This window comes from Capnocytophaga gingivalis (assembly GCF_002302415.1).
Taxonomy (GTDB): domain Bacteria; phylum Bacteroidota; class Bacteroidia; order Flavobacteriales; family Flavobacteriaceae; genus Capnocytophaga; species Capnocytophaga gingivalis.
Window position 1 is genome coordinate 2,247,839 of the sequence record NZ_CP022386.1, and the last position, 115,343, is coordinate 2,363,181.

Annotated in this window: 110 protein-coding genes, 2 tRNA genes and 2 pseudogenes (2 of these 114 running past the window's edge); 74 read left to right on the forward strand and 40 right to left on the reverse strand. The window is 38.3% G+C overall.

The features are described from left to right. From CGC50_RS10720 to CGC50_RS10750, 7 genes are all read right to left on the reverse strand, one after another. Positions 1-320, reverse strand: the 5' portion of a protein-coding gene (locus CGC50_RS10720; RefSeq protein WP_002666261.1) for an STM3941 family protein. The gene continues 193 nt to the left of window position 1, outside the view; 320 of the gene's 513 nt are visible here — the first part of the coding sequence; its start codon is at positions 318-320; the stop codon falls past the left edge of the window. A 131-nt stretch (positions 321-451) separates the two neighbouring features. Beyond that, entirely contained in the window at positions 452-1,051 is a 600-nt protein-coding gene (locus CGC50_RS10725) for an NUDIX hydrolase (RefSeq protein WP_095910811.1), read from the reverse strand. Between the two features lie 16 nt (positions 1,052-1,067). After that, the gene (locus CGC50_RS10730; RefSeq protein ID WP_095910812.1) at positions 1,068-3,701 is read right to left on the reverse strand and encodes a WD40/YVTN/BNR-like repeat-containing protein; all 2,634 of its coding nucleotides are present in this window, start codon (positions 3,699-3,701) and stop codon (positions 1,068-1,070) included. Between the two features lie 28 nt (positions 3,702-3,729). Continuing rightward, positions 3,730-4,467: a 3-deoxy-manno-octulosonate cytidylyltransferase gene (gene kdsB / locus CGC50_RS10735; RefSeq protein WP_095910813.1), complete on the reverse strand. Its 738-nt coding sequence runs from the start codon at positions 4,465-4,467 to the stop codon at positions 3,730-3,732. 12 nt (positions 4,468-4,479) lie between these two features. Next, the gene (locus CGC50_RS10740; protein WP_002666192.1) at positions 4,480-4,812 is read right to left on the reverse strand and encodes an iron-sulfur cluster assembly protein; all 333 of its coding nucleotides are present in this window, start codon (positions 4,810-4,812) and stop codon (positions 4,480-4,482) included. Positions 4,813-4,815: 3 nt separating this feature from the next. After that, positions 4,816-5,238 carry a SufE family protein gene (locus CGC50_RS10745; protein WP_095910814.1) on the reverse strand — a complete coding sequence of 141 codons (423 nt, stop codon included), beginning with the start codon at positions 5,236-5,238 and terminating at the stop codon, positions 4,816-4,818. A gap of 142 nt (positions 5,239-5,380) precedes the next feature. Continuing rightward, a complete protein-coding gene (locus tag CGC50_RS10750) occupies positions 5,381-7,222 on the reverse strand; it encodes a M1 family metallopeptidase (RefSeq protein ID WP_095910815.1) in 1,842 nt (613 codons plus the stop codon). A gap of 316 nt (positions 7,223-7,538) precedes the next feature. Here CGC50_RS10750 and CGC50_RS10755 point away from each other — a divergent pair, with 316 nt between their 5' ends. Together CGC50_RS10755 and CGC50_RS10760 are read left to right on the forward strand one after the other, a co-directional pair. Continuing rightward, on the forward strand, positions 7,539-7,790 hold the full coding sequence (locus tag CGC50_RS10755) for a hypothetical protein (RefSeq protein ID WP_095910816.1): 252 nt from the start codon (positions 7,539-7,541) through the stop codon (positions 7,788-7,790). Positions 7,791-7,984: 194 nt separating this feature from the next. Next, a protein-coding gene (locus CGC50_RS10760) for an IS1 family transposase (protein ID WP_455578800.1) occupies positions 7,985-8,693 on the forward strand; the annotation gives its coding sequence in 2 pieces (ribosomal slippage) (positions 7,985-8,635 and positions 8,637-8,693; 708 coding nt in all). A 192-nt stretch (positions 8,694-8,885) separates the two neighbouring features. Here CGC50_RS10760 and CGC50_RS10765 read toward each other — a convergent pair. Then, entirely contained in the window at positions 8,886-9,551 is a 666-nt protein-coding gene (locus CGC50_RS10765; RefSeq protein WP_095910817.1) for a response regulator transcription factor, read from the reverse strand. Positions 9,552-9,608: 57 nt separating this feature from the next. On the opposite strand from CGC50_RS10765, the gene tssO reads away from it, so the two are divergent. From tssO to CGC50_RS11020, 52 genes and pseudogenes are all read left to right on the forward strand, one after another. Continuing rightward, positions 9,609-10,127 (forward strand): type VI secretion system TssO, encoded by a 519-nt coding sequence (gene tssO / locus CGC50_RS10770; protein ID WP_095910818.1) that lies wholly within the window; start codon positions 9,609-9,611, stop codon positions 10,125-10,127. A gap of 17 nt (positions 10,128-10,144) precedes the next feature. Then, positions 10,145-10,669, forward strand: coding sequence for a type VI secretion system transmembrane protein TssO (locus tag CGC50_RS10775; protein WP_095910819.1), 525 nt, complete (start codon positions 10,145-10,147; stop codon positions 10,667-10,669). 54 nt (positions 10,670-10,723) lie between these two features. Beyond that, entirely contained in the window at positions 10,724-15,235 is a 4,512-nt protein-coding gene (locus CGC50_RS10780) for a DUF6531 domain-containing protein (RefSeq protein WP_095910820.1), read from the forward strand. Next, positions 15,223-15,468, forward strand: a complete 246-nt coding sequence (locus CGC50_RS10785) for a hypothetical protein (RefSeq protein WP_095910821.1) — start codon at positions 15,223-15,225, stop codon at positions 15,466-15,468. Before CGC50_RS10780 ends, CGC50_RS10785 begins: the two co-directional genes overlap by 13 nt. 743 nt (positions 15,469-16,211) lie before the next feature. After that, positions 16,212-17,060, forward strand: coding sequence for an RHS repeat domain-containing protein (locus CGC50_RS10795; protein WP_095910822.1), 849 nt, complete (start codon positions 16,212-16,214; stop codon positions 17,058-17,060). A gap of 6 nt (positions 17,061-17,066) precedes the next feature. Then, positions 17,067-17,678 (forward strand): hypothetical protein, encoded by a 612-nt coding sequence (locus CGC50_RS10800; protein ID WP_157909454.1) that lies wholly within the window; start codon positions 17,067-17,069, stop codon positions 17,676-17,678. A 314-nt stretch (positions 17,679-17,992) separates the two neighbouring features. Next, the gene (locus tag CGC50_RS10805) at positions 17,993-19,066 is read left to right on the forward strand and encodes an RHS repeat-associated core domain-containing protein (protein WP_095910824.1); all 1,074 of its coding nucleotides are present in this window, start codon (positions 17,993-17,995) and stop codon (positions 19,064-19,066) included. Further along, positions 19,054-19,698, forward strand: a complete 645-nt coding sequence (locus tag CGC50_RS10810) for a hypothetical protein (RefSeq protein WP_095910825.1) — start codon at positions 19,054-19,056, stop codon at positions 19,696-19,698. The genes CGC50_RS10805 and CGC50_RS10810 overlap by 13 nt, the downstream gene beginning before the upstream one ends. Before the next feature lie 567 nt (positions 19,699-20,265). Then, positions 20,266-21,168 (forward strand): PKD domain-containing protein, encoded by a 903-nt coding sequence (locus CGC50_RS10815; protein ID WP_095910826.1) that lies wholly within the window; start codon positions 20,266-20,268, stop codon positions 21,166-21,168. Position 21,169: 1 nt separating this feature from the next. Continuing rightward, positions 21,170-23,545 carry a type VI secretion system protein TssR domain-containing protein gene (tssR, locus tag CGC50_RS10820; RefSeq protein WP_095910827.1) on the forward strand — a complete coding sequence of 792 codons (2,376 nt, stop codon included), beginning with the start codon at positions 21,170-21,172 and terminating at the stop codon, positions 23,543-23,545. Beyond that, positions 23,542-24,270: a type VI secretion system tube protein TssD gene (gene tssD, locus CGC50_RS10825; protein WP_095910828.1), complete on the forward strand. Its 729-nt coding sequence runs from the start codon at positions 23,542-23,544 to the stop codon at positions 24,268-24,270. The genes tssR and tssD (CGC50_RS10825) overlap by 4 nt, the downstream gene beginning before the upstream one ends. Positions 24,271-24,272: 2 nt before the next feature. Continuing rightward, positions 24,273-25,478, forward strand: coding sequence for a hypothetical protein (locus tag CGC50_RS10830; RefSeq protein ID WP_095910829.1), 1,206 nt, complete (start codon positions 24,273-24,275; stop codon positions 25,476-25,478). Next, positions 25,471-26,220 (forward strand): hypothetical protein, encoded by a 750-nt coding sequence (locus CGC50_RS10835; protein WP_095910830.1) that lies wholly within the window; start codon positions 25,471-25,473, stop codon positions 26,218-26,220. The genes CGC50_RS10830 and CGC50_RS10835 overlap by 8 nt, the downstream gene beginning before the upstream one ends. Before the next feature lie 4 nt (positions 26,221-26,224). Then, positions 26,225-26,362: a hypothetical protein gene (locus tag CGC50_RS13795; RefSeq protein WP_157909455.1), complete on the forward strand. Its 138-nt coding sequence runs from the start codon at positions 26,225-26,227 to the stop codon at positions 26,360-26,362. A gap of 4 nt (positions 26,363-26,366) precedes the next feature. Beyond that, positions 26,367-27,044 carry a hypothetical protein gene (locus tag CGC50_RS10840; RefSeq protein WP_095910831.1) on the forward strand — a complete coding sequence of 226 codons (678 nt, stop codon included), beginning with the start codon at positions 26,367-26,369 and terminating at the stop codon, positions 27,042-27,044. 18 nt (positions 27,045-27,062) lie between these two features. Then, positions 27,063-29,540 (forward strand): ATP-dependent Clp protease ATP-binding subunit, encoded by a 2,478-nt coding sequence (locus CGC50_RS10845; RefSeq protein WP_095910832.1) that lies wholly within the window; start codon positions 27,063-27,065, stop codon positions 29,538-29,540. 84 nt (positions 29,541-29,624) lie between these two features. Continuing rightward, a complete protein-coding gene (locus tag CGC50_RS10850; RefSeq protein WP_095910833.1) occupies positions 29,625-30,467 on the forward strand; it encodes a lytic transglycosylase domain-containing protein in 843 nt (280 codons plus the stop codon). 5 nt (positions 30,468-30,472) lie between these two features. Further along, on the forward strand, positions 30,473-30,913 hold the full coding sequence (locus tag CGC50_RS10855) for a GPW/gp25 family protein (protein WP_095910834.1): 441 nt from the start codon (positions 30,473-30,475) through the stop codon (positions 30,911-30,913). A 22-nt stretch (positions 30,914-30,935) separates the two neighbouring features. Further along, complete coding sequence (locus tag CGC50_RS10860; protein ID WP_095910835.1) at positions 30,936-32,807, forward strand: type VI secretion system baseplate subunit TssF; 1,872 nt, start codon at positions 30,936-30,938, stop codon at positions 32,805-32,807. Positions 32,808-32,809: 2 nt separating this feature from the next. Then, positions 32,810-33,793, forward strand: coding sequence for a hypothetical protein (locus CGC50_RS10865; protein ID WP_232781116.1), 984 nt, complete (start codon positions 32,810-32,812; stop codon positions 33,791-33,793). A gap of 12 nt (positions 33,794-33,805) precedes the next feature. Beyond that, positions 33,806-34,732 (forward strand): TssN family type VI secretion system protein, encoded by a 927-nt coding sequence (locus tag CGC50_RS10870; protein WP_095910836.1) that lies wholly within the window; start codon positions 33,806-33,808, stop codon positions 34,730-34,732. Next, entirely contained in the window at positions 34,729-35,907 is a 1,179-nt protein-coding gene (locus tag CGC50_RS10875) for a hypothetical protein (protein WP_095910837.1), read from the forward strand. The genes CGC50_RS10870 and CGC50_RS10875 overlap by 4 nt, the downstream gene beginning before the upstream one ends. Positions 35,908-36,031: 124 nt before the next feature. Then, positions 36,032-36,439, forward strand: coding sequence for a type VI secretion system tube protein TssD (gene tssD / locus CGC50_RS10880; RefSeq protein WP_095910838.1), 408 nt, complete (start codon positions 36,032-36,034; stop codon positions 36,437-36,439). Positions 36,440-36,537: 98 nt separating this feature from the next. Beyond that, the gene (locus tag CGC50_RS14275; protein WP_095910839.1) at positions 36,538-41,193 is read left to right on the forward strand and encodes a DUF6531 domain-containing protein; all 4,656 of its coding nucleotides are present in this window, start codon (positions 36,538-36,540) and stop codon (positions 41,191-41,193) included. An 18-nt stretch (positions 41,194-41,211) separates the two neighbouring features. Then, positions 41,212-41,820 carry a DUF6707 family protein gene (locus CGC50_RS10890; RefSeq protein WP_095910840.1) on the forward strand — a complete coding sequence of 203 codons (609 nt, stop codon included), beginning with the start codon at positions 41,212-41,214 and terminating at the stop codon, positions 41,818-41,820. A gap of 908 nt (positions 41,821-42,728) precedes the next feature. Beyond that, positions 42,729-42,992, forward strand: a pseudogene (locus CGC50_RS14385) (RHS repeat-associated core domain-containing protein); the annotation flags it as partial. Continuing rightward, positions 42,993-43,424 carry an AHH domain-containing protein gene (locus CGC50_RS14370; RefSeq protein ID WP_455578802.1) on the forward strand — a complete coding sequence of 144 codons (432 nt, stop codon included), beginning with the start codon at positions 42,993-42,995 and terminating at the stop codon, positions 43,422-43,424. Between the two features lie 12 nt (positions 43,425-43,436). Further along, complete coding sequence (locus CGC50_RS10900) at positions 43,437-44,141, forward strand: Imm43 family immunity protein (protein WP_095910842.1); 705 nt, start codon at positions 43,437-43,439, stop codon at positions 44,139-44,141. Between the two features lie 283 nt (positions 44,142-44,424). Then, positions 44,425-45,195: a DUF6261 family protein gene (locus CGC50_RS10905; protein ID WP_095910843.1), complete on the forward strand. Its 771-nt coding sequence runs from the start codon at positions 44,425-44,427 to the stop codon at positions 45,193-45,195. Positions 45,196-45,320: 125 nt separating this feature from the next. Continuing rightward, positions 45,321-47,897, forward strand: a complete 2,577-nt coding sequence (locus CGC50_RS14310; protein ID WP_095910844.1) for an RHS repeat-associated core domain-containing protein — start codon at positions 45,321-45,323, stop codon at positions 47,895-47,897. 18 nt (positions 47,898-47,915) lie between these two features. Then, positions 47,916-48,524, forward strand: a complete 609-nt coding sequence (locus CGC50_RS10915; protein ID WP_095910845.1) for a DUF6707 family protein — start codon at positions 47,916-47,918, stop codon at positions 48,522-48,524. A 416-nt stretch (positions 48,525-48,940) separates the two neighbouring features. Beyond that, the gene (locus CGC50_RS10920) at positions 48,941-50,278 is read left to right on the forward strand and encodes an RHS repeat domain-containing protein (protein WP_095910846.1); all 1,338 of its coding nucleotides are present in this window, start codon (positions 48,941-48,943) and stop codon (positions 50,276-50,278) included. Beyond that, positions 50,275-50,706 carry a hypothetical protein gene (locus CGC50_RS10925; protein WP_095910847.1) on the forward strand — a complete coding sequence of 144 codons (432 nt, stop codon included), beginning with the start codon at positions 50,275-50,277 and terminating at the stop codon, positions 50,704-50,706. Before CGC50_RS10920 ends, CGC50_RS10925 begins: the two co-directional genes overlap by 4 nt. 279 nt (positions 50,707-50,985) lie before the next feature. After that, positions 50,986-52,101 carry an RHS repeat-associated core domain-containing protein gene (locus CGC50_RS10930; protein WP_095910848.1) on the forward strand — a complete coding sequence of 372 codons (1,116 nt, stop codon included), beginning with the start codon at positions 50,986-50,988 and terminating at the stop codon, positions 52,099-52,101. Positions 52,102-52,257: 156 nt separating this feature from the next. Further along, the gene (locus CGC50_RS10935; protein ID WP_095910849.1) at positions 52,258-52,932 is read left to right on the forward strand and encodes a hypothetical protein; all 675 of its coding nucleotides are present in this window, start codon (positions 52,258-52,260) and stop codon (positions 52,930-52,932) included. Positions 52,933-53,226: 294 nt separating this feature from the next. Beyond that, the gene (locus tag CGC50_RS14315; RefSeq protein ID WP_095910850.1) at positions 53,227-54,621 is read left to right on the forward strand and encodes an RHS repeat-associated core domain-containing protein; all 1,395 of its coding nucleotides are present in this window, start codon (positions 53,227-53,229) and stop codon (positions 54,619-54,621) included. A gap of 11 nt (positions 54,622-54,632) precedes the next feature. Further along, entirely contained in the window at positions 54,633-55,310 is a 678-nt protein-coding gene (locus tag CGC50_RS10945) for an Imm43 family immunity protein (protein WP_232781117.1), read from the forward strand. Between the two features lie 481 nt (positions 55,311-55,791). After that, positions 55,792-56,199 (forward strand): type VI secretion system tube protein TssD, encoded by a 408-nt coding sequence (tssD, locus tag CGC50_RS10950; RefSeq protein ID WP_095910838.1) that lies wholly within the window; start codon positions 55,792-55,794, stop codon positions 56,197-56,199. Positions 56,200-56,275: 76 nt separating this feature from the next. Further along, the gene (locus CGC50_RS10955) at positions 56,276-58,432 is read left to right on the forward strand and encodes a type VI secretion system Vgr family protein (RefSeq protein ID WP_095910851.1); all 2,157 of its coding nucleotides are present in this window, start codon (positions 56,276-56,278) and stop codon (positions 58,430-58,432) included. 3 nt (positions 58,433-58,435) lie between these two features. Next, positions 58,436-59,809, forward strand: a complete 1,374-nt coding sequence (locus tag CGC50_RS10960; protein WP_095910852.1) for a hypothetical protein — start codon at positions 58,436-58,438, stop codon at positions 59,807-59,809. 6 nt (positions 59,810-59,815) lie between these two features. Beyond that, entirely contained in the window at positions 59,816-60,103 is a 288-nt protein-coding gene (locus CGC50_RS10965) for an immunity 17 family protein (RefSeq protein WP_095910853.1), read from the forward strand. A gap of 24 nt (positions 60,104-60,127) precedes the next feature. Then, on the forward strand, positions 60,128-61,381 hold the full coding sequence (locus CGC50_RS10970) for a PAAR domain-containing protein (RefSeq protein WP_095910854.1): 1,254 nt from the start codon (positions 60,128-60,130) through the stop codon (positions 61,379-61,381). Further along, a complete protein-coding gene (locus tag CGC50_RS10975; protein ID WP_095910855.1) occupies positions 61,330-64,716 on the forward strand; it encodes an RHS repeat-associated core domain-containing protein in 3,387 nt (1,128 codons plus the stop codon). The genes CGC50_RS10970 and CGC50_RS10975 overlap by 52 nt, the downstream gene beginning before the upstream one ends. Positions 64,717-64,727: 11 nt before the next feature. After that, positions 64,728-65,108 (forward strand): hypothetical protein, encoded by a 381-nt coding sequence (locus CGC50_RS10980; protein WP_232781118.1) that lies wholly within the window; start codon positions 64,728-64,730, stop codon positions 65,106-65,108. Positions 65,109-65,297: 189 nt separating this feature from the next. Then, positions 65,298-66,335 carry an RHS repeat domain-containing protein gene (locus CGC50_RS10985; protein WP_232781119.1) on the forward strand — a complete coding sequence of 346 codons (1,038 nt, stop codon included), beginning with the start codon at positions 65,298-65,300 and terminating at the stop codon, positions 66,333-66,335. A gap of 18 nt (positions 66,336-66,353) precedes the next feature. Continuing rightward, entirely contained in the window at positions 66,354-66,662 is a 309-nt protein-coding gene (locus tag CGC50_RS10990; protein ID WP_095910857.1) for a hypothetical protein, read from the forward strand. 139 nt (positions 66,663-66,801) lie between these two features. Beyond that, the gene (locus CGC50_RS14320; protein WP_095910858.1) at positions 66,802-67,848 is read left to right on the forward strand and encodes an RHS repeat domain-containing protein; all 1,047 of its coding nucleotides are present in this window, start codon (positions 66,802-66,804) and stop codon (positions 67,846-67,848) included. An 8-nt stretch (positions 67,849-67,856) separates the two neighbouring features. After that, positions 67,857-68,807 carry a hypothetical protein gene (locus CGC50_RS11000; RefSeq protein ID WP_095910859.1) on the forward strand — a complete coding sequence of 317 codons (951 nt, stop codon included), beginning with the start codon at positions 67,857-67,859 and terminating at the stop codon, positions 68,805-68,807. Positions 68,808-69,068: 261 nt separating this feature from the next. Continuing rightward, entirely contained in the window at positions 69,069-69,770 is a 702-nt protein-coding gene (locus CGC50_RS11005) for an IS1 family transposase (protein ID WP_232781120.1), read from the forward strand. A gap of 138 nt (positions 69,771-69,908) precedes the next feature. Continuing rightward, positions 69,909-70,505, forward strand: a complete 597-nt coding sequence (locus CGC50_RS11010; RefSeq protein ID WP_232781121.1) for a type VI secretion system contractile sheath small subunit — start codon at positions 69,909-69,911, stop codon at positions 70,503-70,505. A 21-nt stretch (positions 70,506-70,526) separates the two neighbouring features. Beyond that, the gene (locus tag CGC50_RS11015; protein ID WP_095910860.1) at positions 70,527-71,876 is read left to right on the forward strand and encodes a DUF5458 family protein; all 1,350 of its coding nucleotides are present in this window, start codon (positions 70,527-70,529) and stop codon (positions 71,874-71,876) included. Positions 71,877-71,967: 91 nt separating this feature from the next. Then, entirely contained in the window at positions 71,968-72,444 is a 477-nt protein-coding gene (locus CGC50_RS11020) for a hypothetical protein (RefSeq protein ID WP_095910861.1), read from the forward strand. 68 nt (positions 72,445-72,512) lie between these two features. Here the strand turns inward: CGC50_RS11020 and CGC50_RS11025 are convergent. Continuing rightward, positions 72,513-73,189: pseudogene (locus CGC50_RS11025) on the reverse strand (transposase). A gap of 460 nt (positions 73,190-73,649) precedes the next feature. On the opposite strand from CGC50_RS11025, the gene rsgA reads away from it, so the two are divergent. Both rsgA and CGC50_RS11035 read left to right on the forward strand, forming a co-directional pair. Further along, complete coding sequence (rsgA, locus tag CGC50_RS11030) at positions 73,650-74,582, forward strand: ribosome small subunit-dependent GTPase A (RefSeq protein WP_095910862.1); 933 nt, start codon at positions 73,650-73,652, stop codon at positions 74,580-74,582. 97 nt (positions 74,583-74,679) lie between these two features. Continuing rightward, the gene (locus CGC50_RS11035) at positions 74,680-75,411 is read left to right on the forward strand and encodes a shikimate dehydrogenase family protein (protein WP_095910863.1); all 732 of its coding nucleotides are present in this window, start codon (positions 74,680-74,682) and stop codon (positions 75,409-75,411) included. A gap of 8 nt (positions 75,412-75,419) precedes the next feature. Here CGC50_RS11035 and msrB read toward each other — a convergent pair whose 3' ends face one another. From msrB to CGC50_RS11070, 7 genes are all read right to left on the reverse strand, one after another. Beyond that, positions 75,420-76,472: a peptide-methionine (R)-S-oxide reductase MsrB gene (gene msrB / locus CGC50_RS11040; protein ID WP_095910864.1), complete on the reverse strand. Its 1,053-nt coding sequence runs from the start codon at positions 76,470-76,472 to the stop codon at positions 75,420-75,422. A gap of 116 nt (positions 76,473-76,588) precedes the next feature. Next, entirely contained in the window at positions 76,589-77,131 is a 543-nt protein-coding gene (locus CGC50_RS11045) for a glutathione peroxidase (protein WP_095910865.1), read from the reverse strand. 40 nt (positions 77,132-77,171) lie between these two features. Next, positions 77,172-77,588 (reverse strand): DUF417 family protein, encoded by a 417-nt coding sequence (locus tag CGC50_RS11050; protein WP_095910866.1) that lies wholly within the window; start codon positions 77,586-77,588, stop codon positions 77,172-77,174. A 153-nt stretch (positions 77,589-77,741) separates the two neighbouring features. Then, positions 77,742-78,032, reverse strand: a complete 291-nt coding sequence (locus CGC50_RS11055; RefSeq protein ID WP_095910867.1) for a hypothetical protein — start codon at positions 78,030-78,032, stop codon at positions 77,742-77,744. Next, the gene (locus CGC50_RS11060) at positions 78,032-78,586 is read right to left on the reverse strand and encodes a sigma-70 family RNA polymerase sigma factor (RefSeq protein WP_095910868.1); all 555 of its coding nucleotides are present in this window, start codon (positions 78,584-78,586) and stop codon (positions 78,032-78,034) included. Before CGC50_RS11060 ends, CGC50_RS11055 begins: the two co-directional genes overlap by 1 nt. Positions 78,587-78,984: 398 nt before the next feature. Next, positions 78,985-79,788 carry a 5'-nucleotidase, lipoprotein e(P4) family gene (locus CGC50_RS11065; protein WP_002666307.1) on the reverse strand — a complete coding sequence of 268 codons (804 nt, stop codon included), beginning with the start codon at positions 79,786-79,788 and terminating at the stop codon, positions 78,985-78,987. Between the two features lie 124 nt (positions 79,789-79,912). Beyond that, positions 79,913-80,824: a hypothetical protein gene (locus CGC50_RS11070; RefSeq protein ID WP_445113985.1), complete on the reverse strand. Its 912-nt coding sequence runs from the start codon at positions 80,822-80,824 to the stop codon at positions 79,913-79,915. Between the two features lie 177 nt (positions 80,825-81,001). Here CGC50_RS11070 and CGC50_RS11075 point away from each other — a divergent pair, with 177 nt between their 5' ends. Together CGC50_RS11075 and CGC50_RS11080 are read left to right on the forward strand one after the other, a co-directional pair. Continuing rightward, positions 81,002-82,267: an aminotransferase class I/II-fold pyridoxal phosphate-dependent enzyme gene (locus CGC50_RS11075; protein ID WP_002666306.1), complete on the forward strand. Its 1,266-nt coding sequence runs from the start codon at positions 81,002-81,004 to the stop codon at positions 82,265-82,267. A gap of 6 nt (positions 82,268-82,273) precedes the next feature. Further along, positions 82,274-82,819 (forward strand): RBBP9/YdeN family alpha/beta hydrolase, encoded by a 546-nt coding sequence (locus CGC50_RS11080; protein ID WP_095910869.1) that lies wholly within the window; start codon positions 82,274-82,276, stop codon positions 82,817-82,819. Between the two features lie 144 nt (positions 82,820-82,963). On the opposite strand, the gene CGC50_RS14170 is transcribed toward CGC50_RS11080, so the two are convergent. From CGC50_RS14170 to CGC50_RS13950, 4 genes are all read right to left on the reverse strand, one after another. Further along, the gene (locus CGC50_RS14170; protein WP_232781122.1) at positions 82,964-83,263 is read right to left on the reverse strand and encodes a hypothetical protein; all 300 of its coding nucleotides are present in this window, start codon (positions 83,261-83,263) and stop codon (positions 82,964-82,966) included. Beyond that, positions 83,242-83,481 carry a hypothetical protein gene (locus CGC50_RS14175; protein WP_232781123.1) on the reverse strand — a complete coding sequence of 80 codons (240 nt, stop codon included), beginning with the start codon at positions 83,479-83,481 and terminating at the stop codon, positions 83,242-83,244. The genes CGC50_RS14170 and CGC50_RS14175 overlap by 22 nt, the downstream gene beginning before the upstream one ends. A 74-nt stretch (positions 83,482-83,555) precedes the next feature. Then, complete coding sequence (locus CGC50_RS11090; protein ID WP_095910870.1) at positions 83,556-84,935, reverse strand: WG repeat-containing protein; 1,380 nt, start codon at positions 84,933-84,935, stop codon at positions 83,556-83,558. 20 nt (positions 84,936-84,955) lie between these two features. Beyond that, positions 84,956-85,195: a WG repeat-containing protein gene (locus CGC50_RS13950; RefSeq protein WP_095910871.1), complete on the reverse strand. Its 240-nt coding sequence runs from the start codon at positions 85,193-85,195 to the stop codon at positions 84,956-84,958. 150 nt (positions 85,196-85,345) lie between these two features. On the opposite strand from CGC50_RS13950, the gene CGC50_RS11100 reads away from it, so the two are divergent. Further along, positions 85,346-86,047 (forward strand): IS1 family transposase, encoded by a 702-nt coding sequence (locus CGC50_RS11100; RefSeq protein ID WP_394363711.1) that lies wholly within the window; start codon positions 85,346-85,348, stop codon positions 86,045-86,047. On the opposite strand, the gene CGC50_RS11105 is transcribed toward CGC50_RS11100, so the two are convergent. Beyond that, entirely contained in the window at positions 86,044-86,490 is a 447-nt protein-coding gene (locus CGC50_RS11105; protein ID WP_232781124.1) for a transposase, read from the reverse strand. The two genes, CGC50_RS11100 and CGC50_RS11105, sit on opposite strands and share 4 nt — an antisense overlap. A gap of 196 nt (positions 86,491-86,686) precedes the next feature. Between CGC50_RS11105 and CGC50_RS11110 the strand changes: the two genes are divergently transcribed. Then, complete coding sequence (locus tag CGC50_RS11110; RefSeq protein ID WP_095910873.1) at positions 86,687-87,970, forward strand: replication-associated recombination protein A; 1,284 nt, start codon at positions 86,687-86,689, stop codon at positions 87,968-87,970. Here CGC50_RS11110 and CGC50_RS11115 read toward each other — a convergent pair. The 4 genes from CGC50_RS11115 to CGC50_RS11130 all read right to left on the reverse strand — a co-directional run bounded on the left by CGC50_RS11115 (position 87,964) and on the right by CGC50_RS11130 (position 92,186). After that, a complete protein-coding gene (locus CGC50_RS11115) occupies positions 87,964-88,497 on the reverse strand; it encodes an acyl-CoA thioesterase (RefSeq protein ID WP_002666224.1) in 534 nt (177 codons plus the stop codon). The two genes, CGC50_RS11110 and CGC50_RS11115, sit on opposite strands and share 7 nt — an antisense overlap. 101 nt (positions 88,498-88,598) lie before the next feature. Further along, on the reverse strand, positions 88,599-89,732 hold the full coding sequence (locus CGC50_RS11120) for an acyl-CoA dehydrogenase family protein (RefSeq protein ID WP_095910874.1): 1,134 nt from the start codon (positions 89,730-89,732) through the stop codon (positions 88,599-88,601). Between the two features lie 14 nt (positions 89,733-89,746). Continuing rightward, positions 89,747-90,745, reverse strand: a complete 999-nt coding sequence (locus CGC50_RS11125; RefSeq protein WP_095910875.1) for a PLP-dependent cysteine synthase family protein — start codon at positions 90,743-90,745, stop codon at positions 89,747-89,749. A gap of 88 nt (positions 90,746-90,833) precedes the next feature. After that, positions 90,834-92,186, reverse strand: a complete 1,353-nt coding sequence (locus CGC50_RS11130) for a lytic transglycosylase domain-containing protein (RefSeq protein ID WP_095910876.1) — start codon at positions 92,184-92,186, stop codon at positions 90,834-90,836. Positions 92,187-92,378: 192 nt separating this feature from the next. Here CGC50_RS11130 and CGC50_RS11135 point away from each other — a divergent pair, with 192 nt between their 5' ends. Both CGC50_RS11135 and CGC50_RS11140 read left to right on the forward strand, forming a co-directional pair. After that, on the forward strand, positions 92,379-93,323 hold the full coding sequence (locus CGC50_RS11135) for a mevalonate kinase family protein (RefSeq protein WP_095911359.1): 945 nt from the start codon (positions 92,379-92,381) through the stop codon (positions 93,321-93,323). A gap of 10 nt (positions 93,324-93,333) precedes the next feature. Beyond that, entirely contained in the window at positions 93,334-93,870 is a 537-nt protein-coding gene (locus CGC50_RS11140) for an RNA methyltransferase (RefSeq protein WP_095911360.1), read from the forward strand. Between the two features lie 3 nt (positions 93,871-93,873). Here CGC50_RS11140 and CGC50_RS11145 read toward each other — a convergent pair whose 3' ends face one another. Both CGC50_RS11145 and tsaE read right to left on the reverse strand, forming a co-directional pair. Next, a complete protein-coding gene (locus CGC50_RS11145; protein WP_095910877.1) occupies positions 93,874-94,236 on the reverse strand; it encodes a hypothetical protein in 363 nt (120 codons plus the stop codon). Positions 94,237-94,249: 13 nt separating this feature from the next. After that, positions 94,250-94,672, reverse strand: a complete 423-nt coding sequence (gene tsaE / locus CGC50_RS11150) for a tRNA (adenosine(37)-N6)-threonylcarbamoyltransferase complex ATPase subunit type 1 TsaE (protein WP_002666373.1) — start codon at positions 94,670-94,672, stop codon at positions 94,250-94,252. Positions 94,673-94,767: 95 nt separating this feature from the next. Here tsaE and CGC50_RS11155 point away from each other — a divergent pair, with 95 nt between their 5' ends. Together CGC50_RS11155 and murA are read left to right on the forward strand one after the other, a co-directional pair. Beyond that, positions 94,768-95,400, forward strand: coding sequence for a DUF4290 domain-containing protein (locus CGC50_RS11155; protein ID WP_095910878.1), 633 nt, complete (start codon positions 94,768-94,770; stop codon positions 95,398-95,400). A gap of 24 nt (positions 95,401-95,424) precedes the next feature. Beyond that, on the forward strand, positions 95,425-96,735 hold the full coding sequence (murA, locus tag CGC50_RS11160; RefSeq protein WP_095910879.1) for a UDP-N-acetylglucosamine 1-carboxyvinyltransferase: 1,311 nt from the start codon (positions 95,425-95,427) through the stop codon (positions 96,733-96,735). 149 nt (positions 96,736-96,884) lie between these two features. On the opposite strand, the gene CGC50_RS11165 is transcribed toward murA, so the two are convergent. Next, a complete protein-coding gene (locus tag CGC50_RS11165; RefSeq protein WP_095910880.1) occupies positions 96,885-97,973 on the reverse strand; it encodes a WD40 repeat domain-containing protein in 1,089 nt (362 codons plus the stop codon). 193 nt (positions 97,974-98,166) lie between these two features. Here CGC50_RS11165 and CGC50_RS11170 point away from each other — a divergent pair. Beyond that, a tRNA-Arg gene (locus CGC50_RS11170) sits at positions 98,167-98,240 on the forward strand. A 42-nt stretch (positions 98,241-98,282) separates the two neighbouring features. Here CGC50_RS11170 and CGC50_RS11175 read toward each other — a convergent pair. Continuing rightward, positions 98,283-99,353, reverse strand: a complete 1,071-nt coding sequence (locus tag CGC50_RS11175) for a hypothetical protein (protein ID WP_002666375.1) — start codon at positions 99,351-99,353, stop codon at positions 98,283-98,285. A 317-nt stretch (positions 99,354-99,670) separates the two neighbouring features. Here CGC50_RS11175 and CGC50_RS11180 point away from each other — a divergent pair. Next, positions 99,671-99,744 (forward strand) — tRNA-Arg (locus CGC50_RS11180). 85 nt (positions 99,745-99,829) lie between these two features. On the opposite strand, the gene CGC50_RS11185 is transcribed toward CGC50_RS11180, so the two are convergent. Further along, complete coding sequence (locus CGC50_RS11185; RefSeq protein WP_095910881.1) at positions 99,830-100,681, reverse strand: DUF4249 family protein; 852 nt, start codon at positions 100,679-100,681, stop codon at positions 99,830-99,832. 3 nt (positions 100,682-100,684) lie between these two features. Beyond that, the gene (locus CGC50_RS11190; RefSeq protein ID WP_095910882.1) at positions 100,685-103,048 is read right to left on the reverse strand and encodes a TonB-dependent receptor; all 2,364 of its coding nucleotides are present in this window, start codon (positions 103,046-103,048) and stop codon (positions 100,685-100,687) included. A 169-nt stretch (positions 103,049-103,217) separates the two neighbouring features. On the opposite strand from CGC50_RS11190, the gene CGC50_RS11195 reads away from it, so the two are divergent. Then, positions 103,218-103,613, forward strand: coding sequence for a DUF4878 domain-containing protein (locus tag CGC50_RS11195; protein ID WP_095911361.1), 396 nt, complete (start codon positions 103,218-103,220; stop codon positions 103,611-103,613). Here the strand turns inward: CGC50_RS11195 and CGC50_RS11200 are convergent. Then, complete coding sequence (locus CGC50_RS11200) at positions 103,610-104,116, reverse strand: hypothetical protein (RefSeq protein ID WP_002666148.1); 507 nt, start codon at positions 104,114-104,116, stop codon at positions 103,610-103,612. The two genes, CGC50_RS11195 and CGC50_RS11200, sit on opposite strands and share 4 nt — an antisense overlap. 106 nt (positions 104,117-104,222) lie before the next feature. Between CGC50_RS11200 and CGC50_RS11205 the strand changes: the two genes are divergently transcribed. The 7 genes from CGC50_RS11205 to CGC50_RS11235 are packed head-to-tail and all read left to right on the forward strand — an operon-like array spanning position 104,223 to position 110,262. Beyond that, positions 104,223-105,380: a cysteine desulfurase family protein gene (locus CGC50_RS11205; RefSeq protein WP_095910883.1), complete on the forward strand. Its 1,158-nt coding sequence runs from the start codon at positions 104,223-104,225 to the stop codon at positions 105,378-105,380. Then, positions 105,377-106,594 (forward strand): ABC transporter permease, encoded by a 1,218-nt coding sequence (locus CGC50_RS11210; RefSeq protein WP_095910884.1) that lies wholly within the window; start codon positions 105,377-105,379, stop codon positions 106,592-106,594. Before CGC50_RS11205 ends, CGC50_RS11210 begins: the two co-directional genes overlap by 4 nt. Positions 106,595-106,642: 48 nt before the next feature. Beyond that, on the forward strand, positions 106,643-107,287 hold the full coding sequence (locus CGC50_RS11215; RefSeq protein WP_095910885.1) for a suppressor of fused domain protein: 645 nt from the start codon (positions 106,643-106,645) through the stop codon (positions 107,285-107,287). A gap of 44 nt (positions 107,288-107,331) precedes the next feature. Then, positions 107,332-107,679 carry a DUF4298 domain-containing protein gene (locus CGC50_RS11220; protein ID WP_002666128.1) on the forward strand — a complete coding sequence of 116 codons (348 nt, stop codon included), beginning with the start codon at positions 107,332-107,334 and terminating at the stop codon, positions 107,677-107,679. Positions 107,680-107,690: 11 nt separating this feature from the next. Then, a complete protein-coding gene (locus tag CGC50_RS11225) occupies positions 107,691-108,161 on the forward strand; it encodes an META domain-containing protein (RefSeq protein WP_002666146.1) in 471 nt (156 codons plus the stop codon). 44 nt (positions 108,162-108,205) lie between these two features. Next, entirely contained in the window at positions 108,206-108,640 is a 435-nt protein-coding gene (locus CGC50_RS11230) for an META domain-containing protein (RefSeq protein WP_095910886.1), read from the forward strand. Beyond that, on the forward strand, positions 108,637-110,262 hold the full coding sequence (locus CGC50_RS11235; RefSeq protein ID WP_095910887.1) for a DUF4139 domain-containing protein: 1,626 nt from the start codon (positions 108,637-108,639) through the stop codon (positions 110,260-110,262). Before CGC50_RS11230 ends, CGC50_RS11235 begins: the two co-directional genes overlap by 4 nt. 197 nt (positions 110,263-110,459) lie before the next feature. On the opposite strand, the gene CGC50_RS11240 is transcribed toward CGC50_RS11235, so the two are convergent. The 8 genes from CGC50_RS11240 to CGC50_RS11275 all read right to left on the reverse strand — a co-directional run. Then, positions 110,460-110,714, reverse strand: a complete 255-nt coding sequence (locus CGC50_RS11240; protein ID WP_002666163.1) for a Fic family protein — start codon at positions 110,712-110,714, stop codon at positions 110,460-110,462. Between the two features lie 101 nt (positions 110,715-110,815). Continuing rightward, entirely contained in the window at positions 110,816-111,109 is a 294-nt protein-coding gene (locus tag CGC50_RS11245) for a hypothetical protein (RefSeq protein ID WP_095910888.1), read from the reverse strand. Beyond that, positions 111,096-111,875: a 5'/3'-nucleotidase SurE gene (surE, locus tag CGC50_RS11250; RefSeq protein WP_095910889.1), complete on the reverse strand. Its 780-nt coding sequence runs from the start codon at positions 111,873-111,875 to the stop codon at positions 111,096-111,098. The genes CGC50_RS11245 and surE overlap by 14 nt, the downstream gene beginning before the upstream one ends. Before the next feature lie 92 nt (positions 111,876-111,967). Further along, positions 111,968-112,498: a DUF4199 domain-containing protein gene (locus tag CGC50_RS11255; protein ID WP_095910890.1), complete on the reverse strand. Its 531-nt coding sequence runs from the start codon at positions 112,496-112,498 to the stop codon at positions 111,968-111,970. A gap of 104 nt (positions 112,499-112,602) precedes the next feature. After that, the gene (gene creD / locus CGC50_RS11260; protein ID WP_095910891.1) at positions 112,603-113,982 is read right to left on the reverse strand and encodes a cell envelope integrity protein CreD; all 1,380 of its coding nucleotides are present in this window, start codon (positions 113,980-113,982) and stop codon (positions 112,603-112,605) included. A gap of 194 nt (positions 113,983-114,176) precedes the next feature. Next, positions 114,177-114,491 carry a winged helix-turn-helix domain-containing protein gene (locus tag CGC50_RS11265; RefSeq protein ID WP_095910892.1) on the reverse strand — a complete coding sequence of 105 codons (315 nt, stop codon included), beginning with the start codon at positions 114,489-114,491 and terminating at the stop codon, positions 114,177-114,179. Between the two features lie 46 nt (positions 114,492-114,537). Further along, complete coding sequence (locus CGC50_RS11270) at positions 114,538-115,005, reverse strand: hypothetical protein (RefSeq protein WP_095911362.1); 468 nt, start codon at positions 115,003-115,005, stop codon at positions 114,538-114,540. A gap of 10 nt (positions 115,006-115,015) precedes the next feature. After that, positions 115,016-115,343, reverse strand: partial view of a hypothetical protein gene (locus CGC50_RS11275; RefSeq protein WP_095910893.1) — the final stretch only. The gene runs 419 nt beyond the window's last position; only the last 328 of its 747 coding nucleotides appear in the window; the start codon falls outside the window, past its right edge; it ends in the stop codon at positions 115,016-115,018.

Here is a 115,343-nt window from a genome sequence, read left to right on the forward strand (position 1 = left end):
TTGCTTCCTCTGACTTCGAAAACCTCGAAACCTGTAATTTCCTGCCAAGGGATAAATAGTTCATTACGGATTCTCAAGTATAAGCCTTCGGGATTGGCTCGGAGTACCCATCGCTTGTTAAGTAGATTCTTGATGGTAAAGAATAAAGCCAATAAGGCAAAAGCAATAGCGGCTATCCCTATGCCCTGAACCAAGAGAGGGCTTCTCTTCCCTGCGGCAATTTCTTCCCCATGAAGCACAAAATAAATGCCTGCTGCCAAAAAGAGCAAAGAGAGAAAAAGCAGGAAAATGTTTTTTTTACGACTGGTGTATATTTCCATGATTTTAGTTGTCAGTGAGCAGTGAACAGTTGTCAGTGAGCAGTGAACAGAGGTCAGTGAACAGAGGTCAGTGAACAGTTGTCAGTGAGCAGAGGTCATTAATCATTGAACATTAATCATTAATCATTGATTTAGTATTCGCCTTTGAACACTTCTTGGATACTGGAGAAAGAGTTCTTCAGTAGCTTTTTTAGTTTTTTAGGCTTCTTCCAAGCGCATACTTCAATGTCTTCTTCCTGTTGGGGAGAGAGGTTTTCAGTGGCATCACTATACATATTGTACCAAGAGGTTTTTTTTAGGCAATATTTTTGATCCTGAACGTATATATGGTAGGTGATAGTCCTCAGTCCTAATAGCTGTAGGGAGGCAAGGGCTGTCTCTTCCTGCACTTCCCTCTGAGCACATTCTGCTATCTGCTCTCCTGCTTCTAATTTCCCTTTGGGTAAGTCCCATTTTCCTTTTCTCTTGATAAAAAGAATACGTCCCTTGGGGTTACGTACTACTCCACCTCCAGCCTCTATACAAATGAGAGCGGAGGTGAAATAGCTGAAGAAATCTTCCCCCTTGTCTATATAAAAAACGAATTTTCCCGACTTAGCCTTTTCTACTTTTTTTAGAAAATCTTTTACCGAGAGAGTGGTAAGAGAAAAGAGTTTGCCCTTTTTCTTACGCGCCTTTCTAAGGTTGTTGGTAACCCATATTTTTTTATTATCGAAAAAAACTTTATACATAGGGGGTAAATATTTGTTATTCAATCACTAAAGTGCGTTCTTGTTCGAATCCTTCTACCTCAAAAATCAGTTGATAGGTACCCTTAGGGAGATAGCACTTACCATTATCAGCCTTCTTGAAGGTAGTTAGGAGTTTTTTCTCGTAGGCGATACGTCCTTCCTCATTGAAAACCAAGTCAAAAGGAATAAAGTTGAACCCTACTTTGGTTTGATAAGAGAATTTGGACAAGGTGATTTTATTCTTTACTACACTGATTTTTACTTCAGTACCATCCATAGAGGCAAAAGACTCCAGATAAAGGACAGGAACCTTAGGAGCTGCCCAAGGGTTTTCAGCATTACCCCATTGCGCTGAGTACTTGATGGAGTAGGTATCCTTCAAGGGGTAGAAGAGTTGGTCTTGTACCGCGGCACGTATCTCACGGAGACTGGCGATATTAGCCGTAAAGAATCCATGTCCCTTGGTACCTATATACAACTGATTGTCCTGAGGATTGATCGCAATAGCGCTTACTGAAGTTCGAGGGAGATTCTCCTTGAAGACATGCCATTTTTCTCCCATATCGAAAGATACATAGAGCCCATTCTCGGTACCTAAGTAGAGCACCTGTTCGTTGGAAGGGTCTTCTACAATTACATTGGCAGTTTCCTCAGGGAGATTGGCCTTGAGGTTATCCCAGCTTTTTCCCATGTTGTTACTACGGAAAATCAGTGCTTGGTGGTTGCTGTTCTGTAGGATAGCATATACACGTTCCTGTTTGTGCTTGGAGGCTAGCAAACAAGAGACACGATTCTGAGCAGGGAAAGACGAATAAATCATTTGCCAAGAGACCCCGCCATTGTCCGAGGTGTATATCATTCCGTCATCACTTCCGGTATAGAGAAGGCCAAACTGGAAAGGAGATTCACTGATGGCTGAGATAGTGCCATAGGAGAGATTCCCTCCCTTGTCCCCATTGGTCAAATCAGGAGAAATAGCCTTCCATGTCTTCCCTTCGTTGAGGGACTGGAAGAGTACATTGGCACCTGCATATAGGATAGTGTTATTCTGAGGGGAAAGAGATAGGGTCGTTTCGATAGGGTAGCGCTGTTTGGTTTTCTTGTCATAAGGGAGAACAATTCTGCTTTGTCGCAAAGGTAATATTTCTCCGAAAGGCTGCGCAAGAAAAGACTTGTTCTCAGGCGTAGTGACGAGCTTTCCGTTCTCGCTACTTACCATAAGCCATTGATTGTTAGTATATTTTACTACACCTCCGTTCAGGATATTGGCATATAGAGCGCCTTCGTTGGGCTTGCCTATAGTAAGGGAGGTTACATAGGCTGTCTGAGGCATTTCCTGCTTAGCCCAGGTACGTCCTTGGTCGAGAGATTGGAAAGCCCCTTGGCTAGTAACCAAGATAATCTGTTTGCCATCGGCAGAGAGCTGATATACCTTTTGGTTCATAGGGTTGTCCTTGATAAGAGTCCAAGTAATTCCCCCATTGTTGGATTTGAGAAGTGGCACTCCTGAGAGGTATAGTTCGTTCTCCTGTTGAGGATTTACTGCCAGAGCCCCTACCTCATATCCCTTACTATAGAAAACATTGGTAAGAGGTTTGTTATTTTTCTTCACCCAAGACTTTCCACCGTCATTAGAATAGTAAATCTCAGCTCCTACCACAGCAGGGAGCGCATCGGTGAGTTTGGTCAGTTCATTAGGGGCGATTCCTGCGCGAACCATTTCCTTAAGGCTGTTGGCATTGTACTTATTTTGCAAGAAATGGTTATAGATGTATTGGTTGATTTTTTCGTTGTCCAATCCTAAAAAATCCTTGCTTGATAAGCCCTGAAGGCTGATTTCGTTCAGGGATTCTTTGACCCTTTCGCGGTTGTCCACCAGGGCATAGAGCGAGGTCGGGCTGAATACCGCCAAGGATATTTTTCCTATATTTCCCTGGGGGAATCCAGAGCCTGCTGTGGAGATAAGTTCCCAAGAATCCCCAGCATTGGTGCTCTTATAGATACCTGATTTTTTCCCAGAGGGGTTGATATTATAGGGTGTTTTTTCTATATCCCAAGCCGTCATGTAGAGTGTCTGGTCTGCGGAAGGGGATTTTTTTAGTTCGCTGACACCTACTTGAGCAAAGGTCTGTTTCCAGCTTTTTCCTTTGTCGGAAGTACAGAGTACACCCGCTATGGAGCCATCCTCTCCCAGAGCATTCAGACAAGCATTGGTAGGGGAGGTCAGGACAATCTGGCGTACATTCATATTGCCAATAGGAGCAGCCGTCACCCAATCTTTAGCATATTCCTTGATGAAAACTCCTTGGTAAGTGGCGACCCATAAGGTACGATTGTCCCAATCCACAGCCATGGCCATGGTCTGCGGAGACATTGTCTCGGAGAAAGTAGGAGTGAAGCTTGCTCCATTGTTGTCACTATACCATACTCCGGACTGAGATAGGGCTACATAGAGCTGATAAGGATCCTTAGGATTGCGTTCTATTTGGATAATCTCTCCAGCCCCTCTTGTAAGAGGAAGCGCTTGGAAAGGGATATTCTTAACCCATGACTTTTGTACATTTTGGGTTCGTATAGCCTCTTGCCTATCTTGGGCATTGGTTATACTCACTATAGAGAGAAGTGCGGTTAAAAATACTATTTTTTTCATATTTTTGAGAATAAATATTTGGTGTTTATTAATAGATATTTTTCCAGTATTTTCGGGCTTTTTCTAAATCTTCAGGGGTATCTATGCCTATATTTTCTACCTCGGAGAGTACCATCTTGATACGTCGGCCATTTTCTAAGTAGCGCAACTGTTCGAGTTTCTCCATCTCCTCCAGGGGGGTAGGGCTTAGGCGATAGAACTCCATAAGGGCATCCTTGCGGAAGGCATACACCCCGATATGTTTTTTGTAAGTGTATTCTTTCTCTGTATCCCGAGCGAAAGGAATCGGGCTACGAGAAAAGTACAAGGCAAAGGACTGACGATCCACCACTACCTTGACATTGTTGGGATTGGCGATTTCTTCGGGATCGGTAAGGGGCATCATCAGAGATGCCAAGTCGATCTGCTGCTTAGGATCATGGTCAAAGACTTCTAAGAGGGGTTGTAGGCTTTTCTTTTGGATAAAAGGCTCATCTCCTTGTACATTGACAATGATATCGGCAGGGAGGTTTTCCACCGCTTCAGCGATGCGGTTGCTGCCACAATTGTGCTGGATTTGGCTAAGGAATACTTCTCCGCCTATATGCTTGATTTTCTCAGCGATTTCCGGGCTATCGGTGGCTACCCACACTTGGTCAAAGAGGTCTGTACCCACCGTGGCGAGGTATGTTTGCTCAATGACAGAGCGCCCCCCTAAGTCCTCGAGGAGTTTCTTGGGGAAGCGTGTAGCCTGAAGGCGCGCTGGAATGACAGCTATTTTTTTCATAGACATAGTGTTTTACAGAAAACCGAGTTCCAATTTGGCTTCTTCACTCATCATCTCTTGTCCCCAAGGTGGATCAAAGGTGAGTTCTACTTCTACTTCATTGATCTCATCAATACTGCCTATTTTCTCATAGACTTCTTGGGGGAGTACTTCTGCTACAGGGCAGTTGGGCGAGGTGAGGGTCATCAGGATCTTCACATCGTGATTTTCATTGATAAAAACATCATAGATTAGCCCCAATTCGTATATATCTACAGGGATTTCAGGATCATAGATGGTATGGAGTACCTCGACGATTTTCTCGCCGATGAGTTCAGTGTCGATAGGTGTTTTTTCTTCAGACATAAATTACTTGTTTTTTAAGGTTATAGCTTTGGCATAGAGCTTCATTTGCTCTATCATACTCACCAGTCCGTTGGCACGGGTAGGGGAGAGGTGTTCCTTGAGGCCAATTTTGTCAATAAAACTCATATCTGCCGCAAGAATATCCGCTGCTTTCTGATTGGAGAGGGCTTTGATCAAGATAGCGATAATCCCCTTGGTGATGATGGCATCACTATCCGCAGTGAAAGTGATGATATCTCCTTCATTCTCCGCATGGAGCCATACTTGACTTTGGCATCCCTTGATGAGGTATTCGTCCGTCTTGTACTGAGGGTCAATCAGTGGGAGACTTTTGCCCAAATCAATCATATATTCATAGCGATCTTCCCAGTTTTCTAAAAAGGAAAAGTCCTCAATAATAGTGTTTTGTATCTCAGTGATAGTCATTTTTTTTTGAGCGCAAAAATACGAAATTTAATTGTTAATTGTCAATGGTTAATTGTTAATTCACTTTTCACTCTTATACTCATTTACGCCACTTTGCAGTTCACTGCTCACTGTTCACTGTTCACTGTTCACTGTTCACTGTTTAGTACTTATGGCACTCAGGGTTAGGATCGGCCATGAACTCCTGAGGGTCTATACTGATGTTCCTCACTTGAGTGAAGGGGAGGTTGAGCTCGAACTGGTAAGTGTTCTCTGCCCAGTTCCATATAGGCAGTACGATACGCTCCATATTGATAAACGGATTAGGCTTTTCTCCAAAAGTAAGGTCGGTGGGAATATACAGAGAGAAAGGTTTTTGTCCGTTGGGGATTACAATCAGGTCTAAGGGCATAGGGATACGCCCTTTTTTGGTGAGGGTAACCAAGGTTTTCTCGCCTTTGGCTTCTACCTTCTCAATACAATAGCCTATGTGGTGGGTGGTGTGCATGAACTCCTTGAGAAACCAGAAGAGCTGCATGCCAGATTCTTTCTCGGCACAGCGCACAAAATTCTCAGGAGTGGGGTGGGAGAAGGCATATTCCTTGTAAAAACGCTTGAAGGTGCGCTCCATCGCTTTGCGCCCGATGATGTAATCCAAGTGAGAGGCAAACATGGTGCCTTTGGCATAAGCAGTGCTAAAATACGAACGGCTACGCTCGAAAAAGTCTGCACGAATGGAAGGGTCTTCCTCTTGGTTCTCACTCACATACTTAAGGAAAGCCTTGTGGCGAAATTCTGAGAAATTGGCTACAGGCTCCTTTTTGACTACCTCGGCATCTGCCCATAGTTGTAGGAAGCAAGTGAACCCTTCGTCAAACCAAGGATATTGTTGCTCATCGATGGCGAAAATATGCTGAAACCAAGTGTGTGCCAGCTCATGGCAAGCCGTTTTGATAAGCGCTTCTGGGGCTTTGCCTCCTTCGATAAAGGTGCACATAGCATACTCCATAGCTCCTTGTCCTGCTTGGATAAAAGAGTAATGACTCCAAGGATATTTACCTACCTTAGCCTCGTAGAAGTCCAAAACCTCAGGCATGATTTGTTGTAGCTTTTTCCAGTTTTCTGGAAAATTCTTATAGAAAAAGTGCAGTTCTACGCCACGCTTTGTTTTTACTATATCGTGTTGGTAAGCAGGGTCAGCCGCCCAAGAGAAGTCGATGACCTTTTCTGCCTTGAAGTGCCAAGTACGGGTCTTTTGGCGGGTTTTTACGTCCTTGAGATTGCTATAGCCAAAGCCTATCTGCTCGGGATTCTGTAGGGTACCAGTACCGGCCACCAGATAGTTTTTGTCAAGAGTGATCTTTACGTCAAAGTTAGCCCAATCGCCATAGAACTCTCCAAAGATATATTGATAAGGGTGCCATCCTTGAGCATCATATACACAGATACGTGGGTACCATTGGGAGAGGGAGAGCGCAACCCCATCGGAGCTATTGCGCCCCATGCGCACTCCTATGTTTGGAATCTGAGCGGTATAATCCATTGTGAGGGTCGCTTTCCCATGAGGGAGAATAGGCTCAGGGAGTGTAACCTGTAGGATGGTGCCTATAACCTTGTAGGAAGCTGTTTTGCCATTTTGGGTGAGGGACTGTAGGCGGATAAAGCCTTGTTCGCTGTCCTTGAGCATAGAGAGCTTACTGATATACTTGGGCTCGGCCTCTGTGCCTGCATTGTGCATAAAGCGAGCAGGCATGTCACTGACCTGTTGCATGTTCTTATCCATTTGGCTACCGGGCTGAAAGGCATTGAGATATAGGTGGTAGAAGACTGTACGCAGTGTATCAGGCGAATGGTTTTCGTAGAGGGCTACTTGCCTTCCTTTGTACTGGAATGTTTTTGCATCCATCTGGATGTCCATCTGGTAGTCGATATGTTGCTGCCATTGAGCAAAACTACTAAGGCTGATGCCTATGGTGAGAAATGAAGTAAGAAAAAACTTTATCATGATAATTTTGAATTGTAGCGGCAGCAAATATACGAATAATAATTTTAATAGAAGCAAAAAAGTTTTAATCAATCGTAGGGGCGAATTGCAATTCGCCCTTTGGAAGGCAGTGTAATTCGCCCTTTAGGAGGCAGTGCAATTAAGACATAGTACTTGGCTACACTTTTCACTTTTCTCATGCTTGCTACTAATTTTTACTTATTCAAAATACATATTACTGAAAATGAGTTATTTAATTTGTTTCTAAAGAGAACTTGCCGTAATTTTGCACCCAGAAAACAACAACCAAGTATAATAACACTAAAAAAGAACTATTATGGCTATCAGACTTGTAAATGGCTGTATAAATTGCGAAAATTTGACAGCAGAAAACGTATGCAAACTTCACCAAACAAAGGTGGAAGTAAAACACACCTGTGACAGCTTCAATATGCGTCCCAGCTTGAAGGACGAGGTGGATTGCCTTAGCTGTGCTAAGTACAATACCGCTCTTTGTGCTAACAGAACACATGCAGCTGGTGGAATGCTCTGCAATGAATGGGCTCCAGAAACTACAGCAGAAGCTTAAGAACAGAGATTTTTTCATGATTCAAAAAGCAGTAAGTCAAGCGCTTACTGCTTTTTTTGATATTAAAAACTCCTTAGAAAAAGAGCTTCTCTTCCTGTGATTTCCCTCTCGCTACTGCGATTTTCGGAGGTGATTCAAAAAGTATGATGAAGTAAAAAGTTGACAATTAGAGCAAAAAGTTATATTTTTGTTGTGTGAAAATAAGAATAGAACTATATTGCTCCAATTGCCAGAGTGCAAAGGTAGTGAAAAATGGCAAAAAACCAAATGGAAAACAAAATTATCTTTGCAAGAATGAAGGATGTGGTCGTCAATTCATTGGAGACCATAATCTTACCTATAAAGGTTGTCATTCAAACATTAATCGTAAAATAATCCTTATGCTTGTTAGAGGTGTAGGAATTAGAGATATTTCTAAAATAGAGGAAGTTAGCATAGGAAAAGTGCTTACTGTTTTAGCTAAATCTAGTTATTCTATAACACCTAAAAAGAAGCATTATGGCCATATTGAAGTTGATGAATTTTGGACTTATGTTCAGAAAAAAGAGAACAAACAGTGGCTTATATATGCTTATGACAGAGAATCACAGGAAATTATAACTTATGTTTGGGGTAAAAGAGATTTAAGAACAGCTAAAAAGTTAAGAAAGCAACTTAAAGAACTGAATATTACCTATGATTCTATAGCAACTGATGATTGGAAAAGCTTTAAAACTACTTTTAAAGAGGATAATCATCTAATAGAAAAAGCATATACTGTTGGGATAGAGGGGAATAACTGTAAATTGAGACATAGAATAAAACGAGCTTTTCGCAAGACTTGTTGCTTTTCTAAGAAACAAATAAAATCATCTAAAGACCTTTGCTTTAGCTTTCTCTTATAACAACTATGGATATATCTAAAACACTACCAATTTCTATACTAGACAATAGTTTTTAATACTACTGATAATCAGAATATTGAAAACATATTAAATAAAAATACAACAAAAAATCACTCCAAAAGTGAGTTATTTAAAATATTTTTTATACATTTGTCCAATATTTTTGAGTTCTTTGTCTTGTATTGATACAAAAAGGCAATAATGCATAAGGTCAATCACTTGAGTTGTAATAGCCGTGTTGCACATAAAATCGAACAATATCCACTTTATTACGTGCTCCTATTTTTTTGCTCAATCGGGCTATATAGGTGTCTATAGTTCTTGTACTTAGGTTTAAGGATTCACCTATCTCCCTATTGTTAAGTCCATTATAGGTAAGCTTCATTATTTGGATTTCGACAAGTGAAGGAATATAAGCATTTTCTTCTTGTCGTTGCATATATGCTATTACCTCTACAGGTTGTTGAGCCCATTCTTGTAGATAATCCTCGTATTTTTTAATAGGGTTTAAAAGATAGTTTCGGTAAATATCTATGAGAATGGCTACTTTCTTTTGGCAATAGAATACAGAGGGTATTTCTGATAGTATCTTAGCAATATCCTCTTGGTAAGTGGCGGAATAGGCAATGATAGGAGTTGTATTGCCTATATGTCTGATGTATCGTATAGCTTCTAATCCACTCATTATAGGAGTGAATAAATCTATAAAAAATACATCCTCTACCTTTCGGTGCAATTGATGGATAAGCTCATAACCATTATTACAGTTCTTTACTACAGTATCAAATGGGGGAATGAGACTTTTAATCAAAATTTCTTTGAAATAGAAATCTGCATCACTGATGGTTATTTTTGTATTTCTAAAGGGAACACTCATTATAGTTATTTTTAGACGAATAATTTTTTTGCAAATATAGAAAATATTTTTAAGTTTATGGGTAAGAACAAAAAACAAAATACAACTGAAATTCAACGAGAGACAAGAAAATTTCTCTTATTCTTTCTTGTCTTAAGTTTATTGTCTTTCAATGCATTGTACTTTTTCTACAAAAGTTACGCAGTACAACATGCTATAATTCAGAAGGATGTGGTTTCGTATAAGGCTGTTTTAAACAAACAACAAGTACTATATGACAAACTCGATACTATATACTATCGAATGACTTTACTCAATACTGATAAAGTACAAAATAATGTATTTTTAGGAAATTATATCTCTAAGAATATTCAAGAATTTCGTAAAACTATCGGTAAAGATAGCATAGCGGAGTTTAGCCATTATGCTTTCTTACTCACCAAATTAGATAGCTTGCTGACCTTAAAGAATGAGATTGTAGAGATAGACACTAAAGAGCAACACGCACTAAGAGATTTGAATGAGTGCATTGATAAGATTAAAAAAGTTGAAAAAGATTTGTCTAAAGACCCTTCTCGTGGGTTTCAAGCAGAATAATCACATAATATAAAACTATGAACGGAGCTATATCATTGTCAAAAAGAGAAAGAAGATACCAATTCTTCTACCTTTTAGGGATGTTGTTGATCGTACTATTAGTATCTGGATTTGTGTTTCTAAGGAAATTTCAGTCACCTTTTACACAAACAGATGTTATGGATATCCAACTGTTAGCACAGAAAAATAAGTTTTCTGAGCAACAAAAGATTGTAGAACCCTTATTGAAAAATACCTTTACTAAGATAAGTATCTTAAAGGTGGAAAAGCCACAACCTTTTGTGGAGAACGACATCAAAAGTAGTATCAACGATTTAGCAAACTACTTTCAGAGCAATGAGGTGTTCGATACTCGTAAAAACGACTATCTCCAAATCGCTAAATTCTATCGCATGTACTTTGAAGATAAGAAAATAGCTGCTAAGAAAACGGAAAATATCAAACTCTTTGAACAGCAGTTTGAGGAATGCTCTATTGGCTTTAAAGAAAAAGAACAACAATTGGCACAAAAGAAAAATGCAATTATAGCAAGAAATAAGTAATATTACTATATTTTAGGATTTTAGGTATAACAAAAAAATAACAAATAGTAACAGATGTCAAGCAACAGCTATTTCAAAAAATTTCTCAAGGGCACAGAGGGTCCTGTAGCCGACGCAGGGAGTACAGACCAAGCGTTGCAGGGAGCCCAGGAGAACTTTTTGCAGAGCTCTGAAGCTGTTGTTGGGGCAGTAAATGCCCTTAAAGGACTTGCCGATGGGAGTGTAAGCCCCATAGAGGCAGCCTTAGACATCAAAACGGCTATTGATGTGGTACAAGGCCTCTCAAGGCAACTCTCAGAGTCCTTAATAATGCCCTTGATGACCCATTTAGCTGCTTTCAAAGGCGAAGCCTTTTTGCCTGTAGCCAAGCAGTTAGACCCTGTAATGGGGATAGATGTACACTTTGTTACCGTTCCACCAGGGACTCCTGTCCCCCTGCCTCACCCTTATATTTCTGTACTTTTTAGAACCAAAGACTGGGTGAGCTGTATGGTCAATATGGTAAAGGCAGAGGCCATGAGCGCAGTACAAGAAGCACAACCCAATGCCAACGAACTGCATACGGAAGCAGAACAAGCCGCACAAGCTAAAACTGATAAACTCATCAACCAAGCCGATGGCTTGGTATCTACAGCTTTAGGAAAAGCAGGACTCAGTGCTACGGTGTTCATTGGAGGCGTATTGCCACGAGCTATAACAGGCACTCCCTCAAGAGTGATTCCACATATCCCTATGGGTGCAGGCTTTCACCCCAGCTTTGATAGCACAATCGCTAAGGACAATGGTAAGGTGTATTTAGGAAGCCTCTTTGTAACAGCCGATGGCGACCCTATGGCAGGGATGATGCACCTGAACTATGACTGCTGGGATATAGGTATTGTAGACCTCTTTAAAGGCCAACGCAATAGTACCAAAAAATCCCCTGACCCCGAAAACCCTAAAACAGAACTCTTTGTCCCTTCTGGCAATATCCTGCCTATCCCTTGGAGCCGACCTGTACTGGTCAATACCATTCCTACTCCTATCAACCCCTTAGCCATAGGCGATAGACTCTTCAAAGCAGGCTTGGGCAAACTCAAGTTAGGACAACGCTTCCGCAAGTTAGCCGAAAAAGGAATTTCCAAACTGCCCTTCTCTTGTGCTACCAAAACCAAACTCTCTAAACACTTCGGTACAGGACAAAGCCACCCTGTGGAAGTAGCTGAAGGATATTTCTATACCGATAATGAAGACTTTAGCCTCTCAGGAGTCATTCCTTTGGTATGGGAACGCACTTGGTATAGCTATAGCCCTTACGAAGGTCCTTTAGGCTATGGCTGGCACCACCCCTACGATATGGCTATAGGTTTTGATTGGGAAGCCAGAGTAGCCACTATCAGAATGAACGATGGACGCGGGGTAGATATAGAACTGCCCAACAGTCCTGACAAACCCACTTTCCACCGCTTGGAAAAACTCTACCTATGTGTGGATGAAAGCGGACGCTATTACGTAAAAGACACCTCAGGACTGTGCTACTATTTTACCGAAGCGGAATACCCAATGAAAGGCAGTGAGCGCAAGCAACAGCTGCTGGAGAAGATAGTAGATAGAAACGGCCACCAAATACAGCTGAGCTATAAAGCCAATGGAGCCCTAACCCAGCTGATAGACTCAGCCGAACGTACCTTAACCTTTGATACCGATAACGAGGGACGTATCACCACTATATACGCACCTCACCCCAAACAAGAAAACGAACACTTTGCGATCGCACAATATAGCTACTCCGAGGAAGGAGATTTGCTCACCCATACCGATGCCTTAGGGCAACCTATGCACTTTGCCTACCAAAACCACCTAATGGTAAAAGAAATCTGGCGCAATGGTACAGTATGGACATTTACTTACGACGGCAAAGGCACAGGCGCCAAATGCGTAGAAGTACGAGGTACTGACGACCTCTTGCACTATACCTTTGATTACTCCGACCCACATTGCACACTGGTAAGAGATAGCTTGGGCTATACCAAATCCTTCCACCACCACAACGGACGCGTCATAAAATACGTAGACCCCGAAAAGGGCGAATGGAACTCGCATTACAACAGCTTTAGTGAGCTGGAAATGGAAACTGACCCAATGGGTAATACCACCAGCTACCTCCACGATAAGTGGGGCAATGTGGTAAAGGTCATAGAACCCGATGGGAGCCTTACCCAAATGGAGTACTACGACCCCTATAACAAACACCTACTCACCGAAGCCACTGACCCAAGAGGAGGCAAATGGGAATGGAACTACGACGAGGTAGGTAACCTCACCGAACGCAAAACCCCATTGGGAGCCACCACAGCCTTCAAATACGAAAAAGGACTGTTACACTCCCTTACCGATGCCTTGGGAGCTACTACAGAGGTACTGTACGACAGACAAAAGAATATCAAACGGATAAAAGCCCCAAACGAGGGTATTACCGAATACGAATACGACCGCTTAGGACAGTGTACAGCTATCACCAACCCCCACCAGCTAAGACAGTTGCGCCACTACGACCTCTTAGGAAGGGTGGAACTCGTACAAGACTTTGACGATAATAACATCTCATTGAAGTACGATGCGATGGATAATGTGGTGCGTTATAGCGATGCCTATAAGGACATCCGCTACCGCTACAAAGGCTTAAACAAACTCATAGAACGCACTGAGGGCGACAGCACGGTACGCTTTACCTATGATACCGAAGGACAATTGCGCCGTATTGTAAACGAAGAAGGCGAGGAATACCTCTTTGATTTAGACGGCAATGGTAACGTACGCAAGGAAACCGCTTTTGACGGACTTATCAGAGAATATGAGCGCAACCAAGCAGGCTGGGTAACCAAAGTACAACGCACCAAAAAACGCTATACCAGCTATGACTATGACCCTAACGGACGTATAGCCCAAGTAAGCTACCACGACGGCAGTAGCGAGCAATACCTCTACGAAGCAGGATTTTTAAAAGAAGCCACTAATGCCGATGCCATAGTAACTTTTGAAAGGGATAAATTAGGCAACATCACCAAAGAGCGCACCCAGCGCACCAATAGCGAGGAAGTTACTGAAGTATATAGCGAATACGACATCCTTGGCAGACGAACTAAGCTAAGCAGTAACTTAGGAGCGGATATTAGCTACGAGCTTGATAAACTAAGCAATATAAGCAAAATACAAGCGGGGGACTGGGAGGCTAAAATAGACTACGACAAGTTAGGCTTAGAAATCCAACGAGAATTAACGGGTAATGTAACCAATCAGACACGTCGAGATCGGTTAGGTCGTATACGTCACCAAACAGCCCGTAGTGATTATGGTACGCTCCTTTGGAAAGAGTACCAATGGGGCGTGGATTACCGTTTGTATGATATCATAGACCACGCTTATAAAGACCGAGATGCCTCCTTTGAATACGATGACAGGGGCTACCTTGTACGTGCCATTTACGACCGTAAGGAAGAGCAATTCCGTACTCCTGACAAGCTCGGTAACCTATACGAAACCAAGGACAAGAAAGACCGCAAGTATAAAAACAGCCAACTTCAACAAGACCGTACCTACTACTATCACTACGATGTAGAGGGCAACTTGATTTTTAAGGAACACATTAAAGATGTAGGTTATAGACCAGTCTTTAGTGGAGGTGAACTTAGAGACTTAGGTATACAACCTAAAAGCACCGGTAAAGGCTTTTTATATACTTGGAACGCTAACGGCTCACTCCGTGCTGTCACCAACTTAGAAGGTGTTACTTATAGATTTAGATACGATGCCTTTGGCAGGCGTTTAGAGAAACGCCGTATGAGTTCCACGTTCGGTTTTGTATGGGACGGGAATGTTTTATTACACGAGACCTTTAAGAAAGACAACTCTGAGCATACAGAGCTCACCACTTGGGTGTTTGAAGGTTTTGTACCTACCGCCAAGTTAGTAAATGGTAAGGCATATAGCATTATCTCCGACCATCTCGGCACGCCTATACTTGCTATTGATAGCGATGGAATGGAGGTATGGAACCGCCAGCTTGATATTTATGGAAGAGTACGCAAGGAATATAAGCATTCCTCTCTTGGTGATGATGTCTTTCCTTTTGTACCTTTCTTATACCAAGGGCAGTATTATGACTTTGAGACTAATCTTGCTTATAATCGTTATCGTTACTACTCACCTGAAACAGGAGCATACATAAGTCAAGACCCAATAGGATTGGCAGGGGGGAATCCTACGCTATATGGGTATGTGAAGGATAGTAACTGGTGGGTGGATGTGTTTGGGTTGGAAGTCATTACTTCTACTGAAATAAGAATAATGGAATTCACTTCACATGGCGTTAACAGGGCAATCGAAAGAAGTGTAGCACCCATAGATATTCTTAGTGCAGTTAAAAAACCATTAAAGGTTAGCGATATTAAAATTGATAGTGAAGGTAGGTCTTCACAACGATTTATTGGAAAAAAAGCAGAAGTAGTTATTAATCCAACAACGGGTAAAATTATATCTGTTAATCCAACTTCAACTAAAAAAGCAAAAAAATTATGCAAAGAGTGAAATTAACGATAAAACAATATTATTTTTTACAAGGTTTAATAAAACAATCTATAATTACTAACGTTTTCTATAAGGATAATCATATAGTCATTATTGAGTTATCTGAAGATGATATGGATAAAATAAGAGATTTAGCATTAGATTATCTTGATATATATGGCTTTGATAAAGATTATGAACTGACAGAATCAGGAAAATTGGCAGAGGAACTGGTAGACAAATTGTATACTTAGTCTTCATAATTGGTAATGTATCAAATATGTTGTTAAAACTACAATATCCTTAAAATCAATACAATACAAAAAAATTGCCCTGCTAATTTCCCAGTAGTATACCAGATGTGTTGTTAAAAACATAACGACTTAACAATCAGTAAAATACAAAGAAAACAAAAATCTATATTCCTTAACCCACCATAGAGAAAAGAGTTTTTCAAGCCTATAATACGTTCTAAATATTGGGTAATGTATCAGATGTGTTGTTAAAATTCCAACAGCTTACTAATCAATATAATACAAAAAAATTGCCCTGCTATTTTCCTTTACCCGCCATAGAGAAAAGAGTTTTTTAAGCCTATAATGTGCTCTAAATAGAGTAAAGAGACACCTAATGTTTCAAATGTGTTGTTAAGGAAGAACAGTTCCGCACCCCTGACAAGCTTGGTAACCTATACGAGACAAAGGATAAGAAAGACCGCAAGTACAAAAATAGCCAACTCCAACAAGACCTCACCTACTACTATCACTATGATGTAGAGGGTAATCTTATCTTTAAAGAGTACATCAAAGATATAGGCTACAGACCAGTCTTTAGCGGAGGTGAACTTAGAGACTTAGGTATAAATCCTAAGAGCACTGGAAAGGGAATACTTTACACTTGGAATGCCAACGGTTCACTCCGTTCTGTTACAGATTTACAAGGCACCACCTATAGATTTAGATACGATGCTTTTGGTAGGCGTATTGAGAAAAGAAGAATGGCTTCTACCTTCCGTTTTGTATGGGACGGAAATGTGCTCTTGCACGAAACCTTTAAGAAAGACAACTCTGAAAACACCGAGCTTACTACTTGGGTCTTTGAAGGGTTTGTGCCAACAGCTAAACTCGTGAATGGTAAGGCTTATAGTATCATCTCCGACCATCTCGGCACGCCTATACTTGCTATTGATAGCGATGGAATGGAGGTATGGAACCGCCAGCTTGATATTTATGGAAGAGTACGCAAGGAATATAAGCATTCCTCTCTTGGTGATGATGTCTTTCCTTTTGTACCTTTCTTATACCAAGGGCAGTATTATGATTTTGAGACTAATCTTGCTTATAACCGCTTCCGCTACTACTCACCTGAGACTGGGGCGTATATTTCACAAGACCCTATAAAGCTAAATGCTAACAACCCTAATATATATGCTTATGTGGAGGATAGCAACTGGTGGATAGATGTGTTTGGACTTGCGAAGCATCATACTATTCCAAGAAGAATATATAACCCTAGAAAAAGCAAAAGAGCTGATGGGTCTACTTATAGACCAGAACCTTTGGTGCCTGAAGAAGTTGCAAAGGATAAGAGAGTAAAAGGTACTAAGAATTCTCCTAATATGTGGGATATTCCTGATGATATACATAAAGACATTCATAATCCAAACTCAGAAATATCAAAGAAAAATGGAGGGGATTATAATACTATATTTATTAATAGGATTAATCAAATAGAAGGAGATGTCACTACTGAAAAAATACTAGCTATTAGAGAGCAAATAGCAAAAGATTTCGAGATAGATCAATATAAACCTAAAAAGAAGCAAAATGACTGTAAGTCTAAATAATAAATGATGAAAATATATAAAATAAGACCTTTATGTAATCCCATTTACGCTAGTATTCACGCTCAGATGAGACAACCTTTTGAACAAGGAGAACAAATAAGAGTTACTTGGAATGATTATCTTTCTAAAGGAAATCTTGTTCCAGATTTTCTCTATAGCTCATATGTAATATGTAAAAGAGAAATAGCAATGGAACTAAAACAAAGATTTGAGAAATTGGAAATAGGAGAGCTTGAGTGGCATAAAAATCCAAAAGAGATAGTAGCAAAAAATATCCATAGATTAAGATGGCTACCTAAAGAAGAGGTGGATTTGGTACATATTTATTCTAAAATATATATACCAATATTGCCTCAAAGTACTGTGATAATAGAAAAGAGAGCAAATGGTGAAGAATATATAGATTCCTATATAGGAGTTGAATCTATTATTGGGGCAAAACATATATTAAGAGAAAAAGAAAAGGGGATTTTTATTCAACGAAAGGAAATTCAAAATTTTGATTTTTTCAGAATAGAGAAAAGTTATCCTCTACTATGTACAGAAAATGTAAAAAAATATATAGAAAAAAGAGGATTTAGTAATGTTGTATTTTTAGAAGTAGGAGATATTATATAATTAGAAAGCTAAATGTTTGGTAATGTTCCAGATGTGTTGTTAAAATTCCAACAACTTACTAATCAATACAATACAAAAGAACTGCCCCACTATATTCCTTTACCCATCATAGAGATAAGCATTTTAAAAGGCTATAATACGCTCAAAATAGTGTAAAGAGGCACCTAATGTTTCAGATGTGTTGTTAAAATTTCCGTACTCCTGACAAGCTCGGTAACCTATACGAAACAAAGGACAAAAGAGACCGCTAGTACAAAAACAGCCAACTCCAAGAAGACCGCACCTACTACTATCACTATGATGTAGAGGGTAACTTGATTTTCAAGGAGCATATCAAGGACGTAGGTTACCGCCCGTTCTTTAGTGGTAGTGAACTCCGTGACTTAGGCATAAACCCTAAAAGCACTGGAAAGGGAATACTCTACACTTGGAATGCCAACGGTTCACTCCGTTCTGTTTCAGATTTACAAGGCACCACCTATAGGTTCAGATACGATGCCTTTGGCAGACGTTTAGAGAAAAGAAGAATGAGTTCCACGTTCCGTTTTGTATGGGACGGGAATGTTTTATTACACGAAACCTTTAAGAAAGACAACTCCGAAAACACCGAGCTTACTACTTGGGTCTTTGAAGGGTTTGTACCAACAGCTAAACTCGTAAACGGCAAGGCATATAGCATTATCTCCGACCATCTCGGCACGCCTATACTTGCTATTGATAGCGATGGAATGGAGGTATGGAATCGCCAGCTTGATATTTATGGGCGTGTACGTAAAGAGTACAAACATTCTTCTTTAGGTGATGAGGTCTTTCCTTTTGTACCATTCTTATACCAAGGGCAGTATTATGACTTTGAGACTAATCTTGCTTATAACAGGTTTAGGTATTATAGTCCTGAGACTGGGGCGTATATAAGCCAAGATCCGATTGGATTGGAAGGTAATAATCCTAATATTTATGCCTATGTAGAGGATAGTAACTGGTGGTTAGATATTTTTGGATTAGCATGTTCAAGTGCTCAAATGGCTAATAACAGAAAAAATGGTAAGAAAGCTGAAGACTTTATACATGATAGATTATTAAATAATCCTGACATAGAGATAATAGGTAGAAATGTTACTGTATTTTTTGACAAAAAAGATGGAGGAGGTGTTCGTTATATAGATATATTAGCACGAAATAAGAAAACAGGTAAAATTATTAACGTAGAGGTGAAAAGTGGTAAAGCTAAAAGAAGTAAAAAACAAATAAAAAAAGACACTCTCATAAATAAAGGTCAAGGGACTTTTGGAGAAAAAGGATTTATAAATAAAAATGATCCTTTAATTGGACAAAAAACTAATAATACAACAACAAGTGTAACTCAAGTGGAACTATGGAAACTATAATTAATAAAATTAGAAGCATATTAGATGACAGAATGCTAAAAGCAGGATTGTACTTTGACAATAAATATACTGCCTATATAGGCACATTAAAAAAAGAAGCTCAACTTTCTTATGGCTATTTTTTTGATTTAAGAAAAAAAAATGGACAAGATTATTATTTATTAGATATTTCTTTATCAATACTTCAAGAAGAAATAGCCCATATAAGCAACCAAATAAAATTAAAATCTATAGGGAAACGTGAGATTCCTGACTTAGTAAAAAAAAGATTAGTTAAATACATCAAAAAAAGTGCTCCCATAATAGGAGGCGTTTACAATTGGAGAGACCTTGATATTGTTTTTCAAACTATAAAGGTACAAAGCTGTTATATTAGTAATAGTTCAGAAATAGAAGTTTATAAAGATGAACTTATCACTCTTTTTGAATATGGACAAAAATGGGTGCAAAAAATAAGTGATTGGGATTTTTTAGTTCAATGGAATATAAAAAATAATAATGCTTTACAAGCTTTATGTATTTTGAAATACTTAGATAGAAAAGAAGATTTTAATTACTTAAAGGATGAATCTATTCTTAAATATAAAGCATTAAACTTACCTATTGATGAATTAGAAAATATAGAATGGTAAGGTAATGTATCAGATGTGTGGTAATGTATCAGATGTGTTGTTAAAATTCCAACAGCTTACTAATCAATATAATACAAAAGAATTGCCCTGCTATTTCCCTTTACCCGCCATAGAGAAAAGAGTTTTTTAAGCCTATAATGTGCTCTAAATAGTGTAAAAGTTACACCTAATGTTTTAGATGTGTTGTTAAAGAAGAGGTAATGTATCAGATATGTTGTTAAAATTCCAATAGCTTACTAATCAATATAATACAAAAGAATTGCCCTGCTATTTCCCTTTACCTACCATAGATATAAGCGTTTTTTAAGCCTATAATGTACTCTGAATAGTGTAAAAGTTACACCTAATGTTTCAAATGTGTTGTTAAAGGAAAATTAAACATTTTCATACACAAAACTTGCAACCTTTAAGATATTGATTTTGATTGACTTTTATAACACCTAACTTTTTTAAAATACTATCAAAAAGAAAATTGTAAAATATTTTTTGCTGATTATAAAAATAATTGTACTTTTGTGCCTAAGAGGCAAATAGTTCATTTTTAGGAATAGATAATGATAGCAATTTATGGATTACAAAGAGAAAAATAAAGGAAAGCTCATAACAATCATTGTAGTAAGCCTACTCCTATTAGGATTAGTAGGCTTTTGGCTACAAAAACGTTTTTTTCATAACATGGCTGATATAGAAGCTGATGTATTTCCTACTACTTTACAAGTAGGAGATACCTTGTTTTTCAAGGATAATACATCTTTCTCTGCATTTCGTGAATGGAGATTCGGTGATGGGAATATCTCCATCAATGATAAGGGATATTATATGTATAGAAAACCAGGGTATTATCAAGTAAAACTCACACTCAATGGTAAGTATAGCAAGACTTTTCCTATACAAGTAATAGGTACTATCAAAAGAAGTATTACAGATTCTATCACTACTATTGAAGCCCCTAAAGAGGCTATGCAATTTGAAAATGTAGTCTTTAGAGCTAACTCTAAAGTAGCAAAGTTATTCAGCTGGAAGTTTGGAGAAACAGGAAGTATTGATGCTAAAGAGCCAATGGTTATCTATGCCTATCAAAATCCTGGTGAGTATCAAGTAACTCTCTATACAGATGATACTGAATATCCTATCACTCATAAGATAAACATTTTGCCTTCTTTCAAAGTACTGAAAGACTCTACCTCTATAGAGACTATTTATGAGAAAATAGATGATGATTTCAAACATCACTTACAACAAATAGCCAAAGGAGTGGATTTCAACAAACATTATAATTATTTGCTCAACACTTACCTTTGTAAAAATGACAATACCCCTGTAAAGGTAAATACAAGCAAAGTAAATACTTTCTACTATTATTGTGCAGGATTGCAGTTTGACAAGAAAAGTACAATTCAAGAGGTGAAAGTAACCTTTGATGAGGAAATGAATTGCATTGTTAAGGTCAATATTATTCAAAGTCAATGAAATGAAACTATCTAAACATAGACAATCTCTTAAAAGATTTTTAATAGGGATACTCCTTTTGCTTTCAGTGATAGGATGTACCCCTTTAAAGGTATATAGGACACCTTCTCCTTCTCTTTATGGGAATATAGATAACACTCTTTTGGTTAATGGTTATCCTAAACAAAAACAAACTTGGGTTGTTTTCTCTGATAGGGAGAACAATCGTGTTAGCCCTACTAAAGAGGAAGATATCACTTTAGTATACAAAGAACTAAGATTCTTAGAACCGCTTATTGTCTTAAAGAAGCGCAAGGGGATGTTTAAAGTAGGAGAATACACTCCTACCTCACTCAATGACGGCAAGCTAACCCTGAAAAAGAGCAAGATAAAAGTAAAAGGCTGGGTGCCTCAAGAGCGTTTGCTATTGTGGAGCAAGGGACTTAGAAGTGCAGAGACTGGTTTTGCTACTAAAGCAATTCTTACAGTTTCTGATCCAGAGGTTTTTACTACACCTAATGATTTTTTAGAAAATGATTCTGTAATTGTATATAAGACTCCTAATCTCAGTGAAAAAGCTAAGAAAAGAAGTATTGGAGATTTAGTGTACATATACAAAGAATCTGCTGATAAAGAAATGCTTCTCATTGGTAAAAAACCTGCCTCTATTGTAGATAGTATACAAAGCTCTGTCTATGGTTGGGTTAGTAAAAAAATGATCTCAATATGGGGTGATAGAACAGCTATTCAACTATCTTCAAATACTTTTTCAGCCGACATCTTTCTTCATAAAAAACAAGACTCTCTACAGTCAATTCCTGCTATTTCACTTAAAGAAATAAAACAGAGAAATAGAATAGAGAATATATATCCTACAACTATCAAAGAATTATCTCAAACTCCTAAAGAAGTAGGATTTCTCGATAATCCTTTTGATTACAGTCAGAATAAAATATACAATATCTTAGGAACCCCTATCTACTACCCTAAATATAAAGATATATTGTACAATAACCGAAAGTTGAACTTAGTCTTTGTATTAGATGGTAGTGAGAATAATCGCCTTTATATTCCTACGTTAAAGTCGTTATTACAAGAATTACAATTGCAATTTTCTAAGATGGACTATTTCTCTACCATACGTTTGGCTGGAGTAGTTTATAAAAGTGATAATTGTGGAGTTAGTAATTTATCTTCTCCTCTAACCACTGATTATGAAGATGTAATTGATTTCTTTGATGATAAATTACAAGAACTCAAATGCAAAGATACAACTAAAGGGCAACCTGTTGAACAGGGAATCTTAACAGCCACCCGTCTTCTATATGAGGCTCAGGCTAAAGACCAAACCAATATGATAGTTTTGGTAGGAACTTCAGCTTCAGCTTACCCTTCTACAGGTATTTTAGCAGATGCCATTACTCGTGTAAAGGCAAGACTTATATGTTTCCAAACCCAAGCTAAATCTGATGATACTTATAACAATTTTGTACTTTTAGCAGAGAAACTTGTGATAAATAGTGCTAAAAATATTTCAGAACTAAAGAAAGAAAAGATAGTAAATCCACAAGATGTCTCTTTAGAGAATGATTATAGCCTTTCACAAGGAGCAGAAGGTATATTCCGCTTAGATTATCCTAAAAAAAGTATGACACAAGGCTACGTTATTTTTCCAAAGAAAGGAGAAATGATGCCTATCAATATACTAAAATCTTCTATCGACAGCCTTTTAGGGCAAATCACTTTTGACAACAAACATATAGACCAATCACTTACCACTTACTTTCGTTCAGATATTGGAGTGAAGAAAACATCGTTGTATGATAAGTACAAAGATACATTAACACTTCCCAAAAAACGTATTCCTCCAGCGATGGCTTCAGGCTTCTTAGGCAAAGATAATTCTTTCCTCTTCAAAGGATATCTGTATGCGCCAGAGAGAGCAGGTGAAAACGGAATACTCCTTAGCGAACAAGAGTTTGAGCAACTGCATCATTACTATACTCTGCTTCATAGCAAAGTAGGTAATGAGAAAAAATTCAATCGCAGAAAGGCGATCCGCTATTATGTGCGCTTTGTAAAAAAACTCAACCCCGCTATCAACAAACGAAGTAGAGGGCGCATATACAAACAAACGATGGCTGAGACTATTGCTTGGCAAACAGGAATGAATGCACCTCAAGAACCTTTGATGAATAGGAGTCTTAGAGAGTGGAAAAATAACAAAGATATATCCGATACAACGATAGAGGCCTATTTCAATCAGTACAAAATTTTAGCAACTCGCCTTATTACCCATAAGAATAATGCTAAAATGCGAATAAGGTACAATGGAGAAACATACTATTGGGTAGGGCAAGAGTTTGTTCCTAAGACAATGATACCAAAGAAATTATGATAGGAATACTAAACATAGCAGGGCATAGAAAAGAATTGATCTCATTGAGTACAGCTTATAGCAAGACAGTTTGTAAAAGGGGCTATCCTGATAGCCTCCCTATAGCTCATTTTTTTAAAGTAACCTTTTTAACTGAAGAAGATGATGATTTTTTTGCCGATTGGATGTATGGTAGGAATAAAGATAACAAATCGCATAAAGGGCAATGGTATAATGGGACTATTATCTTTTATGATGAAACCTCTTATGGACAAGAGTTCTTACATTATGAACTTACAGATGCTCTTGCTACGAGTTTCAAAGTAGATTATGATCAAGAACGCGGAATGGTAACCACCCTTGAAATCTTCACACGTGAGCGTATTTATGATCATAAATACATCATCAACTCTGAATACTATGCTATTACGTTTGATTATGTGCGACCTAAAGAAAAGTCGCAACAACTTTTAAACACAGACCCAGATTTGTTTGAACTATACTATACCGATACTTCAGGAAAGAAAATAGAAAATATTGATTTTAAAATAGGAACTTTTATCTATCTAAATGTAAGAGGTGAAAACTTAGCAGGCAAAACGGGAGATTTAAGTATTGAAGATGAAAAAGTAGATTTTGAGTATGAAGGGAATCGTTTAGAGAATGATACTTTGCAGAATTATACTTTCAAAAGTAATAATGATAGCATCAAACTAAAAATAATAGAACCTAAAAACGACAACTAACAATGGCTGTAGCAACAATAAAATTACATCAAACAGGTAAATCTTTATCTGCAGAACTAAAACCTAAAGGGATAGGTGTTATAGAGTTCAGACCTCACGACAATTACGATGGTGAGTTTGGATTTGATTGGGTTCTTTATAATGATGATACTATCTATAAAGATATTATAGGAAAATATAAAATTAAAAGAAAGGGGAATATATTTGATTCTGACAATAATGAGTATGAAAAGTTTTTGGAAAAATATAAGAATTTTCCCCATCCTATTGATAAAAAAAAGAAATACTATATTCCTTATATGACGCTATTGCCTGAGAGAACGGCTAAACTAATTTTGCGAATAAAAATAACAGAAGAAATTCAAAATTATAAATTTTCATATGATGAAAATATTTTTACCTTAGACAAATCAGAAACAGATTTAAATAAAAGCATAGGAGAATATAAAAATATAGAACTTAATATAAAATGTTTGAAAAGTTTTTCTAAGAATGAGTATATTAGTGTATATGGAGATGGGAATTTAATGGGAGCTATAATAGTAATTGCCAATAAAAACATCCTTCAAAAAGACATTATCTGTTATAAGGTTGTAACACTCCCTCATATAAAAAAGTGGGAGGGAGATACAGATGAAAAGGAAAAAATAGAAAGCCATATTAAAAAATATTTAGCTCAATTTTATATAGAACCTATTATTGATTTTAAAGATTATATAGATTATGAAAGGGATGAGAAATTGGTGAATTTTATTAGAGAAAATCATCTATTAATGGAAAGAGATTCTCGTGTTATAAACACTGAAAAAATAGAGTTTAATAATATATATTCTTTTTTTGAGAGTAATATCAATAATAATGAAGATAATAGCTACAAAATGTTTTTTATACCTTTTGCAGGAGGAAAAATTGTGGATGGAAAAATTGAATTAGCAAGTGGTTATTCTGAAAAAATTGGAGGTAAAATATCTGTGATTTTCAGCAGTCACTATGATAAAAAAGTAGCTCCAACTCACGAACTCTTACATTGTTTTGGATTACCTCATACGTTTGAAGAGGGATTAGATGTAGTTTTTTTTGAAAACAAAACAAATAACTTAATGGATTACACAAAAACAGAACGCTCCTCTTCCTTATTTATGCAATGGAGGAAAGTAAATAAGAATATTAATAACAATATAGATGAAATCAAATTAGAAAATGAATGACATAGATTTTTTTAGGTTACTTTACTCTCAATATAAAGAAGATCTGGACGCTATTTTAAAGTATAAAAAAAATGGTACAAATTTTTATCATTTTTTTACAGATAAAATTAATATAGATTTTTTCGAACAAAATAAAAAAAACGGAAGAGGCACAATCCCTTTTAGTTCCTACAAATCTTTTTTAGATTTTTATACAGAAATAGAGCAGATAATTGTAGATATAGAAATAATACGCTACCAAGGTACATTCTTTGATAAAATAGAAAGAGTATTATTTCATCGAGATATTTCTATTACAGAATACAATGAAGAGGGAATAAGAGAAAGACTGTATATAGAATACAAGAATGATAACTATTCATCTATCCTTATAGGAAAAGAAATTTTGTATAATAATGAAAAGATAGCTAAAACTATAAATAATGATTTACCATTCTCTTTTAAACAATTAGCAGACCAATTTTGGATAAAATATCAAGTAGATATACGTAGAGATTTTAGATATAGAGAAGCAAATAAAAGATGTGGAGTCAATCTTTCCAAATATTATGAGGATAACCACCCTTTTTGGATAGTGGAGTATCATTATTGGAGCGATGATATAACTATTGAAAACACAGTTATCAAAAAAATAATAGTAAAAGTAGATGGTATCACAGGTGAGGAGATTTTTCATAGAGAGATGCTTCCAGAGGATATGTCTTATTTTACACCAACAAATATAGAAACAACAGCACCATAAAAATATGACAAATCTTACAAATGAAACTGTAAAAGAATTATTTCATATAGCTGGACAGATAGCATATGAAGAAGGGAGGAAAAATTCTTGGCGTTGGCAATGGCTCTTAGCAAGAATAGCTATATTTAAAAAATTTGAATAATTTTATGAAAGTTAAAATGCTTTTGTTCTTATCTCTGTTCTCGATAATATGCAACGGGCAATCTTTTGATTATAGAAAAGATAGTCTTATTGAATCTTTTGATGTAAAAAAGTTTAAAAAATATAATAAAGATGGTAGATATAATTTCTATAGAAAAGATAGCGTTTCTGTACATCAGCTTACAAAACAAAAAGAATTTATAGAATGGACTCGCCATAAGAAATCAAATATAAAAAAATGTATTATTTTTACAAAAAAAGGTACTATCCAGAAGAAAATGTATTATTTTCAAGATTTTCCAATAGGAAATGAATACCTTTTTGAGGAAGGAAAAGTTACTAAAATCATTAATCACGACGAAAATTATAAAATAAGTATAGAAAATGTTCGGAAAATTATCCTACAAACTTTTGATGTAGATATATTTTTCTACAGAAGAACCCCTTACTATATAGAAGTAACAAGAAAAAAAAGGGAGGTCTATCCGACAGATTGGCGATACGTATATATTGTAAAATTCGGAGTAATGTCGGAAGAAGAATTAGTAAATAAAATCTACTATATAGATGCTAACACAGGTTATTTCCTTTATAAAGATGAATATGGCACAAAAGAAGATTTTTTCCAAAGAGCAAAGGACTTACCAACAGAAAAAATATATACCATTAAGAAAATATTCTAAATTTGAACCTATATAAATATGACAAATCTTACAAATGAAACTGTAAAAGAATTATTTCATATAGCTGGACAGATAGCAAGAGAAAATTACAATGCAAGTTATGATGGGGCACATCTGCTACAGGCATTGCTCCATAAAGATATAGACCTCATAGGTTTTTTGCAAAGTTTAGGCAAGGATACCGGCTATATTTACGAATGGTCAGAAGTACGCATAGAGGAATACCCTACGGCAACTTATCTGCCAGAGGAAGTAGTACCCAGTGAGAAAGTAAATAACATCTTAGAAGAAGCTGATGAGATACGGTTAAAGTTAGGGATAGACGAAATTACCCCTATTTGTATCTTAACAGCTATTGTAACTCCCGATGTTGTCTTTTCATTCAATGAACTCAAATCTTTACCTTTAAGAGAACACGAAATACTTCAACATTTGAATGTATTTACGCCCTCTATGGAACACTCTTTCTCTTCATATAGTGAAGGAGCTGATAAAAATATAAATCTTTCTATCCTAAATCAGTACTGCATTGATAGAACAGCCCAAGCTAAAAATGCTTTGTTAGATAAAATTATAGGACGAGAAAAAGAAACAAGAAGTCTAATAGAGGTACTTTGTAGGAGAACTAAACCCAATGTAATTATTATAGGAGAACCTGGAGTAGGAAAAACAGCTCTTATTGAAGGTTTTGCTCAAGAAATTGTAAAGGGTAATGTGCCTATAAGTCTCAAAAATGCTATTCTTTTAGAACTCGATGTGAGTCTGCTGGCAGCAGGTGCCTCTTATAAAGGAGAGATAGAAGATAGAATGAAAAAAGTAATCAATGAATGTAAGAAGTTAGATAAAGCTATTTTATTTATTGATGAAATTCATACAATTGTAGATAGCAAAGGAGCTATGGGAGGAGTTGCCAACCTGCTCAAACCAGAATTAGCAAGAGGAGAAATTACCGTAATAGGAGCAACCACTTTTGAGGAATACCGCAAGGTAATAGAGCCTGAGCAAGCCTTCAATAGAAGATTTGAAGCACTCACTATTCTTGAGCCTGATATGGCTGCTTGTATAAAGATGATAGAAGTTGTACTTGAGAACTATCAAAAACACCATCAGATAGAAGTAGAGAAAGAAGCTCTTCCTGAATGCGTGCGTTTGGCAAAACGTTATGCTAAGGGTAAAAAACTTCCTGATGCAGCCATTGATTTGTTAGACAGGACAATGGCATCTATCAAAATGCTCAATGAGCTTTCAGAAAAAGAGCTTGCAAGTTGGAAAGAAACTTATGACCAATTAAAAGAACAAGAGCTATCTCAAGATGACAAACTTTCTGAATTGCAATGGCTCTATGCGCAACTACAAAATCGTATCAGTCCTATTTTATGGGGTTCTCTTAAAGAACAACCTACTATAGAACCTAATGCTACTGTAGAGCAGGTAGAAGCTCTGATAGAAAAAGTATATGAAGAGTTAGTTGTGTATGCACAAATAAAGCGAGAGAAAGTAGGTAAATTAGAATTAGCAGCAGTAATGGCTGCTAAAACAGGCATCCCTATAGGTAAAATTCAAGCTCAAGAGAAAGAGAAAATGCTCAATATGGAGTCCTATTTGCTCAAACGAGTGGTAGGGCAAGACCATGCTTTAAAAATATTGTCAGAGGCTATTGTTGAAAATCGTAGCGGATTAGGTAAAGCAGGGCAACCTATAGGTTCGTTCTTCTTCTTAGGACCTACAGGTACAGGTAAAACAGAACTTGCTAAATCCATAGCAGAACTGTTGTTCAATGATGAAAAAGCTATGATTCGTTTTGATATGTCCGAATTTAAAGAAGAACATTCAGCAGCACTACTCTATGGAGCACCTCCAGGGTATGTAGGATATGAAGAGGGGGGAATGCTTGTGAATAAAATACGTCAACAGCCCTATGCTGTAGTACTTTTTGATGAAATAGAAAAAGCTCATAGTTCCGTATTTGATGTATTTTTACAACTGATGGATGAAGGGAAAATCACTGATAAATTAGGTAAAGAAGGTGATTTTAGTAATGCCTTAGTGTTATTTACTTCTAATATAGGTAGTGCTGATATTATTGAGAAATTTGCACAGCACCATATCCCTACTTCCTCAGAGCTAATGCAACTAATGTCCGGACATTTCCGCCCTGAGTTCTTAGCACGTATTACTGGAATTATCCCATTTGCTCCTATATCTGAAGAAATGGCTGAAAAGATTTTCAGTATACAACTTAAACCTTTGGAAAACTCTTTAGAACGTTTGGGAATACATCTCTCCCTTTCAGAAGAAGCTAAGAAGAATTTAGCAATTTCAGGCTTTAGTAGTAAATATGGAGCAAGGCAAATAGCAGGAGTTATACGCACACATCTCACACGCCCTATTTCAAAAAAGATCGTTGCTGAAGAAATAAAGTATGGTGACACTCTTTCTGTTCAATGGGACAATGATAAAAAAGACATCTGTTGGCAGATAATACAAAAAGAATAAAATTTTATCAGTAGAGTTGTAATATGTAAGAAAAGTAGTATCTTTGCCCAGTATGTAATTTTTACTTTTCAGATAGTTAAGTATATGAGCTACAGAAACTATTATATAGGATTTATTTTCTCATTCTTATTGTTAGGAAACATTTATGGTCAAGAATTCACAAAACCATTAGTCCCTGAAAAAACGGAAAGGTTCTATCGTTATCTACTTAGAGAAAATGAAAAAGTAGTAGCCTTTATAGAGAGTAGCTTAGTTGCTAATGGAATTCCTAAACTGATGAGAAACTTAGCTCTTATAGAATCCAACTTTGATAAAAATGCTGTTTCCTCTGCACAAGCAGTAGGAATATGGCAGTTTACAGAGGATCATGCTAAGCAATATGGTTTGCCTCCAGAGGGGCGTTATGATGTATACAAAAGTACTTTAGTAGCGGTTCAGAGTCTTAGAAACTTGTATGCTAAGTATCAAAATTGGATAACTGTAGTAGCAGCTTATAATTGTGGGGAAGGATGTGTAGATAGAGCTATAGGGAAAAGTCAGTCTAAAAAATATAGTGCCTTTTACAGCTACTTACCCAATGAAACTACCGAACATGTACAGAAGTTTCTTATAGCTTGTATTATTACTGATGAGTATGAAGCTTTGATGATGGACTATAAGAGTACAGATATGGATTTTCGCCCTACTGAGAAATCTTCATTGGCTCAAAATCCATCTTTTGTAGCTACCGAAATTAGTTCCTCTTTCAAATTGGAAATTGTAGCTCAAGAAATTGGAGTTACAATAAGCGATTTATTAGAGTGGAATCCTTCTTTGAAAAAAGAATGCACTGAAAAAGGGATAGGCAATTTATATCTACCTGTAGATAAAATGCCTGATTTCTTACTATTAAAGAATCAAATATTACTCAAATCATTAGAGAATTAATCTTTATGTTTCAGAAGAATTACAAAATACCTTTTGACCCAGATAGTCTTATAAAAGAGTACAATGCTATTGAAACGTGTAATACTGCTGAGAGTATTGCCCGAAATATTATGCTTTTGATTATGACCCGAAAAGGAGAAAACAGGTATGATCCTCAATATGGAAATGAAGTATGGGATATAGAATTTGAAAATTCAGTAAGTTTAGTAGATTGGGAAAATATATTTATCAAAAGTCTAAAAGAACAAATTACCAATTATGAACCTAGGATCACAGTTCCTAAAGTGGAAGTTCACATTGCCTATGTAGAACATTCGTATGATACTAAAAAGTTTAGTGAGATAAAACGCAGAGCAAAAATTGCTATTTCTGCTAAGATGGTAGAAACAGGCGAACCTTTCCAGTTTACCACAGAAATATTTTTAAGTCCAATGTCTGTAGACTAATAATTACAAGCATATTATTTTTATGATAAGCAAACTTAATTCCTACTCAAAAGAAGCTATAAAGGCACGTATGTTGCAAAATGCAACAAAGATATGGGGGCTAAAAAGTATTAGCTCTATAGATCCTTTTGTGAAACTTTTGATAGACGCTTTTAGTGCTGAAATATTCAAACTGAGTAACAATTTGCAAACTACTCAGAGTCGTATTGTTGAAAAACTTTCAAAACTTCTTACTCCTTCTATACATACTTATCCTCAACCCGCTCATGCTATAGGGATTACTTTTCCTATTGAACCAAGAGAAGTGTTAGAAGAATATAGCGAGTTCTCTTTCAAGCGTTTGTCTGCTTCTACTGTAAAAGGAGAATCAGATAAAAATATAGATATTGTTTTTACTCCTATTGATACAATAGAGCTTTTTAGGATGCAAGTCTATGGATTACTTACTCATCGTACTTGCTTTACTATTGATGAACAATACCAAAAAACACCTATAGAAAAAATCTCTCAAGGAGTTTCTTATAACTCTCTGTGGATAGGTATTGATGCTTCCAATTATGAAGAGCATATTCCTGAAAAACTTCGTTTTTATTGTGCGAATCCTGCTTTTGAAGAAGTTGATTTTGTGTATAAACTGCTTCCTTTTATAAAAGCCCAATGTTCAGAAAGAGATTTAGTAGTACAAGGAGGTTTTTCTTACGAATCTTCTCAAGAATTTTCATCAGAATATCAAGAACTTTTTTATGATTATACCCCTAAAACACAGATACAAGAGAACGTAAAACGCATCTATAACCATCAGTTTATAGAGCTTTCAGGTTTTTCACAAGGAGATATTAGTGAGGATTTCCCAGAAAAATTATCTTTCTTAAAGGATAATGAATCTCTATTAAAGACTTTGAAGAAAGAAAAGATGATTTGGATAGAATTGACTTTCCCTACACAATTTTCAACAGATATTATAGAGGGATTCTCTGTCTTACTCAATGCATTTCCTATATACAATCGTGGTTGGCGTAAAGAAGAAGGGGCTTTGGATATTATGGGAAATAATATTCCTTTGAAAACAGATAGTGCCGAACATTTCTTGTATATTGATAAAGTAGAGGATAATATGGGGAAGACTTATCAAGGGATCCCATTTTTGCAAAATGACACTATTGGTCAAGGATTGTATAGTGTGCGTAAAGGAGGTATGGAGCGTTTTGATGAGCGAAATGCTATTGATATGATGAATAGTGTTTTAGAACTCATCCGCGATGAAGTATCAGCTTTCAGTGTTTATAAGAAAGACGATGTTACCGATGCTCTTAAAAAGATGACCCAACAAATGAGATTGTTGGAGCAAAAAACCACTAATGCTGATAAGATTACCTCAGAGGAGATAAACTATGTGATTGTCAATCCTTTTGAAGGAGCTATCCATTTTAAAGCCGCTTATTGGATCACTCAATGTGATGATGCTAATAACTTACGCGCAGGTATGTCCTTAGATCCTCTTAAATATACCTCAACCAAAACTTTACGTGGTATTACCCTACTTACAGATACAATGGGAGGTCGCAAGGAGCAAAAGGGCACCAATGCCATTGAGGCCTACAAATACGCCTTAACTACACGTGATAGAATTATCACTAAAGAAGATATCAAGAATTTCTGTAAGGTAATGCTTAAAGATGAGCTGAAAAAGGTAGAGGTGAAAAGAGGTACAATCATCAGCGATAAACCTAAGGAAGGATTTATCAGAACTGTTGAAATAGAAATCACCCCAGCCTCTTATGCTACTTATGGTAAAAGCTATTGGGATAAGATGGCTATTGCTATAAAAACCCAAATAGAATCTCGTTCTATTGATGGGATAACCTATATTGTTAGGGTAATAAATAATGATTAAGTATGAGTATAATGACCAGTAGTTTAAGAAAATCCAGTATAAGTATAGAAGATAGGATTATTGCTAATAAGCCTTTTTACAATGAGTTAGATACTGATTATAAGATAGAAGTTATAGCTCTGAATTTACTTAATTTTTACAAGGAAATTCATCACCTTTTTTTGAAACGATTAGGAGGTAATGAACGGACTTATCACAAGGATATCAAATCTATTTCAGTAGATTTATTGGGCTTAGATGAAAATGTACTTAATATAGAAACCTATCAAGAGGGGATTTATGATTACCTACCTAATGGTGTTTTTCATTCTCCTACCTTGGGAGATTTTTCCTCAGGGGTAGATACCATCATAGAAGGAATACGTACCCAAAGACGTATTGAGGCAAGTGCGAGGAAACTTTTTCAACCGTTTGAAAATGAAGCTTTCTACTTGCAGCTTTCAATGTTAATGCAAGAGAATAATTATGATATAAGTAGTGAGAGTTCCTTTTTAGTGGAAGTACTTAGTGATTTATTCCCTTTACTCAATGCAATTGAGAAGAAAACAGCTCGTATTTTTGTGTTTCTACTGCCCTTTTTCCACGCTATTAGAGGCAATAAAAAGTGGTTTGAAAAGTGTTTAAAAGCGTTCTTACAAGTTCCTGTTCGTATTGTTTTTTTGCCTAATCGAGTTGAAGATATAGGAGTAGTGTCCTCTTCTCTTGTACTTTCACAGATGCGATTGGGACAAAGTTCACTATTAAGCGGTAGTCACTTAGATGGTGAACGAAATTGGGGTATTTACTATGGAGCAATCCCTTATGAATCTCTCAATCATTATATGCCTGAAGCTCCTTTGCGTAGGCTCCTGCAGGTGTTATATGATTATTGCCTACCTGTTCAGGCAAATGTTGAAGAATTTTTTATTACTGAAAGAAAACAAGATTCCTTTACGCTCACCTCTGAGGAGAATGTGAACCGTTTAGGATATTCTACCTTTTTATAATTAGTTAAATTTATGGAATTAGTTGTTGTAAAAGCTTTTTTTATCAAATATCTGTTAGCTCCTTTGATAATAGCTCTATTAGCTGTTACTTTAGGTGTATTAAAGAAGAAAGTCTCTTCAATAAAAGGGAAAACGCTCATTATTTATATTCTTATCACGGGCTTGTGTTTGGGAATATTAGGGGTGTTGGGAGTTGCTAATAATACCTTTAGCCCATATTGGTATTTGTTTGCTATGGTTATCTATTTCTTTTTAGGAATTCTAAATGTAAACTTACTACATCAGTATTTTAAACATAACAACAAGAGTCTTGCTTTTGCTATGCTCTTTGAAGGATTGATAACACTTACAGGAATGTTGTTAGGAGGGTATCTATTCTACAATATATTCAATTGGGTAAGTGGTTTTGATGAGTATGCACTTATTGCCTCTACTTGTATTTCTATTTTTATAGTACCCTTAGCTTTTTATTATACTTATCTACAGTTCTTAGACATTCCTTTGGCTATTTATGAGACTTGGTCAGCTCCAGATTATCCAAAAGATATAAATATTGATACCATCAATTTCAATAGAATGCAAGTGCTGAATATTGAATTGTACAAGGATGTAGATGATGAAACTCGCTCAAGGATAAAAGCTAAAGCCTTGGATACTGGGGTGTCGTTTGGAGATTGGTTTCATATTGCTGTAAATGAATATAATAATAAAAATCCTAATGATATTATTCACTTAAAGGCAAAGGGAGGGGATAGTTATTCTTGGATATTTTACACCAAGAAATCATTCTTTCATCCACGAAAATTTATTGACTTTGAAAAAGATATTACTGAGAATGGACTTTTAGAGAATAGTATCATCATTTGTAAAAGAGTTCACTCGTCCGAAAAACAAAACCTTAAAGAAAAAAAAGAAGATAATCAAAAAGAGTCCTTATGATAAAACCAATAAAATACGCTGCCGTAAATTGGGTTGATGGGATGAAAATTTCTGAAAAACATTTCATCCAGCACCAGAATTTTATCATTGATACTGTAAGGGATACGAGTTCCTTAGGTATCAACAATTTTAACTATGGGCTATTGCCACAGCCCTACAAAAAAGATGAAGAGAATAGAGTGTTCGAAATCTATAACACAGCTACCAATGATGTACAATTAATCATTCATCATTGTTCGGCAGTAACTGCTGCTGGACTGAGGATTGAGCTGAGTGATTACAAGGTGAACATCAAATCTTTGATTGGGGATGCCAAAGTTGCTAAAGCTACTAAAGAAGTTAATAACACGACCAATAAAAGTGATGAAGGTTATTATATTCTCATTGCGGTTAACCCTTATGAGAGGATTCCTTTGGGGGATATAGACCCAGAAGAAACACCTCCACGTCATCCTTTTACCACTCCAAAATATATCGTAGATGTAATGCCTATTACTACTTATAACGAAGGACAAGTAAATGCTAATTCATTAGTGATAGGAAAAATTTCGCTCACAGGAGAAAGTGTGTCTGCTGATGAGGACTTTATTCCGCCTTGTGTAAATCTTTATAGTTTTAGAAAACTCTTAGTGCATTACACTGATTTTGCCAAATCTATAGCCATATTACAAGATAGTACTAAAGTAATTATCTCAAAGATTATAGAAAAAGGTCAAAACTCTTCTTTGGCAAGCAATATTAAATTGTTGTGTACTACCATTGTAAATCATTTGGGTAATACTTATTTTGCTTATAGAAATCTTGTGCTTAATCAGCCTCCTATTTATATGATTGAGATATTCTCTCAATTGGCTTTTCATTTTAATAGTGCAAGAATGCTGATCCCTGAAAGAGAGAAGGAAGAAATGCAAAACTATATTTATGAGTGGAGTAATGTAGCTCCTCATAATTTGGATACTTTGCTTTCTGCCGTAGCAGAGATAAATTACAACCACAATAACTGTGGAGAACATCTCAAGGATATAAAGTTACTTTTAGATAATCTCTCTGCCACCTTTAAAAAACTAAGTGAATTGGATTATATAGGACAACGAAAAGAAAATATTATTGTCAATGAACAGCAAATTGATAAAAATAACTCCAAAAATAAAACAGGATGGAGTGTCTTAGATTAGTCTTATAAAAATCTTAAAGGATTTGTAGTAGAATTGCGACATTTTTTCACTTTCTTGTACAAAAACTTGCAGAACCCAAGAAAGCTTTGTAGCTTTGCAGAAATTTTTAAAAACATAATTACGTATGGCAGAGAATAATTCAAGAGCTGTACTGAAGTTCAACCAAGGGGAAGCCCAAAAAGTGTTGAAACTTAGCTACAGCGTAGGCCGTTCAGTGGATGTGTCTGGCCGTGTGGCTTCAGACCCCTCAAATGCACTTATCAATGTTACCATTGAGGCAACAGACAAATCTGACATTTTGGAGAGCTTGCTCAACGGCAAGTACAAACCAACTGTTGGAGAGATTACCTTCAACAAATCTCACGAAGAGGGTACACTCATTACCCTTAATTGGGAAAATGGGTATGTGATCCAGCATACATTGGATTTTGATGCTGTCAATAGTAACAGCATGGTCATTAGTTTTGTGATAAGTGCCGAATTTATCAACTACGGAGGTGCTACTTACGAAGGTGTATGGCCAAGTGCTTAAAAGAATTAAATCAGTGGCTAAAATATGCCACTGATTTTTCTTAATTTTTTATTTCACTAAATAAGGTTTAGACAATATTAAATAACAAATAGTAACAGATGTCAAGCAACAGTTATTTCAAAAAATTTCTCAAGGGCACAGAGGGTCCTGTAGCTGACGCAGGGAGTACAGACCAAGCGTTGCAGGGAGCCGAGGAGAACCTTTTGCAGAGCTCTGAAGCTGTTGTTGGGGCAGTAAATGCCCTAAAAGGACTTGCCGATGGGAGTGTAAGCCCCATAGAGGCAGCCTTAGACATCAAAACGGCTATTGATGTGGTACAAGGCCTCTCAAGGCAACTCTCAGAGTCCTTAATAATGCCCTTGATGACCCACTTAGCTGCTTTCAAAGGTGAAGCCTTTTTGCCTGTAGCCAAGCAGTTAGACCCTGTAATGGGGATAGATGTACACTTTGTTACCGTTCCACCAGGGACTCCTGTCCCCCTGCCTCACCCTTACATTTCTGTACTTTTCAGAACCAAAGACTGGGTGAGCTGTATGGTCAATATGGTAAAGGCAGAGGCGATGAGTGCTGTACAAGAAGCACAACCCAATGCCAACGAACTCCATACAGAAGCAGAACAAGCCGCACAAGCCAAAACTGATAAACTCATCAACCAAGCCGATGGCTTGGTATCTACAGCTTTAGGAAAAGCAGGACTCAGTGCTACGGTGCTCATTGGAGGCGTATTGCCACGAGCTATAACGGGCACTCCCTCAAGAGTGATTCCACATATCCCTATGGGCGCAGGCTTTCACCCCAGTTTTGATAGCACAATCGCTAAGGACAATGGTAAGGTGTATTTAGGAAGCCTCTTTGTAACAGCCGATGGCGACCCTATGGCAGGGATGATGCACCTGAACTATGACTGCTGGGATATAGGTATTGTAGACCTCTTCAAAGGCCAACGCAATAGCACCAAAAAATCCCCTGACCCCGAAAACCCTAAAACAGAACTCTTTGTCCCTTCAGGGAGTATCCTGCCTATCCCTTGGAGCCGACCTGTACTGGTCAATACCATTCCTACTCCTATCAACCCCTTAGCCATAGGCGATAGACTCTTCAAAGCAGGCTTGGGCAAACTCAAGTTAGGACAACGCTTCCGCAAGTTAGCTGAAAAAGGTATCTCCAAATTGCCCTTTTCTTGTGCTACTAAAACCAAACTCTCTAAACACTTTGGTACAGGACAAAGCCACCCTGTGGAAGTAGCCGAAGGATATTTCTATACCGATAATGAAGACTTTAGCCTCTCAGGAGTGATTCCTTTGGTATGGGAACGCACATGGTATAGCTATAGCCCTTACGAAGGTCCTTTAGGCTATGGCTGGCACCACTCCTACGATATGGCCATAGGCTTCGACTGGGAAGCCAGAGTAGCCACTATCAGAATGAACGATGGACGCGGGGTAGATATAGAACTACCCAACAGTCCAGACAAACCTACTTTCCACCGCTTGGAAAAACTCTACTTGTGCGTGGATGAAAGCGGACGCTATTACGTAAAAGATACCTCAGGACTCTGCTACTATTTTACGGAAACAGCATACCCAATGAAAGGCAGTGAGCGCAAGCAACAGCTGCTAGAGAAAATAGTAGATAGAAACGGACACCAAATACAGCTGAGTTATAAAGCCAATGGAGCCCTAACCCAGCTGATAGACTCCGCAGAACGTACCTTAACCTTTGAAACAGATAACGAGGGACGTATCACCACTATATACGCTCCCCACCCCAAACAAGAAAACGAACGCTTTGCGATCGCACAATATAGCTACTCTGAGGAAGGAGATTTGCTCACCCATACCGATGCCTTAGGGCAACCTATGCACTTTGCCTACCAAAACCACCTAATGGTAAAAGAAATTTGGCGCAATGGTACAGTATGGACATTTACTTACGACGGCAAAGGCACAGGAGCTAAATGCGTAGAAGTACGAGGTACTGATGACCTCTTGCACTATACCTTTGATTACTCCGACCCACATTGCACACTGGTAAGAGATAGCTTGGGCTATACCAAAGCCTTCCACCACCACAACGGACGTGTCATAAAATACGTAGACCCTGAAAAGGGCGAATGGAACTCCCATTACAACAGCTTTAGCGAGCTGGAAATGGAAACCGACCCAATGGGTAATACCACCAGCTACCTCCACGATAAGTGGGGCAATGTGGTAAAGGTCATAGAACCCGATGGAAGCCTTACCCAAATGGAGTACTACGACCCTTATAACAAACACCTGCTCACCGAAGCTACCGACCCAAGAGGAGGCAAGTGGGAATGGAACTACGACGAGGTAGGTAACCTCACCGAACGCAAAACCCCATTGGGAGCGACCACAGCCTTCAAATACGAAAAAGGACTGTTACACTCCCTTACCGATGCCTTGGGAGCTACTACAGAGGTACTGTACGACAGACAAAAGAATATCAAACGGATAAAAGCCCCGAATGAGGGTATTACCGAATACGAATACGACCGCTTAGGACAGTGTACGGCTATCACCAACCCCCACCAGTTAAGACAATTGCGCCATTATGACCTCTTAGGACGGGTGGAACTCGTACAGGACTTTGACGATAATAACATCTCATTGAAGTACGATGCGATGGATAATGTGGTGCGTTATAGCGATGCCTATAAGGACATCCGCTACCGCTACAAAGGTCTTAACAAACTCATAGAACGCACTGAGGGCGACAGCACGGTACGCTTTACCTACGATACCGAAGGACAATTGCGCCGTATTGTAAACGAAGAAGGCGAGGAATACCTCTTTGATTTGGACGGCAATGGTAACGTACGAAAAGAAACCGCTTTTGATGGACTCATCAGAGAATATGAGCGCAACCAAGCAGGCTGGGTAACCAAAGTACAACGCACTAAAAAACGCTATACCAATTATGACTACGACCCTAACGGACGTATAGCCCAAGTAAGTTACCACGACGGCAGTAGTGAGCAGTACCTCTACGAAGCAGGGTTCTTGAAAGAAGCCACCAATGCCGATGCTATAGTAACCTTTGAAAGGGATAAGTTAGGCAATATCACCAAAGAGCGCACCCAGCGCACCAATAGCGAGGAAGTAACCGAAGTCTATAGCGAATACGACATTCTCGGCAGACGTATTAGACTAAGCAGTAACTTAGGAGCGGATATTAGCTACGAGTTAGACAAGCTTAGTAATATCACCAGAATCCACACCCCAGCTCTCTCCCAATCAGAAGGAGCAGAGGGATGGGAGGCTCGTATGGAGTATGATAAGTTAGGTTTAGAAATCCAACGAGAATTAACGGGTAATGTAAAACACGAGAGCCGAAGAGACCGCTTGGGTCGTTTGCGCCACCAAGTAACCAGCGATGAGAGAGGAAGACCTATCCACTGGAAAGAATACCAATGGGGTATTGATTATCGTTTGCACCAGATTATAGACCATACCTATAAGGATCGCGATGTTGCCTTTGACTATGACGATAAAGGCTATTTGGTGCGCGCTATATACAACCGTAAGGAAGAACAGTTCCGCACCCCTGACAAGCTCGGTAACTTATACGAGACAAAGGACAAGAAAGACCGCAAGTACAAAAACAGCCAACTCCAACAAGACCGTACCTACTACTATCACTATGATGTAGAGGGTAACTTGATTTTTAAGGAGCATATCAAAGATGTTGGTTATAGACCAGTCTTTAGCGGAGGTGAACTTAGAGACTTAGGTATACAGCCTAAGAGTACAGGAAAGGGAATACTCTATACTTGGAATGCAAATGGCTCGTTACGCTCTGTCTTAGGAGTAGATGGAATGCGTTATTCCTTTAAGTATGATGCCTTTGGTAGAAGGATAGAGAAAAGAAGAATGAATTCTTCTATAAAATTCGTATGGGATGACAATGTATTACTACACGAAGTATTAAGGAAAAATACCAAAGACTCAGAGGACAAGATAACTACTTGGATATTTGAGGATCTCACACTATCTGCGAAGATTGTCAATGGGAAAGCATATAGCATTATAAATGACCACCTTGGCACCCCCATTATGGCTTTAGATAGTGAGGGAGTCGAGGTCTGGACACGCCTATTGGATATATATGGGCGAGTGAAGTATGAATACAAGTCTTCTTCTTTAGGGGATGACCCTATGCCTTTTATCCCATTCCTACAAGCAGGACAATACTATGATATAGAGATAGGTCTTGCTTATAACCGCTTTAGATACTACGACCCAAGCACGGGAACCTATATAAGCCAGGATCCTATTGGCTTAAGAAGCGGACAGCCTAATATTTATGCTTATGTAAGAAACCCCAATGGAAGCATAGACTTCTTTGGGCTGGCTCCTAAGTGCGCTGTTCGTAAAGCTACAGAAGAGGATGGAGATTGTGATTTAGTACTTACTATTAGCCGAAAAAATTTTAGTGATAATAATGAAGCCTTGATACATATAGAATTATATATGCAAAGTACAGGGAAAAATACATTCACTTATGAACCTAACAATGCTAACTCTCAAAGAAAGGACTCTCTTAAGGGAATCGAAACGAAGAAAGGCTATGACAGAGATGAATTTCCTATGGCTATTTTCAAAGAAGGAGGTAAGGGAGCAAGTGTTATGCACATTAATCCTTCTGACAATAGAAGTGTAGGATCTGCTATTGGAAAGGCTTTAGAAGGAAACAAAAAAGGCTCGAGAGTAAAGATAGTAATTGTAGATTAAAAATTAAATAATAAGAAAATGGACACACAAGTAGAAATGCTTTTGGACAGTATATTAGTAGCCTGTCCTCAGAAAATCTTTGTGAAAAAGGTAAAACAAATCAAGAAGAAGTATAGTTTTAAAAGTAAAGATACTATGCAAAGTATCCGTGAATTATGCTCTCTTCTTTATATAGTGGATCAAGAGGAGTTGGCTTTACAAGTAGCTAATCTAATAGACAAACTTGAATATACAGGAAATATGCTTATTTGGATGAATGTGTATGGAGTGATAATTGTAGAGAGTCTTATTTATGCTAAAAGGGGTGAAAATGAGAAGGTGAAAACATGTAGAAAAACTATAGAAGATGTATACTTATATTCTGGAGATGAAGATGAACAAAGTGTAAGTATGAAAGTGTTTAAAAGGATAATGAATGGAGAAGGTTTCTATCTTGACAGAATAAAGCAAGACCAAGAATCTAAAGATTTGAAGGCAGAAATCTTTCATCATCTCTTACAGTTTGAAGAGCTTTTATTTATACGAGCAATGGGTGGTTCAGAAGCTTATCCTATTGAAAAGTTGGATCCTATGATAGAGGAGGAAAAGCAATTTATCGCAAAGCATATTGATAAGGCTCTCTTTTAGGAGGGAATTCTTTAAGTAGGGTGCCTATAAATGTATTTCGATCGGTCTATATTATATAAGTACATATTTCAGCACTACATTCTCCTACTTCGGTAATGCATCAGATGTGTTGTTAAAAGTTAGGTTTAGAAATCCAGCGACAATTAACGGGTAATGTAACCAATCAAACCCGCCGTGATCGTTTGGGTCGTATGCGTCACCAAACAGCCCGTAGTGATTATGGTACGCTCCTTTGGAAAGAGTACCAGTGGGGCGTGGATTACCGTTTGTATGATATCATAGACCATGCTTATAAAGACCGAGATGCCTCCTTTGAATACGATGACAGAGGCTACCTTGTACGAGCCATTTACGACCGCAAAGAAGAACAGTTCCGCACACCTGATAAGCTCGGTAACCTCTATGAAACAAAGGACAAGAAAGACCGCAAGTATAAAAACAGCCAACTCCAACAAGACCGCACCTACTACTATCACTATGATGTAGAGGGCAACTTGATTTTTAAGGAGCATATCAAAGATGTTGGGTATAGACCAGTCTTTAGCGGAGGTGAACTTAGAGATTTAGGCATACAGCCTAAGAGTACAGGTAAAGGAATACTTTACACTTGGAATGCTAACGGTTCACTCCGTTCTGTTACAGATTTACAAGGCACCACCTATAGGTTCAGATACGATGCCTTTGGCAGAAGGTTAGAAAAACGCCGTATGAGCTCTACTTTCCGCTTTGTATGGGATGGGAACGTACTCCTGCACGAAACTTTCAAAAAAGACAACTCCGAAAACACCGAGCTTACTACTTGGGTCTTTGAAGGGTTTGTGCCAACAGCTAAACTCGTGAATGACAAAGCCTACTCTATCATAAGCGACCATCTTGGTACTCCTATACTTGCTATTGATAGCGATGGAATGGAGGTATGGAATCGCCAGCTTGATATTTATGGGCGTGTACGTAAAGAATACAAACATTCCTCGTTAGGAAATGATGTCTTTCCTTTTGTGCCTTTTCTATATCAAGGGCAGTATTATGATTTTGAGACTAATCTTGCTTATAATCGTTATCGTTACTATTCTCCTGAAAGCGGAATGTATATCTCGCAAGACCCTATAAAATTATTAGGTTCCACCCCTAACATATATATGTATGTAAAAGATCCCAATATCTCTATAGATATCTGGGGGTTGGATAGTCGTAAATTAGATAGAGCATTAGGCGGAAAGAACGGGGATGGAATGGCTGCCCATCACCTAATACCTGAAACAGTATACAACAAATATAGTGCTTTTTTCAATGCCATAGGTGTAGAACGAGATGATGCGAAAAATGGACTCTTAATGCCTTCATCTGCTAAAAAAGCTACGGAATTAGGAGATCCAGCGATGATTGTTCATTGTGGAGGACATCCTGATTATATTAATGAAGTAGAAACTAAGGTTAAAGATATAAAGGAAGAATTTGCAAAGGAGGATTTGACCAAAGAAGAAATTAGAAATAAAGCTGTAAAAAAGATAAGAGAATTACAAGAAGAACTTCGAAAAGATATCCTAAATAAGAAAAAAGGAGTAAAAAAGACTAAATGTGGTGGAAGTAACACACTTGCTTAAATATTTAACAATATGAATCAATATTATTTTATGGTGCGTAATAGAAACGCAAAAGGAACCCCTATTTATTTAGATGGGATTTTACACACACGATTTATTCCAAGGGAAGAATACAAAGGATCTACACTTCCTCCTGTTCTTGTTGATGACGAGTGGCGTGGGGGCTGGATGAACTTGACTGAACTCCCTGAAAAACTTTATCTTATCAATAAGCATAGGCTATTAGATTTTGATTATTGCTATACATCAAGTGGGTTTATCATTTCAGAAGAGTTTAAAGAGATTATGGACAATCATAATCCTATAAAGTATCTTTCTACACCTGTTGTAATGGTCAATAGAGATGGGGTAGTAAACTCTCGAAAGAATTATTTTTTCATTATCATTCAAGAAGATGTACAAGCTATTGATTTTGATAAATCAAAATTCATAGAGACTAGACCTCCCAATATAGATTTGGGGGAAAGGTATCCAAGAGTTAAAATAAAGAAAGCAACAAAAATTGTTTTCAACAAAGAACTATTAGGTAAAAAACCTATTTTCTATATTTGTCAATCTTTTTTTGATACTCTTCTTTTTTGTAATGAGGAATTTAAGAATAGTGTAGAGAATCGAAAAATTAAAACAATTGAGTTTTATCCTATAGAGAAACTCATAGAATTTACTGAAAATACATTCCATTTAGAGCTTTCAAATACTGAATTTATTATAGAGTAAGAAATAAGACTATATATTAGGTTGTTTCAAGAAGGTGTGATCAATTATTTTTAAATTTCTAAGCTATAAATACCATATTGATATCTGTATTAAAACAACCTCAAACCTATAATCCCGACCTCATTCTTACAGCTACAAAATATAAAATCTATAATTCTCACCTCATTCTTATAGGTAAAATATTTTTTAGCTGTCGTCGGAAATGTGCGACAGGGGATTGTGTATTTCGAAACTATTTGCTAACTTTGCCGAATAGAACTTTAATAACAAAAAATCTATATTTATGAGTTACAAAATAGACATTTCGTTACCGAATGTTGGTAAACTGAATAACGATGAGTACGCTCAGTTTATAAAAGGGGTGATTAAGTTGGTCAATACAACTACTCCAGAGAAGTTGGGGCTTAAAAATGAACTCGTTACAGCTATTGAAAGGAACGTAGAGCTCCTTACGGAGGCTTCGAGACAAAGCCGTTCGAGCAAAGAGTCTGAAAACATTCGTCGTTTAGACAAACAACGCAATGAATTGCTATCGTATCTGCTTTCTTCCTTTAGGTTAGGAAAGAAAAGCGCCTTAGTCGCACAGAGAGAAGCGGCGCAAATACTCTATTTAGAGTTTAAAAACTATAAAGGCGTTACCTCTTTGCCTACCCGTCAGAAGTCGCAAGCGATTGATGCCTTAGTTAAGGACTTAGAAAAGCCTGCTATTGCCGCGCATTTGAACACTTTGGGTGTATCCCATTCGGTAGCTCCCTTGAAAGAAGCCAATGCTAAATACCAAGAGTTAGTAGATGTACGTGCTGAAAATCAAATCAATACCAATACTATCAATGTAAAGAAAGTCCGCAAGGAAACCGATGCTTTGTATAAGGAATTGGCGAGATTTGTTTTTGCGAATCACATTGTCAATCCATCAGCAGAAACGGCTAATTTTAGTACTTTCTTTAACAAACTCATTGATGATACTATATCAGCCAATAAGCAACGTTTGGCACAAGCCCTCATTAACAAAAAAGCAGTAAAGCCAGCAGAAACGAAAACTGTTTCTGAATAATATTTTTATAAGTTCTTTGATATATTGAAAAATCCTTCCACCACCACAACGGACGCGTCATAAAATACGTAGACCCCGAAAAGGGCGAATGGAACTCGCATTACAACAGCTTTAGTGAGCTGGAAATGGAAACTGACCCAATGGGTAATACCACCAGCTACCTCCACGATAAGTGGGGCAATGTGGTAAAGGTCATAGAACCCGATGGGAGCCTTACCCAAATGGAGTACTACGACCCCTATAACAAACACCTACTCACCGAAGCCACTGACCCAAGAGGAGGCAAATGGGAATGGAACTACGACGAGGTAGGTAACCTCACCGAACGCAAAACCCCATTGGGAGCCACCACAGCCTTCAAATACGAAAAAGGACTGTTACACTCCCTTACCGATGCCTTGGGAGCTACTACAGAGGTACTGTACGACAGACAAAAGAATATCAAACGGATAAAAGCCCCAAACGAGGGTATTACCGAATACGAATACGACCGCTTAGGACAGTGTACAGCTATCACCAACCCCCACCAGCTAAGACAGTTGCGCCACTACGACCTCTTAGGAAGGGTGGAACTCGTACAAGACTTTGACGATAATAACATCTCATTGAAGTACGATGCGATGGATAATGTGGTGCGTTATAGCGATGCCTATAAGGACATCCGCTACCGCTACAAAGGCTTAAACAAACTCATAGAACGCACTGAGGGCGACAGCACGGTACGCTTTACCTATGATACCGAAGGACAATTGCGCCGTATTGTAAACGAAGAAGGCGAGGAATACCTCTTTGATTTAGACGGCAATGGTAACGTACGCAAGGAAACCGCTTTTGACGGACTTATCAGAGAATATGAGCGCAACCAAGCAGGCTGGGTAACCAAAGTACAACGCACCAAAAAACGCTATACCAGCTATGACTATGACCCTAACGGACGTATAGCCCAAGTAAGTTACCACGATGGCAGTAGCGAGCGTTACCTCTACGAAGCAGGCTTTTTAAAAGAAGCCACCAATGCCGATGCTATAGTAACTTTTGAAAGAGATAAGTTAGGCAACATCACCAAAGAGCGCACCCAGCGCACCAATAGCGAGGAAGTAACGGAGGTCTATAGTGAATACGATATCCTTGGCAGACGTATTAAACTAAGCAGTAACTTAGGGGCGGATATTAACTACGAGCTCGACAAACTTAGTAATATAAGCAAGATAACAGCAGGCGACTGGGAGGCTAAAATAGACTACGACAAGTTAGGCTTAGAAATCCAACGAGAATTAACGGGTAATGTAAAACATGAGAGCCGAAGAGACCGCTTAGGTCGTTTACGTCATCAAGTAACCAGCGACGAGAGAGGAAGACCTATCCACTGGAAAGAATACCAATGGGGTATCGACTACCGTTTGCACCAGATTATAGACCATACCTATAAGGATCGCGATGTTGCCTTTGACTATGATGATAAGGGTTATTTGGTGCGTGCTATATACAACCGTAAGGAAGAACAGTTCCGCACCCCTGACAAATTGGGTAACCTATACGAAACCAAGGACAAAAAAGACCGCAAGTACAAAAATAGCCAACTCCAACAAGACCGTACCTACTACTATCATTATGATGTAGAGGGTAACTTGATTTTTAAGGAACACATTAAAGATGTAGGCTACAGACCTGTCTTTAGTGGAAGCGAACTTAGAGACTTAGGTATACAGCCTAAGAGTACAGGAAAGGGAATACTCTATACTTGGAATGCGAATGGATCGTTACGCTCTGTCTTAGGAGTAGATGGAATGCGTTATTCCTTTAAGTATGATGCCTTTGGTAGAAGGATAGAGAAAAGAAGAATGAATTCTTCTATAAAATTCGTATGGGATGACAATGTATTACTACACGAAGTATTAAGAAAAAATACCAAAGACTCAGAGGACAAGATAACTACTTGGGTATTTGAGGATCTCACACTATCTGCGAAGATTGTCAATGGGAAAGCATATAGCATTATAAATGACCACCTTGGCACGCCCATTATGGCATTAGATAGTGAGGGAGTCGAGGTCTGGACACGCTTATTGGATATATACGGACGGGTAAAGTATGAATACAAGTCTTCTTCTTTAGGGGATGACCCTATGCCTTTTATCCCATTCCTACAAGCAGGACAATACTATGATATAGAGATAGGTCTTGCTTATAACCGCTTTAGATACTACGACCCAAGCACGGGAACCTATATAAGCCAGGATCCTATTGGCTTAAGAAGCGGACAGCCTAATATTTATGCCTATGTAAGAGACCCCAATGGAAGCATAGACTTCTTTGGGCTGGCTCCTAAGTGCGCTGTTCGTAAAGCTACAGAAGAGGATGGAGATTGTAATTTAGTACTTACTATTAGCCGAAAAAATTTTAGTGATAATAATGAAGCCTTAATACATATAGAATTATATATGCAAAGTACAGGGAAAAATACATTCACTTATGATCCTACTAAAGCAGATGATCGAAGGAAGGATTCTCTTAAAGGAATCGAAACAAAGAAAGGCTATGACAGAGATGAATTCCCTATGGCCATTTTTAGAGAAGGTGGGAAAGGTGCGAGTGTTATACATATTAATCCCTCAGACAATAGAAGTGTAGGATCTGCTATTGGAAAGGCTTTAGAAGGAAACAAAACTGGCTCAAAAGTAAAGATTGTAATTGTAGATTAAAAATTAAATAATAAAAAAATGGACACACAAGTAGAAATGCTTTTGGACAGTATATTAGTAGCCTGCCCTCAGAAAATCTTTATCAAAAAGGTAAAACAAATCAAGAAGAAGTATAGTTTTAAAAGTAAAGATACTATGTTTAGTATCCGTGAATTATGCTCTCTTCTTTATATAGTAGATCAAGAAGAGTTAGCCTTGCAAGTAGCTAATCTAATAGACAAACTTGAATATACAGGAAATATGCTTATTTGGATGAATGTATATGGAGTATTAGCTGTAGAGAGTCTTATTTATGCCAAGAGAGGTGAAAATGAGAAGGTGAAAACATGTAGAAAAACGATGGAAGAAGTCTGCTTGTATTCTGGAGATGAAGCTGAACAAAGGGTAAATATGGATGTTTTTAAAAGAATAATGAATGGAGAAGGTTTCTATCTTAAAGAGATAAAAGACAAACAAGATTCAGGTGACCTAAAATCAGAAATTAGTTGGCATCATGCACAATTTGAAGTACTTTTGTATATGCGAGCAATGGGTGGCTCAGAAGCTTATCCTATTGAAAAGTTGGATCCTATGATTGAGGAGGAAAAGCAATTTATCGCAAAGCATATTGATAAGGCTCTCTTTTAGGAGGGTATTCTTTAGGTAGAGTGCCGTATAAATGTATTTCTATCATTCTATCATTATATAAGTACATATTTCAGCACTACATTCTCCTACTTCCAGCTATACAAAAGTATATTCCAGTAGTACAGAATCCTACTTTCAGCCATGCAAAAGTACGCCCCAGTGTTGGTTGACGATAGTTTAAATAGCTACTAACAACCCATCAAGGTTGCTGAAAGTAGGATTTTTATTTTTTTTACCTATAAAAAAGTATTGGAGTAATGTATTAGATGTGTTGTTAAAAGTTAGGTTTAGAAATCCAGCGACAATTAACGGGTAATGTAACCAATCAAACCCGCCGTGATCGGTTAGGTCGTATACGTCACCAAACAGCCCGTAGTGATTATGGAACGCTCCTTTGGAAAGAGTATCAGTGGGGCGTGGATTACCGTTTGTATGATATCATAGACCACGCTTATAAAGACCGAGATGCCTCCTTTGAATACGATGACAGGGGCTACCTCGTACGAGCCATTTACGACCGCAAAGAAGAGCAATTCCGTACTCCTGACAAATTGGGTAACCTATACGAAACCAAGGACAAGAAAGACCGCAAGTACAAAAATAGCCAGCTCCAACAAGACCGCACCTACTACTATCACTATGATGTAGAGGGCAACCTTATCTTTAAAGAACACATTAAAGATGTAGGTTATCGTCCAGTCTTTAGCGGTGGTGAACTTAGAGACTTAGGTATAAATCCTAAGAGCACAGGAAAGGGTATTTTATACACTTGGAGTGCCAACGGTTCACTCCGTTCTGTTACAGATTTACAAGGCACCACCTATAGGTTTAGATATGATGCTTTTGGTAGAAGGTTAGAAAAACGCCGTATGGCTTCCACGTTCCGCTTTGTATGGGACGGGAATGTTTTATTACACGAAACTTTCAAAAAAGACAACTCTGAGCATACAGAGCTCACCACTTGGGTGTTTGAAGGTTTTGTACCTACCGCCAAGTTAGTAAATGGTAAGGCATATAGCATTATCTCCGACCATCTCGGCACACCTATACTTGCTGTTGATAGCGATGGAATGGAGGTGTGGAACCGCCAGCTTGATATTTATGGGCGTGTGCGTAAAGAGTACAAACATAGTTCTCTCGGTGAGGATGTGTTTCCTTTTGTGCCTTTCTTATACCAAGGACAGTATTATGACTTTGAGACTAATCTTGCTTATAACCGCTTCCGCTACTACTCACCTGAGACAGGGGCGTATATAAGCCAAGATCCGATAAGGCTATCAGGTAACAATCCTAACTTGTATGCGTATGTAGAGGATCCTAATACAGGATTAGATATATTTGGATGGCATAACCCATATCCAAGAAATAATGGGAAGTTTGGCCCCAATCCTAATCCTAAACCTCCTGTCGTTAAAGATAAAGTACATGGAAATTCTCACCAATCAACAGAAACAAACTATCTATATGCAAAATTTGATGATGAAGATGAATTTTTAAAATGGGGAAAAACAGATAATTTATTAGAGCGATATGGTACAAAAGGAAGAGATGACATTGATCCAGTAAGAGATGGCGGAAATATCGTAGATATTAAAGCAATAGAAAGAGAATTAGCAGAAAAAATACCAGGAAAGGACAATAAGGAACGTTGGGCTGGAGCTAAAAAAGGAGAACCCTTAAGCCCAGAAGCTCAAAAAGCCTATGACAAAATGTTAGAAATACAAAAAGAACGTAAAAATAATTGTAAAAAATGACAAGAATAGAACTATATGTAAGAGGTGGGGGGAGTACTAATGGATATCTAATGAGGTATATTATGAGGATTAGGAACAAATTAAAAGAAATAGCGCCTAATCTTCTTATAACTCCAGAAATTCGGTTAGATTTTGCTGTTAGGATAGATGGGATTTTTTTCACCTATGGAGATCCTGCAGGTTGTTCTCATCTAAAGTTCTTTAAAAAGAAAGGATTTATAGCTATAACAATTGCAGTGACACTTAAAGAAGACGCTCTTCCCGTTAATGAGTTATTAGACTTTTTCAGAGAGTCTCTTTTTACTGGCTTTTCTCAGATGTTTGATAGATTATTGAAGGATAAATACATCTTAGATAAGGAAGCGCTAATGAATTTTATAAAAGAAAATATAGATAGTATTCAAAAACCAACAGAAGATAGTTTATAAATATCAGTTCTTTATAAATAGTATTCTATATTGGTAATGTATCAGATGTGTTGTTAAAAGCACAACAATCTAACTATTAGTAAAATACAAAATGACTAAAACCTTATTTCTCTTTACCTATACATAGAGATAAAAGTTTTTTAAAGCCTATAGAGTGCTTTAAATAACGTAAAGAAGCTCCTAATGTTTCAAATGTGTTGGTAAAAGTTAGGTTTAGAAATACAGAGACAATTAACGGGTAATGTAACCAATCAAACCCGCCGAGATCGTTTGGGTCGTATGCGTCACCAAACAGCCCGTAGTGATTATGGTACGCTCCTTTGGAAAGAGTACCAATGGGGCGTGGATTACCGTTTGTATGATATCATAGACCACGCTTATAAAGACCGAGATACCTCCTTTGAATACGATGACAGGGGCTACCTCGTACGAGCCATTTACGACCATAAGGAAGAGCAATTCCGTACCGCTGACAAGCTCGGTAACCTATACGAGACTAAAGATAAGAGCGATCGTGTGTATAAAAGTGCACAATTGATAAAGACCAAAAATGCTACTTATAAGTATGACGAAGAAGGTTTCCTAATAGAAAAAACAGAAAACTTCCAAACGTGGAAATACACTTGGAAAGCCAATGGTCTATTGGAGAGTGTTTCAGCTCCTAAGAATATGTCTCTTTACTTTTCTTATGATGCTTTAGGTAGACGTATTACTAAAGACCGAGTGCTGGCAGCTATCGAATATGTATGGGACGGCAATGTCCTCCTACACGAATGGAAACAAGTAGAAAACCGCCCCGTTGCAGAGGATAAACGTATCACTTGGGTATTCCAAGGGTTTGTACCTGTTGCCAAGCTACAAGGAGGCAAAGCCTATTCAATCATAAGTGACCATCTCGGTACACCTATACTCGCTGTTGATAGCGAGGGTAACGAAGTGTGGAACCGCCAGCTTGATATTTATGGACGTGTACGTAAAGAATATAAACACAATTCATTAGGAGATGAAGTAACCCCTTTTGTGCCTTTTCTATATCAAGGGCAGTATTACGACTTTGAGACTAATCTTGCTTATAATCGTTATCGTTACTACTCACCTGAGACTGGAGGTTACATAAGTCAAGATCCGATAAGGCTAAATGGTAATAATCCAACTTTGTATGCGTATGTGTTTGATAGCAATATACAAGTAGATGTTTTTGGGTTGGATATTCATCATCTTATACCTAATGCCGTTTTTAGAAATAATAGAGAATTATTTAAAAGTATAGAAGGATATATACAAAATGTCTCAAAAAAAGCACAAGATAAAACAAATCTATTGGATTTAGATAAACCTTTCCATGGGAATCATCCAAAATATAATGATTATGTTGAAGAAGAGATAAATAATTAAAAAAAAGGAGGATTAACATTAGAAAAGATAAAAACCTTACAAGATAATCTTAGAAATCATATTGAGAAAGCCTTGGAGAATTTTAAAAAAACGGGAATAACCCTAAACGATTACTTTAAGAAAGGATTACATAAAATAGAATGTAAAAATTAGTTTATGAAATATTATAGAATACGTACAGATTGGGATTCTAAAACAACAGGAAGAAGAAATGGGGGATGCGCTGTTGAACAGAATAAAAATTCTTTCACAGATAAAAGAGTGGAGAAAAATTTTAAAGAATTTTTTATAGCCAATATAAAAAATATTGAGCGAACTCGTTGGGGAAGTTATGTTATTTATGAACCTCCTCAGGATTTTGATCTTACTTATTTTCCTAAAACAAAAAGTATCAAGGAATTGGATATTATGAATTATAGTGAACAACTATTTAATATTTCATTTTTAATAAGTGAGAGAGCTTATAAAATTCTTGCTAAATATAGGCTTCCCATTCACAACAAGATACCTGCAAAAATAGCAACTTTTTCGCAAGACTATTTTTTAGTAGGCTTTCCTACTCTTTTGGCTAATATGTATGACTTTAAAAAATCTGTTTTTTACAGATATGAAAAAGGTCAAAGAGTTATGTTTGAGAATGTAGATGATTATGAAAACGCTGAATATGATAGACATATGGCAGATCCTGTATCCATTTTTTTAAATATTAAGATGGAATATGATGTGATAGATACAAGGCACGGACTATTTCTTTCTCAACCACTTATAGAAGAATTACAAAAAGAAATGGTTACAGGTTATATTATAAGAGAAGGTATTTTAGAGAATTAAGGGATGTATCACGTGTATTGTTAAAGTTTCAATACAAAATACAAAAGAACCAAAGCTTTATTTTTCCCTTTACCCACTTAGAGATAAGCATTTTAAAGCCTATAATGCGCTCTAAATAGCGTAAAGAGGCACCTAATGTTTCAGAAGTGTTGTTAAAAGTTAGGTTTAGAAATCTACCGACAGCTTACAGGAGGTGTAAAATACGAAACCCGCCGAGATCGGTTAGGGCGTATACGTCACCAAACAGCCCGTAGTGATTATGGCACGCTCCTTTGGAAAGAGTATCAGTGGGGCGTGGATTACCGTTTGTATGATATCATAGACCATGCTTATAAAGACCGAGATGCCTCCTTTGAATACGATGATAGGGGTTACCTCGTACGTGCCATTTACGACCGCAAGGAAGAACAATTCCGCACCGCTGACAAGCTCGGTAACTTATACGAGACTAAAGATAAAACCGATAGAAAATACACCAACTCACAGCTCCAACAAGACCGCACCTACTACTATCATTATGATGTAGAAGGCAACTTGATTTTTAAGGAGTATATCAAAGATATAGGTTATAGACCAGTCTTTAGCGGTGGAGAGTTACGTGATAGAGGCATAAACCCCAAAAGCACAGGCAAGGGTATTTTATACACTTGGAATGCCAATGGCTCACTCCGCTCTGTTACAGACTTAGAGGGCATCACCTATAGATTTAGATACGATGCCTTTGGTAGGCGTTTAGAGAAACGCCGTATGAGTTCCACATTCCGCTTTGTATGGGATGGCAACGTACTCCTGCACGAGACCTTTAAGAAAGACAACTCTGAGCATACAGAGCTTACTACTTGGGTCTTTGAAGGCTTTGTGCCTACCGCTAAGTTGGTAAATGGCAAAGCCTACTCCATTATAAGCGACCACTTAGGCACTCCTATACTTGCTATTGACAGCGAAGGGAATGAGGTTTGGAATCGACAGTTAGATATATATGGACGGGTAAAAAGAGAAATTAAAGCGTCCTCCTTAGGAGATGATGTACGCCCGTTTATACCATTCCTTTATCAAGGACAGTACTATGACTTTGAAACTAATCTTGCGTATAATAGGTTTAGGTATTATAGCCCTGAAACAGGGGCGTATATAAGCCAAGACCCAATAAGATTAATAGGAGGGGCTAATCTATATGATTATGTTCACGACACAAATACTTATTTAGATATATTTGGTTTAAGCTCTACGCAATTAGGAAGAAATTTAATGAAAGCGGGAGATACTCATGGAGTATTGGTTACTTCAGAAAATAAAAGTACAGAATGGCAAGCACATCATTTAATTCCAGAACAAGTATGGAATGATAATAGAGCTTTTCTTAATGAAGTAGGAATGAAAGGGAAAGGGTTTGGAAGAGATAGTGCAAGTAATGGTATATTTCTAAATAGTAGTGAAGCTCTTGGTAATAAAAATAATTTCCTATATTATCATAATGGAAGCCATTCTACCTATAATACAAATGTAGGAGATAGAATTAAGAAAATAAAAGACGAATACGAAAAGATTGCTAATGATCCTAAAAAAAGTCAACTTGAAAAGGCTGAAGCAAGACAGCGAGCTAAACAAGAAATAATTGATTATCAAAACGAATTAAGATCTAACATAGGACAAAGGACAACAGGAAGTGGTTGTCAAAGATTGTCATAAAATTAAGTATTATGGAAGAATTGTTTATATGGTTTTATTCAACCCCCAATGCGTTACCTAAAGGAGTTCCTGCTACTGTAATGACAACTATTACAGAGGAATTTTACCCTAAAAACCCTACTAAAATCAAGCGTGGAGAATGGATTAAATACTCTCCTATGTATTTCTCTTTTCCTCCTGAAGAGAAATACAAATTGCCTGAAGAATTGATTTTAGTGGTAAAACGCCAGAAAGAAGTGTTGTTTGATTTCTTAGGATATTATGAAGGGATAAGAGTTTTCTCTGATAGATTATTAAATCTTCTGATAGAGAATGGCTTAAACCCTCAATATGAAAAAGCAACCTTGAATGTTGTAAATACTAAAGGGGAGAATATTGCTAAACAGCCCTATTATTTATTGCGTTTCTGTAGGGCTGATAACGAATTATTTGCCTTTAAAGACAACTTAAAAATAGCTGCGAGAGGTTGGGAGGACACTTTTCTTTATCCTGATTTGCACTTTAAAAAGCCTACTGATAGGAATATTTTTGTTTTAGGAAATGTATTACCTGATGATTATTTTTGCTATCAAAATGCCTTAGTTATAAAAAAGTCATTAAAAGAGGAAATAGAAAAGCTATGCTATGCTCCTGAGATATATTCAGTAAGTGAGTTTCCAGAAGTGTATAATACTTGTTTAAAGTGGTAACGTATCAGATATAGGTAATATATCAGATGCGTTGTTAAAATTCCAACAACCTACTAATCAATACAATACAAAAGAACTGCCCTACTATTTCCCTTTACTCACCATAGAGATAAGCGTTTTTTAAGCCTATAATGCGCTCTAAATAGAGTAAAGAGACACCTAATGTTTTAGATGTGTTGTTAAAGAAGAAGGTAATGTATCAGATGTGTTGTTAAAATTTCAACACCTTTACAATCAGTGAAATACAAAAGAATTGCCCCACTATTTTTCTTTATCCACTATAGAGAAAAGAGTTTTTTAAGCCTATAATACGCTCGAAATAGTGTAAAGGGGCGCCTAATGTTTCAGATGTGTTGTTAAAAGAAATATAATGATTATATCGTAGAATTACGACAAAAATTAAAAAACTTACTCAAAGGTTTGTGAGAATCAAAAAACTTTTGTAGCTTTGCCCCATGTATAATCTTTAACCTCTTAAGATATGGCAGAGAATAATTCAAGAGCTGTACTGAAGTTCAACCAAGGGGAAGCCCAAAAAGTGTTGAAGCTTAGCTACAGTGTAGGCCGTTCAGTGGATGTGTCTGGCCGTGTGGCTTCAGACCCCTCAAATGCACTTATCAATGTTACCATTGAGGCAACAGACAAATCTGATATTTTGGAGAGCTTGCTCAACGGCAAGTATAAACCAACTGTTGGAGAGATTACCTTTAACAAATCTCACGAAGAGGGTACACTCATTACCCTTAATTGGGAAAATGGGTATGTGATCCAGCATACATTGGATTTTGATGCTGTCAATAGTAACAGCATGGTCATTAGTTTTGTAATAAGTGCCGAATTTATCAACTATGGAGGTGCTACTTACGAAGGTGTATGGCCAAGTGCTTAATTTCAAGGTATTAAAGGCAGTGGCTGAAAAAGCTACTGCCTTTTTTGTTTTAATAAATTTGTAAAAAACAATTCATATGACATCAGAGATAAACAAAAAAACTACGCTTCCTAAGACTGGAGATTTAGTAGAACCAGCAGCTAATATGGCTGCTGAACAAATGGGAGATGAAGCTAAGAAAGTAAAAGACACAGCCAATCAAGGGAGAGAATATGTATCCGAAGGCTTTAAGTATATGAATGAAGCCAACGCTGCTAAAAATGCTTTGCCCACTCAAAATATTCATTCTCCTGCTCCAATAGCTGCTACTCCTAAGAAAGAAGTACCTACCTCTGAAGCTGACACTACAGCCTCAGAGCCCTCTTATGTCAGCCCTCAACCAAGTACTTCTGAAAATATTCAAAAGAGTGAAATCGCAGGCCAAAACAACATTACAGACATTAAAATAGCGATTGAAGGAGGGGTAAATATAACCAAATACAAACATCTTTCTCTTTCACAATCGGCTGTAGAACATCATAGTTTTTCTTTAGTATTAGCTTATGATTCATTAGGTAAAGCAGAAAATCACCAGATGGAACATATAAAGAATCTATTAGGTAAACGTATTACCATCACTTTCTTTTACAGAGGTCTGGATAAAGATGTGCCTGAAAGAAACTTTGTAGGGGTTATTACCAATGTAAGTTTCAGTAGAGAAAGAAACAATCAAGGAAGTATTGTCTTAACAGGGAAAAGCCCTACAGTATTGTTAGATGCCGCTCCTCATACACAAAGTTTTGGAGGAAAACAAGTAGTGGCTTTAAAATCTGTGGTAGAACAGACTATCAAAGAGGGATTAGGCTCTAACTTTTCTTTTAGAGTAGAACCCGCTTATAGTAATGTTACTTATCTGTGTCAATACGAAGAAACTCACTATAATTTCTTAGCTCGTGTAGCCGAAACCTATGGAGAACAATTTTTCTATGATGGAGAGAAATTGCATTTTGGCAAACTGCCTACCCCTGAGGCTCCTATCAAACTGATGTTTGGTAAAAATGTAGATGAGATAGATATACAGATGAGAACCTTACATATCAATCGCTCATTTTATGGTTATAATAGCGGAGATGATAAGGCATTAACTAGCAAAGAAACTCCTATAGAACACAAATCGTCACTGGCAAAAGATGCTTTTGAGATTTCAAAGAATACATTTAAGACGGCATCCTTGCAAGTAGCTCCTATGAAAGCTCTTACAGGTAGTGATATACAAACGGCACAAAAAAGTACCATAGGAAGCATTGCTACCCAAGTGTTTATCACTTCTGGAAAGACTTCTGTTCCTTTCCTCTACCCAGGCTGTGTGGCGGAAATGGAGATGTACGACTCTATCAACAAAGAGGCCAACTACTTAACTAAGTTGATGATTACTCAAGTGCATCACACATTAGATTCTATTGGAAACTATGTAGGGACATTTGAAGCCATAGCTTCTGATACAGGATTCTTACCTCGTCCTGTTTTCAAAACTCCTATAGCAGAACCTCAAACAGCTACAGTAGTTGATAATAAGGACAGTAAAGGACGAGTACAGGTGCGTTTTGATTGGCAACAAGGCTCTACAGAATGGATACGAGTAATGACTCCTGATGCAGGAGGTAGTGAGAAAGTAAGCAAAAACAGAGGTTTTGTAGCTATCCCCGAAATAGGCGACCAAGTGATGGTAGGTTTCATTCACAATCACCCTGACAGACCTTATGTAATGGGTAGTCTCTTCCACGGAAAAGTTGGGGGAGGCGGAGGAACTGGCAATAATGTAAAAAGCCTTAGCAGTAAAAGCGGACATACCATAGAGCTTAACGATGGAGGAGGTATTACCATCAAAGATAAAACAGGAAGTAATCTCATCACTTTAGATGGTACCAACAAGATTACAATAGGTGCTATAGACAATATAACTTTGGGCACAGGGGATTCGTCTATTTCTTTAAGTCAAGATGGTGCAATAGTTATCCAAGGTAAAAACATCTTTGTGGTAGGAACGGATTCCATATCTAATAAAATTGGTGAATCTAATTCTATAGATATCGTTCCAGATAACATAAAAGTAGCCTCTAAAAATATTAACTTATTAGGAGGCGAAACCTCATCAGTAAGTGCGAAGAAGACAACTATAGAAGGAAAAGCAAAGGCAACAGTAACCTCAAGTGGGCCTACTTCTGTGCAAGGAAGTATCCTAAAATTAAATTAGAAAATGGCAACAAACCCTATTGAACAGCGTATCGAGCAAATAGTAGATGAGTGGGACATTTCAAAAACGGACTCCCAAGCACGTGTAGTGCGTATACTCTCTCAAAGAGATGAGCAGGATATAGTAGATACTTTCTTTACTTATATGATTGCTACGGATACTGATATTATGGATATTGCTTTCCATTTCGATGCAATGTATACCAATGATGAAGAATATACTAAATCTCTGTTAGAGGAATTAAAAGAAACTATCACCATTTGGAATACAAATCAAAAAGAGGTAGGAGAAGACGAACAGGAAACTTCCGAAAAAATTGATTGGGAAGTAGATTACAATATGGGAAAAGAAATGGGATGGGCAGGTGCTTTTACAGCTAATTTCAATAAATTAGCCGAAGCTCTCCATCTCCTAGAAGGCAACTATACCGTAGCTATTCTTAAAAACACTAACAAAAGCAAAAACTTTATCCAATGGCTTTTTAAGTGTCTTGACTATGGCATTAGTGAAAAAGTACGTTTCCTTGTAACTGATACAGTGAATAACTCTGTATTTGACAGCTTAAGCAGGGAAGGCAAACAAAAGGTTTATACACTTTTTCTAAACTTAAACATGCCTTTGGCTATGCAACAGGTAACTTCTATGCTTCCTCCTGATGAGTCCTCCACTAAATACCGTAAGGCTTTTATAAGTATGACTAAGGCTATAGAAGAAGAAAAAGAGAGCGAAGCCGAAAAGTATGGAGAGGTATGCATCACTGAAGCTCAAAACTTATTGAGTAAAGACCCTTATTGGCTTACTCAATTGGTGGTAGTTTATACCATTTTGTCTAATGATAAAATGCGTTATAAAAAAGATAAAGAAGTTTTAGAGTATGCTGACAAAGCTGTGGCCACTGCTGTTATCGCTGAAAGTCAATTGGAAAAATCAGTATCTCAAGCGCTCCTTGCACAAACCTTACTGTATAGAGGAACTATCTATTATATTAAGGAAAAATGGGAAAGCTCATATACTGATTATATTACTGCCTATGAACTTTACTTGCAATCAGATAACCCTATCTTATTGATTGAAGCAGCGAGAATGTTAGCTAATGCAGGCTTTCACTGTAACAAAACCAAAGAAGCAATGGAGGCTTTAAAAGTAGCTGTTTCATTAGGAAAGGTTCTAAGCAAAGAAGTAGCTTACGGTTCTTCTTATCGTATAGCAGTGGATACATTTATGGAAAAGAACCATGAAAAGTATCTTAGCTATGATGAGATAGAAGCTATTTGTGAACCTCTATTTGGTAAACAGTGGAGAGAGATTGTATCGAGTTGGAAAAAGGTCTCTGATGAGGAAACTTTAAATAAGATAGTCGAACAGATAAACTCATAACACGCAATGGAAACATTAAAAGAATGGGTTGGAAAGAATCCCATTGTATTTGGAGGTATTGTAGCTCTATTGCTTGCCGCCTTTGGAGTTTGCCTAATCATAGGTGCTTTAAAGGACTGGAATTGGCTATATGAACCTGATGGACATTACCAAAACAATTGGACAATGGGACAGATAAGTCGCTACTTAGGGCGTGATATGGCACGTGTCATTGGCTTTTTTACAGGAATATTCTTTATAGTTATAGGACTTTATTCCTCCTATATAGCTTTTACATACAAGGACAATAAATAACAAAAAAATAACAAATAGTAACAGATGTCAAGCAACAGCTATTTCAAAAAATTTCTCAAGGGCACAGAGGGTCCTGTAGCCGACGCAGGGAGTACAGACCAAGCGTTGCAGGGAGCCCAGGAGAACTTTTTGCAGAGCTCTGAAGCTGTTGTTGGGGCAGTAAATGCCCTTAAAGGACTTGCCGATGGGAGTGTAAGCCCCATAGAGGCAGCCTTAGACATCAAAACGGCTATTGATGTGGTACAAGGCCTCTCAAGGCAACTCTCAGAGTCCTTAATAATGCCCTTGATGACCCATTTAGCTGCTTTCAAAGGCGAAGCCTTTTTGCCTGTAGCCAAGCAGTTAGACCCTGTAATGGGGATAGATGTACACTTTGTTACCGTTCCACCAGGGACTCCTGTCCCCCTGCCTCACCCTTATATTTCTGTACTTTTTAGAACCAAAGACTGGGTGAGCTGTATGGTCAATATGGTAAAGGCAGAGGCCATGAGCGCAGTACAAGAAGCACAACCCAATGCCAACGAACTGCATACGGAAGCAGAACAAGCCGCACAAGCTAAAACTGATAAACTCATCAACCAAGCCGATGGCTTGGTATCTACAGCTTTAGGAAAAGCAGGACTCAGTGCTACGGTGTTCATTGGAGGCGTATTGCCACGAGCTATAACAGGCACTCCCTCAAGAGTGATTCCACATATCCCTATGGGTGCAGGCTTTCACCCCAGCTTTGATAGCACAATCGCTAAGGACAATGGTAAGGTGTATTTAGGAAGCCTCTTTGTAACAGCCGATGGCGACCCTATGGCAGGGATGATGCACCTGAACTATGACTGCTGGGATATAGGTATTGTAGACCTCTTTAAAGGCCAACGCAATAGTACCAAAAAATCCCCTGACCCCGAAAACCCTAAAACAGAACTCTTTGTCCCTTCTGGCAATATCCTGCCTATCCCTTGGAGCCGACCTGTACTGGTCAATACCATTCCTACTCCTATCAACCCCTTAGCCATAGGCGATAGACTCTTCAAAGCAGGCTTGGGCAAACTCAAGTTAGGACAACGCTTCCGCAAGTTAGCCGAAAAAGGAATTTCCAAACTGCCCTTCTCTTGTGCTACCAAAACCAAACTCTCTAAACACTTCGGTACAGGACAAAGCCACCCTGTGGAAGTAGCTGAAGGATATTTCTATACCGATAATGAAGACTTTAGCCTCTCAGGAGTCATTCTTTGGTATGGGAACGCACTTGGTATAGCTATAGCCCTTACGAAGGTCCTTTAGGCTATGGCTGGCACCACCCCTACGATATGGCTATAGGTTTTGATTGGGAAGCCAGAGTAGCCACTATCAGAATGAACGATGGACGCGGGGTAGATATAGAACTGCCCAACAGTCCTGACAAACCCACTTTCCACCGCTTGGAAAAACTCTACCTATGTGTGGATGAAAGCGGACGCTATTACGTAAAAGACACCTCAGGACTGTGCTACTATTTTACCGAAGCGGAATACCCAATGAAAGGCAGTGAGCGCAAGCAACAGCTGCTGGAGAAGATAGTAGATAGAAACGGCCACCAAATACAGCTGAGCTATAAAGCCAATGGAGCCCTAACCCAGCTGATAGACTCAGCCGAACGTACCTTAACCTTTGATACCGATAACGAGGGACGTATCACCACTATATACGCACCTCACCCCAAACAAGAAAACGAACACTTTGCGATCGCACAATATAGCTACTCCGAGGAAGGAGATTTGCTCACCCATACCGATGCCTTAGGGCAACCTATGCACTTTGCCTACCAAAACCACCTAATGGTAAAAGAAATCTGGCGCAATGGTACAGTATGGACATTTACTTACGACGGCAAAGGCACAGGCGCCAAATGCGTAGAAGTACGAGGTACTGACGACCTCTTGCACTATACCTTTGATTACTCCGACCCACATTGCACACTGGTAAGAGATAGCTTGGGCTATACCAAATCCTTCCACCACCACAACGGACGCGTCATAAAATACGTAGACCCCGAAAAGGGCGAATGGAACTCGCATTACAACAGCTTTAGTGAGCTGGAAATGGAAACTGACCCAATGGGTAATACCACCAGCTACCTCCACGATAAGTGGGGCAATGTGGTAAAGGTCATAGAACCCGATGGGAGCCTTACCCAAATGGAGTACTACGACCCCTATAACAAACACCTACTCACCGAAGCCACTGACCCAAGAGGAGGCAAATGGGAATGGAACTACGACGAGGTAGGTAACCTCACCGAACGCAAAACCCCATTGGGAGCCACCACAGCCTTCAAATACGAAAAAGGACTGTTACACTCCCTTACCGATGCCTTGGGAGCTACTACAGAGGTACTGTACGACAGACAAAAGAATATCAAACGGATAAAAGCCCCAAACGAGGGTATTACCGAATACGAATACGACCGCTTAGGACAGTGTACAGCTATCACCAACCCCCACCAGCTAAGACAGTTGCGCCACTACGACCTCTTAGGAAGGGTGGAACTCGTACAAGACTTTGACGATAATAACATCTCATTGAAGTACGATGCGATGGATAATGTGGTGCGTTATAGCGATGCCTATAAGGACATCCGCTACCGCTACAAAGGCTTAAACAAACTCATAGAACGCACTGAGGGCGACAGCACGGTACGCTTTACCTATGATACCGAAGGACAATTGCGCCGTATTGTAAACGAAGAAGGCGAGGAATACCTCTTTGATTTAGACGGCAATGGTAACGTACGCAAGGAAACCGCTTTTGACGGACTTATCAGAGAATATGAGCGCAACCAAGCAGGCTGGGTAACCAAAGTACAACGCACCAAAAAACGCTATACCAGCTATGACTATGACCCTAACGGACGTATAGCCCAAGTAAGCTACCACGACGGCAGTAGCGAGCAATACCTCTACGAAGCAGGATTTTTAAAAGAAGCCACTAATGCCGATGCCATAGTAACTTTTGAAAGGGATAAATTAGGCAACATCACCAAAGAGCGCACCCAGCGCACCAATAGCGAGGAAGTTACTGAAGTATATAGCGAATATGATATTCTTGGCAGACGTATTAGACTCACCAGCAACTTAGGAGCGGATATTAGCTACGAGTTAGACAAGCTTAGTAATATAAGCAAGATAACGGCAGGGGACTGGGAGGCTAAAATAGACTACGATAAGTTAGGCTTAGAAATCCAACGAGAATTAACGGGTAATGTAACCAATCAAACCCGCCGTGATCGTTTGGGTCGTATGCGTCACCAAACAGCCCGTAGTGATTATGGTACGCTCCTTTGGAAAGAGTACCAGTGGGGCGTGGATTACCGCTTGTATGATATTATAGACCATGCTTATAAAGACCGAGATGCCTCCTTTGAATACGATGACAGGGGCTACCTCGTACGTGCCATTTACGACCGTAAGGAAGAACAGTTCCGCACCCCTGACAAGCTCGGTAACCTATACGAAACTAAAAACAAAACCGATAGAAAATACACCAACTCACAACTCCAACAAGACCGTACCTACTACTATCATTATGATGTAGAAGGTAACCTTATTTTTAAAGAACATATCAAAGATGTTGGTTATCGTCCAGTCTTTAGCGGTGGAGAGTTACGCGATAGAGGCATACAACCTAAAAGCACAGGCAAAGGTTTTTTATACACTTGGAATGCCAATGGCTCACTCCGCTCTGTCACAGACTTAGAGGGCACCACCTATAGGTTCAGATACGATGCCTTTGGTAGAAGGTTAGAAAAACGCCGTATGAGCTCTACCTTCCGTTTTGTATGGGATGGCAATGTTTTATTACACGAAACTTTCAAAAAAGACAACTCCGAAAACACCGAGCTTACTACTTGGGTATTTGAAGGTTTTGTACCAACAGCTAAACTCGTGAATGGCAAAGCGTATAGCATTATCTCAGACCACCTCGGTACACCTATAATGGCATTAGACAATGAGGGCAACCAAGTGTGGAATCGTGAATTAGACATATACGGTAGGGTAAGGCACGAGTTTGTTCACCCCTCGTTAGGTGATGAAGTAGCTCCTTTCGTACCTTTCTTATACCAAGGACAGTATTACGACTTTGAGACTAATCTTGCTTATAACCGCTTCCGTTACTACTCACATGAGACTGGTGCGTATATAAGTCAGGATCCAATTGGATTGGAAGGTAATAACCCTAATATATATGGATATGTAGGGGATAACAACTGGTGGGTGGATATCTTTGGATTGGCTTGTATAAAAAACAAACAAGAAGGATTACGAAGAGAGGATACGTTAAGGAGAGTATTAGAAGAAATTCATGGGAAGGATAGAGTATTAACAGAAAGAACATTACTAGATGCTAATGGAAATAAAGTAACACATAGAGGAACAGGAAGACGTATTGATTTTATTATATTAGATGATAAAGGTAATGCCATAAAGTCTTATGGAGTTACAAGTAAGACAGCAGATAAAACACGACAAAGTAGAAAAGAAAATGCAATTAGGTCTAGTGGAGGTACTTTTGTAAAAGATAAAAATGGTAATCTTGTTGATGTATCACAAGTACCAACACAAATAATTAGAATGAAATAAATAAATAAAATATGAAAGATATAGTATTATTAAATGTAAGGAGACTAGCAGAAGCATATATAAGACAAGTTGATAAGGACAATACACTTATTGCTTGTAGAAACTTGCTTCAACTTAGCTATAAAAAAGGGCTCTTACATAAAAATCCTTTTGATGAAGAAGGTAATTTAAACATTGACACAGTCATCAAAGAAAGTGATTTAACAAACTTAGGTAAACGATTATTTGATGATTTAGCTGATAAGTGGTTTGCTTACACAGATCGTACTCAAAAATATGACAACATTACAATATTAGAAAAGTACTTTAATAATTTGAACAATATTGGCAATGTATCAGATGTGTTGTTAAAAGACAATAATTTAACTATTAGTGAAATACAAAATGACTAAAACCTTATTTCTCTTTACCTATACATAGAGATAAGAGTTTTTAAAGCCTATAGAGTGCTTTAAATAACGTAAAGAAGCTCCTAATGTTTCAAATGTGTTGTTAAAGAAGAACAGTTCCGCACCGCTGATAAATTGGGTAACCTATACGAAACTAAAGATAAGAGTGATCGTGTGTATAAAAGTGCGCGATTGATAAAAACCAAAAACGCTACTTATAAGTATGACGAAGAAGGTTTCCTAATAGAAAAAACAGAAAACTTCCAAACGTGGAAATACACTCGGAAAGCCAATGGTCTATTGGAGAGTGTTTCAGCTCCTAAGAATATGTCTCTTTACTTTTCTTATGATGCTTTAGGCAGGCGTATCACCAAAGACCGAGTATTAGCAGCTATCAAATACGTATGGGATGGCAATGTTTTGTTGCACGAATGGAAACAAGTAGAAAACCGCCCCGTTGCAGAGGATAAACGCATCACTTGGGTATTTCAAGGTTTTGTACCCGTTGCTAAATTACAAGGAGGTAAAGCTTACTCTATTATCTCCGACCATCTCGGCACTCCTATACTCGCTATTGATAGCGATGGAATGGAAGTATGGAATCGACAGCTTGATATTTATGGACGTGTTCGTAAAGAGTACGAACATTCTTCTCTTGGTGATGATGTCTTTCCTTTTGTACCTTTCTTATACCAAGGACAGTATTACGACTTTGAGACTAATCTTGCTTATAATCGTTATCGTTACTACTCACCTGAGACTGGGGCGTATATAAGTCAAGATCCTATTGGACTGGCTGGGGGAAATCCTACATTATATGGATATGTAAAGGATAGCAACTGGTGGGTGGATGTGTTTGGGTTGGATTGCGATAAGGCTGTATCACAACTTCCTAAGCTTAAAGGGAAAAGTATAACATACATACAGAAACAATTAGAGAAAAACGATTTCATATTAAAGAATCCTACTAATGAGCGAAATCAAAGGTGGGTACATGAGGATGGTTCTGAAGTTCAGATTCACAAATATGGAGCTGTTGAAACCACATCTTTTAGAGAAGCCAATAACGCTCATATACATAAGTCTGTAGGGAAACATGGTAAAACAGGAAGCATAGAGTTGGCTGATGATGGTGTTACAATTGTAACTTTTAATTCATCAGATGCTCATATAGGAATAAAAAATCCTAAAGATTTTGAAGAGAAAACAGGAAGATCAAATGGAACTTAATTTAGATAATTTAGAAAAATGGCAGCAGAAGTATATATAATATTTGAAGACAAGGAATGGTATCATATAAACAAAGGAAGAATAAAAGAAAAAATACACTCTTTAAAGACCTTTTTTTATTCCAATAATGACGAATTTTGGTTACAAGATATAGAATACAAGAATACTTGGCCTTTTAATGTGAGAATATTTTTAAAAGATGAATATATTATGGTTGAAATTAGTTCTCATCCGCCAAATATAGAGATATCAGTAGAAGATTTTTTTGATTGGTTTAAAAGGCAAACTATCGTAAAGATACAAGATGAAGATGGTGAACCTTGGTAATGGTAAATAATATGGTAATGTTCCAAATGTGTGGCTAATGTATCAGACGTGTTGTTAAAGCAAAAAAGACCGCAAGTACAAAAACAGCCAACTCCAACAAGACCGCACCTACTACTATCATTATGATGTAGAAGGCAACTTGATTTTTAAGGAGCATATCAAAGATGTAGGTTATCGTCCAGTCTTTAGCGGAGGTGAACTTAGAGACTTAGGTATACAGCCTAAGAGTACAGGAAAGGGAATACTCTATACTTGGAATGCCAACGGTTCGTTACGCTCTGTTACAGATTTACAAGGCACTACCTATAGGTTTAGATACGATGCTTTTGGTAGGCGTATTGAGAAAAGAAGAATGAGTTCTACTTTCCGTTTTGTATGGGACGGGAACGTACTCCTGCACGAGACCTTTAAGAAAGATAACTCTGAGCATACAGAGCTTACTACGTGGGTCTTTGAAGGTTTTGTGCCTACTGCAAAGTTAGTAAACGGTAAAGCCTACTCTATCATTAGCGACCATCTCGGCACGCCTATACTTGCTATTGATAGCGAGGGTAACGAGGTGTGGAATCGACAGTTAGATATATATGGACGGGTAAAAAGAGAAATTAAAGCGTCCTCCTTAGGAGATGACGTACGCCCATTTATACCATTCCTTTATCAAGGGCAGTATTATGATGAGGAGATTGGGTTAGCTTATAATCGTTTCCGTTATTACTCGCCTGAAAGCGGTACTTATATTAGCCAAGACCCTATTCGGTTGACGGGAAATAATCCTACGTTATATGCTTTCGTAAAAAACGTAAATACGGAAGTTGATATATTGGGACTGGCAACAGTCTATTTAAGAAATAATGTAATTTATGTGGGAAAAGCCAAACAAGATGCAAAGACAAGATATAAAAGCGACAAAGTAAATTCAGGCACAGATATATTTACAGATATACCTAATACAGATACGGCACAAGGAGTAGAAGATGTCGTACATGATAGATTATTATTAAATAAAGATTTAACTGATAAAGTAAAAAATATAAATAAACCTGTAAAAACAGGAGATGAGAAAGGTAGAAGGAAAGATGGTATAGAATGGTTGAAGCAGAAATACGGAGAAAATTATTTAGAAGAAATAGATAAAAAAATAAAAGACCATTATAGTGAAAATGGTAATGGTTGCAAAGCAAAATAATATCAAATATGAAAGAAGATTTAAAACTTAATTCCATATCCGATTCGGAACTCGATAACTTGGATAAAACAATAAGTAACTATGATCGAATTTATATTGAAAATTCGGCGGAAGAATTAATTTTGGATAAAGTAAATACTGTTTTGTCCAAACATAATATACCTATTTTATTATGGATTGATGAGCATCTTAAAAATTATTCGGGTAATTTGCATATATTAAGAAACCTTGCCAATGTCAAACAACTTGATATTTTTGTTGCCGCCGGAGAAATAAGTTCCCTGTCGGACATAAGTTTTGTTAAAGATTTACAAGTATTGAAATTGCGGAAAAACTTTAAAAAGGGAATATCTCTGAATGATTTAAGAAAATTTTCAAATCTAAAACATTTCGAACTTGAAAATGGATTAACTTCAAAACAGCATTCATTTATTGATGAATTATCAAGTCTTAAAACCTGTGCTGTCTTTGACTTTGATTTGGATAACATAACAAATAAATCTTCACTTAAAACACTTAGGATATATAGAAAACTTTTAAACTGCAAGAAAATTACGGAAGTTTTTCCGAATCTTACCTCTTTATATTTGGAAAAATGTAAAGAGATGGATTTAAACTATATTGGACAATTGCCGCATATTCAGGAAGTTTGGTTAAGATATATGCCCTTAGTTTCTTCCATTCCCAAATTTATTAATCCCGACAATATAAAATTGTTCCAAACAACTCATTTACCTAAACTGGCAGATGTTTCGGAAATATTTAAAATGAGTAATTTGAAAGCTTTAATGATGACCGATTTATCATTATTGAAAGCAGATGATTTTAGTAGATTAAGTGAATTGCCAAATTTAAAAATAGCTTATATAACTTTCAAAGACCCAAAAGAGAACTTGAAATTTTTTGAATTTTGCCAACGGAATAACTGGATTTACAAACAACCGGCATTAGTTAGATAGTAAAAAGGTAATATCTTGATAGCGAGACAGAATTAGGGTAATGTATCAGATATGTTGTTAAAATTTCAATAGCCTATTAATCAATACAATACAAAAGAACTGCCCCACTATTTTTCTTTATTCACTATAGATATAAGCGTTTTTTAAGCCTATAATACACTCTAAATATTGTAAAGTTACACCTAATGTTTCAAATGTGTTGGTGGACTCATTTTCCTTAAAATTAAAAGTGTATTTTTGCCTTTTTAAATCTGAAAATTTATGAGACAAAGTATAATTTGCTTTAGGAGTGTAGGAAAAGAGAATATGTGTACACATTGTAATAATGGTGTTACTATTAGGTATGGTTATACAAAAGGGGGAAACCAACGTTTGAGATGTACTTCCTGTAGAAAAACTAAGGTACAGACATATAAGTATAATGCTTATAACCTTACACTGGACAAGCAAATTATAACACTTTCTAACGAGGGGTTAGGTATTCGTAGTATCGCAAGAGTGCTTTCTATCTCTACTACCACTTTGCTTAGTCGTTTTTTGAGAATTGCAGAGAGTATTCCTGCACCTCCCATAACAACAAAGAGTATTTATGAAGTAGATGAGATCTGTACTTTTGTTAGGAACAAGGAAAATAAAATATGGATTGTTTATACCTTAGAGAGAACCACTAAGAATATTGCTTGTTTTTCAGTAGGAAAACGAACTAAAAGGACACTAAATGTAGTGCTAAAAACACTATTGTTATCAAAAGCGAGGAGAGTATATACTGATGATTTAAGGCAGTATAAGACACTATTACCCAATACAATTCATAAAGTTATTAGATTTGGAACAAATCATATAGAAAGATGCAACTTGTCATTACGTACCCATTTAAAGAGACTTTCAAGAAGAAGTATATGCTTTTCAAAGAGCCTTAAAATGCTCAACGCTACTCTAAAAATCTATTTTTGGAGTCAGTAGTAAAAACTTTACAATTATATAAAGTTCTAATAATCAGCTTCATAACAATTTTAACTCAAAAAAATATAAATAAAAAACTTGTCTATTGGGAAAAAAGATGTATCTTGCGCCCAATTTTAAACATAAACCTATTATGCTATGTCATTCATTCAAAAGGTAATGTTCTTTATGAAAAAGCCTTTTTTAAAATCAGCAAAAAAAGAGGTATTAACAGAGCAAAATGATAGAGTGATAGAGAATATAGATAGAGAAAAGAATACTAACTATTTTAAAAAAAACAATATGGCAATGTTTAATTACGGAGTTGGTGGTAACGAAGTGAAAGTTGATGCCAACGAGGCTATTCAAGAAATACAAGAGAATAAAACTCTCTTGGTTGGAAAACTCACCTCAGAGGAGGCTATCTCTCCTGAGATAGTAACAGGTCTTAAGACTGTAGAAGATGTGTTTGCTCACTTCAAACCTGCTGTATCAGTAGAGCACGAAACTTACGAGGGAACTACTGTAAAGGAAGAGTTCAATTTTAAGAATGTTGGCGATTTCACCCCTAAGAAATTGGTCGAAAACTCACCTTTCTTAAAGAAACTAAAATTAGAGGAGGAACAATACAACAATATTGTTCGTCAACTTAAAACAAATAAAGTCCTTAGAGGTGCTTTGTCCGATGCAGCTTCTAAAGATGCTCTTGTACAAGCTCTTAAAGCAATTGCTTCAGAATTAGAAACTAAGAAATAACCCTTAAAAATCTAAAAGATTATGTCACAGACACAAACTGCTACTTCACAACAACAAAGTGCACAAAATCTACCATTAGATAACAGAGCCAACCCATTAGCTAAGATGGGTGGGTTTAGTTTCGTAGAATCTGTAGTAGATGGTATTGCTAATATGAACCCTGAAAGGAAGGCTAGAAAACAAATGTTTTTGACTGACAACAACAAAGCAGGGGAAAGAGAAGATTTAGCAAAGAAAATCCAATTATGGATTGAGTTGTTAGAAAACAATGATACTGTAGATAAAATGGTAGATTTTTGTAAAGAGAAATCTGTAAACGCAGTACAAACCTTAAAGAAAAACCTAAAATCAACGCTTGAACAAACCAGAGAGTTAGAAGTTTCCTATAGAACTGTAGCTCAATTCTATAAAAACACAGAGCTTGACAAAGTAGATAATGTAAATATTATCAACGCTTCTATGGAACAAGTTACTGATTTAGACAACCCTGTATTTATAGACCATATTGCTTCAGAATTTAGCTTGAACTATGACCGCTTAGATTTGCGTGATAACTATTCTATCCTTGCTATCCCTGGTTACTTGGGGTCTAACAAAGTGGTAGAAAAATGGGCTAAAATCTGTAATGAAAACAAAGTGATGTTGGTTACAGATTTTGTGGATTTAGACAAACCAGATGATGTAGTTGATTTGTTCTATAGTGCTAACCTTACAGGAGGTGAGTTACACAGAAGTAATGTGATTATGACTTGTAACTGGCTCGTAGGACGTGGAAAAGCAGAAGAAGTAGGTGAAGAAGAAGATGTATTCCTTCCTCCTTCAACTTCTTTGGCAGGAAAAATCCACAAGACTTTGATGTCACAAGTATCAGCAGGTAAAAAACACGGAGGTATCAACGAGGTAGATGCCGTTCACTTTAGCTTGAAAAAAAGTGAAATCTCACAATTAGAGAAAATGGGATTGGTGCCAATGGTAAATGAGTTTGGTAAAATTATGGCTTTCTCTGCCAAAACCTTATTTACAGGAGATAATATCGGACTACAAACTTACTCTGTTGTTCGTGTGTTTGACTATGTTACCAAGGTGTTGTTAGACTTCCTTAACCGCAGAGCTTTTGAAAACTGGTCTTCAAAAACAGAAGATGATTTGAGAAAGCAAATAGTGAAGTTCTTGGATAGCATTAAAGGTCCAGACAAACTCATTGAAAAGTTTAAGATTGTACGTTTTGAACAAGATAAACAGCAAAAAGATAGAGTTTGGTTAGATATTCGTCTAACTCCGTACTTCCCTGCAAAGAGTTTCGTTATCAAATTAGACGGACACAAAGGAGATGATGGAAATGAGTGGGATTCAGAATATGCTCAAGAATAAGCCTGATACAAATACAATAAAATAGTAAAGAAGTCCTTATGAAGTTTTTCTTAATAAGGATTTCTTTTTGTAGTTCAACACCTATAAAAATATGAAAAAAGTCTTATATGGAATACTCTCTACGCTACTCTTGTGGAGTTGTTCAGACTCTAAGGAGCTATCACAAGAGACTTTGATGACTGTTAGAGGAAACTATGTAGTGGATTTATTTCCTGCAGAAGAGACCTCTTTGGAGGAAACAAAGCATCTTACTTATGAGGAAGCCCTCTCAAAGAGTCAATTGGTGTTGGTAGCTCCTAATATACAGAAAGTAGATAGTGCTTATGGTAGAGGGGTTCAGAAAACATATATTTATAGAATTTCAGAAGGATATATCACTAAATCACCTAAAAAAATAAAAATCCCCTCAGAAGTCTTGTTTATTTCTAAAGAGGATTTGTTCAAAGAGAGAATACTAACAGATTCTATTTCGGTGTTTTTAGTACCTTTGGATAAATACAAAATTCTAAGAAACTACCGAAAGATTGATTACGAATGGTTACCCGATGCACCTCTGCTAAGAAAATAAAACCAATAGAGAGACTATTGAGGTGTCAAGTTAAGAGCAATTGAGATTGGAAATAGGCTCTCTCTCAACTAATCTTTTATTAGATTGTTAAAGATAGTCTCTTTGCTTTGTGAACGATTGATTCTGAAGCTATACTCAGCCAAATAACGGTCTATATTAAACTCTGAAACCCAAGAATATATACCTCTTATCCAAGATTTTATTTGGTGTATTACTTTGTGTAGTGTAGGAAAATTCTTTCTGCCATTACTTGGTTTTTGTGTTATATTATAGTCTTTTATAGGTCTATGGCCTTTCCATTCATCAGTTGTTATATAAGCTGTTTTTATCAATGGTAAATTCATCAACCTAAACGCTATCATTCAATTTGTGCAATTTACTGGATTTCATAGCTTCGCGAACCTTTTGCATAAAATAATGTGCTGTCTGACGACTAATTTCATAATGACGAGCAACTTGTGAAGCTGATAGACCTTTAGTTGTTGTTATTTCGAAACATATAAAAATGCTTTACGCAACCCAAATTTTAGTCTATGAAATAGTGTTCCAGCAGTAGGACTTTCTGTATCTCCACAGATATTACAAGTACGTGAAAAATCTTTTCTGACTTGGTATTTTTTATGACCACATTTGCGCCAGCAATATCCATCTTCCCACTTTAAAGAAGCTAGATATTATTCGCAATCTAAGTCTGTTTAAAGCATTCAGTAAACTCTAAGAGACTTTGTCCCTTAAATAATTCCATAATGCATTAATTTTCAGAGTGCAAATATATGAAATTATTTTTACACCTTAAAAAATATTTTTTAAGGTATTAGGTAACGATTTAGAAACCTAATTTTGAAAAAGCCTGTCCAAATCATCTAAGACTCTGTCTTCTCTTATCTTCATATCAAAAAATAATCCTCTTTGTATGAGCCAATTACATTATTTTTGTAGTTTTGCATTTTAAATTCTATTTTTGGAAAAAAGAAACAAAAAGCGAGAGCGTAAAAAAAGAAAATGATTTGAAAAAAGAAAATGATTTTTAGTCGAGGAATTAAAAAAAAGAAAAGTTGCGCCAAAAGAAAAAGTTAGCATATCAATAAAATTTCCCTTTTTTCTTGACTTTACTTCTAAAATGTTGTATCTTTGCAGCGTTTTTAGTTCTTAGTGTTGGCTGATGGGGGAGCCAACTAAAAACTAAAAACTAAGAACTAAAAACTATGAATGGAATCGTCTACAAATCCACAGGGAGCTGGTATGTGGTCAAAGGAGAAGACCAGCAGTTTTATGAGTGTCGCCTCAAGGGGCGCTTCCGCCTGAAAGAGATAAAAAACACCAATCCGATTGCGGTGGGCGATAGGGTGGTCTTTCATCAGGAAGAGGCTCCAGAGAAGGGGGTGATTACCGAGATTGCTCCACGAGAGAACTATATCATTCGCAAATCGGTAAATCTCTCCAAACAGACACATATCCTTGCGGCAAATATAGACGTGGCTTTTCTGGTGGTAACCCTCAACAATCCCACTACTTATCCGGCCTTTATCGATCGCTTTTTAGTAACGGCGGAGGCCTATAGTATCCCAGCGGTTTTGCTGCTGAACAAGGTGGATTCCTACTCCCCTGATGAGCTGGCAGAGGTGAAGTACATGGCACATATGTACCGAGATATAGGCTATGAATGTATCGGGATTTCGGCGCAAACAGGGAAGAATATAGAGCAAGTGAAAGCGCGTTTGGAAGGGAAAACGGCTATGGTCTTAGGACACTCAGGCGCGGGAAAGTCGACCCTGATCAATAGGCTCTCCCCATCCTTACAGCTCAAAACACAACCCCTCTCTGAGCAACATGCACAGGGGCAACATACAACAACTTTTGCTCAGATGTATGATCTGGATTTTGGGGCACGAATCATAGATACCCCAGGAATCAAGGGCTTGGGAGTGGTGGACTTCGAGAGAGAGGAGATTGCAGATTATTTCCCTGAGTTTTTCGCCCTGAAGCACTTGTGTAAGTTTCATAACTGTATGCACCTGAACGAACCCCAATGTGCAGTCAAGCAAGCCCTTGACCAGGACAAGCTCTACTGGAGTCGCTACAAGAGCTATCTGCAATTGTTGGAAGGAGATGATACTTATCGGGAGGGGGAAAAATGAAAAGTGAAGAGTGAAAAATGAAGAGTGAAGAGTGAAAAATGAAGAGTGAAAAGTGAAGAATGACTAACTCAAAACTTAGAACTCAAAACTCAAAACTATGAAAACCTTTGCTTTAGTGGGGCGCAATATATCTTATTCTTTTTCAAGAAGGTATTTTGCTGAGAAATTTGCTCAGGAACAAATTACAGATTGTGAATATATCAACTTTGATATTCCTCAGATAGAGGATCTTCCTTCGCTTATCCATACCACCCCTACACTTGTAGGGATGAATATAACCATCCCCTATAAGGAGGCAGTGCTTCCCTTGCTTGACTGGCAGAGTGAAGCGCTTGTAGCCATTAAGGCTTGTAATACGATTAAAATACTCCCCTCAGGCGAGCTCAAGGGGTACAATACTGACTATATAGGCTTTCGAGATTCCTTAGTCCCTCACCTGAAACCTCACCACAATAGGGCATTGGTTCTCGGTACAGGAGGAGCAAGTAAGGCAGTAGCCTTTACCCTAAGTATGCTCGGGATTCCTTACCAACTTGTCTCCCGAGAAGCCACTCCCGAGGCTATTTCTTATCAAGAACTCACAAGAGAGGTCATAGAGAGCCACCCCCTTATTGTCAATACTACTCCTTTGGGTACTTCTCCCCATACCGAGGCTTTCCCTCCGATTCCTTATCAGTGGATTACAAGTAGGCACCTCTTGTATGACCTTATCTATAATCCAGAAAAGACAACCTTCCTTGCTAAGGGAGAAGCACAAGGAGCTGCTATCATCAATGGTTATTCCATGCTTGTTCTTCAAGCAGAAGCTGCTTGGGAAATCTGGAAGTAAACTATTGCCTACTTGCTTAATAGCTCTAAGCTGTATCCCTCTTTTTCCATCTCTTCCTTAGGGATAAAGCGCAAAGAAGCACTGTTGATACAGTAGCGCAGGCCGCCTTTGTCTTTGGGACCATCGGTGAATACGTGTCCTAAGTGAGCATTACCCAGCTTACTCCTTACCTCAGTGCGAACCATGTTGTGTGATTTGTCCAAGTATTCCTTGACGAGTTTTTTGTCAATAGGCTTGCTAAAGCTAGGCCAGCCACAGCCAGACTCGAACTTATCTGTAGAGGAGAATAGCGGTTCCCCAGTGGTAATATCTACATAGATACCCTCACGCTTCTCGTTCCAATAGGCATTGCGAAAAGGCGGTTCTGTAGCACTATTTTGAGTAACCTCATATTGCATAGGGGAGAGTTCTTTTTTCAGGGTAGCCTTGTCCTTGGCGGTATAGGAGGTCTTAGGGGCTGTTTTTTTAGCATTTGCCTTGCGTGCCATCTCAAAAAGGGCAGGGGAGAGGTGGCAGTATCCATGAGGGTTCTTGTCCAAATAGTCTTGGTGATAGTCCTCAGCAGGGTAGAAATTCTTCAGAGGTAGGTTCTCCACCACTATGGGTTTGCTATACTCCTTAGCAAGGGCTGAGAGGTATGCTTTGATAGTAGTGGCATCAGCCTTATCCGTGTAGTAAATACCTGTGCGATACTGAGACCCCTTGTCATTGCCTTGTTTGTTCAGCGAAGTAGGGTCTATGGTCTTGAGGTAGAGCTCAATAAGTTGAGAAAGGCTTACTTCGGTCGGAGAATAAACTACCTTGACAGTTTCGGCAAATTGGGTATTGCCTTGGCAAACCTGTTTGTAAGTAGGGTTGGCTATATTGCCATTGGCATAGCCTACTTCGGTGGCGACGACTCCTCGAATTTGTTTTAGGAAGTGTTCTGTACCCCAGAAACAACCTCCAGCGAAATAGATTTCTTTGGTGTTCATTTTTTTTGCATTTGTTTGTGCGATTGTAGGAAAAGCCAAGAGCCCTATAAGGAGGCAGGCAATTCTTAGAAATAGATTTTTTCTCATGATAGTATATTTTTATTTTAATGTGAGTTCGACTGATTTTTAGAATATTAAATTGCTGAAAATATCCCTTTCTTGCAAGAAAAAAAGTAACTTTCTTATGTTGAACTCACGGTAATTTATTTTTCTATCCATTTAATGATTTCAGGAGTGTCTGGGAGAGTCTTGGGAGAAATCACCTTCTCTAACATCCCATTTTTTCCTATCAAATACTTTTGGAAATTCCATTGAACTTGTGAATCAGTAAGCATATTCAATTTTTTCTGAGTAAGAAACTGATAGATCGGATGCATTTTTTCTCCCTTTACAGTTATAATCTCCATCATGGGGAAAGTAACTCCATAATTAGCCTGACAGAACTGAGCTACCTGAGCTTCATTGTTTAATTCTTGCTCAAAACTATTGGAGGGAAAGCCAATAATAACAAAATCCTTATCCTTGTACTTCTGGTAAAGGGCTTCTAAAGACTTGTATTGTGGAGTAAGCCCACACTTTGAGGCGGTATTGACAATCATTACTTTCTTTCCCTTTAAAGAAGCAAAATCAAATACTTTCCCATAAAGGTCTTTGACTTTGAAAGAATAAATAGTGTTATCAGAGGTTTGTCCTTGTAGGACAAAGGTGCATAAAGCGACCAATACTAATGTTAGAATATTTTTCATACAATGTTATATTTAATTAATAATGTTACAGTGTTACTATTCAAGGTTTTCTAAGTGATATAAATCCAGTAGCCAAAAGGGCTATATCTTTTAAGATAAAAAAATCAGTAATTGGGACTCCTTCAATAATGCGCCATTTACCAGGTGTAGTGAACAAAAAGCTAAGTGTTACACAGAAAATAATAGTACTTCCTATGAAGGCTATCTTACGGAAACATACAAAGCGTGTTCCTAAAATAAAGGAGAACCCAACAATTATTTCAACAATACCAATCAAGTTAGATACTCCTTGAACAGAGAATAGGTGATATAACCATGAGAACAGGAAGTGATGGGTTAATAAAGGCTTAATAGCATTTGCTTCCGCTTGGGTAAATTTGAAAACACCTATCCATAACAAGATGAGAGCTGTTCCATAGAGAATCGTATAATAACCTATTCTATAGAGAACTAAGATGTTTTTTTGTGATTCATAAGATTTTTATTTAAAAAATTTACATTCTCTTAGTAGAAGAAATCCATAAAAACTGACAAAGATAAAAAGTTAAAAAAACAGGTGTTCTTATTTTTATTCTCTTAAAAGAAAAAATTGACAAAAAAATAGAATGTATTAGGAATGTTTGTGTATTTTTTCTTTTAAGTTTCTTTTGAAGTTTTCTAATTCATCTGAATCCTTAGAGGTTCTTATAATCTCCTTATTAAGATTTTTCCGTAGCCATTGGTGAATAATAGCTGCCTTTTTACTATAAGCTAAACATAACTTACAAAGGTGCAAGTGAGCCTTTAGCTGTAGGCTCTCCTTTAAGGAGAGTTTTGTATGTAACTGTTTTTCGATAAGAAAAGTAGCATCCTTACATGGAAGGATTATAAAATGGATGAACTTATGGAGGATTTTTTTCATTATTCTTTAAACCAATTAATTTCTAAACACTCTCTTAGCTGTAGACGACTTCTTTGAAGTGTCTTCCAATAATTAGTCTGTGATATATAGATATCCTGACATATTTCTGAATATTTTTTTACTTCAAGATAACACATTTTAATCAATATTTTCCACTTAGGAGGTAACTTCTCTAAACAATCCTCGAGAGTATCATGAAAATAAGTATCGTCCAATAGTGCCACCAGATCAGGCTCTTCCTCCGCCCACTCTTCCAAATTTTGATTATTTTTCCAAGAACCATCCTCATCAAAAAAATAATCAAAGCTAACATGCTGTGCCTTGTACTTCTTTTTATAATAGTCAGCAACCTTATGGTGCAAAATCCCCTTTAACCATGTAAGAGGGTTACTCTTGCCTTCAAAAGAATCAAAACAAGAAAGAGCAGTAAGGAATACCTCTTGTACCATATCTTCTGCTTCTGTCCTATCAGAGAGTAAATAGTAAGCATGGTCTAATAACTTTTGGGTATAGCAATCTACCCATTGGGTAACTTCTTCTGTTACTGATTTCATCTAATATATTTTTAAAAGTACTTATTTTTTATATAGTCGTTTATTTATTGAAATCCTGACAAAATTATTTTTATTTATCAATTATTATTCCAATTGTCAATCTTACAGAGTTTAAAATATGTATTTGATCCAACTTTTCTTTAAGGACTTCAAAATCCATTGCTTATAGGATGTTTTTTAGTTAAAAATTTGATTTTTAGCCCATGAAGTTACTAAAAATATCCCTTTCTTACAAGGAAAAAGTAATTTTCTTATGTTGAACTCACGTTATTTTAGAACATTTCCAGTATAGAAAGCAGGAAATTCTCTCAAAAAATATGCCAAAGGGAGATGTCAAAAAGAAAAGTTCCCCCACGAGGGAGGGAACTTTTCCAATCATGAAAATTTAGAAAAACAAGTTATTCAGTAGGTTTGTTCTTTAGCTTGCTTAGAATAAGCTCTTTACGCTCTTTGAAACTTAGGGGTTTGTTGCCAAAGAAGGCATTTTCCCAATCTCCGTAGGAGGGGTTGGGCAGTACGATGTATTTTTTGCCAAAGAGGGAATGATTCTTATTAACAGCTTGTGCACGCCCTTGGGTAGTAGTCGCATCGAAATCCTTATCGAAATCTCCTAAATTGTCTCCTAAGAGGAGAACAATGTTGTAATTTTTAGCGATATCAAGACGGCGATTTTCTTTGCTTTTCTCCGCAGTGCGGAAGATAAGGTGATCTTCCCCTTGTATTGGGAAATTGTAGCGCTTGAGGTTCAGTGTAGTACCGGCACGTTCTACCTCTTTTCGGTTGGTTACATAGAAGATGTGTACGCCCTTCTCCGCTGCATATTGGAAAAACGCTAAGGATCCTGCTAGCGGGGTTCCTTCCCCCTTAGCTGTCCAAGCCTCCCAAGTCTTACTTTCGTATTCAGTGCCTTTTCGTCCACACTCTACAGCATAGTAGGAAGTGTTCATAAAAGTCTCATCTATATCCGAAACAATAGCGATGGGCTTGTCAGAGGGGTGGGAGAGTGCTTCGTCCAATCTCAGTCGTGCCACATTGAAGGCCTGATAGCATAAGGCATCGTACTCAGCGGCTTGCTGTTGGAAAAATGCGGCATACATTTTACCATTGATTAGAAAATCATCGTGTGAGGTGTTGGCCACCTTTTGTCCTTGGCAGGCTCCCAGGAGCAATGCCAATCCTGTAAGAATATAAAGTTTTTTCATCGAAAAGAAAATTAGGAAGGCAAAATTACGTTTTTTTATGTAATACAAGTTTTAATTAAGTGTTAATATATTTATTTTTTTTACCACATACCCTCCGAGCCCTCACTGGCTACCTTCTTCACTTCTACATGGCAAGTCTCTCAAAGAAAGCGTAAGCCACCACTTGGTAGAACTCGAGTACATAGTTCATAGGGACTAATTCGGGTTCGAAAGGAGGGTTGTTGAACTGAGGTAGAGGGTCAGGGATAAGTTCCAAAAATCCTTTTTCTTTGCTACGCTTGACTATCTTGACAGTGCGGAGTTGGTTCTTGGTAATCACCCCATAGAGTTCATTGGTGGGGAAGTATGTTTGCCAATCTTCAATCTTTTTTAGCCCAATGATAGAGCCACTTCGGATACGGTTGGAGATAGAATGCCCGATGAGGTTGCAGGCAAAATCGGCTCGGTCAAAATCGGGTGAACTGATGATAAAGGAGGGTTTTGTCTGGCTGAAAAGCTCAGTGGAAGTCCATCCACCAGCGAAGTCTACATCATAGTAAGGAACCTTGACAGAGGAAGAAACCAATTCTGTTTTTAGGATAGGGATATCCAAGTCTTCATCCTCTTGACTATCATACTCGAAGGCTACTTGATCGAAATAGAGTTCCAAGAGAGCACGTGTTCTGGGGGGCATTTCTTCCTCCCACATCTCATAAGCTTTGAGCTTCTTGATAGGGATATGGGTGTGTTCGTATATATCGGTAAGGGTTAGTCCATACTTTTCCCTTTCAGTTCTTAGGAATTGGCCATCATTTTCATATCCGTCATTCTCGACAAGCATACTACCCTTACCTGAGAGAAGCCATTCTTTGTCAATCTCAGGGAAGGCGGCTACAACTTTTTTGACTACCCCTTCGGTCATATATTTTTCGTTGCCATTGAGCGCTGCGGAAAAATTACTTCGGGGTTCTCCTATTTTTTGAGCAAAAAGGGTTTGGTTTACGTATTCTGTATTTTTACGGATGTACAGGAATACCTCATTCAACCTTTTGGACATAGCCGCTTTACTGTTGTCAAGTTCTATTTCCATGATTTACAAAAATTAAACATATTATGTGTGGCAAAAGTACAACAAAAAAATGAAATAGCCAAGTGGAACTAAAGTTTTTTCCAAAAAGAGTATGCCAACCCAAAATAATTATGTACTTTTGTACCGTTTTTTAAGAATTAAAAAATGAAAGATTTATTTGAACACATAAAAACAAACAAAGGCAATATAGGCCGCTGGGCTTCCCATGCAGAGGGGTATTATGTATTTCCTAAATTGGAAGGAGAATTAGGTCCTCATATGAAGTTTCAAGGGAAAGAAATTCTCAACTGGAGTATCAATGACTACTTGGGACTGGCTAACCACCCTGAAATACGTAAAGCCGATGCAGAAGCGGCAGCAGAATATGGTGCTGCCTACCCTATGGGAGCGCGTATGATGAGTGGACATACAACTATGCATGAGGAATTGGAACAACGCTTGGCTAAGTTTGTCCAAAAAGAAGCTGCTTATTTGCTAAACTTTGGTTACCAAGGAATGGTTTCTATCATTGATGCCTTGGTTACCAAGAATGATATTATCGTATATGATGCAGATTGTCATGCTTGTATTATAGATGGGGTACGCTTGCATTTTGGAAAGCGATTCACTTACCAACACAATGATATAGAGAGCTTTGCTAAGAATATAGAACGTGCTAAGCGCTTGGCTGAAACTACCGGTGGAGGAATCTTGGTGATCACCGAGGGAGTATTCGGTATGCGAGGCCAACAAGGAAAGCTTAAAGAGATCCTTTCTTACAAGGAAAAATATGGCTTCCGCCTTTTGGTGGACGATGCCCATGGCTTCGGAATGCTTGGGAAAACAGGAGCAGGTACCGGAGAAGAGCAGGGCATACAAGACCAGATCGATTTGTACTTCTCTACTTTTGCCAAGTCTATGGCTGGTATTGGTGCTTTTGTAGCAGGAGATAAGGAGATAGTGGAGTACCTCAAGTATAACTTGCGCTCCCAGATGTTTGCCAAATCTCTCCCTATGATTTTTGTCAAAGGAGGACTCAAGCGCTTGGAGATGCTACAGAACATGCCAGAGCTTAGAAAGAAACTTTGGGACAATGTACATGCCCTACAGAATGGACTTCGCTCTCGTGGATTCAATATAGGGAACACCAACACTTGTGTGACACCAGTATTCTTAGAAGGAAGTATCCCAGAGGCGATGGCGATGGTCAACGACCTAAGGGAAAACTATGGTATCTTCCTCTCTATAGTAGTATATCCAGTAATTCCTAAGGGAATGATTCTTTTGCGCCTTATCCCTACAGCTTCTCACTCTATGGAGGACATAGAGCGTACTTTGGAGGCTTTCTCCGCTATTAGAAGCAAGCTCGAGGGAGGGGTATACCGCGCTCAGAATGCTGCTCTGGAAGCCGAGATGGGAACAGAAAAATAATTTATTATGAAAGTATATATAGTACATGGACTCAATTCTGCCCTTGATAAGCATTGGTTTGCTTATTTGGTAGGAGAGCTGGCCAAGAGAAACATCTCTTGTTATTGCTTGCCTATGCCCAACCCTACAGCCCCTGACGCTCAGGAGTGGCTGGACTTTCTCAAGAAGGAAATCCACATGGATGATCAGACAGTGCTCATAGGGCACAGTGTAGGCTGTGTGGCTGTATTGACCTACTTGGCTCATACAGGCGCTAAGGCTTTAGGCACTATCTTGGTTTCAGGCTTTGACGAACCACTGGAACGCTTACCACAGCTCAATCCTTTTATAGAACTCTATAGGAAGCAACCCTCTATCTCCCCATTGGCCAACTCCTATGTCTTTGCCGCCTTGGACGATAAGAGTGTTCCTTATGAGCTGATAGATCGCCTATCCAGAAACTTAGAAAGTGTACTGATACGCTACCCGCATGGAGGTCATTTCAAGGAAGAAGATGGTTATGATACCTTCCCGGCCTTGCTCCACAAAGTAGAGGATATTTTCAGAAAATAAAAAGAAACAGACTTTGTCTTAAGTAAATTACTTGGGCAAAGTCTGTACTTTTCTTAATGGAGTTTTAAATAAGAATGAAATAAAAATATACTGAATTAGAGCAAAGTTGTATTTTGTTTCATGAAAGTAAAAAATAAAACGTGTTTAAACTTTTTTGAGGAACTTGGAGATAAACCCTAATAGGAGCATTCCAATCCAAGTTACATCAAGATATTCGTATTTCATTATCAAACCTTTATATCCGTCAAGCCAACCATTTGCTTGTTCAATCTTAAACCTATTTTTGTACAATTCTTCATCAAAATAAACATCTGGTTGCTCTCCATTTCGGGGATTAGGTTTAATATTTGCGATTAAATCCTGCATCAGCATTGAGAAACAGACCTTTGTGTACTCACTGAAAACTACCATCTTTACTCCATTTATTGAAGTAATAATAGACATTTTGCCAAGAGATTTTTCCCTTTTTCAAAATAGCTCTCAATCGGAAGTTCTCTCCATTGTACCCCTGTTTTTAACCTCTTGAGAATCAATAAAAATATTGTAACCAAATCAAAATTACTTTTAAATCCTCTTTTTCCTACACTTAAAAAGGGAATAATCCAATTATTTATTGTATCTTTACCCAAAGTTCCTGAATTTTGGTGTTCTTTTTTTCTCAAACACAAAATTACTAATTTTCGGGAACTTTTATTTTATTATAGGAAAAAGTTTAAACAGCTTCATTTTTTTAAAGTTATTTGGCTATGGGGTGGTTGGCAGGGGCATCATTACAGTCTTTCACACATTCTCCTTTTTGGTTTATATAGAACCATTTGTTATTTAGCTTTACTTCTGCTAATCCTTCTGAAAATCTTCCTGCATAATCATACTTTATAGGAATCACTTCTTTGCCTGTTTTATCTATAAAGCCATATTTATCATTCAATTTTACTTCTGCTAATCCTTCTGAAAATCTTCCTGCATCATCATACTTTATAGGAATCACTTCTTTACCTGTTTTATCTATAAAACCCCATTTGTTATTTAGACTTACGGCTGCTAATCCTTCTGAAAATCCTCCTGCATCATCATACTTTATAGGAATCACTTCTTTACCTGTTTTATCTATAAAACCCCATTTGTTATTTAGCCTAACGTTTGCTAATCCTTCTAAAGGAATTCCAGCATCATCATACTTTATAGGAGTCACTTCTTTACCTGTTTTATCTATAAAACCCCATTTGTTATTTAGCATAACGCTTGATAATCCTTCTAAAAAAGGCCAAGTATAATCATACTTTATAGGAATCACTTCTTTACCTGTTTTATCTATAAAACCCCATTTGTTATTTAGCCTAACATTTGCTAATCCTTCTGAAAAATCCAAAACAAAATCATACTTTATAGGAATCACTTCTTTACCTGTTTTATCTATAAAACCATATCTATAATTCAAACTCACGCTTGCTAATCCTTCTGAAAAACTTTTTGCATCATCATACTTTATAGGAATCACTTCTTTACCTGTTTTATCTATAAAACCATATCTATAATTCAAACTCACGCTTGCTAATCCTTCTGAAAAACTTTTTGCATCATCATACTTTATAGGAATCACTTCTTTACCTGTTTTATCTATAAAACCATATTTTTTATCTAACATTACTAAAGCTAATCCTTCTGAAAATCTATCTGCATAATCATACTTTATAGGAATAACTTCTTTACCTGTTTTATCTATAAAACCCCATTTGTTATTTAGCCTAATGTTTGCTAATCCTTCTGAAAAACCCCTAGCATTATCATACTTTATAGGAATAACTTCTTTACCTGTTTTATCTATAAAACCCCATTTGTTATTTAGCCTAACGTTTGCTAATCCTTCTGAAAAACCCCTAGCATTATCATACTTTATAGGAATCACTTCTTTACCTGTTTTATCTATAAAACCATATTTTTTATCCAATTTTACCATTGCTAATCCTTCATAATATTTATCTTTCCAAGCGTACTTCTTTGTTTGTTGCACAGGCTGGGCAGACGGCTCTTTTTTTACCTTTTCTTCAGGTAGCAGACCTTGCGCATAGGTTAGGGTAGCAGTTAGTAATAGAGTGTAAAGTAATATATTTTTCATGTTTGTAATATTTTTAAAAATTATTTGGCTATGGGGTGTCCTGCTGGGGCTTCATCACAAAACTCTGCACACTCACCTTTCTTGTTTATTTCAAACCATCTATCAAGTTTAGTGGGACGAACTAAAGCTACTCCTACTGAGAAACTTTTTGCATCAAAATATCTTGTAGGAATAACCTCTCTCCCTATTTTATCAATAAACGTGTTTAAACTTTTTTTAGGAACTTGGAGATAAACCCTAATAAAAGCATTCCAATCCAAGTTACATCAAGATACTCGTATCTCATTATCAAACCTTTATATCCGTCAAGCCAACCATTTGCTTGTTCAATTTTAGGAGGTGATTTAAAAAGTATGATGAAGTAAAAAATTGACAATTAGAGCAAAAAGTTATATTTTTGTTGTGTGAAAATAAGAATAGAACTATATTGCCCCAATTGCCAGAGTGCAAAGGTAGTGAAAAATGGCAAAAAACCAAATGGAAAACAAAATTATCTTTGTAAGAATGAAGGATGTGGTCGTCAATTCATTGGAGACCATAATCTTACCTATAAAGGTTGTCATTCAAACATTAATCGTAAAATAATTCTTATGCTTGTTAGAGGTGTAGGAATTAGAGATATTTCCAAAATAGAGGGAGTTAGCATAGGAAAAGTGCTTACTGTTTTAACTAAATCTAGTTATTCTATAACACCTAAAAAGAAGCATTATGATCATATTGAAGTTGATGAATTTTGGACTTATGTTCAGAAAAAAGAGAACAAACAGTGGCTTATATATGCTTATGACAGAGAAACACAGGAAATTATAACTTATGTCTGGGGTAAAAGAGATTTAAGAACAGCTAAAAAGCTAAGGAAGCAACTTAAAGAACTGAATATTACCTATGATTCTATAGCAACTGATGATTGGAAAAGCTTTAAAACTACTTTTAAAGAAGATAATCATCTAATAGGAAAAGCGTATACTGTTGGAATAGAGGATAATAATTGCTGTCTGAGACATAGAGTAAAGCGTAGTTTTCGCAAGACTTGTTGTTTTTCTAAGAAACTAATAAATCATCTAAAGGCCTTTGCTTTAGCTTTCTTTTATATCAATTATGGGTACATCTAAAGTTGTATCATACTTTTTGAAGCACCACCAAAAATGCTATTTGTGGTTACGGATTTTTTTCTTGCTTGATAGCCTGTAGATTCTCCTTTTTGCCGACAACGTGTATGACTACCATCCAATTGAACGCAAGACATATCTAATTTTCTTTTCTTCTTGCTTAATAGATTTAACCATATTCGCTGAAAGCTACCGTCTTTACTCCATTTGTTGAAGTAGTAATAGACATTTTGCCAAGAGATTTCTCCTTTTTCAAAATAGACCTCAATTGGAAGTTCTCTCCATTGCACCCTTGTTTTTAACCTCTTGAGAATCAATAAAAATATTGTAGCCAAATCAAAATTACTTTTAAATCCTCTTTTTCCTACACTTAAAAAGGGAATAATCCAATTATTTATTGTATCTTTGCCCAAAGTTCCTGAATTTTGGTGTTCTTTTTTTCTCAAACACAAAATTACTAATTTTTGAGAACTTTTACTTCCTAAAAAAGTTTAAACAGCTTCATTGATAAAAAGTTGAATAAACAATGAAGCAACTACTTATTTTATGTCTTTTATTTCCTGTGATAAGTCATTCACAGACTATTATAAAAGGGTATGATTATTTTTAAAATCCCAATTACCATTTACAGCCCACTGACCTATGGATACACGACCTCTTGCTGAGCGTATGCGCCCAGTACATCTTGCGGATTATATTAGCCAATCTCACCTTGTAGGAGAGAAGGGAGCCCTGCGCATGCAGATAGAAAAAGGAGTGACTCCTTCGCTGATCTTCTGGGGGCCTCCAGGCACTGGAAAGACCACCTTGGCGCACATTATCGCTAAGGAGAGTCAGCGTGCTTTTTTCTCACTCAGTGCTATCAGTAGTGGGATTAAGGATGTCAGGGATATTATAGAAAAATCCAAACGAGAACAGGGGTTATTCACCGCTCGTAATCCTATTATTTTCATAGATGAAATCCATCGGTTCAATAAGACCCAACAGGATTCCCTACTGGAGGCAGTAGAGCGTGGATGGGTTACCCTCATAGGAGCAACTACCGAGAATCCGAGCTTTGAAGTGATTCCTGCTTTGCTCTCTCGTTGCCAGGTATATACACTGAATCCCTTTAGCAAGGAAGACCTCTTGGCACTGCTTACCAGAGCTATAGAGCAGGATGTAGAACTCAAAAGAAAGAAAATCACCCTCAAGGAAACAGAAGCCCTTCTGCGACTTTCCGATGGTGATGGTCGCAAGCTACTCAATACTTTTGAGCTGATAGTCAATACCTTTACTCAAGGGGAAGAAGTAGTCATTACCAACGAAAAGGTATTGCAAGTGGTACAGCAGAATACCGTACTCTATGACAAGACAGGCGAACAACATTACGATATCATTTCAGCCTTTATCAAGTCTATCCGAGGGAGTGATCCTAATGCCGCTGTGTATTGGCTGGCACGTATGATAGAAGGAGGGGAGGATGTCAAGTTTATCGCACGCCGTATGCTTATCTTAGCCAGTGAGGATATAGGCAATGCCAATCCTATGGCTATGGTAGTGGCCAATAATACCTTCCAAGCAGTGACCGTGATAGGCTACCCAGAATCGCGTATTATACTGAGCCAATGTGCTATTTACTTAGCCAGCTCCCCTAAGAGCAATGCCTCCTATAAGGCTATCAATAAGGCACAACAATTGGTCAAACAGCAGGGAAACCTCTCAGTACCCCTACACTTGCGCAATGCTCCTACCGCCCTGATGAAAGAACTTTCTTATGGGAAGGACTATCACTATGCACATGATTACCCTCATAATTTTGTCTTTCAGGACTTTATGCCGGAGGAACTGCAAGGAACTACCCTATATGAACCCTGTGATAATCCCAAGGAAAATGCCCTAAGGGCTTATCTGAAAAGCCTATGGGGAGAGCGCTATGGCTATTGATTTTCCAAATCTTGGAAAAGAGATTGTAACTCACTGGCTTCGTGAGGCTTGATACGTCCGGCCAAGACAAGGCTGAGCTGCTTACGCCTAAGGGCACCCTCGTAGCGTTCTTTTTCCAAATCTGTCTCTGGGATAATCTCAGGAACGGCCACAGGCTTATCTTCGGCATTGAGAGCCACGAAGGTATAGATAGCCTCGTTGGACTTGATGCGTTCTCCACTTACAGAATCTTCCACCCATACATCTATATATACTTCCATGGACGAAGTAAAAGCGCGAGAGATAGAAGCCTCGACTGTAACGACACTTCCTTGTGGAATGGTCTTGTTGAAGGAAACAGAATTGACTGCGGCGGTTACTACCACGCATCCTGAATGGCGTACGGCAGCAATGGTTCCTACCCTATCCATACGGGCAAGCAGTTCCCCCCCGAACATATTTCCATAATGGTTTGTCTCATTGGGCAATACCAAGTCGGTGGATACAGAGCGTGACTCTGATACTTTTTTAGGAGCTAAATTATTCATAATATTTCAGTTTTTAGTTTTTCAGTTGTCTCCTCGCAGGTGCGAGTATGTCTTTCGCTGGGCGAGCTATATGCTCGCACCAGCGGTGACTAATGACCAAATCAAAGTTTTCTACTAATAACAAGTTTGAGAATTTCGGAGGTGCCTTCGCCTATGGTACATAGTTTGGCATCACGGTAGAATTTTTCTACTGGATAATCGGTTGTATATCCATAGCCTCCATGTATTTGTATGGCCTCATTGGAAGCCTTTACACACAGTTCAGAAGCATATAGCTTAGCCATGGCCGCTTGCTGGGTGACAGGCTGCTGGGTCTCTTTCAGGTGTGCAGCCTTGTGAAGCATCAGCTCGGCAGCCTCTATTTCAGTGGAGAGCTCAGCGAGCTTAAACCCAATAGCTTGGAAAGAGATGATGGGTTTCCCAAACTGAGAACGTTCTTTCGCATATTGAATAGCTGCTTTCACCGCTCCTTTGGCAGTACCTAAGGAAAGAGCCCCAATAGAAATACGCCCCCCATCGAGGATTTTCATAGCTTGTATGAAGCCTTCTCCCACTGCCCCTATACGGTTTTGGTCAGGGATGTGGCAATTTTGGAAAACAAGCTCTGCGGTCTCACTGGCTCGCATACCGAGCTTGTCTATTTTCTTTCCGTTAGAAAAACCAGGAGTTCCTCTTTCCACTACAAAAGCAGTCATCCCATGCTTATCGCCCTTCTCACCAGTGCGAGCGATGACCACCACTACATCGGCGGAAATAGCATGAGTGATAAAGTTCTTCGTACCATTGAGCACCCACTCTTCTCCTTGCTTTACAGCAGTGGTAAGCATACCGCCCGCATCAGAGCCTGTATTGTGCTCGGTAATTCCCCATGCCCCAATATGCTCACCAGAGGCCAATTTGGGGAGCCAACGCTTTTTCTGCTCTTCAGAAGCAAAGGTAAGAAGATGATTTACACATAGTGAGTTATGAGCAGCGATAGAAAGTCCTATAGAAGGGTCTATTTGAGAAATCTCATCGACAATGGTGATATACTCATGGTAGCCCAAGCCAGAGCCTCCATAGGCCTCTGGAACGAGGATTCCCATGAATCCGAGTTCACCCGCCTTGCGAAATACATCTATAGGGAAGGTCTGTGACTTGTCCCATTCTTGACGATGAGGAAGTATATATTGTTTGGCAAAAGCATTTGCAGCGTGCGCTATGATTTCAAGTTCTTTAGCGTAAGAAAAGTCCATTTTTTGAATTTTGATTAATCTTTGATATTTAATTTTTCAGCCAACCATTGATCATTATAGATTTTATTCATATAGCGAGAGCCATGGTCTGGGAATACCACCACCACGACACTTTCCTTGGAGAAAGGATGTTCTTGGTTGTACTTTTGGGTAGCCACCCAAGCAGCACCACAAGTATATCCGCAGAAGATTCCTGTGGTACGGCTGATCTTGCGAGCCATTAGGGCACTCTCTGTGTCATTTACCTTGACAAACTCATCAATAACAGAAGTATCCAAAGCCCCAGGGATAAGGTTTTTCCCTAATCCTTCTATGTAATAAGGATGGAGTTCTCCCTTGTCCACTTCTCCTGTATCAAAATATTTTTTGATAAGAGAACCATCGGCATCTACTCCAATAATCTTCACCGAAGGTTTCTTTTCCTTGAGGTATCGGGCAATCCCTGAGAGGGTACCCCCTGTACCACTACAAGCCACCAAGTGAGTGATCTCTCCAGCTGTTTGTTCCCAGATTTCTCGTCCTGTCCACTGGTAGTGAGCTTCTGTGTTCAGCGGATTGAAATACTGGTTGATATAGATAGAATTGGGAGTTTCCCTATGGATACGCTTTGCCACTTCATAGTAGGAGCGAGGGTCATCAGCAGGGACAGAGGCTGGGCATACATGTACTTCAGCACCCAAAGCACGGAGCATATCGATCTTGTCAGGAGAGGATTTGTCCGTTACGGCAAGGATACAGCGGTAGCCACGAATGGCGGCAATCATTGCGATACTGTAACCTGTATTGCCGGAGGTAGTCTCCACAATCACCCCACCTGGGGTGAGTAATCCGCGCTCTTCGGCATCATTGATAATGTACAAGGCGGTGCGGTCTTTGGCTGAATGACCAGGGTTAAAAGCCTCTAACTTGGCAAAGAATTGTCCAAGCATGGGAGAGGTTATTTTCTGTAAGCTGACCAAAGGAGTATTTCCTACAAGGTCAAGAATAGTATCATGGTATTGAATCTTATTCATAGCTGATTTTTAGAGTGCAAAGGTACAATATTTAGGTGAGGCAAACAAGAAATCAAGGAAAGTTAGTCTCTAACTTTCCTTGGTATGATTACTTACGTATGACAAGGCGTTGTCCTACTTTCACACTATTGCTCCTGAGTCGGTTCCACTTTTTGAGTTGGCTTACCGAGACTCCATATCGGGAGGCAATGCGCCCTAAAGTTTCTCCTTTCTTTACCTTGTGGGTAACCTTGTGAGAGGACGAAGATTGGGAGGCCGCCACTACCTCAGGCAGTGGTTTCTCGCGCTTGGAGGACTCTTGGTCTAAGTAGGCATAGATCACATCCTCATTATTGACAAACTTGCCAATGGCTTCTACAGGGAGGCGAACGCCATATTTTTTTCCTTCTATATAAGGGACTATATTAAGCGAATAAGCAGGGTTGAAGAATTCTATTTCCTGTTCGCTCATTCCCACTATATCTCCTATATCCTTGAAAGAGATTGAGCGTTTTACCTGTATTGTATCAGTTTCGAAGAAGACATTTTCTCTTTTTTCCACTTGGAATCCATGTTCTTTGGCATATTCGAAAATGTAGAGAGTAGCCAAGAAAGCGGGTACATACCCAGCGGTTTCATTAGGTAGGTAAGGTCTTAGATTCCAGTAGTTGGTTTTTCCTCCAGAACGGCGCATCGCTTTGGTGACATTTCCTGGTCCGGAGTTGTAAGCGGCAAGGACTAAGTCCCAGTCATTGAATACACTGTAGAGCTTTTTGAGATACTGCGCTGCTGCTTGGGTGGAGAGTTCTGGTTGAGAGCGCTCATCTACATAATTATTGACCTCCAGGCCATACATCTTGCCTGTATAGTACATGAATTGCCAGAGACCTTTGGCGCCCATTCGGGAAGTCGCTTTAGGGTTTAGGGCAGATTCTACGATGGCTAAGTATTTGACTTCCTTAGGTACTTGGTTTTTGATTAGCTCTCTTTCGAAGAGGGGAAAATAGTATTGGCTGATATTCATCAGTCTTTGCAGAGAAGCCCTGCGGTTCTTTAGAAAGTTCTTGATAACATTCTCCAAGACAGGGTTGTACTCTATATGAAAAGGAGTTTTTTGGTCTAACCGAGCCAAGCGCTCCTTGAGGACTTCAGTAGGGAGTTCGTCATAAGAGACATTGGATGGTGGAGTCTCCACATCGTTCTGCATGGTGGAGTATAGGGACTGGTTCGAGAGCTCTTCCAGCCATTTTTTGTCGTATTTTAGGGCTTTGTTATCATCTTTAAGCTGGAGAAGTCCCTCACGAATATTGCTCAGGGACAGAGTGTCCTGAGTGGTGCCTCTTTGAACTCTCTGAGTATTATTTCTTTTGTTCTTTAAAGTATCAGATACTGAATGCCTTACCTGTGAGATTCCCGAATAAGAGGAGATACATAGTAGGACAAGGAGCTGTATTTTTTTCATAAAAGATATTTAGCAAGTGTGTTCTAAGGCGGCAAAGGTACAAAATAAATATCAATTATCAAGAAAATTAATTTTTAGTTTTTAAATTTTTAGAGACATTCAAAAATAAGGAAAATATTTTTTATTTTTTCATTTTTCATGTTTTTCTTTTTTTGTATCTTTGCCCTCAAGAAAGTTGTATCTTTTACCTTAATGAAATCAACACTTTTCTATTCAAAAATACTACTCTTTGGTGAGTACGGTATCATAAAGGACTCTAAGGGGTTGGCTATTCCTTATAACTCCTACAATGGGACTCTCAAAAAAGTCCCCCTCTCAGAGCAGAACAAAGAGCAAGAACAGTCCAATAGTTCTTTGGCGAAATATTTCGTCTACCTTAGTGAGATTACTCAGGGAGAAGCCCCTTTGGTACAGTTTGATATGGAACGCCTGTCTGAGGATATTGCCCAAGGAATGTATTTTGATAGTAGTATCCCTCAGGGCTATGGTGTAGGCAGTAGTGGGGCTCTGGTAGCGGCTATTTATGATACTTATGCGATAGATAAAATAGAAGCTACTGAGACACTAACACGTGATAAATTGCTTCGACTCAAAGAGATATTCTCCCTGATGGAATCCTTCTTCCATGGAAAATCTTCAGGATTGGATCCGCTCAATAGCTATCTGAGTATCCCTATATTGATTAATTCCTCCAACCTTATCGAGACTACAGGAATCCCGACCCCCTACGAAGAGGGCAAGGGAGCAGTATTCCTCTTGGATAGTGGAATGATAGGAGAGACAGCCCCCATGGTCGAAATCTTTATGGAGAAGATGAAGAATGAAGGGTTCAGACAAATGCTTAAAAATCAGTTTGCTAAGTATACGGACGACTGTATAGAGAACTTCCTACAAGGGAATTTCAAAAACCTGATTGTCAATGTAAAAAAACTCTCTCGAGTGGTGCTCAGTCATTTCAAGCCGATGATTCCTCAGCAGTTCCACAGCTTATGGAAACAAGGGATTGATTCAGGGGATTATTACCTAAAACTCTGCGGATCAGGCGGAGGTGGCTATATATTGGGCTTTACTCCTGATTATGAAAGGGCTAAAAAGGCACTGAGTGATCATAGATTAGAATTGGTATATCGATTCTGAATATATGGAAATGAGAAAATTGGGTAATGAAGAACTACACCGCCTCAGTGTGGCACAATACAAAGAGACCCCAAAGATTCCTGTGATTGTTGTCTTGGATAACATTCGTAGTCTCAATAATATAGGGTCTGTCTTTAGAACAGCCGATGCTTTTTGTATACAGAAAATATACCTCTGTGGGATTACCGCCACACCCCCTCATAAGGAAATACACAAAACAGCCTTAGGGGCTACCGAAAGTGTAGAGTGGGAGTATGTTCAGGATATAACTACCTTAGTCGAGAACCTACGCCAGAGGCAAGTGGAGGTTGTTGCTATAGAACAAGTGGAGGATGCTGTGTCATTAGAACACTTTTCGCCTAAGAAAGGAGTGACTTATGCACTTATCTTTGGAAATGAGGTAGAAGGAGTACAACAATCAGTAGTTTCTCTTTGCCAAAGAGCCATAGAAATTCCACAATATGGCACCAAACATTCGCTGAATATAGCAGTGAGCGCAGGAATCCTACTATGGGATTTCTCCTATAAGATAAGGGGACTACACTAAGGATTATTTTAGGGGCGTAATAGAGGTAATTACAACTTCTTTTTCACAACTTTTAATAGTGATTTCTAAGGAAGTATGTGCAGTATCTTCGCCTGTGATGACATAGGTACGGCAGGCAGAGTGGGTATCACTACGGGAGAAATCCACATCACCCTCTGTGAGGAGAGGGAGAAGCTGCTCCTTCTGATAGCCTTGTGCTTGTAGGGAATCAGTAAGGACTAAGGATTTGGCACGCAAGCTCTTGAGTACTCGGCAGTTGGGTAAATAACAAAATTCGGTATCTTTGCGTTGGAAAAAAAATATCACAAAGATGCTTCCCACCGAAAGCCCTAAAAAGAAAAGAAGAAAACGTCGTAGTAGGTTCATCGTAAGTAAGGTATTAGACAGTAGGATGGTGTATTATAGAAATGTCTCGAGTAATATCATCAATAAGGGTAAAAACAAATTCGCTGTATGCTTCAGGTAAAAGTGTAGGAATGCGTTCGCCCCATTCGATAAAGCACCAATCATTCCCTTGCCAATATTCCTCTATGCCAAAGTCCAAGGCCTCTGCTTCGTCTTCGATACGATAGAGGTCAAAGTGGAAAATCCTCTCTGGGTTTCCTTGGTATTCATTGACTAAGGAAAAAGTAGGACTGCTTACTATATCTTTGACTCCCAATGCCTTACATAGGCTGCGGATAAAAGTTGTTTTCCCTGCTCCCATAGCCCCTTGAAAGAGAATAACTCTATGAGAGTGTGGAAGTACTTCCTTGACAAAAGTATGGGCAATGCTATCTATTTCAGAGAGAGTATATTGCATATTAGCTGTTTGAAGGAGCAAAAGTACAAATAATAATTGAATTACCGAGGGGTAATTTGTTATTTATCGTTGAAATTATTTAAATAAATTATATTATGGAACAATCAGCTTTAGAATACAACACAGAGCGTAATGAGCTTATTATCCCTGAATATGGGAGGCATATACAAAAAATGGTAGAGCAGGCGATGAAAATAGCCGATCGTACCGAACGAAATAATACGGCAAAGGCTATCATAGCTGTCATGGGAAATATGAACCCTCACCTAAGAGATGTACCTGATTTCCAACATAAACTGTGGGATCAGCTCTTTAAAATGTCTGATTTTCAGATAGATGTAGACTCTCCTTTTGAGAAGCCAACACGAGAGTCCACCACCCCGAACCCACAGCGATTGTTCTCGCCTCAGCATCGAATGAAGTATCGTTTCTATGGAAACAATATACTAAAGATGATACAAATATGTGTCGGCTGGGAAGAGGGAGAGCTCAAGGAAGCTCTTAAGTTCTCTATAGCCAACCATATGAAAAAGTGTTTCCTGACATGGAATAAAGAAGGGGTAGAGGATAGTATTATCTTTGCCCATCTCTACGAACTGAGTAATGGGAAGATTGACTTGGGAGTGCTTGAGGAAAACCTTACTTCTAAGCCTACTCATTATCAAAAGAAAAATAATAATTCCCCCCCTGTAGGTAAGAAGTCCTATGGGAAAGGAAAACGAAAATAAACCTTAGAATCTATACTATATATTATGGAAAGTTTTAAGATAGAAGGAGGACATTCCTTATATGGAAGTATCACCCCTCAGGGGGCAAAGAACGAAGCACTACAGGTCTTGTGCTTGGTACTACTCACTCAGGAGAAAGTAACCATACACAATGTTCCTGATATATTGGACGTGAATAAGCTTATAGAACTATTGGGAGACTTAGGGGTGAAGATTCAGAAATTGGGCAAGGGCTCCTATTCCTTTCAAGCAGATGAGGTCAATATGGACTATCTCTCTTCTGAGGAATTTGCCAAACAAAGCCAGCGATTGAGAGGGTCTATCCTTATTCTGGGACCCCTCTTGGCGCGCTTCGGATATGGAGGCGTTCCCAAGCCAGGAGGAGATAAGATAGGCCGTCGCCGCTTGGATACCCATTTCGATGGTTTCGTAAAGCTCGGAGCTACTTTTACCTATTCTCATGAAAATCACTATTATACAGTAACAGCTCCTCAGGGGCTGAAGGGGGCTTATATCCTTTTGGACGAGGCTTCTGTCACAGGTACAGCCAATATCCTTATGGCAGCCTCCTTGGCAGAGGGAACCACTACTATCTACAACGCAGCTTGTGAACCTTATCTACAACAGGTGTGCCGTATGCTCCAACAAATGGGGGCACAGATAGAGGGGATAGGGTCTAACTTGCTTACTATCAGAGGAGTGAAGAAATTGGGTGGTTGTACTCATCGCATCCTGCCAGATATGATCGAGATAGGCAGCTGGATAGGAATGGCTGCAATGACCCAGAGTGAACTGACTATCAAGGAAGTAGGTTGGGAACACTTGGGCTTGATACCTACTATATTCGAGCGCTTGGGAATCACCCTTGAGAGAAGGGGAGATGATATCTATATTCCTGCCCATACAGAAGGATATGAGATACAAAACTTTATAGATGGTTCCATACTTACAGTATATGATGCTCCATGGCCTGGATTTACCCCTGACCTTCTGAGTATCATTCTGGTGACAGCCATACAAGCCCGAGGAGAAGTATTAGTACACCAGAAGATGTTCGAAAGCCGCTTGTTCTTTGTCGATAAGCTTATCGATATGGGAGCGAAAATAATCCTATGTGATCCACACCGTGCTGTGGTCATAGGCAATGATTTCAAGTCTCGCCTAAGAGCCACTACTATGACTTCCCCTGATATCCGTGCAGGAGTAGCCCTGCTTATAGCCGCACTTTCAGCCAAAGGAACCTCTACCATTCACAACATAGAACAGATAGATAGAGGATATGAATGTATAGAAGAACGACTCCAAGCCATCGGAGCCAGAATTACAAGAGTGTAACTCGTTTATAACAAATTTACAGAGTAGAGTAACTCTCCCTATCTGAAGATGATTATATAGTCATCCTTAATTATTAAAAGAGCTTGTAGTTTATCAAAAAACTACAAGCTCTATCAATAAATGGGTACAAACTAAAAGAAATAACTCTATTATCTCCAAATGAGTCGTTCCTCTGCTGATATGGGGTATTTCCCTGCTTTGGGATAGAATATAGTACCATCATTATCGGCATCAAGATCTCTAGTTTTGCCATTATTCTCTATAATGATAAGCATATTGACTACCCCTGCAGTCCCAAATACCGCTGGGTCATAGGCATAGGGCACTGCAGAGTGTCTGGGTTGTCCTGTAAAGGCAATATACTTCCCATCTGGAGAAAAGGATGGGAGACGCTCTCCACCTGAATAATAAGTTCTTGCATCGGTAATGCCATCTACCTTTGAAGTAGTTACTTGGTAGTGTGAGTCCTCTTGTATATCATAGAGCCAAATATGCTTATCTCCCCTTCTGAATACAAATTGTGTTCCTTGTGGGTTCATATTGAGCATCTCTATATCATCAAATGGCAGCTTTTTTACATAGGTCATACTCCAATCATTTCTTTCTGAGGCTTTTATGAGTTCATTACCTACACTAAGAAAAAGTTCCCCAGCACTTGACCAGCCTACGATATTGATCCTATGCGGCTCATATCCGACAATATTAAATTCTTTTAGCAAACGCCCGCTGCTCCTATCCAATATACTTGCAGGATTATCATTATTATAACCCGTAGATTTTTTGGCTTGTACAGCAACAAAACGTTCGTCAGGCGAGAGGAAAAAACCTACCCCCCCAGAACCGCCTACATCATAACCATTGAAGTCAAAGGAATTGATTTTACGCTTCTCGAAATCATCATCACTGGTAGCTGCACCAGATTTCTTCTCAAGCATAGGCAGATAGGTAAATTGAAGATAATCCGTCTGATATTGGCCATAAGGTCGTTTTGCCCAAGCCACCAATAGCTTCTGGCCATCCCAAGAGACATCATACTTATCAACTATATTGCTCTTGAATATCTCAGTAATGTTTCTCCCTGAGCGAAGGTCATAATACCCATACCCACCTGCAAATTTGTAGTATATTCCACTACCTGTAACCCCTAAGGCGCCTGCTCCAGAGGAATCATTGTCTTTACTACAAGAAAAACATAAACATAATAAGACAATGATTGTTGTGAAAGTTGTTTTTTTCATAATAGTATTATTTTATTGTGCACAAAAATATTAAAAAAAGAAATATAATACAAAATAGTCCTCTTATATTTTTGTTAATTAGTTTTTTAAAGTTACTCACCTTACCCATAAATACTTTGGGGTAAAAAATATTTTTTCATGAAAATACTTGCAAAATCAAAAAAAGTTGTATCTTTGCACCCGTAATAATAAAGGCCTCGTGGCGCAACTGAATAGCGCATCTGATTACGGCTCAGAAGGTTACAGGTTTGAATCCTGTCGAGGTCACAAAAAACACCCTAGCAAGAGGGTGTTTTTTTGTTTTTCATACTATTGAATAGGTTTTAGGCCTAATTCTCTTGCTGCTTTAATACCTATAAATTTTTGGTCTTGATCATTTTTTCCACCAAAAACTTTTTCAAGACTACCAGAACCTATTAGGGTTGTTTCTACATATTGAATATCTGCTGAGGGGATTTGCATTTTCCCTGTTCTGCTGTAAGCTAAGTACATATGTCCTGGTATAGCTACTAAAAAGCAACGGATACCAATCTTCTCTAAAATACTTGCCAGAAGTACGCTTCCATCTACACAATTAGCATTTTTTACGGCAAGGGTTTCATTAATAAAGCGTACATTTTGGCTATAAACCTTTGTTGAAGAATTACTTGTATCGGTAATGTTGCTATAATTCATTCCTTTTCGCATTAGTTGTGCTACAATAGCTATCACTTGTAGGTCTGCATAGTCAGATCCTAACTGATAACCTGCCCAGCCTGAACTAAGTTGTACGTTAGGTTTTGCTTTATATGTTTCATTATGCTCTCTTAGGGTTTCACTTAGAAAAGGATCTATAAGCTTACTATCTTCATTTACATAAGAAGCAAAGAAAGCACGAAAATCCAATACTTGATTTCCATTTTTTAGGGCAAACACACATTCACTCACACTTCGGTAAGGTACTTCTACATCGGTATTGGTGACCAACTTACCTTCTCGGTCAAGTAGTTGAAAACTAAAGTGTGTAATTCCAGGATTCTGAAATTTTATAAAGTCATCATACTTCCATAATAAGTTTACAGAAATATTGTTCATTCCTTTTTGGAATTTTTTTTCAATGAGAGTTTCATGAATAAATTTGTCATTTGTTACTCTTATCTTTCCATTGAATTCGACTTCACTTTCTATAGAAAGATTAAAATAGGTGAGGGTGTTTTTGTCAACTGATTTGATCTGAGCCATACTATAGACGGCCGAAGGATAAAGACTTCCATCGAGCACAGGATCAAGCTGTGCGCTCATTGTAGCTTTAAGGTCTGATTTGGCAAGTGTATCTTCACCTTTGGAACAACCTATCAGTGAGAAGGTTGTAGCTACTAATAGTAAAATAATTTTTCTCATTTCTAAAGTGTTTGATTTAGTTAAAAAATTTTTCTAATATCCATTAGAAAATGGATGATATATTTGTGTTAAGTATTTCTTTAATAGTATATCATACAGAAATTACTCTTAATCTAAATATAATTTACGCTGCAAAACTATATTTTTTGCATGAAACATGCAAATTTTTTCACTAAAAAAATTTTATTGTCAAAAACAGAGCGAAAATTAATAAAAAATTAATATATTTATTTGATTATATATAAAATGTAAAAAAAATAGAAAAAACGCTTGCAAAATCAAAAAAAAGTTGTACCTTTGCACCCGTAATAACAAAAGGCCTCGTGGCGCAACTGAATAGCGCATCTGATTACGGCTCAGAAGGTTACAGGTTTGAATCCTGTCGAGGTCACTAAAAGGTAGCACATTGATTGAAAATGTGCTACCTTTCTTCTTTTAATAAGAAAAGCTGTCCCAAAGGACAGCTTTTCTTATTTTTACTCAATGGTATAGACTATTTTCGAGTATTGGCTTACTCGGAAAGCGCCTAAGGGGTTTTGGGTAGGGTCGGCTATATTGACTACATTTCCTTTTACACGATTGGGAATGCTAAAAAGTCCAGCATTGTCAGCACTGTTATTCGAGAGAATTCGGATGAAATTCATGTAGTTCTCCGATACGCGGAAGAGAGTAATTTCCACGGTATCTCCTTTTTTGAATTTCTCCTTTTCGTCGCTACTGCGATTTACAATTTTGGTAAAGAAGTGCCCATCGGCGAAATAGCGCCCGTCAAATCCATACAAGCGTGTTACGCCATCAGAAGAGGCTTTGATACGGAGTACAAAGTTATTTTTATCGGTAGGGTCAGCATCGAAGCGTAGGTGGAGCATGATCTCATCACGATTGATACCCCCATCATGTGTCTGGGTGACATTCTCCTGAGTGAGTTGTGGTACTTCCTTGAGGATATCTGCTGCTTCATACCGCTTGCCGTTATAGAGAATGGAAAGTTGGTATTCTCGCTGTAGAGCAGGGCTAAAATGAGTGTTTTTATATACCCCAGCACTTCTTTCCAAGAATGGGAATACATTCCCTTGGTCATCGGTAACCGTGATAGTAGCGCCAGTAGCTCCTTCGGGTGTCTGGGTGCTATAGTAGGGGAGGGTATAGCTCAGCTCAATAGTTTGCGCCTCTCCAGTAGTACCCTTTTCCCAGTCAATATGGGCATCCACTACCAATTCTCTCTCTTGTGTATCCAGATCCAGATCTATGACTTTCTCGCAAGCAGTAAAAAGAGGAAATATGGCTGATAAAAGATATATTCTATGGGATAAAATAGTTTTTTTCATGGCTTAAAAAGTAAAATTATAGGTGATACTTGGGACAATTCCGAAAATAGAAAGCTTGACAGCTTCACTTTGTCGGGTTTCTTTATTATTTCTAAAATAAATAGAAGAGGCATTGTATCGGTTATACACATTGTAAGCCCCAAAGACCCATTCTGATTTCCATTTTCTCTCAGGATGAGGGGTATAGGAAAGAGATACATCCAAGCGGTGGTATAGGGGCAAGCGATAAGCATTGCGTGCACTATAGTTGGAGATGGACACATCGAAATACTTGTACCTACCTACAGGGAAATTGCCAGGGATACCTGATTGTAGCGTAAATACCGCACTGGCGTTCCACTTCTTGTTGAAGGTATAGGTACCTGTTAGGGAGAAGTTGTGAGGCTTATCATAGGCGGTGGCATACCAGTTTCCATTGTTAATCCCCGTCTCTTGGTCTGTCCTTCCTGGGGTTTGTTGTTCTGACTTAGAATAGGTGTAGGAGAGCCATCCGGTAAATTTTCCTGTGTTTTTCCTGACCAATAGTTCCCAACCATAAGCGCGTGTATGTCCTGGGAGTACTTCACGCTCAATGGATTCATTGGCGATAAGGTTCGCACCGTCTATATAGTCCAATCGGTTTTGGACAGTTTTGTAGAAAATTTCAGTTTCTATACTATAGGTATCTTCCTTGAGGTTGGTGGCATATCCCAAGGCGAATTGGTCAGAATACTGGGGTTTTAGGTAAGAATCACTCGGAGCCCATACATCCAGGGGGGTAGGGGAGGCGGTGTTCGATATCAGGTGTAGGTACTGTGCCATACGCGCATAGCTGGCCTTGATAGAGCGGTTGTCATCAAGGGCATAGGCCATACTCAGGCGAGGCTCAAAGTGTGCATATACATCAATGAGGTCTCCTCTTTTGTATTCTTTTTCGCCTATAGGGGTCGCACGCTCATAGATGCGCTGAGCAGGATTGAAAACGACAGCCTCATCATTTAGATATTTGTTCATGGTGCGTTTTCCTAAGTGAAAGAAAGAACTCCAGCGCAAACCATAAGAAAAGGTAAGGTGCTCGCTGATTTTGTGTTCTATATCTCCGTAAAATCCTGTCTCCAAGGCATATTTGTGAGGGAGTACCTTATGGCGTATGGTGGCATCTCCTATAGGGGTGAGTTCCCCTGGGTTGAAATCATAATAGGTGGCTTGTAAGCCATATCCTAGTTTGATCTTGTCCGACAGATAGTGTTTGAAATCGTATAGTAGGTTGAAGTTTCTCACCCACGAATCCCACTTGAATCCCGAGATATCTACATTCAGTCCATAGTAATAATCGCTGTAGATAAGCGAAAGATTCGAAAATAATTGATCGGAGAATAGGTGATTCCAGCGTAGATTGACAAGAGAGTTGCCATAGCTGTTTTTGATAGTTTGGGCTAAGTCGAAGATATCACGACCAAAGTAACCCGAGAGGTACAGACTGTTTTTGTCATTGAGCTTATAGTTGAGCTTGGTGTTGAGGTCGTAGAAGTAGGCCGAATTTTTGTTGTCTGTTAGTTTTAAGAAAAGATGGGCATAGGAGGCGCGTCCGCCTACAAGAAAAGAAGCTTTGTCCTTTACAATAGGCCCTTCAGCTAAAAGGCGAGAGGAGAGCACCCCTATTCCTCCTGTAGCATGGTATTGGGTATTGTTACCATCTTTTTGGTAGACGTCCAATACGGAGGAGATACGCCCTCCATAGCGGGCAGGCATCCCTCCCTTATAGAGCTTCATATCCCGAATAGCATCGGCATTGTAGATGCTTAGAAAGCCAAATAGGTGAGAAGCATTGAAGATGGTCGCCTGATCCAATAGAATCAAATTCTGGTCAGAAGCTCCTCCTCTTACATTGAAGCCCGAAGAAGCCTCTCCGGCATTGCTCACCCCAGGGAGCTGTTGTAGTGACTTGATGATGTCTACTTCTCCTACCAGTACAGGGAGCTTCTTGATTGTCTCTATAGGTACACTCACTACACTGGTTTGTGGGGTACGGATATCCGCTTTGGGAGTGCGCTGTGCCTTGATTTCGATTCCATCCAAGGCAATCCCTTCTTCCTGTAGCTTGTAATTACGGTGTTGGTTCCCCTTCAGAAGTAAGGGCTCTTCTATGGTCTTGAATCCTAAGAACTCTACCTGTAGAGTGTACTCTCCCTCAGGTAGGGTAAGGGAGTAGAAACCATATTCGTTGGTGGAAGTACCCATCTGAGTACCTTTTATCAGGAGGTTTACCCCCAGGAGTTTTTCTCCATTGGAGGCATCGGTGACAGTACCACTCAGAGTATGCTTTTGTTGGGCAGAAAGGCTCAAACAAAAAAGCAAACTACACGCGAACAAAAAATATCTGCTCATATTGAAATATATTGAAAATGCAATTTGGTGCAAAAGTATGTGGATTTTTATAGTAAGACAATAGTCAAAAATAACCATTTCAGAGCTTAAAAAATCCTTTATAGTGATGAAAAATATAAAAATCCGAGCAAAAGTACAGTTTTTTTTTGTACATTTGCCCTCAAAAAAGATGAAATATTATCTATGTATAGCCTTTTGGCTTTCCTTGCTTTTTGTAGGTTGCACTCCTAAGGATAGAAATACTCCTGAAGCTGTAGCCAAAGACTTTATAATAGCGGTGAATAAGAATGAGTTTGCTAAGGCAAAACAGTATGGTGATAGTACAGTTATCCATAGGATGACCCAGATAGAACAGATGTTCAAAGAGTACAAAGGGGAGATTCCAGAGAATCCAGCAATTGATTTTCAAGTGATACAAGTAGTTCCCACGGACGAACATAGTGCAATAGTAACCTATAGCCTTAGGGAAGGGGAATCCTACAAACAGCTCAAGGTACGCAAGATTGCTGGGCAGTGGAAGGTAACCTTGGAAATGCAAGAGGCTATGCCTGAGGAAAAACCTTAGCGGGTGGTTTGGTAACTACCAAAGTTAAAATTTTGATCTATCAGGCGCTCTCCATTGTCATTGGTCAGTAATAGGTCTTTGATACGGACAAGGTGATTGTAGCGTGTCACTCCAGCAACAGTGTCCCTCACTGCACGTGTTACAATAATAACAGTACCTCCTTGGGCTTCTATCTGAGAGAGGACTTTAGGAGAGGTCGCTGGCGGAGAAGAACAGAAGTAGGACTGAGAGGGTGCCTCGTCAAAAGTACGATAAAACAGCTTGTAGTTATTACCAATATTTCCAGTGATCGAGTCCACTTGGTTCTTGAGTGTTCCAGCACTGAACTGTAGAATAAGGGCTTCTTTACCTTGTGTCTTGTATAGGAAAGTAGCTGTAGTATCTCTGGTACAGGAGGTAGCTTCGCTACCGGTGAAGGTAATGCGCTCTACAGTGTAATTACCATCATTACAAGCAATAAGTAAGATGAGCAATAAGCTGATAAAGGGAAAGGTTCTTTTCATATCGTTCAAATATTGGGGCAAAGATACAAATAAAAAATGATTATTAGTTAATTCTCAACAAGAATAAAAATTAATTCGTACCTTTGGGCACGTAAAAAAATGCAAAATGAACTTAGACAAAAAAGTCTATTTAGATAATGCCGCTACCACTCCTATACGCTCTGAGGTAAAGGAGGCCATGATAGAGGCGCTTTCATACTATGGCAATCCTTCCTCTGTACATAGCTTTGGGCGTACTGCCAAGTCTTTGATAGAGAAAGCTCGCAAGAATATAGCCAAGGAGCTCGGTGTATCTTCCTCGGAAATTATATTTACCTCTGGGGGTACTGAGGCAATCAATATGATACTCAAGGGAGCCGTGAGGGACTTGGGAATTACCCAAATAGTCACCTCTCCTACAGAGCATCATGCAGTGCTTAATACGGTACATTCTATCGAAAATGAATATGGTATACAAGTCTCTTATGTGAAGTTGGATGCTAAAGGCACTCCCGATATAGAGGATTTGAATAAGATTCTCTCTGAATTTCTTTCAGATGAGAAGGTGTTAGTCTCTCTTATGTATGTTAATAATGAGATAGGGAATCTGCTTTCAGTAGCCAAAGTAGCCGAGATATGCCAGAAGTATAAGGCTTATTTCCATTGTGATACAGTACAGGCTGTGGGACATTACCCCATAGACCTTTCTTCGCTTCCTATAGATTTTATTTCAGCTTCTGCTCATAAATTCTATGGCCCTAAGGGTGTTGGGTTTGCTTTTATTCGCAAGGACTTACCTATAAAATCCTTTTTATTTGGAGGAGAGCAGGAGCGAGGTAGGCGTGCGGGTACAGAGTGTCTTCACAATATTGTAGGTATGGAGGAGGCTTTCCTCCTTGCTTATCAAAACTTGGATAAGGAACGCACTTATATAGAGGGACTTAAAAAATATTTTATAGAACGCATAAGCCAAGAAATCCCTTTGGTACGCTTCAATGGGCAGAGTGATAACCTCACCGAGAGTGCTTATACTATAGTGAATGTATCCCTGCCTATAGATCCCAAAAAAACAGATGTAGTGATGCTTTTCTTGGATATGAGAGGAGTCGCTTGTAGCCGAGGCAGTGCTTGCCAGAGTGGTAGCTCTCAGGGCTCTCATGTGCTCAAGGCGATTCTCCCTGAAAAAGAAAGGGATAAGGCACATATACGCTTTTCGTTTTCTATTTTCAATACCAGAGAGGAAGTGAATTATGTCATAGAAGTACTTAAAGAATTTTTACAATGAATCTAAACAATTTATTTCGGATAGCATGGAGAGCTATTTTGCTGAACAAGACACGTACCCTGCTCACGATGTTGGGAATCATCATCGGGGTAGGTTCTGTCATTACTATGCTTGCCATAGGAGAAGGCTCTAAAAAAAGTATCAAAGAGAATATTTCCAAGATGGGTACTAATATGCTCAATATCCGTCCTGGGGCAGGTATGTTTGGTGGGGTACGCAACAATAGTGATATGCAATCGCTCAAGCTCACCGACTACTTAGCCCTGAAGAAGGAAGCCAAGCTACTAAAGTATGTCACTCCTGTGGTCAGTGGCAATGGTCAGGCGATTGTCGGGGCAAATAACTGGCCAACTTCCATCTATGGGGTCAATACCGAGTACCTGCCTATTCGAGAATGGGAGGTAGAGGAAGGTGCTATGTTCGGTCAGGATGAGCTGGATAATCTCTCAAAAGTAGCCGTTATAGGTCGTACTATACAGAAAAACCTTTTCCCTGATGGAGATTCTCCTATAGGACAAACTATCCGCTTTAAGAATATTCCCTTTAAGATTATAGGGATATTGGCCGCTAAGGGAGAAAGTAATTTTGGGCAAGACCAAGATGATATTATCATCGCACCCTATACCACTGTACAGAAGCGTGTATTGGCACAGACCTACCTACAGTCCATTGTGGCATCGGCTATCAATGAGAATGAAGCAGAAAATGCGGTTAATGAGGTTAAGAAAATATTAGAACGTACACACAATATTGCAGCAAATCAGGAAAATAACTTCAATGTATTCTCCCAACAGGAATTGATTTCCACCTTTTCTTCCACTTCCGAGATGCTTACCATACTCTTGGTAGCCATAGCGAGTATCTCCCTGATAGTAGGAGGGATAGGAATCATGAATATCATGTATGTATCGGTCAAGGAGCGTACCAAAGAGATCGGATTGCGTATGGCCATTGGAGCAAAGGGTAAGGATATTTTGGCGCAATTTTTGATAGAGTCTGTACTGATTAGTATTACCGGAGGAGTGGTAGGGGTAGTCTTAGGCCTTTTGGCAACTTATGTAGTCAATACATTTATAGGTTGGCCTGTGAGTATTACCTTTTATTCTATAGTGATTTCCTTCTTGGTGTGTACCATTACAGGGGTATTCTTTGGTTGGTATCCAGCAAGGAAAGCAGCTCAATTAGAACCTATTACGGCACTAAGATACGAGTAATAATGATCAATGATTAACAATTAACCATTGATAATTAACAATATAAAAATGGATGTAGCAACATATAAAAAACTATTTTCCGAAGATGATGCTGTGGGATGGGAGGCTATTGACAAATCCTTAGAAGCGCTTTACCCCCATCAAGAACCTGAGCATTATGCTCCAAACCTTCCAGCATCGTTGGGAGGAGATTCTTATTTGGATGGAATAAGTATCTATCATAGTGAGTATCAAGAGCCACATTTTCATTTCGTTACTTATGGTTTTTCCGAGTTGTATTATAATGAAGAAGCCGCAGGGGGCGATTATAGTGGGTTTGGTTTCGAACTTACCTTTCGCCTGAAAAAATCAGGAGATGAGAATGTAGGTTGGGCAATAAACTTTTTACAAAATATAGCCAAATATGTCTTTACTTCAGGGAATTACTTTGAACCTTTCCATGTATTCCCTGCCAATAGCCCCATACGCTTGGAGTATGACACCCAGATTACTGCTGTGGCTTTTGTTCTTGATCCAGAATTGGGTGAGATAGATACTCCTCATGGAAAAGTTCAGTTCCTGCAAGCTGTGGGGATTACTGCTAAGGAATTAGAAATGCTTAGAGCAAGTTTTTCTATAGAAAAAGTGGAAGAACTTATCAGACAACTTGAAATAGGTAACCCGTTACTCATCACGGATTTGGACAGAAAATAGTTTTTTGAGGTTTAAATTACTAATCACTAAATTAATAATTAAAAATGGATTTATCAACCTATTATAAGCAACACCCAGAGGAACGGTATGAAAATATTCGTCGAATGGGAGAGATACTCAGTCGAGTAGAAGAGACTCTTACTAAGGCTGAAGCTCTTTTGGAAGAGTGGAAGGCCTTACAGCCAGATTTTGAAACTTTAGTAGCTTATTATGACAGTCCACAGTGGAGGGAGGATTATTTTGATAGCAATGATGGAAAGATTCCCGATGAGGTACCCCAGTGGGTGCTTACTCAAGATGCTATCTTCGATGCTATAGGAACTGAGTTTGACTTGGCTGATGGCTACAAGGAGCTTATAGAGACTATTGATAGTAAAAAGTGGAAAGAATAAAAATTAAAAAAATGAATAAGATAAAACTAACTTTATTTGTATTAAGTGCCATCTTTATGCAATCTTGTGCGAATCAGTCTACTGCAAAAAAGGAAGAAGCAACACCACAGGCAGAGACTACTACCAATAAACTTCCTAATCCTCAATTAGAGGGGCAATGGACAATTCTCCATATAAAAGGGGTGAAACTTGTCAAGAATACCCATAGTATCTATATGAAGGTAGACCTGCAGAAAAAAACAATCTCGGGGAGTGATAGTTGTAATAACTACACAGGTATGATTACTACCGTGACCGATAGCGAGCTTGTTTTCTCTCCAGTAGCCTCTACCCTAAGACTCTGTCCTGAAGTGGAGTATGATGGGGCTTTCCATACTGCCCTACAGGAGACAGTTTCTTATAAAATAGAACAGGATAATTTACACTTATTCAATAAGGAAGGAGAGGAAGTGCTCACTTTCTTGAAAAAAAATGAAAAGTAGTACTTAGCCATAGACTATTAATAGCTACCAATCATTGATTACAGATGAAATACCTATTACCATTACTTTTGTTCTCTTGTGCAGCTCCACAACAAATGGAAAAGAAAGTAGATACTCACTTGCTACTGCAAGGGGAATGGACCTTACAAACGCTTCGAGGAGTAGCGCCTGTAGCTTCTATTCCCTTGCCCAGCCTACAGATAGATCTTAAGGAAAATCGTATATCAGGCAATGGAGGATGTAATAATTATTTTGCCTCCATAGAGCATTGTTCTCCTACAGCACTTTCCTTTTCGGGAATTGGAGCTACTCGTATGCTTTGCTTATCGGAAAATATAGAAAGTGCTTACTTTAAAGCTTTACAAGAGGTAACTTCCTATAAAATACAAGAGAATACTCTTCTTCTATTTGATAAGCAAGGAGAGGAAATTCTAAAAATGACAAATACTATAAAACCACTAACCCACAACCAGTCATGAAAAGATTATTTTTGGCTATAGTAGCCCTTTCTATGTCCATGGTGGCGCAGCAAAAACCTATCTTTACTCAAGGAAAGATACAGCAGGCGACCGTTTATTTTACAGGGGTAGACCTTACCCACACAGCTTCAGCCAATATTCCTAAGGGAACAAGCGAGCTGGTGATTAAGAATGTCGCCAACTCTCTCTCAGAGGAGACAATACGGGTATTGGCTCCGTCCAATGTGACAGTTCTCTCGGTACAATTTACTTCTCGTTATATGCAGGAATATGAGGTGGAGAAAAATAGCCCTGCTCTCAAGCGTGTACAGGATAGCCTTACTCTCTTGGAAAAACAACTTAAGAAGCTTCGCAACCAGCGCTATACAGAAGAAAAGACCATAAGCCTCTTGGATGGAAACAATACACTCAAAGGTAGCCAAGATGGGATTGCTATAGGCGATATTCCTAAGCTTATGGACTATTATACCGCCAAGCGTACGGAACTGCTCAATAGCATAGATGTCCTTAAGGAAAAAGAAGAAACACTTACTACAGCTATTGCTAAGCTCAATGCTAAGCTTGATGTCAATGCTTCTCAAGAAGAAAAACTCTCCAATGGAAAAATTATCCTTCAGCTGATGTCGCCTGTAGCGCAAAAGGCTGATTTCCAAGTAAGCTATATCTCCAATCGCGCTACTTGGCGTCCATTCTATGAGCTTAGAGCCGATAGGCTCTCTGCTCCTATTCACCTGCTTTACAAGGGGCAAATCTCACAGAGTACAGGAGTGGATTGGAAAGGGGTGAAGCTCTCACTCTCCAGTGGCAACCCTAACAAAAGCAACCAATTCCCCGTATTAGAGGCATGGCATCTTTATTTTGGCAGAGAAACTTATGAGTATACTGGCGCCAGAAATGCAGCTCCTCTGGGATATGCTAAAGTTACCGCAGATGCAAGCCTCAAAAGAGCAGATGTGGAAAAAATGGTTTTAGAGGAATCCTCTGTGGCTGAGTATACTACAGTGGCTGAGAATCAGCTAAATGTATCTTTTGATATAGATACTCCTTATGATATTCTTTCTAATGGAAAAGCTCATAGCGTTTCCCTACAAGAGTTAGACCTGAAGGCTGATTACAAATACTATACAGCTCCCCGTGTGGACAAGGAAGTATATTTGGTAGCGGCTGTAGAGGATTATTCCAAGTATAATCTTCTCTCAGGAGAAGCAAACATTGTTTTTGAAGGGTTATATGTAGGGAAAACGTATATAGAACCTAATCAGACCAATGAGACACTCAATGTAACCATGGGGAATGATAGGAAAATCAGTGTAAAGCGTGAAAAGATCAGTGATAAGTCCCAAACCAAGTTTATCTCAGGGAATAAGGAACAGATATTCACTTATGATATTATATTGCGTAACAACAAAAAAGAGAAAGTAGACCTTGTTCTTAAGGATCAGTACCCTATCTCCACCGACAAATCGATGGAAGTAGAGCTCTTAGAAAGCTCTAAAGCTATTGTAGATGACAAGACACATATTCTCACTTGGGAGCTTACCCTCAAGCCCAACGAGACAAAGACCTTCCGCCTAAGCTATAAGGTAAAGTACCCAAGAGATAGAGTTATAGGGAATCTGTGATAATCAAAAATAATAAAAATCAGGAATTCATTATTTTATGAGTTCCTGATTTTTATCATTTATACGAAATGTGTTTTTTGGATAAATGATAATTCTTATTAAGGGATAATTTTTTAGATTTTATTAACGTGGAAAAAAATAGCGTTTTTTTTCCACGTTATACTCTACATGGAAAAAAATAGCGTTTTTTTTCCATGTTAGTTTTTTTCTCTCTTTAGTACCTTTATTAGATTTTCATTAGTATAATAGTTGCTTTTCCCTACTTTAATTTTGTCTAATAGGCCTATTGAAGAAATCATATCTAAATAATTCTGTGCAGTACGCTTACTTATATTCAAATCTTTTTCCAAAAATTCTATTTTGGTATAAGGATTTTTAAAGAGGTTATTAAGCAAGTCTTGACTATATATTTTGGGTAACTCACTGCGTAGGCGCTGTTTGGTTTGCTGCATGAGTACTTTGATTTCTTCTACAAGTTCAATGGTTTCTATAGCAGTAATTTCTATTCCTTTGAGGAGATAAAGTATAAGTGTCTGCCAATCATTATTAGTTCTTACAAAAACTTCAATACAAGAGTTACAAAAGCGCTAAGGAAGGTAGCGATAAGTACGCCTCGGGCTCTGAGGTCATGTCTTAGGCGGATAAAACCAAAGAAGGCTACAAGGTTCAGTATGGCGCCTAAGCCTATGATAGTGCCTAAGACTTCTTGCTCATAAGCCATGGTAAGCATAGTGACAAGGTCGGTAGGGTAGGCGAAGAAGAGCCACCATAGGAGGATTCCCAAGGCATTGGCTATGAGTCCTACTAAGAAGCCTATACCTATTTCTTTATATTTATTTCTTCTCATGGAAAGGGTATTGGTTAAGTTGTTCTAAGCTTGGGTAATGGGTAAGGTCAGCATGTACAGGTACTACCGAGATATAGCCATGATCAAGTGCCCATACATCGGTATCGGTACCTTCATCCTCACAGATAAATTTGCCCGTAAGCCAATAGTAATCACGTCCATGCGGATTGGTACGGTGGTCAAAGCGCTCTTCCCAGCGAGCACGTGCCTGGCGGCATACTTTTACTCCTTTGATTTCTTCTCGCTTGAGCTTGGGTATGTTCACATTGAGCACCACTCCGTGTGGAAGTTTGTTTTTTAGTACATTGAGGGTAATATCGCGCACAAAGTCAGTACATTGGGAGAAATCAGCATCCCAGTTCATGTCCAAAAGTGAAAAGCCAATAGCGGGAATTCCTCCTACTCCTGCTTCCACAGCTGCACTCATGGTACCAGAGTAGATGACATTGATAGAGGAGTTAGAACCATGATTGATCCCACTTACACACAGGTCGGGGGTACGATCAAGGATCTCGTGTCTGGCAATTTTCACACAGTCCACAGGGGTGCCACTACAGCGGTATTCCACTTGGGCGCCACTATCGGTATGGACACGTTCGCAAAATAGGGAAGAAGTAGTCGTGATAGCATGTCCCATGCCACTCTGTGGCGCATCAGGGGCTACAACGACTACTTCTCCTATGGTATTCATCACCTGTATAAGGGTACGTATACCTGGGGCAGTAATGCCATCATCATTGGTGATAAGGATTAAGGGCTTTTGCATATATTTTTTGAATAATGGTGCAAAAGTACAAAATTAATGTTTAATGCAATAATGATTAATGATTAATTTTTTAAGGGAGAGATAGTCAATTATTAATCACTATTTTTAGTTTTCTTTATAAGTCCTATTATCACTCCTAGGATTAGCCCCCCTAGCGAGCTTCCTATAATGGCATAGATGAAAGTAGAGATTACAGTGGGTTTGCCTTCAAAAAGTCCTTGTTGAAATTCCATTACTTCGTCCTCGGACATTCTTTGAAGCAAAGGAGCCATCTTTTCAAGGGCTAGCTCTACAACTTTTTCATAATAGTTAGGGTCTAAGTAAGTGGTATAGACAACACTATAGATAGCAGAAAATATTCCCGCGATGACCCCTATAAGGGCCCCTATCTTCAGACCATCAACCACAGTGAGTTGACCATTATTGGCTGTCTTATATTGCTGGATACCCCATGTAATAAATAAGGCATACATAGCTGCACCCACTAGCCATAAGAGAATACTCAAGCCTGTATTACTTGTGTAGAGCACTCCTGTGGTATACTGTGTAAAGTTAAAGATAATCATCGCTATTCCTAAGAAAATCCCATTTTTGATAACGATGTTTTTGAATGCTGTTTCCATAAATTAGTAAATTTAACAGCACAAATATACGAATTATTTTCTAATAACCAATGATTAAAGATTATTTTTTCATTAATCATTAATCATTGTTCATTGATCATTGTTCATTGGTTCCAGTCTATTTTTCGAGAAGCATACATAACGATCGCCAGGATGACAAAGAGCCCTACACTGCCTACTAATAAGGCATAGTTTTCCAGCTGGATAATCACATAGATAAATCCATATAGAGCAGCCAAAGAAATACCAATAAAGGTAGGAAACTTCTTGTTCTTGAGAATCGCTACCGAATACAGAGAGATAAGCCCTATGGTCATTACGGAGGAGATCAGGTATGCCAAGGCGAAACTACTATGTTCGGTAATGGAAACTAATAGGGTATAGAAAAGCACCAAGGCCAAACCGATCATGGCGTATTGGAAAATATGAATCTTTATCTTGCTGATACTCTGCAAGAGGAAGAATATAAGGAAGGTCATCCCAATGACTAAGAAGCCATACTTGACCGCTCGCTCATTCTGTTGGTACTGATCTACAGGGATTAAGAAATTTACCAAATAGGCATAGGAGTTGATTTTAGGAAGTTCTCCAAAGGACTGTTGCGAGAACGGACGGTTCAGGTGCAGTACCCGCCAGGAAGCTGTGAAACCTTGCGGAGTGATTTGCTTTTTGTAAGGGAGGAAATGCCCAAAAAAGCTCGGATTAGGCCAATTGGATGAAATAGTCCCCTCGGTGGTCTTGCCTATAGGCGCAATAGCGATGTGCTTGCTACCATCATAGGTGATAGAAAATGAGAAATCCAACGGCTTGTTGAGTTCCTCCTTGGGGATAAAGCCTGTTTGTAAGGAGGAAATATGGCTACTTCTACTACCACCATAGTATTCTCCTTCTATTTCTATCATAGCATCGGTGTCCTCCCAAGAGTAATAAGAATCTTCCCCCTCTTGGTCATAGGTAGGCTCAAGTGGGTAGGATTTTCCAGCCAAGGTAATCGTTACGATATTCTTGATACTGCTCAGGTTGGTCGTACGAATAAGGATGGTGGCTTTGTCCCAGGCTATATCTTCGTTGGGGATTCCTTTGGAGGAGAAATCAGGAGCTATATAGCGACCTGTAAAGTCCATAGAGGCGGTGAATACAGCCGATTCGTAGTTGTTACGCTTCTTTACCTCGGTCTGCACTTGGGAATTATTCTTCAGCTCTTCAGGGAAGAAATAGGCATAAGAGGTCTTGAAGGTAGTGCGATTTACATCCGAATAGACCTTGTAAGGGACTTTCAGGATAGGACCATAGAAGTAGATAGCGCCGCCCCATTTTGAGTCGATTTCATCTACCACACGCTCTTGACGGGATTTTCGCTCTCGTACCAAATCCTTGACAAAGGATAGCGGTATGAGTAATAAGAGCGCTAAAGTTCCAATAAGGAACATACGGAAAGTGTTGGATTGCAATAGGTTTGCAAAAGTTGATCTTTGAGTATCCATTTTTATTAAGAATTAAAGGGTTACAGAGTTAAAGGGTAATAGGGTTAAAGGTTATAAGGTCACGAAGTTATAGGGCTATAGTTCGGGACAAGACATAAATTCCTTTATTAACATTGATCATTAAACATTGATCATTAATCATTTTAAAAGTGCTTTGTAATTCAAAGTGTAAATATAAAAAAAATAATATGATGCTAATTCTCTTGGGGAGAGGTACTTAGTTGGCACATTTTCTCAAGGGCTTCCAGATGCTCTTGGAAGGCTTGGCGTCCCTTGGCAGTAGCTCTATAGCGAGTATTGGTCTTTCGACCAATAAAAGTCTTTTCTACAGCGATATATTCATCATTCTCAAGGGCATGGGTATGGCTGGCCAAGTTGCCATCGGTAACACCCAGAAGTTCTTTAAGGGTATTAAAGTCGGCACTTTCATTAACCATCAGTACGGACATGATTGCCAAGCGTATGCGATGGTCAAAAGACTTATTGATATGTGCTAAAAGAGACTTCAAAATTAGATAATAGGTATTTTAGGTAATAAAACCAGCAAGGGGTCTTTTAATTCTTTTTCTTTTTGGGTTCTATATAGAAATTCTTATCACTTAAAATATTAGTAATCATATATTTCCCTTTGTTATTTTTCTTCAATTGATAATCTACGCAAGTTTTCTTCTTTTCCCAGTCAGAAAGCAAAAAACATACTCTATATCTATCATTACCTAAAGAGGTAATTTTCAAACTGCGATTAAGAGTTTTTGCTTCATAGTCTTGTGCTTGTATAAAAGGGTCATACCCTGGTGAATTGTCTTCACCTGGTGGAGAGGGAGGAAATACTTTATTGAACAATTCCTTAGATACATATTTTAAAAATTGCTCTTCTTTCCATGAATTATCATCATATATTACTTTGTAAAACTCCTTCAAAGTAGCGATAGCCTTTTGGGTATCCGTATCATTGGTTTGTGCTTTTAGGCAGAGCCCTCCTATGAGGAATAATAGGGTTGTAATAAAAAATTTTGTCTTCATAGTATATTTATTATCCATCCCATCCTATATGGGTAATTTCTTTTCCTTCAAAATCTATTTCTAACAAATGATCAGGGGAGAAAATATCCCCAGCACTTATATGAGCAGAGATTCCTATACTCCCAATATCCAAATGACCGCTATATACCTCCAAAGTGTTGTACCAATTGTCATCAGCCTCAGGTGTATATGCCCCACAATGCTCATTGTAATAGTTAATGAGTGTCGCTTTAGCATCCGAAAGCCATTCTAAATATTTATTTATACTATGCAAACAGCTTTCTAAAGGAATATCTTTGTTTATAAAGAATGAAAAATCCTCTTCTTCTACCTCTCTG

Bases quoted from the DNA above. Each gene is read 5' to 3' on its own strand.
- CGC50_RS11155 (WP_095910878.1), top strand. From the start codon at position 94,768: ATGGAACAATCAGCTTTAGAATACAACACAGAGCGTAATGAGCTTATT.
- tsaE (WP_002666373.1), bottom strand. From the start codon at position 94,672: ATGCAATATACTCTCTCTGAAATAGATAGCATTGCCCATACTTTTGTC.
- CGC50_RS11215 (WP_095910885.1), top strand. From the start codon at position 106,643: ATGGATGTAGCAACATATAAAAAACTATTTTCCGAAGATGATGCTGTG.
- CGC50_RS10900 (WP_095910842.1), top strand. From the start codon at position 43,437: ATGAATCAATATTATTTTATGGTGCGTAATAGAAACGCAAAAGGAACC.
- CGC50_RS10890 (WP_095910840.1), top strand. From the start codon at position 41,212: ATGGACACACAAGTAGAAATGCTTTTGGACAGTATATTAGTAGCCTGT.
- CGC50_RS11060 (WP_095910868.1), bottom strand. From the start codon at position 78,586: ATGAAATCAGTAACAGAAGAAGTTACCCAATGGGTAGATTGCTATACC.
- CGC50_RS10785 (WP_095910821.1), top strand. From the start codon at position 15,223: ATGCAAAGAGTGAAATTAACGATAAAACAATATTATTTTTTACAAGGT.
- CGC50_RS11145 (WP_095910877.1), bottom strand. From the start codon at position 94,236: ATGAACCTACTACGACGTTTTCTTCTTTTCTTTTTAGGGCTTTCGGTG.
- CGC50_RS10775 (WP_095910819.1), top strand. From the start codon at position 10,145: ATGAACGGAGCTATATCATTGTCAAAAAGAGAAAGAAGATACCAATTC.
- CGC50_RS11175 (WP_002666375.1), bottom strand. From the start codon at position 99,353: ATGAGAAAAATTATTTTACTATTAGTAGCTACAACCTTCTCACTGATA.
- CGC50_RS11125 (WP_095910875.1), bottom strand. From the start codon at position 90,745: ATGAATAAGATTCAATACCATGATACTATTCTTGACCTTGTAGGAAAT.
- CGC50_RS11005 (WP_232781120.1), top strand. From the start codon at position 69,069: ATGAGACAAAGTATAATTTGCTTTAGGAGTGTAGGAAAAGAGAATATG.
- CGC50_RS10960 (WP_095910852.1), top strand. From the start codon at position 58,436: ATGGCAACAAACCCTATTGAACAGCGTATCGAGCAAATAGTAGATGAG.
- tssD (WP_095910838.1), top strand. From the start codon at position 55,792: ATGGCAGAGAATAATTCAAGAGCTGTACTGAAGTTCAACCAAGGGGAA.
- CGC50_RS11240 (WP_002666163.1), bottom strand. From the start codon at position 110,714: ATGCAGCAAACCAAACAGCGCCTACGCAGTGAGTTACCCAAAATATAT.
- CGC50_RS14275 (WP_095910839.1), top strand. From the start codon at position 36,538: ATGTCAAGCAACAGTTATTTCAAAAAATTTCTCAAGGGCACAGAGGGT.
- CGC50_RS10860 (WP_095910835.1), top strand. From the start codon at position 30,936: ATGATAAGCAAACTTAATTCCTACTCAAAAGAAGCTATAAAGGCACGT.
- CGC50_RS10765 (WP_095910817.1), bottom strand. From the start codon at position 9,551: ATGAGTGTTCCCTTTAGAAATACAAAAATAACCATCAGTGATGCAGAT.
- CGC50_RS11270 (WP_095911362.1), bottom strand. From the start codon at position 115,005: ATGAAGACAAAATTTTTTATTACAACCCTATTATTCCTCATAGGAGGG.
- CGC50_RS11135 (WP_095911359.1), top strand. From the start codon at position 92,379: ATGAAATCAACACTTTTCTATTCAAAAATACTACTCTTTGGTGAGTAC.
- CGC50_RS11200 (WP_002666148.1), bottom strand. From the start codon at position 104,116: ATGAAAAGAACCTTTCCCTTTATCAGCTTATTGCTCATCTTACTTATT.
- rsgA (WP_095910862.1), top strand. From the start codon at position 73,650: ATGAATGGAATCGTCTACAAATCCACAGGGAGCTGGTATGTGGTCAAA.
- CGC50_RS11055 (WP_095910867.1), bottom strand. From the start codon at position 78,032: ATGAAAAAAATCCTCCATAAGTTCATCCATTTTATAATCCTTCCATGT.
- CGC50_RS11075 (WP_002666306.1), top strand. From the start codon at position 81,002: ATGAAAGATTTATTTGAACACATAAAAACAAACAAAGGCAATATAGGC.
- CGC50_RS11205 (WP_095910883.1), top strand. From the start codon at position 104,223: ATGAACTTAGACAAAAAAGTCTATTTAGATAATGCCGCTACCACTCCT.
- CGC50_RS10935 (WP_095910849.1), top strand. From the start codon at position 52,258: ATGAAATATTATAGAATACGTACAGATTGGGATTCTAAAACAACAGGA.
- CGC50_RS10990 (WP_095910857.1), top strand. From the start codon at position 66,354: ATGGCAGCAGAAGTATATATAATATTTGAAGACAAGGAATGGTATCAT.
- CGC50_RS11010 (WP_232781121.1), top strand. From the start codon at position 69,909: ATGTCATTCATTCAAAAGGTAATGTTCTTTATGAAAAAGCCTTTTTTA.
- CGC50_RS10750 (WP_095910815.1), bottom strand. From the start codon at position 7,222: ATGATAAAGTTTTTTCTTACTTCATTTCTCACCATAGGCATCAGCCTT.
- CGC50_RS10795 (WP_095910822.1), top strand. From the start codon at position 16,212: ATGGCTTCTACCTTCCGTTTTGTATGGGACGGAAATGTGCTCTTGCAC.
- CGC50_RS10865 (WP_232781116.1), top strand. From the start codon at position 32,810: ATGAGTATAATGACCAGTAGTTTAAGAAAATCCAGTATAAGTATAGAA.
- CGC50_RS11110 (WP_095910873.1), top strand. From the start codon at position 86,687: ATGGATACACGACCTCTTGCTGAGCGTATGCGCCCAGTACATCTTGCG.
- CGC50_RS11230 (WP_095910886.1), top strand. From the start codon at position 108,206: ATGAAATACCTATTACCATTACTTTTGTTCTCTTGTGCAGCTCCACAA.
- CGC50_RS11000 (WP_095910859.1), top strand. From the start codon at position 67,857: ATGAAAGAAGATTTAAAACTTAATTCCATATCCGATTCGGAACTCGAT.
- tssD (WP_095910828.1), top strand. From the start codon at position 23,542: ATGATAGGAATACTAAACATAGCAGGGCATAGAAAAGAATTGATCTCA.
- tssR (WP_095910827.1), top strand. From the start codon at position 21,170: ATGAAACTATCTAAACATAGACAATCTCTTAAAAGATTTTTAATAGGG.
- CGC50_RS11245 (WP_095910888.1), bottom strand. From the start codon at position 111,109: ATGAGAAGAAATAAATATAAAGAAATAGGTATAGGCTTCTTAGTAGGA.
- CGC50_RS10840 (WP_095910831.1), top strand. From the start codon at position 26,367: ATGAAAGTTAAAATGCTTTTGTTCTTATCTCTGTTCTCGATAATATGC.
- CGC50_RS10855 (WP_095910834.1), top strand. From the start codon at position 30,473: ATGTTTCAGAAGAATTACAAAATACCTTTTGACCCAGATAGTCTTATA.
- CGC50_RS10870 (WP_095910836.1), top strand. From the start codon at position 33,806: ATGGAATTAGTTGTTGTAAAAGCTTTTTTTATCAAATATCTGTTAGCT.
- CGC50_RS10725 (WP_095910811.1), bottom strand. From the start codon at position 1,051: ATGTATAAAGTTTTTTTCGATAATAAAAAAATATGGGTTACCAACAAC.
- CGC50_RS10800 (WP_157909454.1), top strand. From the start codon at position 17,067: ATGAAAATATATAAAATAAGACCTTTATGTAATCCCATTTACGCTAGT.
- tssD (WP_095910838.1), top strand. From the start codon at position 36,032: ATGGCAGAGAATAATTCAAGAGCTGTACTGAAGTTCAACCAAGGGGAA.
- CGC50_RS10905 (WP_095910843.1), top strand. From the start codon at position 44,425: ATGAGTTACAAAATAGACATTTCGTTACCGAATGTTGGTAAACTGAAT.
- CGC50_RS11120 (WP_095910874.1), bottom strand. From the start codon at position 89,732: ATGGACTTTTCTTACGCTAAAGAACTTGAAATCATAGCGCACGCTGCA.
- CGC50_RS11190 (WP_095910882.1), bottom strand. From the start codon at position 103,048: ATGAGCAGATATTTTTTGTTCGCGTGTAGTTTGCTTTTTTGTTTGAGC.
- CGC50_RS10980 (WP_232781118.1), top strand. From the start codon at position 64,728: ATGAAAGATATAGTATTATTAAATGTAAGGAGACTAGCAGAAGCATAT.
- CGC50_RS10925 (WP_095910847.1), top strand. From the start codon at position 50,275: ATGACAAGAATAGAACTATATGTAAGAGGTGGGGGGAGTACTAATGGA.
- CGC50_RS11070 (WP_445113985.1), bottom strand. From the start codon at position 80,824: ATGTCCAAAAGGTTGAATGAGGTATTCCTGTACATCCGTAAAAATACA.
- CGC50_RS11165 (WP_095910880.1), bottom strand. From the start codon at position 97,973: ATGAAAAAAACAACTTTCACAACAATCATTGTCTTATTATGTTTATGT.
- CGC50_RS11255 (WP_095910890.1), bottom strand. From the start codon at position 112,498: ATGGAAACAGCATTCAAAAACATCGTTATCAAAAATGGGATTTTCTTA.
- CGC50_RS10745 (WP_095910814.1), bottom strand. From the start codon at position 5,238: ATGACTATCACTGAGATACAAAACACTATTATTGAGGACTTTTCCTTT.
- CGC50_RS14170 (WP_232781122.1), bottom strand. From the start codon at position 83,263: ATGTCTATTATTACTTCAATAAATGGAGTAAAGATGGTAGTTTTCAGT.
- CGC50_RS10835 (WP_095910830.1), top strand. From the start codon at position 25,471: ATGAATGACATAGATTTTTTTAGGTTACTTTACTCTCAATATAAAGAA.
- CGC50_RS11185 (WP_095910881.1), bottom strand. From the start codon at position 100,681: ATGAAAAAAACTATTTTATCCCATAGAATATATCTTTTATCAGCCATA.
- kdsB (WP_095910813.1), bottom strand. From the start codon at position 4,467: ATGAAAAAAATAGCTGTCATTCCAGCGCGCCTTCAGGCTACACGCTTC.
- CGC50_RS11035 (WP_095910863.1), top strand. From the start codon at position 74,680: ATGAAAACCTTTGCTTTAGTGGGGCGCAATATATCTTATTCTTTTTCA.
- CGC50_RS10965 (WP_095910853.1), top strand. From the start codon at position 59,816: ATGGAAACATTAAAAGAATGGGTTGGAAAGAATCCCATTGTATTTGGA.
- CGC50_RS11045 (WP_095910865.1), bottom strand. From the start codon at position 77,131: ATGAAAAATATTCTAACATTAGTATTGGTCGCTTTATGCACCTTTGTC.
- CGC50_RS11130 (WP_095910876.1), bottom strand. From the start codon at position 92,186: ATGAAAAAAATACAGCTCCTTGTCCTACTATGTATCTCCTCTTATTCG.
- surE (WP_095910889.1), bottom strand. From the start codon at position 111,875: ATGCAAAAGCCCTTAATCCTTATCACCAATGATGATGGCATTACTGCC.
- CGC50_RS10780 (WP_095910820.1), top strand. From the start codon at position 10,724: ATGTCAAGCAACAGCTATTTCAAAAAATTTCTCAAGGGCACAGAGGGT.
- murA (WP_095910879.1), top strand. From the start codon at position 95,425: ATGGAAAGTTTTAAGATAGAAGGAGGACATTCCTTATATGGAAGTATC.
- CGC50_RS11090 (WP_095910870.1), bottom strand. From the start codon at position 84,935: ATGAAAAATATATTACTTTACACTCTATTACTAACTGCTACCCTAACC.
- CGC50_RS10915 (WP_095910845.1), top strand. From the start codon at position 47,916: ATGGACACACAAGTAGAAATGCTTTTGGACAGTATATTAGTAGCCTGC.
- CGC50_RS11195 (WP_095911361.1), top strand. From the start codon at position 103,218: ATGAAATATTATCTATGTATAGCCTTTTGGCTTTCCTTGCTTTTTGTA.
- CGC50_RS10830 (WP_095910829.1), top strand. From the start codon at position 24,273: ATGGCTGTAGCAACAATAAAATTACATCAAACAGGTAAATCTTTATCT.
- CGC50_RS10955 (WP_095910851.1), top strand. From the start codon at position 56,276: ATGACATCAGAGATAAACAAAAAAACTACGCTTCCTAAGACTGGAGAT.
- CGC50_RS10815 (WP_095910826.1), top strand. From the start codon at position 20,266: ATGGATTACAAAGAGAAAAATAAAGGAAAGCTCATAACAATCATTGTA.
- CGC50_RS10850 (WP_095910833.1), top strand. From the start codon at position 29,625: ATGAGCTACAGAAACTATTATATAGGATTTATTTTCTCATTCTTATTG.
- CGC50_RS11065 (WP_002666307.1), bottom strand. From the start codon at position 79,788: ATGAAAAAACTTTATATTCTTACAGGATTGGCATTGCTCCTGGGAGCC.
- CGC50_RS11210 (WP_095910884.1), top strand. From the start codon at position 105,377: ATGAATCTAAACAATTTATTTCGGATAGCATGGAGAGCTATTTTGCTG.
- CGC50_RS10740 (WP_002666192.1), bottom strand. From the start codon at position 4,812: ATGTCTGAAGAAAAAACACCTATCGACACTGAACTCATCGGCGAGAAA.
- CGC50_RS11235 (WP_095910887.1), top strand. From the start codon at position 108,637: ATGAAAAGATTATTTTTGGCTATAGTAGCCCTTTCTATGTCCATGGTG.
- CGC50_RS11225 (WP_002666146.1), top strand. From the start codon at position 107,691: ATGAATAAGATAAAACTAACTTTATTTGTATTAAGTGCCATCTTTATG.
- CGC50_RS11115 (WP_002666224.1), bottom strand. From the start codon at position 88,497: ATGAATAATTTAGCTCCTAAAAAAGTATCAGAGTCACGCTCTGTATCC.
- CGC50_RS11080 (WP_095910869.1), top strand. From the start codon at position 82,274: ATGAAAGTATATATAGTACATGGACTCAATTCTGCCCTTGATAAGCAT.
- CGC50_RS10730 (WP_095910812.1), bottom strand. From the start codon at position 3,701: ATGAAAAAAATAGTATTTTTAACCGCACTTCTCTCTATAGTGAGTATA.
- CGC50_RS10945 (WP_232781117.1), top strand. From the start codon at position 54,633: ATGGAAGAATTGTTTATATGGTTTTATTCAACCCCCAATGCGTTACCT.
- CGC50_RS11140 (WP_095911360.1), top strand. From the start codon at position 93,334: ATGAGAAAATTGGGTAATGAAGAACTACACCGCCTCAGTGTGGCACAA.
- CGC50_RS11015 (WP_095910860.1), top strand. From the start codon at position 70,527: ATGTCACAGACACAAACTGCTACTTCACAACAACAAAGTGCACAAAAT.
- CGC50_RS10930 (WP_095910848.1), top strand. From the start codon at position 50,986: ATGCGTCACCAAACAGCCCGTAGTGATTATGGTACGCTCCTTTGGAAA.
- CGC50_RS13795 (WP_157909455.1), top strand. From the start codon at position 26,225: ATGACAAATCTTACAAATGAAACTGTAAAAGAATTATTTCATATAGCT.
- CGC50_RS10970 (WP_095910854.1), top strand. From the start codon at position 60,128: ATGTCAAGCAACAGCTATTTCAAAAAATTTCTCAAGGGCACAGAGGGT.
- creD (WP_095910891.1), bottom strand. From the start codon at position 113,982: ATGGATACTCAAAGATCAACTTTTGCAAACCTATTGCAATCCAACACT.
- msrB (WP_095910864.1), bottom strand. From the start codon at position 76,472: ATGAGAAAAAATCTATTTCTAAGAATTGCCTGCCTCCTTATAGGGCTC.
- CGC50_RS10810 (WP_095910825.1), top strand. From the start codon at position 19,054: ATGGAAACTATAATTAATAAAATTAGAAGCATATTAGATGACAGAATG.
- CGC50_RS11220 (WP_002666128.1), top strand. From the start codon at position 107,332: ATGGATTTATCAACCTATTATAAGCAACACCCAGAGGAACGGTATGAA.
- CGC50_RS10755 (WP_095910816.1), top strand. From the start codon at position 7,539: ATGGCTATCAGACTTGTAAATGGCTGTATAAATTGCGAAAATTTGACA.
- CGC50_RS14310 (WP_095910844.1), top strand. From the start codon at position 45,321: ATGGAAACTGACCCAATGGGTAATACCACCAGCTACCTCCACGATAAG.
- CGC50_RS10845 (WP_095910832.1), top strand. From the start codon at position 27,063: ATGACAAATCTTACAAATGAAACTGTAAAAGAATTATTTCATATAGCT.
- tssO (WP_095910818.1), top strand. From the start codon at position 9,609: ATGGGTAAGAACAAAAAACAAAATACAACTGAAATTCAACGAGAGACA.
- CGC50_RS10875 (WP_095910837.1), top strand. From the start codon at position 34,729: ATGATAAAACCAATAAAATACGCTGCCGTAAATTGGGTTGATGGGATG.
- CGC50_RS11020 (WP_095910861.1), top strand. From the start codon at position 71,968: ATGAAAAAAGTCTTATATGGAATACTCTCTACGCTACTCTTGTGGAGT.